General features: G+C 72.3%; 102 protein-coding genes, 2 tRNA genes, 3 pseudogenes and 1 riboswitch (1 of these 108 only partly in view). Of the genes and pseudogenes, 76 read left to right on the forward strand and 31 right to left on the reverse strand.

Features of this window, described 5'->3' with window-relative positions; all coding sequences use genetic code 11:
• The 3 genes from ACZ63F_RS31405 to ACZ63F_RS31415 all read right to left on the reverse strand — a co-directional run.
• Positions 1 to 371 carry the 5' portion of a DinB family protein gene (locus ACZ63F_RS31405; RefSeq protein WP_469716054.1) on the reverse strand. Its footprint begins 223 nt before the window's first position, so 371 of the gene's 594 nt are visible here — the first part of the coding sequence; its start codon is at positions 369 to 371; its stop codon lies off the left edge, out of view.
• Positions 372 to 561: 190 nt separating this feature from the next.
• Complete coding sequence (locus tag ACZ63F_RS31410; protein WP_469716056.1) at positions 562 to 2,943, reverse strand: Tex family protein; 2,382 nt, start codon at positions 2,941 to 2,943, stop codon at positions 562 to 564.
• A gap of 554 nt (positions 2,944 to 3,497) precedes the next feature.
• Positions 3,498 to 4,367 carry an SCO6745 family protein gene (locus ACZ63F_RS31415; RefSeq protein ID WP_469716059.1) on the reverse strand — a complete coding sequence of 290 codons (870 nt, stop codon included), beginning with the start codon at positions 4,365 to 4,367 and terminating at the stop codon, positions 3,498 to 3,500.
• A gap of 135 nt (positions 4,368 to 4,502) precedes the next feature.
• On the opposite strand from ACZ63F_RS31415, the gene ACZ63F_RS31420 reads away from it, so the two are divergent.
• Positions 4,503 to 5,471: a GlxA family transcriptional regulator gene (locus ACZ63F_RS31420; RefSeq protein WP_469716061.1), complete on the forward strand. Its 969-nt coding sequence runs from the start codon at positions 4,503 to 4,505 to the stop codon at positions 5,469 to 5,471.
• Positions 5,472 to 5,478: 7 nt separating this feature from the next.
• The gene (locus tag ACZ63F_RS31425; RefSeq protein WP_469716062.1) at positions 5,479 to 6,129 is read left to right on the forward strand and encodes a DJ-1/PfpI family protein; all 651 of its coding nucleotides are present in this window, start codon (positions 5,479 to 5,481) and stop codon (positions 6,127 to 6,129) included.
• On the opposite strand, the gene ACZ63F_RS31430 is transcribed toward ACZ63F_RS31425, so the two are convergent.
• The gene (locus ACZ63F_RS31430) at positions 6,101 to 6,856 is read right to left on the reverse strand and encodes an enoyl-CoA hydratase/isomerase family protein (RefSeq protein ID WP_352360260.1); all 756 of its coding nucleotides are present in this window, start codon (positions 6,854 to 6,856) and stop codon (positions 6,101 to 6,103) included. The two genes, ACZ63F_RS31425 and ACZ63F_RS31430, sit on opposite strands and share 29 nt — an antisense overlap.
• Positions 6,857 to 7,122: 266 nt before the next feature.
• Between ACZ63F_RS31430 and ACZ63F_RS31435 the strand changes: the two genes are divergently transcribed.
• Positions 7,123 to 7,617: an ATP-binding protein gene (locus ACZ63F_RS31435; RefSeq protein ID WP_469716265.1), complete on the forward strand. Its 495-nt coding sequence runs from the start codon at positions 7,123 to 7,125 to the stop codon at positions 7,615 to 7,617.
• Positions 7,618 to 7,626: 9 nt separating this feature from the next.
• Here ACZ63F_RS31435 and idi read toward each other — a convergent pair whose 3' ends face one another.
• Complete coding sequence (gene idi, locus ACZ63F_RS31440; RefSeq protein ID WP_469716064.1) at positions 7,627 to 8,220, reverse strand: isopentenyl-diphosphate Delta-isomerase; 594 nt, start codon at positions 8,218 to 8,220, stop codon at positions 7,627 to 7,629.
• A gap of 204 nt (positions 8,221 to 8,424) precedes the next feature.
• On the reverse strand, positions 8,425 to 9,366 hold the full coding sequence (locus ACZ63F_RS31445; protein ID WP_352360256.1) for a cation diffusion facilitator family transporter: 942 nt from the start codon (positions 9,364 to 9,366) through the stop codon (positions 8,425 to 8,427).
• Between the two features lie 425 nt (positions 9,367 to 9,791).
• Between ACZ63F_RS31445 and ACZ63F_RS31450 the strand changes: the two genes are divergently transcribed.
• The 20 genes and pseudogenes from ACZ63F_RS31450 (at position 9,792) to ACZ63F_RS31545 (ending at position 31,010) form a co-directional block, all read left to right on the forward strand.
• Positions 9,792 to 11,558, forward strand: a complete 1,767-nt coding sequence (locus tag ACZ63F_RS31450; RefSeq protein ID WP_469716066.1) for a DUF5941 domain-containing protein — start codon at positions 9,792 to 9,794, stop codon at positions 11,556 to 11,558.
• Positions 11,555 to 12,307, forward strand: a complete 753-nt coding sequence (locus ACZ63F_RS31455) for a phosphocholine cytidylyltransferase family protein (RefSeq protein ID WP_469716068.1) — start codon at positions 11,555 to 11,557, stop codon at positions 12,305 to 12,307. Before ACZ63F_RS31450 ends, ACZ63F_RS31455 begins: the two co-directional genes overlap by 4 nt.
• Positions 12,295 to 13,356: an iron-containing alcohol dehydrogenase family protein gene (locus tag ACZ63F_RS31460; protein WP_352360252.1), complete on the forward strand. Its 1,062-nt coding sequence runs from the start codon at positions 12,295 to 12,297 to the stop codon at positions 13,354 to 13,356. Before ACZ63F_RS31455 ends, ACZ63F_RS31460 begins: the two co-directional genes overlap by 13 nt.
• The gene (locus ACZ63F_RS31465) at positions 13,334 to 14,113 is read left to right on the forward strand and encodes a CDP-alcohol phosphatidyltransferase family protein (RefSeq protein ID WP_457696734.1); all 780 of its coding nucleotides are present in this window, start codon (positions 13,334 to 13,336) and stop codon (positions 14,111 to 14,113) included. Before ACZ63F_RS31460 ends, ACZ63F_RS31465 begins: the two co-directional genes overlap by 23 nt.
• Positions 14,110 to 14,994 carry a glycosyltransferase family 2 protein gene (locus tag ACZ63F_RS31470; protein ID WP_469716070.1) on the forward strand — a complete coding sequence of 295 codons (885 nt, stop codon included), beginning with the start codon at positions 14,110 to 14,112 and terminating at the stop codon, positions 14,992 to 14,994. Before ACZ63F_RS31465 ends, ACZ63F_RS31470 begins: the two co-directional genes overlap by 4 nt.
• A 221-nt stretch (positions 14,995 to 15,215) precedes the next feature.
• On the forward strand, positions 15,216 to 16,145 hold the full coding sequence (locus ACZ63F_RS31475) for an ABC transporter permease (protein WP_469716072.1): 930 nt from the start codon (positions 15,216 to 15,218) through the stop codon (positions 16,143 to 16,145).
• Positions 16,138 to 16,917, forward strand: a complete 780-nt coding sequence (locus ACZ63F_RS31480) for an ABC transporter ATP-binding protein (RefSeq protein ID WP_352360245.1) — start codon at positions 16,138 to 16,140, stop codon at positions 16,915 to 16,917. The genes ACZ63F_RS31475 and ACZ63F_RS31480 overlap by 8 nt, the downstream gene beginning before the upstream one ends.
• Before the next feature lie 358 nt (positions 16,918 to 17,275).
• Entirely contained in the window at positions 17,276 to 18,178 is a 903-nt protein-coding gene (gene hpnC / locus ACZ63F_RS31485) for a squalene synthase HpnC (RefSeq protein WP_469716074.1), read from the forward strand.
• Positions 18,175 to 19,128, forward strand: coding sequence for a presqualene diphosphate synthase HpnD (gene hpnD, locus ACZ63F_RS31490; protein ID WP_469716076.1), 954 nt, complete (start codon positions 18,175 to 18,177; stop codon positions 19,126 to 19,128). Before hpnC ends, hpnD begins: the two co-directional genes overlap by 4 nt.
• Positions 19,128 to 19,205, forward strand: a pseudogene (locus tag ACZ63F_RS31495) (DUF6380 family protein); the annotation flags it as partial. The gene hpnD and the pseudogene ACZ63F_RS31495, both read left to right, overlap by 1 nt.
• Positions 19,196 to 20,686, forward strand: a pseudogene (hpnE, locus tag ACZ63F_RS31500) (hydroxysqualene dehydroxylase HpnE); the annotation flags it as partial. The pseudogenes ACZ63F_RS31495 and hpnE, both read left to right, overlap by 10 nt.
• Positions 20,683 to 21,819 carry a polyprenyl synthetase family protein gene (locus ACZ63F_RS31505; RefSeq protein ID WP_351955938.1) on the forward strand — a complete coding sequence of 379 codons (1,137 nt, stop codon included), beginning with the start codon at positions 20,683 to 20,685 and terminating at the stop codon, positions 21,817 to 21,819. The pseudogene hpnE and the gene ACZ63F_RS31505, both read left to right, overlap by 4 nt.
• 117 nt (positions 21,820 to 21,936) lie before the next feature.
• Positions 21,937 to 23,928 carry a squalene--hopene cyclase gene (gene shc / locus ACZ63F_RS31510; protein ID WP_469716079.1) on the forward strand — a complete coding sequence of 664 codons (1,992 nt, stop codon included), beginning with the start codon at positions 21,937 to 21,939 and terminating at the stop codon, positions 23,926 to 23,928.
• Positions 23,928 to 24,569 (forward strand): phosphorylase family protein, encoded by a 642-nt coding sequence (locus ACZ63F_RS31515; protein ID WP_293992181.1) that lies wholly within the window; start codon positions 23,928 to 23,930, stop codon positions 24,567 to 24,569. Before shc ends, ACZ63F_RS31515 begins: the two co-directional genes overlap by 1 nt.
• A gap of 5 nt (positions 24,570 to 24,574) precedes the next feature.
• Positions 24,575 to 25,597 (forward strand): adenosyl-hopene transferase HpnH, encoded by a 1,023-nt coding sequence (hpnH, locus tag ACZ63F_RS31520; protein WP_181803030.1) that lies wholly within the window; start codon positions 24,575 to 24,577, stop codon positions 25,595 to 25,597.
• A gap of 4 nt (positions 25,598 to 25,601) precedes the next feature.
• The gene (gene ispG / locus ACZ63F_RS31525) at positions 25,602 to 26,759 is read left to right on the forward strand and encodes a flavodoxin-dependent (E)-4-hydroxy-3-methylbut-2-enyl-diphosphate synthase (protein WP_457696741.1); all 1,158 of its coding nucleotides are present in this window, start codon (positions 25,602 to 25,604) and stop codon (positions 26,757 to 26,759) included.
• 27 nt (positions 26,760 to 26,786) lie between these two features.
• A complete protein-coding gene (dxs, locus tag ACZ63F_RS31530; RefSeq protein ID WP_469716083.1) occupies positions 26,787 to 28,826 on the forward strand; it encodes a 1-deoxy-D-xylulose-5-phosphate synthase in 2,040 nt (679 codons plus the stop codon).
• Complete coding sequence (locus tag ACZ63F_RS31535) at positions 28,823 to 30,208, forward strand: aspartate aminotransferase family protein (RefSeq protein ID WP_469716086.1); 1,386 nt, start codon at positions 28,823 to 28,825, stop codon at positions 30,206 to 30,208. Before dxs ends, ACZ63F_RS31535 begins: the two co-directional genes overlap by 4 nt.
• Before the next feature lie 59 nt (positions 30,209 to 30,267).
• Entirely contained in the window at positions 30,268 to 30,891 is a 624-nt protein-coding gene (locus ACZ63F_RS31540; RefSeq protein WP_469716088.1) for a helix-turn-helix domain-containing protein, read from the forward strand.
• On the forward strand, positions 30,888 to 31,010 hold the full coding sequence (locus tag ACZ63F_RS31545) for a DUF6126 family protein (RefSeq protein ID WP_293992196.1): 123 nt from the start codon (positions 30,888 to 30,890) through the stop codon (positions 31,008 to 31,010). Before ACZ63F_RS31540 ends, ACZ63F_RS31545 begins: the two co-directional genes overlap by 4 nt.
• Positions 31,011 to 31,031: 21 nt before the next feature.
• Here ACZ63F_RS31545 and ACZ63F_RS31550 read toward each other — a convergent pair whose 3' ends face one another.
• Entirely contained in the window at positions 31,032 to 31,829 is a 798-nt protein-coding gene (locus ACZ63F_RS31550) for a tyrosine-protein phosphatase (RefSeq protein WP_469716093.1), read from the reverse strand.
• Between the two features lie 198 nt (positions 31,830 to 32,027).
• On the opposite strand from ACZ63F_RS31550, the gene ACZ63F_RS31555 reads away from it, so the two are divergent.
• The 3 genes from ACZ63F_RS31555 to ACZ63F_RS31565 all read left to right on the forward strand — a co-directional run bounded on the left by ACZ63F_RS31555 (position 32,028) and on the right by ACZ63F_RS31565 (position 36,529).
• Positions 32,028 to 34,100, forward strand: a complete 2,073-nt coding sequence (locus ACZ63F_RS31555) for an alpha-galactosidase (protein WP_469716095.1) — start codon at positions 32,028 to 32,030, stop codon at positions 34,098 to 34,100.
• A 308-nt stretch (positions 34,101 to 34,408) separates the two neighbouring features.
• Positions 34,409 to 34,569, forward strand: a riboswitch (cyclic di-AMP (ydaO/yuaA leader).
• Positions 34,570 to 34,573: 4 nt separating this feature from the next.
• The gene (locus ACZ63F_RS31560; RefSeq protein ID WP_469716097.1) at positions 34,574 to 35,518 is read left to right on the forward strand and encodes a M23 family metallopeptidase; all 945 of its coding nucleotides are present in this window, start codon (positions 34,574 to 34,576) and stop codon (positions 35,516 to 35,518) included.
• A 225-nt stretch (positions 35,519 to 35,743) separates the two neighbouring features.
• Entirely contained in the window at positions 35,744 to 36,529 is a 786-nt protein-coding gene (locus ACZ63F_RS31565; protein ID WP_352360220.1) for an SGNH/GDSL hydrolase family protein, read from the forward strand.
• A 44-nt stretch (positions 36,530 to 36,573) separates the two neighbouring features.
• Here the strand turns inward: ACZ63F_RS31565 and ACZ63F_RS31570 are convergent, their stop codons facing one another.
• Together ACZ63F_RS31570 and ACZ63F_RS31575 are read right to left on the reverse strand one after the other, a co-directional pair.
• The gene (locus ACZ63F_RS31570; protein WP_469716099.1) at positions 36,574 to 37,176 is read right to left on the reverse strand and encodes a TetR/AcrR family transcriptional regulator; all 603 of its coding nucleotides are present in this window, start codon (positions 37,174 to 37,176) and stop codon (positions 36,574 to 36,576) included.
• A 42-nt stretch (positions 37,177 to 37,218) separates the two neighbouring features.
• Positions 37,219 to 37,743: a GNAT family N-acetyltransferase gene (locus ACZ63F_RS31575; RefSeq protein WP_469716101.1), complete on the reverse strand. Its 525-nt coding sequence runs from the start codon at positions 37,741 to 37,743 to the stop codon at positions 37,219 to 37,221.
• On the opposite strand from ACZ63F_RS31575, the gene ACZ63F_RS31580 reads away from it, so the two are divergent.
• Positions 37,742 to 38,353, forward strand: a complete 612-nt coding sequence (locus ACZ63F_RS31580) for a helix-turn-helix domain-containing protein (protein WP_469716103.1) — start codon at positions 37,742 to 37,744, stop codon at positions 38,351 to 38,353. The genes ACZ63F_RS31575 and ACZ63F_RS31580 overlap by 2 nt on opposite strands.
• Entirely contained in the window at positions 38,350 to 39,498 is a 1,149-nt protein-coding gene (locus ACZ63F_RS31585; RefSeq protein WP_469716105.1) for an MFS transporter, read from the forward strand. The genes ACZ63F_RS31580 and ACZ63F_RS31585 overlap by 4 nt, the downstream gene beginning before the upstream one ends.
• 12 nt (positions 39,499 to 39,510) lie before the next feature.
• Here ACZ63F_RS31585 and ACZ63F_RS31590 read toward each other — a convergent pair whose 3' ends face one another.
• Positions 39,511 to 40,689 (reverse strand): glutamate dehydrogenase, encoded by a 1,179-nt coding sequence (locus ACZ63F_RS31590; RefSeq protein ID WP_469716109.1) that lies wholly within the window; start codon positions 40,687 to 40,689, stop codon positions 39,511 to 39,513.
• Positions 40,690 to 40,829: 140 nt separating this feature from the next.
• Between ACZ63F_RS31590 and ACZ63F_RS31595 the strand changes: the two genes are divergently transcribed.
• The 7 genes from ACZ63F_RS31595 (at position 40,830) to ACZ63F_RS31625 (ending at position 47,995) form a co-directional block, all read left to right on the forward strand.
• Entirely contained in the window at positions 40,830 to 42,017 is a 1,188-nt protein-coding gene (locus ACZ63F_RS31595) for an MBL fold metallo-hydrolase (RefSeq protein ID WP_469716112.1), read from the forward strand.
• A gap of 839 nt (positions 42,018 to 42,856) precedes the next feature.
• Positions 42,857 to 45,178, forward strand: a complete 2,322-nt coding sequence (locus ACZ63F_RS31600) for an ATP-binding protein (protein ID WP_469716114.1) — start codon at positions 42,857 to 42,859, stop codon at positions 45,176 to 45,178.
• A gap of 98 nt (positions 45,179 to 45,276) precedes the next feature.
• Complete coding sequence (locus tag ACZ63F_RS31605) at positions 45,277 to 45,711, forward strand: roadblock/LC7 domain-containing protein (RefSeq protein ID WP_089107225.1); 435 nt, start codon at positions 45,277 to 45,279, stop codon at positions 45,709 to 45,711.
• Between the two features lie 2 nt (positions 45,712 to 45,713).
• Complete coding sequence (locus ACZ63F_RS31610) at positions 45,714 to 46,085, forward strand: DUF742 domain-containing protein (protein ID WP_469716116.1); 372 nt, start codon at positions 45,714 to 45,716, stop codon at positions 46,083 to 46,085.
• Entirely contained in the window at positions 46,063 to 46,662 is a 600-nt protein-coding gene (locus ACZ63F_RS31615; protein WP_351495158.1) for a GTP-binding protein, read from the forward strand. Before ACZ63F_RS31610 ends, ACZ63F_RS31615 begins: the two co-directional genes overlap by 23 nt.
• A gap of 62 nt (positions 46,663 to 46,724) precedes the next feature.
• On the forward strand, positions 46,725 to 47,306 hold the full coding sequence (locus ACZ63F_RS31620) for a GAF domain-containing protein (RefSeq protein ID WP_469716119.1): 582 nt from the start codon (positions 46,725 to 46,727) through the stop codon (positions 47,304 to 47,306).
• A 68-nt stretch (positions 47,307 to 47,374) separates the two neighbouring features.
• On the forward strand, positions 47,375 to 47,995 hold the full coding sequence (locus ACZ63F_RS31625) for a TetR/AcrR family transcriptional regulator (RefSeq protein ID WP_469716122.1): 621 nt from the start codon (positions 47,375 to 47,377) through the stop codon (positions 47,993 to 47,995).
• Positions 47,996 to 48,189: 194 nt separating this feature from the next.
• On the opposite strand, the gene ACZ63F_RS31630 is transcribed toward ACZ63F_RS31625, so the two are convergent.
• Entirely contained in the window at positions 48,190 to 49,425 is a 1,236-nt protein-coding gene (locus ACZ63F_RS31630; protein ID WP_469716124.1) for a YbfB/YjiJ family MFS transporter, read from the reverse strand.
• Positions 49,422 to 49,724: a muconolactone Delta-isomerase family protein gene (locus tag ACZ63F_RS31635; RefSeq protein WP_352360204.1), complete on the reverse strand. Its 303-nt coding sequence runs from the start codon at positions 49,722 to 49,724 to the stop codon at positions 49,422 to 49,424. The genes ACZ63F_RS31630 and ACZ63F_RS31635 overlap by 4 nt, the downstream gene beginning before the upstream one ends.
• Before the next feature lie 107 nt (positions 49,725 to 49,831).
• On the opposite strand from ACZ63F_RS31635, the gene ACZ63F_RS31640 reads away from it, so the two are divergent.
• The 12 genes from ACZ63F_RS31640 (at position 49,832) to ACZ63F_RS31695 (ending at position 58,912) form a co-directional block, all read left to right on the forward strand.
• Positions 49,832 to 50,761: a LysR family transcriptional regulator gene (locus tag ACZ63F_RS31640; protein WP_469716127.1), complete on the forward strand. Its 930-nt coding sequence runs from the start codon at positions 49,832 to 49,834 to the stop codon at positions 50,759 to 50,761.
• 128 nt (positions 50,762 to 50,889) lie between these two features.
• Positions 50,890 to 51,603 (forward strand): SDR family NAD(P)-dependent oxidoreductase, encoded by a 714-nt coding sequence (locus tag ACZ63F_RS31645; protein WP_469716129.1) that lies wholly within the window; start codon positions 50,890 to 50,892, stop codon positions 51,601 to 51,603.
• A 64-nt stretch (positions 51,604 to 51,667) separates the two neighbouring features.
• Positions 51,668 to 52,039, forward strand: coding sequence for a YybH family protein (locus ACZ63F_RS31650; protein WP_469716132.1), 372 nt, complete (start codon positions 51,668 to 51,670; stop codon positions 52,037 to 52,039).
• Between the two features lie 177 nt (positions 52,040 to 52,216).
• Positions 52,217 to 53,245: an L-threonine 3-dehydrogenase gene (gene tdh, locus ACZ63F_RS31655; protein ID WP_469716135.1), complete on the forward strand. Its 1,029-nt coding sequence runs from the start codon at positions 52,217 to 52,219 to the stop codon at positions 53,243 to 53,245.
• A 43-nt stretch (positions 53,246 to 53,288) separates the two neighbouring features.
• On the forward strand, positions 53,289 to 54,482 hold the full coding sequence (locus ACZ63F_RS31660) for a glycine C-acetyltransferase (RefSeq protein ID WP_469716137.1): 1,194 nt from the start codon (positions 53,289 to 53,291) through the stop codon (positions 54,480 to 54,482).
• 67 nt (positions 54,483 to 54,549) lie between these two features.
• Positions 54,550 to 55,452, forward strand: coding sequence for a LysR family transcriptional regulator (locus ACZ63F_RS31665; protein WP_469716139.1), 903 nt, complete (start codon positions 54,550 to 54,552; stop codon positions 55,450 to 55,452).
• A 46-nt stretch (positions 55,453 to 55,498) separates the two neighbouring features.
• Positions 55,499 to 56,083: a helix-turn-helix domain-containing protein gene (locus ACZ63F_RS31670; protein WP_469716141.1), complete on the forward strand. Its 585-nt coding sequence runs from the start codon at positions 55,499 to 55,501 to the stop codon at positions 56,081 to 56,083.
• Positions 56,080 to 56,616 (forward strand): GNAT family N-acetyltransferase, encoded by a 537-nt coding sequence (locus tag ACZ63F_RS31675; RefSeq protein ID WP_469716143.1) that lies wholly within the window; start codon positions 56,080 to 56,082, stop codon positions 56,614 to 56,616. Before ACZ63F_RS31670 ends, ACZ63F_RS31675 begins: the two co-directional genes overlap by 4 nt.
• A 30-nt stretch (positions 56,617 to 56,646) precedes the next feature.
• Positions 56,647 to 57,009 carry an MmcQ/YjbR family DNA-binding protein gene (locus ACZ63F_RS31680; RefSeq protein WP_469716145.1) on the forward strand — a complete coding sequence of 121 codons (363 nt, stop codon included), beginning with the start codon at positions 56,647 to 56,649 and terminating at the stop codon, positions 57,007 to 57,009.
• A 152-nt stretch (positions 57,010 to 57,161) separates the two neighbouring features.
• A tRNA-Pro gene (locus ACZ63F_RS31685) sits at positions 57,162 to 57,235 on the forward strand.
• A gap of 149 nt (positions 57,236 to 57,384) precedes the next feature.
• On the forward strand, positions 57,385 to 58,293 hold the full coding sequence (locus tag ACZ63F_RS31690; protein ID WP_469716147.1) for a TIGR01777 family oxidoreductase: 909 nt from the start codon (positions 57,385 to 57,387) through the stop codon (positions 58,291 to 58,293).
• Positions 58,294 to 58,399: 106 nt separating this feature from the next.
• Entirely contained in the window at positions 58,400 to 58,912 is a 513-nt protein-coding gene (locus ACZ63F_RS31695) for a PadR family transcriptional regulator (protein WP_352360182.1), read from the forward strand.
• Positions 58,913 to 58,953: 41 nt separating this feature from the next.
• On the opposite strand, the gene ACZ63F_RS31700 is transcribed toward ACZ63F_RS31695, so the two are convergent.
• The 4 genes from ACZ63F_RS31700 to ACZ63F_RS31715 all read right to left on the reverse strand — a co-directional run bounded on the left by ACZ63F_RS31700 (position 58,954) and on the right by ACZ63F_RS31715 (position 63,285).
• Positions 58,954 to 59,481 (reverse strand): NUDIX hydrolase family protein, encoded by a 528-nt coding sequence (locus ACZ63F_RS31700; protein WP_181808617.1) that lies wholly within the window; start codon positions 59,479 to 59,481, stop codon positions 58,954 to 58,956.
• Between the two features lie 42 nt (positions 59,482 to 59,523).
• On the reverse strand, positions 59,524 to 60,666 hold the full coding sequence (locus tag ACZ63F_RS31705; RefSeq protein WP_469716149.1) for an amidohydrolase family protein: 1,143 nt from the start codon (positions 60,664 to 60,666) through the stop codon (positions 59,524 to 59,526).
• A complete protein-coding gene (locus tag ACZ63F_RS31710) occupies positions 60,666 to 62,069 on the reverse strand; it encodes a glutamine synthetase family protein (RefSeq protein WP_469716151.1) in 1,404 nt (467 codons plus the stop codon). The genes ACZ63F_RS31705 and ACZ63F_RS31710 overlap by 1 nt, the downstream gene beginning before the upstream one ends.
• Before the next feature lie 328 nt (positions 62,070 to 62,397).
• A complete protein-coding gene (locus ACZ63F_RS31715) occupies positions 62,398 to 63,285 on the reverse strand; it encodes an SDR family NAD(P)-dependent oxidoreductase (RefSeq protein ID WP_469716153.1) in 888 nt (295 codons plus the stop codon).
• A gap of 71 nt (positions 63,286 to 63,356) precedes the next feature.
• Between ACZ63F_RS31715 and ACZ63F_RS31720 the strand changes: the two genes are divergently transcribed.
• Positions 63,357 to 64,334: a LysR family transcriptional regulator gene (locus ACZ63F_RS31720; RefSeq protein WP_469716269.1), complete on the forward strand. Its 978-nt coding sequence runs from the start codon at positions 63,357 to 63,359 to the stop codon at positions 64,332 to 64,334.
• 13 nt (positions 64,335 to 64,347) lie between these two features.
• On the opposite strand, the gene ACZ63F_RS31725 is transcribed toward ACZ63F_RS31720, so the two are convergent.
• Positions 64,348 to 64,818 carry a Dps family protein gene (locus ACZ63F_RS31725; RefSeq protein ID WP_351955979.1) on the reverse strand — a complete coding sequence of 157 codons (471 nt, stop codon included), beginning with the start codon at positions 64,816 to 64,818 and terminating at the stop codon, positions 64,348 to 64,350.
• A gap of 131 nt (positions 64,819 to 64,949) precedes the next feature.
• Here ACZ63F_RS31725 and ACZ63F_RS31730 point away from each other — a divergent pair, with 131 nt between their 5' ends.
• From ACZ63F_RS31730 to ACZ63F_RS31750, 5 genes are all read left to right on the forward strand, one after another.
• On the forward strand, positions 64,950 to 65,723 hold the full coding sequence (locus ACZ63F_RS31730; RefSeq protein WP_469716155.1) for a sulfite exporter TauE/SafE family protein: 774 nt from the start codon (positions 64,950 to 64,952) through the stop codon (positions 65,721 to 65,723).
• A gap of 127 nt (positions 65,724 to 65,850) precedes the next feature.
• A complete protein-coding gene (gene rpmG, locus ACZ63F_RS31735) occupies positions 65,851 to 66,015 on the forward strand; it encodes a 50S ribosomal protein L33 (RefSeq protein ID WP_093497749.1) in 165 nt (54 codons plus the stop codon).
• A 41-nt stretch (positions 66,016 to 66,056) separates the two neighbouring features.
• Positions 66,057 to 66,317: a type B 50S ribosomal protein L31 gene (locus ACZ63F_RS31740; RefSeq protein WP_181808960.1), complete on the forward strand. Its 261-nt coding sequence runs from the start codon at positions 66,057 to 66,059 to the stop codon at positions 66,315 to 66,317.
• Positions 66,318 to 66,351: 34 nt separating this feature from the next.
• Positions 66,352 to 66,474 carry a type B 50S ribosomal protein L36 gene (ykgO, locus tag ACZ63F_RS31745; RefSeq protein ID WP_046728129.1) on the forward strand — a complete coding sequence of 41 codons (123 nt, stop codon included), beginning with the start codon at positions 66,352 to 66,354 and terminating at the stop codon, positions 66,472 to 66,474.
• A gap of 124 nt (positions 66,475 to 66,598) precedes the next feature.
• Positions 66,599 to 67,345 (forward strand): cobalt-precorrin-6A reductase, encoded by a 747-nt coding sequence (locus ACZ63F_RS31750; protein WP_469716160.1) that lies wholly within the window; start codon positions 66,599 to 66,601, stop codon positions 67,343 to 67,345.
• A gap of 78 nt (positions 67,346 to 67,423) precedes the next feature.
• Here ACZ63F_RS31750 and cobF read toward each other — a convergent pair whose 3' ends face one another.
• Both cobF and ACZ63F_RS31760 read right to left on the reverse strand, forming a co-directional pair.
• Positions 67,424 to 68,206 (reverse strand): precorrin-6A synthase (deacetylating), encoded by a 783-nt coding sequence (cobF, locus tag ACZ63F_RS31755; protein ID WP_469716162.1) that lies wholly within the window; start codon positions 68,204 to 68,206, stop codon positions 67,424 to 67,426.
• A gap of 45 nt (positions 68,207 to 68,251) precedes the next feature.
• Complete coding sequence (locus ACZ63F_RS31760) at positions 68,252 to 68,761, reverse strand: DUF309 domain-containing protein (RefSeq protein ID WP_469716163.1); 510 nt, start codon at positions 68,759 to 68,761, stop codon at positions 68,252 to 68,254.
• A 107-nt stretch (positions 68,762 to 68,868) separates the two neighbouring features.
• Here ACZ63F_RS31760 and ACZ63F_RS31765 point away from each other — a divergent pair.
• Positions 68,869 to 68,942 (forward strand) — tRNA-Pro (locus ACZ63F_RS31765).
• A gap of 17 nt (positions 68,943 to 68,959) precedes the next feature.
• On the opposite strand, the pseudogene ACZ63F_RS31770 reads toward ACZ63F_RS31765, so the two are convergent.
• The 4 genes and pseudogenes from ACZ63F_RS31770 to ACZ63F_RS31785 form a co-directional block, all read right to left on the reverse strand.
• A pseudogene (locus tag ACZ63F_RS31770) lies at positions 68,960 to 69,160 on the reverse strand (hypothetical protein); the annotation flags it as partial.
• A gap of 158 nt (positions 69,161 to 69,318) precedes the next feature.
• Complete coding sequence (locus tag ACZ63F_RS31775) at positions 69,319 to 71,274, reverse strand: SIR2 family protein (RefSeq protein WP_469716167.1); 1,956 nt, start codon at positions 71,272 to 71,274, stop codon at positions 69,319 to 69,321.
• Between the two features lie 27 nt (positions 71,275 to 71,301).
• Complete coding sequence (locus ACZ63F_RS31780) at positions 71,302 to 72,852, reverse strand: hypothetical protein (RefSeq protein WP_469716169.1); 1,551 nt, start codon at positions 72,850 to 72,852, stop codon at positions 71,302 to 71,304.
• Positions 72,853 to 72,960: 108 nt separating this feature from the next.
• Positions 72,961 to 74,022: a macro domain-containing protein gene (locus ACZ63F_RS31785; protein WP_469716171.1), complete on the reverse strand. Its 1,062-nt coding sequence runs from the start codon at positions 74,020 to 74,022 to the stop codon at positions 72,961 to 72,963.
• Between the two features lie 232 nt (positions 74,023 to 74,254).
• Between ACZ63F_RS31785 and ACZ63F_RS31790 the strand changes: the two genes are divergently transcribed.
• Positions 74,255 to 78,139, forward strand: a complete 3,885-nt coding sequence (locus tag ACZ63F_RS31790) for an nSTAND1 domain-containing NTPase (RefSeq protein WP_469716173.1) — start codon at positions 74,255 to 74,257, stop codon at positions 78,137 to 78,139.
• Positions 78,140 to 78,678: 539 nt separating this feature from the next.
• On the opposite strand, the gene ACZ63F_RS31795 is transcribed toward ACZ63F_RS31790, so the two are convergent.
• Entirely contained in the window at positions 78,679 to 79,359 is a 681-nt protein-coding gene (locus ACZ63F_RS31795; RefSeq protein WP_469716175.1) for a hypothetical protein, read from the reverse strand.
• Positions 79,360 to 79,423: 64 nt separating this feature from the next.
• Between ACZ63F_RS31795 and ACZ63F_RS31800 the strand changes: the two genes are divergently transcribed.
• From ACZ63F_RS31800 to ACZ63F_RS31875, 16 genes are all read left to right on the forward strand, one after another.
• Positions 79,424 to 79,915, forward strand: coding sequence for a CGNR zinc finger domain-containing protein (locus ACZ63F_RS31800; protein ID WP_469716177.1), 492 nt, complete (start codon positions 79,424 to 79,426; stop codon positions 79,913 to 79,915).
• Positions 79,916 to 80,201: 286 nt separating this feature from the next.
• A complete protein-coding gene (locus tag ACZ63F_RS31805) occupies positions 80,202 to 80,939 on the forward strand; it encodes a DUF1275 family protein (protein ID WP_469716179.1) in 738 nt (245 codons plus the stop codon).
• A gap of 186 nt (positions 80,940 to 81,125) precedes the next feature.
• The gene (locus tag ACZ63F_RS31810; RefSeq protein ID WP_469716182.1) at positions 81,126 to 83,246 is read left to right on the forward strand and encodes a DUF8189 domain-containing protein; all 2,121 of its coding nucleotides are present in this window, start codon (positions 81,126 to 81,128) and stop codon (positions 83,244 to 83,246) included.
• Between the two features lie 14 nt (positions 83,247 to 83,260).
• Positions 83,261 to 84,550, forward strand: coding sequence for an ABC transporter substrate-binding protein (locus tag ACZ63F_RS31815; RefSeq protein WP_469716185.1), 1,290 nt, complete (start codon positions 83,261 to 83,263; stop codon positions 84,548 to 84,550).
• Position 84,551: 1 nt separating this feature from the next.
• A complete protein-coding gene (locus tag ACZ63F_RS31820; protein WP_469716187.1) occupies positions 84,552 to 85,487 on the forward strand; it encodes a carbohydrate ABC transporter permease in 936 nt (311 codons plus the stop codon).
• Positions 85,487 to 86,335: a carbohydrate ABC transporter permease gene (locus ACZ63F_RS31825; protein ID WP_469716190.1), complete on the forward strand. Its 849-nt coding sequence runs from the start codon at positions 85,487 to 85,489 to the stop codon at positions 86,333 to 86,335. The genes ACZ63F_RS31820 and ACZ63F_RS31825 overlap by 1 nt, the downstream gene beginning before the upstream one ends.
• Positions 86,332 to 88,386: an alpha-galactosidase gene (locus ACZ63F_RS31830; protein ID WP_469716192.1), complete on the forward strand. Its 2,055-nt coding sequence runs from the start codon at positions 86,332 to 86,334 to the stop codon at positions 88,384 to 88,386. Before ACZ63F_RS31825 ends, ACZ63F_RS31830 begins: the two co-directional genes overlap by 4 nt.
• A 40-nt stretch (positions 88,387 to 88,426) precedes the next feature.
• Positions 88,427 to 89,200: an SDR family NAD(P)-dependent oxidoreductase gene (locus ACZ63F_RS31835; RefSeq protein WP_469716194.1), complete on the forward strand. Its 774-nt coding sequence runs from the start codon at positions 88,427 to 88,429 to the stop codon at positions 89,198 to 89,200.
• A 52-nt stretch (positions 89,201 to 89,252) separates the two neighbouring features.
• Positions 89,253 to 90,008: a FadR/GntR family transcriptional regulator gene (locus ACZ63F_RS31840; RefSeq protein WP_469716197.1), complete on the forward strand. Its 756-nt coding sequence runs from the start codon at positions 89,253 to 89,255 to the stop codon at positions 90,006 to 90,008.
• On the forward strand, positions 90,005 to 91,150 hold the full coding sequence (gene dgoD / locus ACZ63F_RS31845) for a galactonate dehydratase (protein ID WP_469716199.1): 1,146 nt from the start codon (positions 90,005 to 90,007) through the stop codon (positions 91,148 to 91,150). Before ACZ63F_RS31840 ends, dgoD begins: the two co-directional genes overlap by 4 nt.
• Positions 91,147 to 91,974 carry a hypothetical protein gene (locus ACZ63F_RS31850; RefSeq protein WP_469716201.1) on the forward strand — a complete coding sequence of 276 codons (828 nt, stop codon included), beginning with the start codon at positions 91,147 to 91,149 and terminating at the stop codon, positions 91,972 to 91,974. Before dgoD ends, ACZ63F_RS31850 begins: the two co-directional genes overlap by 4 nt.
• Positions 91,975 to 91,994: 20 nt before the next feature.
• Entirely contained in the window at positions 91,995 to 92,630 is a 636-nt protein-coding gene (locus ACZ63F_RS31855) for a bifunctional 4-hydroxy-2-oxoglutarate aldolase/2-dehydro-3-deoxy-phosphogluconate aldolase (RefSeq protein ID WP_469716204.1), read from the forward strand.
• Positions 92,627 to 93,619, forward strand: a complete 993-nt coding sequence (locus ACZ63F_RS31860; protein WP_469716206.1) for a sugar kinase — start codon at positions 92,627 to 92,629, stop codon at positions 93,617 to 93,619. Before ACZ63F_RS31855 ends, ACZ63F_RS31860 begins: the two co-directional genes overlap by 4 nt.
• 557 nt (positions 93,620 to 94,176) lie before the next feature.
• The gene (locus tag ACZ63F_RS31865) at positions 94,177 to 95,994 is read left to right on the forward strand and encodes an ABC transporter ATP-binding protein (RefSeq protein WP_469716209.1); all 1,818 of its coding nucleotides are present in this window, start codon (positions 94,177 to 94,179) and stop codon (positions 95,992 to 95,994) included.
• A 193-nt stretch (positions 95,995 to 96,187) separates the two neighbouring features.
• Complete coding sequence (locus tag ACZ63F_RS31870) at positions 96,188 to 96,856, forward strand: NUDIX domain-containing protein (RefSeq protein ID WP_469716211.1); 669 nt, start codon at positions 96,188 to 96,190, stop codon at positions 96,854 to 96,856.
• 74 nt (positions 96,857 to 96,930) lie between these two features.
• Positions 96,931 to 97,917, forward strand: coding sequence for an aldo/keto reductase (locus ACZ63F_RS31875; RefSeq protein WP_469716213.1), 987 nt, complete (start codon positions 96,931 to 96,933; stop codon positions 97,915 to 97,917).
• On the opposite strand, the gene ACZ63F_RS31880 is transcribed toward ACZ63F_RS31875, so the two are convergent.
• From ACZ63F_RS31880 to iolD, 7 genes are all read right to left on the reverse strand, one after another.
• Positions 97,911 to 99,920: a beta-galactosidase gene (locus ACZ63F_RS31880; protein ID WP_469716215.1), complete on the reverse strand. Its 2,010-nt coding sequence runs from the start codon at positions 99,918 to 99,920 to the stop codon at positions 97,911 to 97,913. The genes ACZ63F_RS31875 and ACZ63F_RS31880 overlap by 7 nt on opposite strands.
• On the reverse strand, positions 99,917 to 101,239 hold the full coding sequence (locus ACZ63F_RS31885; RefSeq protein WP_469716217.1) for a glycoside hydrolase family 36 protein: 1,323 nt from the start codon (positions 101,237 to 101,239) through the stop codon (positions 99,917 to 99,919). The genes ACZ63F_RS31880 and ACZ63F_RS31885 overlap by 4 nt, the downstream gene beginning before the upstream one ends.
• 26 nt (positions 101,240 to 101,265) lie before the next feature.
• Positions 101,266 to 102,156, reverse strand: coding sequence for a carbohydrate ABC transporter permease (locus ACZ63F_RS31890; RefSeq protein WP_469716219.1), 891 nt, complete (start codon positions 102,154 to 102,156; stop codon positions 101,266 to 101,268).
• Complete coding sequence (locus ACZ63F_RS31895) at positions 102,153 to 103,133, reverse strand: carbohydrate ABC transporter permease (RefSeq protein WP_352358611.1); 981 nt, start codon at positions 103,131 to 103,133, stop codon at positions 102,153 to 102,155. Before ACZ63F_RS31895 ends, ACZ63F_RS31890 begins: the two co-directional genes overlap by 4 nt.
• An 8-nt stretch (positions 103,134 to 103,141) precedes the next feature.
• On the reverse strand, positions 103,142 to 104,455 hold the full coding sequence (locus ACZ63F_RS31900) for an ABC transporter substrate-binding protein (protein ID WP_352358613.1): 1,314 nt from the start codon (positions 104,453 to 104,455) through the stop codon (positions 103,142 to 103,144).
• 320 nt (positions 104,456 to 104,775) lie between these two features.
• Positions 104,776 to 105,561 carry a GntR family transcriptional regulator gene (locus ACZ63F_RS31905; protein ID WP_469716224.1) on the reverse strand — a complete coding sequence of 262 codons (786 nt, stop codon included), beginning with the start codon at positions 105,559 to 105,561 and terminating at the stop codon, positions 104,776 to 104,778.
• Positions 105,562 to 105,589: 28 nt separating this feature from the next.
• Entirely contained in the window at positions 105,590 to 107,461 is a 1,872-nt protein-coding gene (gene iolD, locus ACZ63F_RS31910) for a 3D-(3,5/4)-trihydroxycyclohexane-1,2-dione acylhydrolase (decyclizing) (protein WP_469716226.1), read from the reverse strand.
• 319 nt (positions 107,462 to 107,780) lie between these two features.
• On the opposite strand from iolD, the gene ACZ63F_RS31915 reads away from it, so the two are divergent.
• The 5 genes from ACZ63F_RS31915 (at position 107,781) to ACZ63F_RS31935 (ending at position 112,000) form a co-directional block, all read left to right on the forward strand.
• Entirely contained in the window at positions 107,781 to 108,800 is a 1,020-nt protein-coding gene (locus ACZ63F_RS31915) for a substrate-binding domain-containing protein (RefSeq protein WP_469716228.1), read from the forward strand.
• A gap of 5 nt (positions 108,801 to 108,805) precedes the next feature.
• Entirely contained in the window at positions 108,806 to 109,876 is a 1,071-nt protein-coding gene (locus ACZ63F_RS31920) for an ABC transporter permease (RefSeq protein WP_469716230.1), read from the forward strand.
• Between the two features lie 4 nt (positions 109,877 to 109,880).
• Positions 109,881 to 110,792 carry an ATP-binding cassette domain-containing protein gene (locus ACZ63F_RS31925; RefSeq protein ID WP_352358619.1) on the forward strand — a complete coding sequence of 304 codons (912 nt, stop codon included), beginning with the start codon at positions 109,881 to 109,883 and terminating at the stop codon, positions 110,790 to 110,792.
• Positions 110,793 to 110,796: 4 nt separating this feature from the next.
• The gene (locus ACZ63F_RS31930) at positions 110,797 to 111,699 is read left to right on the forward strand and encodes a sugar phosphate isomerase/epimerase family protein (protein ID WP_469716233.1); all 903 of its coding nucleotides are present in this window, start codon (positions 110,797 to 110,799) and stop codon (positions 111,697 to 111,699) included.
• 130 nt (positions 111,700 to 111,829) lie between these two features.
• Positions 111,830 to 112,000 carry a hypothetical protein gene (locus ACZ63F_RS31935; RefSeq protein WP_177232845.1) on the forward strand — a complete coding sequence of 57 codons (171 nt, stop codon included), beginning with the start codon at positions 111,830 to 111,832 and terminating at the stop codon, positions 111,998 to 112,000.
• The last annotated feature ends 253 nt before the right edge of the window (positions 112,001 to 112,253 follow it).

Genomic DNA, 112,253 nt, shown 5'->3' on the forward strand with positions numbered 1-112,253 from the left:
ACGGGCAGGCGACCGACCGCGTCCAGGGGAAGGGCGGCGATCGTCTCGTCCGAGTGGGTCCGGATCCGCTGGTACACGCCGACCAGCTCTTCACGCGTCTCGTCGGCCCGCGCCCACAGATCTCCGTTGGGTTCCGTGTCTCCGGTGAACCACAGCCGCGGTGCTCCGTCGAAGGGACGCCCGAACGCCGCCCCGAAGTACCAGGCCTCGGCACCGGCGAGATGCTTGACCAGGCCCAGCAGATTCGTGCCGGTGGGAGTCAGCGGCCGCCGGATGTCGTACTCGGACAGCCCCTCCAGCTTCCACACCAGCACGTCACGGGCGTCCTGGAGGTACGTATGAAGATCGGCCTTGAAGTCAGCTCCAGTCATGGAGCCAGTCTTCGGATCAGGAGATCGTTGTCCACGGAAATAGCCGGCGCGCGACGGTGCCGGCGAGGGAAACGCACCCCGTCGGGGGCGCCGGGAACCCCCGCCTGAAGGGGCCGGGGGAGGAACTGCGCGACCAGCCACGACGGACCCGCAGCTCCCCAGCACCCCCGAAGGCGCCGTCAGGACCCCGTCAGCGCTTCCCGTTCTTCCCGCCCAGCAACCCGGCCCGGCGCAGAGCATCGGCCATCGCACTGTTCGCCGGAGCGGGCGCGGACGCCTGACGAGCACCGCCCCCCTGCCGCTGCTGCTGTTGCCGCTGCTGCGGCGGACGCCCACCGCCACCCCGCTGCTGTTGCTGGCGGCGCTCACCGCCGGAGGCCACCGCCTCGTCGTCCAGCCGCAGCGTCAGCGAGATCCGCTTGCGCGGGATGTCCACGTCGAGGACCTTCACCTTGACGATGTCACCCGGCTTCACCACGTCCCGCGGGTCCTTGACGAACGTCTTGGACATCGCGGAGACATGGACCAGGCCGTCCTGGTGCACACCGACGTCGACGAACGCGCCGAACGCCGCCACGTTCGTCACGACCCCTTCCAGGACCATCCCCGAGGACAGGTCGGAGATCTTCTCGACGCCCTCCTTGAAGGTGGCCGTCTTGAACGCCGGACGCGGGTCGCGCCCCGGCTTCTCCAGCTCCTTGAGGATGTCGGTGACGGTCGGCAGACCGAACGTCTCGTCCACGAAGTCCGACGGCCGCAGCGAGCGCAGCGCCGCCGTGTTGCCGATGAGCGCGGCCACCTCCTGGCCCGACGTCTTCACCATCCGCCGGACGACGGGGTACGCCTCGGGGTGGACGCTCGACGCGTCCAGCGGGTCGTCGCCGCCGCGGATGCGCAGGAAGCCCGCACACTGCTCGTACGCCTTCGGGCCGAGCCGGGCCACGTTCTTCAGCTGGCCGCGGGAGGTGAACGGGCCGTTGGCGTCGCGGTGGGCGACGATGTTCTCGGCGAGTCCGGAGGTGATGCCGGAGACCCGGGCGAGGAGCGGGGCCGACGCCGTGTTGACGTCCACGCCCACGCCGTTCACACAGTCCTCGACCACCGCGTCCAGCGAACGGGACAGCTTCACCTCGGACAGGTCGTGCTGGTACTGGCCGACGCCGATCGACTTGGGGTCGATCTTCACCAGCTCGGCCAGGGGGTCCTGGAGCCGGCGGGCGATGGAGACGGCACCGCGCAGCGACACGTCCATGTCGGGCAGTTCCTGGGAGGCGAAGGCGGAGGCCGAGTACACGGACGCGCCGGCCTCGGACACCATCACCTTGGTGAGCTTCAGGTCCGGGTGCCTGGTGATGAGCTCACCGGCGAGCTTGTCGGTCTCGCGGGACGCCGTGCCGTTGCCGATCGCGACCAGGTCGACCGCGTGCTCCCTTGCGAGCCGGGCCAGCTTGGCGATCGCCTCGTCCCACTTGTTGGCCGGGACGTGCGGGTAGATGACGTCGGTGGCGACCACCTTGCCGGTGGCGTCGACGACGGCGACCTTCACACCGGTCCGGAAACCGGGGTCCAGGCCCAGCGTCGCGCGCGTGCCGGCCGGGGCGGCGAGCAGCAGGTCGCGCAGGTTCGCCGCGAACACGTTGACCGCCTCGTCCTCGGCGGCCGTGCGCAGCCGCAGCCGCAGGTCGATGCCGAGATGGACGAGGATCCGGGTGCGCCAGGCCCAGCGGACCGTGTCCGACAGCCACTTGTCGGCCGGCCGGCCCCGGTCGGCGATCCCGAACCTGTGCGCGACGATGCCCTCGAACGACGACGGGCCCTCGGTCGGCTCCTCCGGCTCCAGGACGAGGTCGAGGACCTCCTCCTTCTCGCCGCGGAGCATCGCCAGGATGCGGTGCGAGGGCAGCTCGGTGAACGGCTCGGCGAAGTCGAAGTAGTCGGCGAACTTCGCGCCCGCCTCCTCCTTGCCGTCCCGCACCTTCGCGGCGAGCCGACCGCGCACCCACATGCGTTCGCGCAGCTCACCGATGAGGTCGGCGTCCTCCGAGAAACGCTCGGTGAGGATCGCGCGGGCACCGTCCAGGGCGGCCTGCGGATCGGCGACACCCTTGCCGGCGTCGACGAAGGCGGCGGCGGCCGCCAGCGGTTCCACGCCCGGGTCCCCGAGCAGCCCCTCGGCCAGCGGCTCGAGACCGGCCTCCCGCGCGATCTGCGCCTTGGTCCGCCGCTTCGGCTTGTACGGCAGGTAGATGTCCTCCAGCCGCGCCTTGGTCTCAGCGCCCCGGATCTGCGCGTCCAGCTCGGCGGTGAGCTTGCCCTGCTCCCGCACCGACTCCAGGATCGCGGTCCGCCGCTCCTCCAGCTCCCGCAGGTAGCGCAGCCGCTCCTCGATCGTGCGCAGCTGCGCGTCGTCGAGCATCTCGGTCGCTTCCTTGCGGTAGCGGGCGATGAAGGGCACCGTCGAACCGCCGTCGAGCAGCTCCACGGCAGCCTTGACCTGCCGCTCCCGTACGCCGAGCTCCTCGGCGATCCTGCCTTCGATGGACCCTGGAACCAGGGACCCGGGTGTCGTCACGATCCCGTACCGCCTTCTCCACTGAGGTTGCGCCGCAATTGTGGCAGGTGACACCGACAACCGGGCCCCAGGGCGCCGTTCCACGACACGGACACACCTCGAATCCCCCGCACACCCGACGATCCATTCGCACACCCGAACGAACCAGACAAACGAATCGCCCCAACCCGCCACCCCTTCCCGACAATCCGCCCCCTCCCCACAACCCGCCCGCTCCCGGCGATCCGCCTCTCCCGACAACCCGCCCGCTCCGGGCGATCCGCCTCTCCCGACAACCCGCCCGCTCCGGGCGACCTGTCCGCTTCCGGCGGTCCGCCCGCTCCCGGCGGCCTGCCTGTTCCCGACAACCCGCCCGCTCCCGGCGACCTGTCCGCAGCCGGCGATCCGCCTGTTCCCGGCGTCTGTCCGCTTCCGGCGGTCCGCCCGCTCCGCCGGCCTGTCTGCTTCCGGCGATCCGCGCTCCCCCCATCCGCCGCAACGGCGCTCAGCCACGACGGCGCGGTCCGGCGGTGCCGAACCCGCCGTGCCCCGGGCCGGTTCCCGTCCCCGCCGCGTCACCCCTTGCCGAGGAGGTCCGCAGGGAACGCCCCCGCGGCCACCGCCGTCCTTGCGAAGTCCGCCGCCAGTTCCGTCAGGCGGGCCACCCCCTCGGCTCCCAGGTGCTCGTAGGGCGCCCGGTCCAGGCGGTCCGTCTCCGTTTCGATCTCCGCCCGCAGGGCCGCCCCCGCCTCGGTCAGCTCGCCCGCCGCGTCGAGCAGGCCGCGGTCCCGCAGCCGTTCCACCGCCGCGTCCCAGTCGTCCTGGCTCCAGCCGCGCGTGGCGAACACCCACTTCGGGGCCATGCCCTTGCCCGTCGCCGTGTGCGTCACCACCGCCTCGAGACCGTCGAGCCCGGCCGCCAGCAGCACCGCGAGGTGCCCGTCGCCGCGGTGCTCGCGCAGCAGCGTGCCCGCGTACCAGTAGGCGAGGTGGGGCTGTTGAGGCACCGGCAGGTCGGCGTGGGCGGCGTACAGCGGGCGCCCGGAGCGCGAGCAGGCCTCGGTGGCGCGCAGCGCGAGCCGCGCGGCCTCGGCCATCCGGTCGGAGACCACCGCGTCCGCGCCGAGCAGCCGCCGCATCGACGCGTCGACGGCACGTGCGCGTGCGGCGAGCACGTCCTTCGGGGACGCGGTGTCCCAGACGCCCGGCACGTGCCGGGCCACCAGCTCGTGCTTGTAGTTGTAGAACGTCGCCGTCACCGTGCCGGCCCCGACCGGGCCCAACGCGGCCGCCCGCACCGCGAAGTTGACGGCCCGCGGGTGGGTGACCCCGAGCGCGGCCAGTTCCTCGGCCAGCTCGGGGCTGAAGAAGTGGGTCGCGTGCAGGGAGTTGAGCAGAGTGTGGCAGCGGCGGCCGGCGCGCGGCTCCAGGACGGCGGTTGTCATGGCGGCACGCTACTTACTGGTTGGTACGGACTTCCAGTGTCCGGACCGGGCCGGCGCCGTACGCCGTCCGGGATGGCAGGAAAGGTGGGCTGCTCGTCATTGCGGCCATCGGCGGACCGGCCAACAATCGGTGACATGGCGCAGCGAACCGTTCTCGTCGTCCTCTTCGACGGCGTCCAGAGCCTCGACGTCACCGGCCCGGTGGAGGTCTTCACGGGTGCCGACACCCACACCCCGGGCAGCTACCGGATCCGTACCGCCTCCCTGGACGGCGCTCCCGTGCGCACCTCCAGCGGGCTGACGGTCGTACCGGACCAGACCCTGGCCGGCGTGTCCGAGCCGCACACCCTGCTCGTGCCCGGGGGGCAGGGCACCCGGCGGCCCGACCCGGAGCTGGTGGCATGGCTGCGGGCGCACGGGCCGCGCGCCGCGCGGCTGGTCTCCGTCTGCACCGGCGCCGTCCTGCTCGCCGCCGCCGGGCTGCTGGACGGCCACCGGGCGACCACCCACTGGGCGTACTGCGACCAGCTGGCGCGGGATCATCCCGCCGTCGAGGTCGACCCCGACCCGATCTACGTCCGGGACGGCCGCGTCGCCACCTCGGCCGGCGTCACCTCCGGCATCGACCTCGCGCTCGCGCTGGTCGAGGAGGACCTCGGCCGGGACGTCGCGCTCACCGTCGCCCGCCACCTGGTGGTGTTCCTGCGCAGGCCCGGCAACCAGGCCCAGTTCAGCGCCCAGCTCGCCGCCCAGACCGCGCAGCGCGCACCGCTGCGGGAGGTCCAGCAGTGGATCACCGAGCATCCGGACGACGACCTGAGCGTCGAGGCCCTGGCCGCCCGCGCGACGCTCTCGCCCCGCCACTTCGCCCGCGCCTTCCAGGCCGAGACCGGGACGACACCCGGCCGCTACGTCGACCGGGTCCGGCTGGAACACGCCCGCCGGCTCCTGGAGGACACCGGCGAGGGCGTCGAGGAGGTCTCCCGCGCCAGCGGCTACGGCACGCCCGAGGCGATGCGCCGCGCCTTCCTCCGGGCCGTCGGCACGACCCCCGCCGAATACCGGCGCAGGTTCAGCCCGTCCCGCGCCGTTCCACCCCGTTAGGAGAGCCATGCAGATCGCGATCGCCCTCTACGACCGCTTCACCGCCCTCGACGCCGTGGGGCCCTACGAGACCCTGGGCCGGATCCCGGACTCCGAGACCGTCTTCGTTGCTGAGCAGGCCGGGCCCGTCCGCACCGACAACGGGCAGCTCGCTCTGACCGCGGCGAAGACCTTCGCCGACGTGCCGCACCCCGATGTCGTGGTTGTCCCGGGCGGCCCGGGCCAGACCGCCCAGATGACGAACGCGGCCCTCCTCGACTGGATCCGCGCCGCCGACGCCACCAGCACCTGGACGACCTCCGTGTGCACCGGCTCCCTGCTGCTCGCCGCCGCGGGCCTCCTCGGCGGACGGAGGGCCACCTCGCACTGGCTGGCCCTCGACGAGCTGCGCGGCTTCGGCGTCGAACCGACGGGGGATCGGGTGGTCCTCGACGGCAAGTACGCCACCGCGGCCGGTGTCTCCGCCGGCATCGACATGGGTCTGACCCTGATCGGCCGGATCTGCGGAGACGCGGTCGCCCAGGCGGTGCAGCTCGGGATCGAGTACGACCCGCAGCCGCCCTACGACGCGGGTTCCCCGCACAAGGCGCCCGCCGAGGTCGTCGGCCTGCTCCGCTCGAAGAGCCGGTTCATCCTCGGGGCGGAACTGCCCACGTGAACCGCGGCTGACGGCGCTCCAGGAAGGCGGCGACCCCCTCGGCGGTGTCCCCGCTGCCGCGCGCCTGCTCCGCCCAGTGCGCGTCCCGGTCGGTACGGCCGTTCGCGAACTCCTTCGCGGCGGCCTGAGTCAGCTGCGAGCGGCCGGCCAGGATCCGGGTGAACTCGGCCACCCGCTTGTCCAGCCCGCCCTCCGGCAGCACCTCGTCGACCAGACCGGTGCGCAGTGCCCGCTCCGCGTCGATCAGCTCGCCGGAGAAGAGCAGGTACTTGGTGGCGGCCGGGCCGACGAGGGACACCAGGCGGCGGGTGGAGGCGGCCGGGTAGACGATGCCGAGTTTGGCCGGTGTCACCCCGAACAGCGCGCCCTCCTCGGCGAACCGCAGGTCGCAGGCGGCGGCGAGCTGCGAGCCGCCGCCCACGCAGTGGCCGCGCACCGCGGCGAGCGTCGGCTTGGGGAACGCGGCGAGGGCCTCCTCGGCGGCGACGGCGAGGGACTGCGCCTCGGCGGGGGAGCCCCGGAGGGTGGAGATGTCGGCGCCGGCACAGAAGGTGCCGCCCTCGCCGGTGAGCACGAGGGCCCGCACGGCGGGGTCGCCCGCGAGGCCGTCCAGGAGCGGCGGGAGGGCACGCCACATCTCCGCGGTCATCGCGTTGCGTTTGGCCGGGTTGCCGATGACTACCGTGGCGACGGCTTCTTCGACCCGGTGGGTCAGGCGGGACTCCATGGCCGGGATGCTATAGGCGCGGGCGGACCGGGCCCCTGGCGGCTGCCGTCGTATCTGCCGGAAAGTTCTCATACCCGTACAACACGAATAGTTCGCGAAGTCGGCATCGAGGAGGGCAAGAGTCGTTCCACAACTGACCTTGTCATACGCCAACGGTCAGATCCGCTCGATATCTGCTGACTTGTGTTCAGTCCTCCGGAGCGGCACGGGTCGTTGCCAACACTCGACGTGTGGTGACAATCGAGCGCGAGGGTGGCGACCGGACGATGGAGAACCACGGGCGCGGGCACGACCCGCGTCCAGAGGGAGGCGGCCCACCGCCGCCGGATCCGCTGCCGTACGAAGGAGTCTGGCGGTTCACCGCCCCCGCCGTGGAGGCCTCGGTCCCGCAGGCGCGGCGCGCCGTACGGGACCTGCTCCAGCGCCAGGGCGTCCCGGTCTCGGAGGACCTGGTGTACGGGCTGCTGCTGATCGTCTCCGAACTGGTCACCAACGCGGTCAAGCACGCGGCGCTGCTGTCGCCGGTGCTCGCCGTGGAGGTCGCCGTCGGTGCCGAGTGGGTGCGGGTGTCGGTGGAGGACAACCACCCCTACCGCCCGACCGCCCTGGAGGCCGACCACGGCCAGACCGGCGGCCGGGGGCTGCTGCTGGTGCGGGAGGTGGCCCGGGAGGCGGGCGGGGTCGTGGACGTGGAGCACACGTCGAGTGGCGGCAAGGTGATCTGGGCCGCCCTGCCGCTCAAACCCGCGACGATCCCCTGAGCGGCCGGTTCACCAGCCCGCCGACGGGCCCGTCAGCTCCCTGATCGCGGGGCGGGCCGCGTCCAGCACGGTCATGAACCAGGACGAGAAGGGGTCCATCGCGTGCCGCTCGGCCAGCTCGGCGGCCGTCACGAAGACGGTCGCCTCGACCTCCTCCGGGTCCGGCGCGAGCGTCGCCTGCACCATGCCGACGAACAGGTGGTTGAACTCCTGCTCGACCAGACCGGAGGCCGGGTCCGGGTGGTTGTAGCGGACCGTGCCCGCCTCGGCGAGCAGCGACGGGGAGACCCCCAGCTCCTCGAAGGTCCGCCGGGCCGCCGCCGCGAAGGGCGACTCGCCGGGGTAGGGGTGGCCGCAGCAGGTGTTGGACCACACTCCGGGGGAGTGGTACTTGCCCAGGGCCCGCTGCTGGAGCAGCAGCCTGCCGTGTTCGTCGAAGAGGAAGACGGAGAAGGCCCGGTGCAGCTGCCCGGGCGGCTGGTGCGCGGCCAGCTTCTCCGCGGTGCCGATGGTCACACCCTTCTCGTCGACGAGTTCAAGGAAAATCGCGTCTGCGGTCCCTTCCGACGTGCTGTGCGTCGCGGTGGCAGGTGTGATCGGCATACCCATCCTTCGCCTCGGTCTTCGCACCAAGTCTGCCGTACGAATCCGACACTCCCGGCACTTCCCGGCACGGGCACGCCGGAAGAGGGACCCGGTACTTGATCGTGCCCTACGGGTGCGAGAGGGAACCGCCCGGGGGTCTCGAACACAAGGACGCCGGGGGAGTGCGGAGCGCTGCCTTCCGGGGCCCCGGGCCCGTCGGGGTCAGTGGCAGAGCCGGGCCTCGTGCTCCGCGTGGCCGCCCGGCTCCAGCTGGAAGGTGCAGTGCTCCACGTCGAAGTGGTGGCCCAGGCACCCCTGCAGCTCGTGCAGCATCTTCTCGTGGCCGATGGCGCTCAGCACGTCCGAGCGGACCACCACGTGCGCCGACAGCACCGGCATCCCCGAGGTGATCGTCCAGGCGTGCAGGTCGTGGACGTCCTCCACGCCGTCGAGCGCCAGGATGTGCGACCGTACGTCCGCCATGTCGACGTCCCGCGGCGCCGCCTCCAGCAGGACGTCCAGGGTCTCGCGCAGCAGCTTCAGCGTCCTCGGCACGATCATCAGGCCGATCACCAGCGAGGCGATCGGGTCGGCCGCCTGCCAGCCGGTGGTGAGGATCACCACGGCCGAGATCAGCACCGCCAGCGAGCCCAGCGCGTCCGCCGCCACCTCCAGGAAGGCGCCGCGCACGTTCAGGCTCTCCTGCTGGCCGCGCACCAGGAGCGTGAGCGAGATCATGTTGGCGACCAGGCCGATCAGGCCGAACACGATCATCTGGCCGCCGTGGGTGTCCGCGGGCGTGAGGAACCGCTGCACCGCCTCGTACAGCACGTAGCCGCCGACCACGAGCAGCAGCAGGCAGTTCGCCAGGGCGGCGAGGATCTCGGCCCGGGCGAGGCCGAAGGTGCGGTTGGTGCTCGGGGGGCGGTTGGCGAAGTGGATCGCCAGCAGGGCCATGCCCAGGCCGAGCGCGTCGGTCGCCATGTGGGCCGCGTCCGCGATCAGTGCGAGCGAGTCGGCCACCAGGCCGCCGACGATCTCGACCACCATCACCCCGAGGGTGATGGCGAGCGCCACCCGGAGCCGGCCGCGGTACGCCGCCGCGGCCGTACCGGTGGGCGGCGCGTGGGTGTGGCCGTGGCCGTGGTCGTGCCCTGCCCCCATGGGATACGCCTCCTGTGTTCGCCCGGGATCACAGTGAACTACGGGTGGGGGGTATCCGGCAACGCGGCACTGAACACCGTTGTCATGTGCCCTGACCTGCGGAAACGAACCCCAGGTCAGGGCAGCCTCAGTTGCCGCCCGGTGCAGGGCCGGGCACCGCGGGCGACCGGCCCGGCACCCGCGGCCAGGTGTCCCCAATGCCCGTTCTGCGACCGTCATTTGTGGGCCGGGCCCCGGATCGCGGATGATGATCTCGGCAAAGGCAGGGGCAGAGCGGGCCGACCGTGCCGTGAACGGCCGGTGAACAAGCAGTCCTCACCATCCGCTAACCTCTGCCGAATGCCGTCCGGGGGCCACCAGGCACACCCCGCCCCACCACGCAGCAGACCGGCGCCCGGACGCCGGCACCCAGGGAGTGAGTTCGGTTGTCGACCGCCATCGTCACCGGTCCGCCGGTGCCCGGATCGTCACTGGAGGGCGATCTGCGGGCCCTCGGCTTCGAGGTGCGGGCGGCGTCGGACACCGCCGAGGCCGAGGCACTGCTCACGGCCGTACCCGCCGACCGGCGCGTCGCCGTCGTCGACGCCCGCTTCGTCGGCCACGTGCACGCCCTGCGCCTCGGCCTCACCGACCCCCGCTTCCCGCTCGCCGCGATCCCCGGCGCCGTGACCGCCCAGCCGGCCGCCCGTCCGGCCCTGGCCCGGGCGCTGGCCCGGGAGGCCGCCGCCGGCGGCGCCACCGCCCTCGCCGTGGACGGCCTGGTCACCGCCCTGGACGCCGACATCCACCGCCCCGAGCTGGGCAGCCTGGTCGCCGCAGTCCCCACCGACCCGCAGGCCCGCAACGAGGCCCGGCAGGCCGTCGCCGCCGTGGACGACGAGGCGATACGCCTCAAGTCGGCCGTGAAGTCCCGGGACGGCTTCTTCACCACCTTCTTCGTCAGCCCGTACTCGCGGTACATCGCCCGCTGGTGCGCCCGGCGCGGACTGACCCCCAACCAGGTCACCACCGCCTCGCTGGTCACCGCCCTGATCGCGGCCGCCTGCGCGGCCACCGGCACCCGGATCGGCTTCGTCGCCGCCGGCGTCCTGCTGATCTGCTCGTTCGTCCTGGACTGCACCGACGGCCAGCTCGCCCGCTACTCCCTGCAGTACTCCACCCTCGGCGCCTGGCTGGACGCCACCTTCGACCGCGCCAAGGAGTACGCCTACTACGCGGGCCTCGCCCTGGGCGCCGCCCGCGGCGGCGACGACGTGTGGGCCCTCGCCCTCGGCGCGATGATCCTGCAGACCTGCCGGCACGTGGTCGACTTCTCCTTCAACGAGGCCAACCACGACGCCACCGCCAACACCAGCCCCACCGCCGCCCTCTCCGGCAGGCTCGACAGCGTCGGCTGGACGGTCTGGGTGCGCCGGATGATAGTCCTGCCCATCGGCGAACGATGGGCACTGATAGCCGTCCTGACGGCGCTCACGACCCCACGGATCACCTTCTACGTGCTGCTGGCCGGCTGCGCCTTCGCCGCCACCTACACCACGGCCGGACGGGTGCTGCGGTCGCTGACCCGGAAGGCCAGGCGGACGGACCGGGCGGCGCGGGCCCTCTCCGACCTGGCGGACAACGGTCCGCTCGCCGGGTTCGTGTCCCGCACCCTGCGCACCCCGCTCGGCTCCCCCTTCCTGGTGGCCCTCGGCGGCGTGGCGGTTCTCACCGTCTCCCTCTTCTCCGGCGTGACGTGGGCCCCGGTCGCGGGCGCCGTCGTCTACGCCCTGGCCGCCGGCCAGGCCCTGTCCCGGCCCCTCAAGGGCGCCCTCGACTGGCTGGTCCCGCCCCTCTTCAGGGCCGCCGAGTACGGCACCGTACTCGTCCTCGCAGGCAAATCCGGGGTGAACGGAACCCTTCCCGCGGCTTTCGGTCTGGTGGCCGCCGTCGCCTACCATCACTACGACACGGTGTACCGCATCCGCGGCGACGCCGGGGCGCCGCCGGCCTGGCTGGTACGTGCCGTCGGGGGGCAGGAGGGGCGGACGCTGCTCGTCACCGTCCTGGCCGCGGTGCTCACCGCCGCGCAGTTCAAGGCCGCGCTCACGGTCCTCGCCGTGCTCGTGGCCGGGCTGGTGCTCGTCGAGAGCATCCGCTTCTGGGTGTCCGCAGGGGCGCCCGCCGTACACGACGAAGGAGAACCCGCATGATCGGCCTCGTGCTGGCGGCCGGCGCCGGACGGCGTCTGCGCCCCTACACCGACAGCCTGCCCAAGGCGCTGGTGCCGGTGGGGCCCGCCGGGATAGAGGACTCGATCACGGTGCTCGACCTGACCCTCGGCAACTTCGCCGAGATCGGCCTGACCGAGGCCGCGATCATCGTCGGCTACCGCAAGGAGGCCGTCTACGAGCGCAAGGCGGCCCTGGAGGCCAAGTACGGGCTCAAGCTCACCCTCATCGACAACGACAAGGCCGAGGAGTGGAACAACGCCTACTCCCTGTGGTGCGGTCGTGACGCCCTCAAGGACGGCGTGATCCTCGCCAACGGCGACACCGTGCACCCGGTCTCCGTCGAGAAGACGCTGCTCGCCGCCCGCGGCGACGGCCGGCGGATCATCCTCGCCCTGGACACCGTGAAGTCCCTCGCGGACGAGGAGATGAAGGTCGTCGTCGACGCCGACAAGGGCATGACGAAGATCACCAAGCTGATGGACCCGGCCGAGGCCACCGGCGAGTACATCGGCGTCACCCTCATCGAGGGCGACGCCGCGCCCGAGCTGGCCGAGGCGCTGAAGGCGGTCTGGGAGACCGACCCGCAGCAGTTCTACGAGCACGGCTACCAGGAGCTGGTCAACCGCGGCTTCCGCATCGACGTCGCGCCGATCGGCGACGTCCGGTGGGTCGAGATCGACAACCACGACGACCTCGCCCGGGGACGGGAGATCGCGTGCCAGTACTGACCCGGCTGATCCCCTCGCCGGTCGTCGTCGACATCCGCCCGGGGGCCCTCGACGACCTCGCCGGCGTGCTCGCCGACGAACGCATCTCGCACTCCGGCCGGCTCGCCGTCGCCGTCAGCGGCGGCTCCGGTGCTCAGCTGCGCGAGCGCGTCTCGCCGAGCCTGCCCGGCGCCACCTGGTACGAGGTCGGCGGCGGCACCCTCGACGACGCGATCCGGCTGGCCGGCGAGATCAAGGCCGGCCACTACGACGCGGTCGTCGGCCTCGGCGGCGGCAAGATCATCGACTGCGCCAAGTTCGCCGCGGCCCGGGTCGGCCTGCCACTGGTCGCCGTCCCGACGAACCTCGCGCACGACGGCCTGTGCTCGCCCGTCGCCACCCTCGACAACGACGCGGGCCGCGGCTCGTACGGCGTGCCGAACCCGATCGCGGTCGTCATCGACCTCGACGTCGTCCGGGAGGCCCCGGCGCGCTTCGTGCGCTCCGGGATCGGGGACGCCGTCTCCAACATCTCGGCGATCGCGGACTGGGAGCTGTCCCACCGCGTCACCGGCGAGAAGATCGACGGTCTGGCGGCCGCCATGGCCCGGCAGGCCGGCGAGGCGGTGCTGCGCCACCCCGGCGGCATCGGCGAGAACGACTTCCTGCAGGTCCTCGCCGAGGCGCTGGTGCTCAGCGGGATCGCCATGTCGGTGTCGGGCGACTCCCGCCCGTCCTCCGGTGCCTGTCACGAGATCAACCACGCCTTCGACCTGCTCTTCCCGAGGCGTGCCGCCAGCCATGGCGAGCAGTGCGGGCTCGGCGCGGCCTTCGCGATGTACCTGCGCGGAGCCCACGAGGAGTCCGCGTTCATGGCCGATGTGCTGCGCCGGCACGGACTGCCGGTGCTGCCCGAGGAGATCGGCTTCACCGTGGACGAGTTCGTCCGGGTCGTCGAGTTCGCCCCGGAGACCCGGCCCGGCCGCTACACCATCCTCGAACACCTCGACCTCAAGACCCACCAGATCAAGGACTTCTACGTCGACTATGTCAAGGCCATCGGTAGCTGAACTCCGTCCGGTCGTACACCCCGTGGGGGTCAAGGACCGGCGCAGCGGTGAGCACTGGATGGGGCGCCTCTACATGCGTGAGGTGTCCCTGCGGGTCGACCGCTACCTGGTGAACACCAGGGTCACGCCCAACCAGCTCACGTACCTGATGACCGTCTTCGGCGTCCTCGCCTGCCCGGCCCTGCTGGTGCCGGGCGTCTGGGGCGCGGTGCTCGGCGTGGTCTGCGTCCAGATGTACCTGCTGCTCGACTGCGTCGACGGCGAGGTGGCCCGCTGGAAGCAGCAGTACTCGCTGGGCGGCGTCTACCTGGACCGGGTCGGTGCCTACCTCACCGACGCCGCCGTCCTGGTGGGCCTCGGGCTGCGTGCCGCGGACCTGTTCGGCAGCGGCCGTATCGACTGGCTGTGGGCCTTCCTGGGCACCCTGGCCGCGCTCGGCGCCATCCTGATCAAGGCCGAGACCGACCTGGTCGGCGTGGCCCGGCACCAGGCCGGCCTGCCGGTGGTCAAGGAGGCCGCCGCCGAGATGCGCTCCTCCGGGATGGCGCTGGCCCGCCGGGCCGCCGCCCTGTTCCGGTTCCACCGGCTGATCCTCGGTATCGAGGCCTCGCTGCTGATCCTGCTGCTCGCCGTCGCCGACCACTTCCACGGCGACCTCTTCTGGACCCGGCTCGGCACCGCCGTGCTGGCCGGCATCGCGCTGCTGCAGACCCTGCTGCACCTGGTCTCGGTCCTCGCGTCGAGCAGGCTGCGATGAGCGCCGGGCTGAAGGTCGGCGCGGTCGTCATCACCATGGGCAACCGCCCCGACGAACTGCGCGCCCTCCTCGACTCGGTCGCCAAGCAGGAGGGCGACCGGGTCGAGGTCGTCGTCGTCGGCAACGGCTCGCCCGTCCCGGACGTCCCGGACGGCGTCCGCACCCTGGAGCTGCCCGAGAACCTCGGAATCCCCGGCGGCCGCAACGTCGGCATAGAGGCCTTCGGCCCCAGCGGCCGCGATGTCGACATACTGCTCTTCCTCGACGACGACGGCCTGCTCGCCGAGCACGACACCGCCGAACTGTGCCGCCAGGCGTTCGCCGCCGACCAGCGGCTCGGCATCATCAGCTTCCGCATCGCCGACCCGGACACCGGCCGGACCCAGCGCCGGCACGTGCCGCGGCTCCGGGCCTCCGACCCGATGCGCTCCTCCCGGGTCACCACCTTCCTCGGCGGCGCCAACGCCGTCCGCACCCAGGTCCTCGCCGAGGTCGGCGGCCTGCCGGACGAGTTCTTCTACGCCCACGAGGAGACCGACCTGGCCTGGCGGGCCCTGGACGCCGGCTGGATGATCGACTACCGCGCGGACATGGTCCTCAACCACCCCACCACGGCACCCTCCCGGCACGCGGTCTACCACCGGATGGTCGCCCGCAACCGGGTCTGGCTGGCCCGCCGCAACCTGCCCGCCCCCCTGGTGCCGGTCTACCTCGGGGTGTGGATGCTGCTGACCCTGGTGCGCCGCCCCTCCCGCCCCGCCCTGCACGCCTGGTTCGCCGGCTTCCGCGAGGGCTGGACCACTCCGTGCGGACCCCGCCGCCCGATGCGCTGGCGGACCGTGTGGAAGCTCACGCGACTGGGCCGTCCCCCGGTGATCTGACAAGCTCGGAGGTGCGTGTCCGCGCGTACGGCGTGCGGACACACCTCGGGAAGGGCCGTGCACGGCGCGCGGACGCCCCCGGGAATGTGTCCGACGGTGGGGACGTGTCGTCCCCAGTAGCACAATTCCGTAAGGCGAACGTAAGAAGCGTCCGAGGGCGGGTTCGAAGGCGAATCCGACGATGGACGCGAAGACGGATCCGAAGACGAAGGCTTCCACCCTTGAGTGAGACAACGCATGACGGCGGGATCGCGGTGACCGCGGTGCCGTCCCCCGACGAGGGCCTCACGGCGGCGCAGCTGGCCGCCAGGTACGGGCTCGCGGTGAGCGGCGCACGCCCCCCGCTGGCCGAGTACGTACGCCGGCTCTGGGGACGGCGCCACTTCATCCTGGCCTTCTCGCAGGCGAAGCTCACGGCCCAGTACAGCCAGGCCAAGCTCGGCCAGCTCTGGCAGGTGGCCACGCCGCTGCTGAACGCGGCGGTGTACTACTTCATCTTCGGCGTGATCCTGCACGCGAGCCGGGGCATGTCGCAGGACGTCTACATTCCGTTCCTGGTCACCGGCGTGTTCACCTTCACGTTCACCCAGAGCTCGATCATGACGGGCGTGCGGGCGATCTCGGGCAACCTCGGTCTGGTGCGGGCACTGCACTTCCCGCGGGCCTCGCTGCCGATCTCCTTCGCGCTCCAGCAGCTCCAGCAGCTGCTGTTCTCGATGATCGTCATGGTCGCGGTGGTGGTCGGGTTCGGCGGCCGGCCGGGCCTGTCCTGGGCGCTGGTCGTGCCGATCCTGTTCCTGCTGTTCCTCTTCAACACCGGGCTGGCCCTCGTGGTGGCCCGGCTGGGCGCCAAGACGCCGGACCTCGCCCAGCTGCTGCCGTTCATCCTGCGCACCTGGATGTACATGTCCGGTGTGATGTTCTCGATCACCAAGATGATGGAGGGCCGGCCGGAGTGGGCGCGCACGCTGCTCCAGGTCAATCCCGCCACCGTCTTCATGGACCTGATGCGCTTCGCCCTCATCGACGGCTATGGCGCCTCGAACCTGCCGCCGCACGTCTGGGCCGTCGCGCTGGCCTGGGCCCTTGTCGTGTTCGCCGGTGGTTTCGTGTACTTCTGGAAGGCTGAGGAGCGGTACGGCCGTGGCTGAGCAGAGCACAGGGGAGCGGATCCCCACCGTCATCGCGGAGGACGTGCACATCGTCTACCGCGTCAACGGCGCCAAGACCGGCAAGGGCAGTGCGACGGCCGCCCTCAGCCGCATCTTCAGGCGCGGCGACGAGCGGGGCGTCCGCAAGGTGCACGCGGTCCGCGGCGTCTCCTTCGTCGCCTACCGGGGCGAGGCCATCGGCCTGATCGGCTCCAACGGCTCGGGCAAGTCCACCCTGCTGCGTGCCATCGCCGGTCTGCTGCCCGCCGAGAAGGGCAGGGTCTACACCAACGGCCAGCCCTCGCTGCTCGGCGTCAACGCGGCCCTGATGAACGACCTCACAGGTGAGCGCAACGTCATCCTGGGCGGCCTCGCCATGGGGATGTCCCGGGAGGACATCAAGGCCCGTTACCAGGAGATCGTCGAGTTCTCCGGGATCAACGACAAGGGTGACTTCATCACCCTGCCGATGCGCACCTACTCCTCCGGCATGGCGGCCCGCCTCCGCTTCTCCATCGCGGCCGCCAAGGACCACGACGTCCTTATGATCGACGAGGCGCTGGCCACCGGTGACGCGGCTTTCCGCAAGCGCTCCGAGGACCGGATCCGGGAACTGCGCGAGCACGCCGGCACGGTGTTTCTGGTCAGTCACAACAACAAGTCGATCCGCGACACCTGCGACCGCGTGCTCTGGCTGGAGCGCGGTGAGCTGCGCATGGACGGCCCGACCGAAGAGGTGCTCAAGGAGTACGAGAAGTTCACAGGCAAGTAGCCCCGTGCGGACCAGGCCCCGCCGGAACCTTTCCGGCGGGGCCCGCGTCTGCAAAGGAAACGTCAACTCGGGCTCGCCTTAGGAATCTTGACGCCAATCGGTGTGTTGTTGTGATCTGCGGGACACCCCGACGAACCTCGATGCGTTGTACAACGTAAGCTGTACCGGTCCCGGAAAGCGGCAAGAGGGGCGATAATGCGCGACACCCTCCGCCGGGCCGCCCCGTGGCCCGCTGGGCGGCGTGTCCGAAATAGTGTGTATTGGGTCGGCAGTGTAGAACGGGAGATGTGACGGCAATGGCTACGGAAACTCCCCAGCTCAACGCAGGCCGCGCCGTCCCCGCCCCGGGCAGCGAACGGTGACGGCAGCCGGCCCGGTGCGCACCGGAGACCCGGAGCGCGGCACCCTGGACAAGGCCGCGGACGAGAATTTCCCCGTGGCCCCTTTCTTCCTGCCGAAAGCCTGGCGCGACGACCTGATGGCGGTGTACGGCTTCGCCCGCCTCGTCGACGACATCGGCGACGGTGACCTCGCCCCCGGCGGCGCCGACGCCCGCCTCCTCGGGGTCTCCCCGGAGCAGGCCGAGGACCGCCTGGTCCTGCTCGACGCCTTCGAGGCCGACCTGCGCCGCGTCTTCGACTCCGTCCCGCACCACCCCCTGCTGCGCCGCCTGCAGCCCACGGTGCGCCGCCGCGGACTGACCCCCGAGCCCTTCCTCGGACTGATCGCGGCCAACCGCCAGGACCAGCTCGTCAAGCGCTACGAGACCTACGACGACCTTCTCGCCTACTGCGAGCTGTCCGCCAACCCCGTCGGCCGTCTGGTTCTCGCCGTCACCGGTACCTCGAACTCCGAGCGCATCCGGCTCTCCGACTCGATCTGCACCGCACTCCAGATCGTCGAACACCTCCAGGACGTGGCCGAGGACCTCGGCCGTGACCGGATCTATCTGCCCGCCGAGGACATGAAGCGCTTTCACGTCCAGGAGGCGGATCTCGCCAGGAAAACCACAGGCGCATCGGTGCGTGCACTGGTTGCATACGAAGCACAACGCGCCCGCGATCTCCTGAATGAAGGCGCCCCCCTTGTGGGTAGCGTCCACGGCAGGTTGAAGCTGCTGCTTGCGGGGTTCGTGGCGGGGGGAAGGGCGGCGGTCCATGCGATCGCCGCCGCCGAATACGACGTACTTCCCGGCCCGCCCAAGCCCGGCAAGGGCCGGTTGCTGCGTGAGGTGGGCGTGACTCTGCGAGGAGAGGGGTGATCCGGACCGTGGACTCTCCCACACACGTGTCCGCACCGGTACTCGCCGCCTACAGCTACTGCGAGACGGTCACCGGACAGCAGGCACGGAACTTCGCCTACGGCATCCGGCTGCTCCCGGCGCCCAAGCGGCGCGCCATGTCGGCGCTCTACGCCTTCTCCCGGCGTGTCGACGACATCGGCGACGGCGAGCTGGCGGTCGACGTGAAGGCGGCCCGCCTGGAGGACACCCGGGCGCTGCTGGCCCGGGTCCAGGACGGCGCGGTCGCCGAGGACGACACCGACCCGGTCGCGGTCGCCCTCGCCCATGCCGCACAGGCCTTCCCGATCCCGCTGGGCGGCCTGGACGAGCTGATCGACGGCGTCCTGATGGACGTCCGCGGCGAGACCTACGAGACCTGGGACGACCTCAAGGTCTACTGCCGGTGTGTGGCCGGCGCCATCGGCCGGCTCTCGCTCGGCGTGTTCGGTACGGAACCGGGGGCGCGCGGCACCGAGCGCGCGCCGGAGTATGCCGACACGCTCGGGCTCGCGCTCCAGCTCACCAACATCCTCAGGGACGTCCGCGAGGACGCCGGCAACGGCCGTACCTATCTGCCGTCCGACGACCTCGCCAAGTTCGGCTGCTCGGCCGGGTTCCACGGGCCGACCCCGCCGGAGGGCTCCGACTTCGCCGGTCTCGTGCACTTCGAAGTGCGGCGCGCCCGTGCCCTTTTCACCGAGGGCTACCGGCTGCTGCCCATGCTCGACCGGCGCAGCGGCGCCTGTGTCGCCGCCATGGCCGGTATCTACCGCCGGCTGCTCGACCGCATCGAGCGCGAACCCGAGGCGGTGCTGCGCGGCCGGGTCTCGCTGCCCGGACGCGAGAAGGCGTACGTCGCCGTGCGTGGCCTGTCCGGGCTCGACACCCGGCGCCACACCTCCCGCCTGACCGTCAGGAGGCGCGCCTGATGGACAAAGTGGGTCAAGGCGACTCCACCGGAGAAAAACGGCAGGCAACCCTCCGGCACGGCGTGGCGTCCCTGACTGCGACGGCCCGACCTGCCCCGTTCGACCGGCACGGCGGGCGGGCAGGGGAGGAAGCACGATGACCGACGGCACGCGATCCGAGCGGACGCACGACGACATCCCGTCCGGGCGCACCGCGGTCGTGATCGGCGGCGGCCTCGCGGGCATCACGGCGGCACTCGCGCTCGCCGACGCGGGGGTGCGCGTCACCCTGCTCGAAGGCAGGCCGAGGCTCGGCGGGCTCGCCTTCTCCTTCCAGCGCGGCGACCTGACCGTGGACAACGGCCAGCACGTGTACCTGCGTTGCTGCACCGCCTACCGCTGGTTCCTCGACCGCATCGAGGGCACGGCACTGGCACCGCTGCAGGACCGCCTCGACGTACCCGTCCTCGACCTCGCCAAGCGGGAGGGGCGGCGCCTGGGCAGGCTCCGGCGCGACCCGCTGCCCGTCCCCCTGCACCTGGGACGCAGCCTGGCCGCCTATCCGCACCTCTCGCTCGCCGAACGGGCCAGGGTCGGACGTGCCGCGCTCGCGCTCAAGGGGCTCGACCTCACCGATCCGAGCCTGGACACACAGGACTTCGGCAGCTGGCTGGCCGCCCACGGCCAGTCGGCGCGTGCCGTCGAGGCCCTGTGGGACCTGGTCGGGGTCGCCACCCTCAACGCGGTCGCGGGCGACGCCTCGCTGGGGCTCGCCGCGATGGTGTTCAAGACCGGTCTGCTGTCCGACCCGGGCGCGGCCGACATCGGCTGGGCCCATGTGCCGCTGGGCGAACTGCACGACCGGCTGGCCCGCAAGGCGCTCGACTCCGCGGGCGTGCGTACCGAGGTCCGTACACGCGTCACCTCCGTCTCCACCAACGAGAACGGAACCTGGAGCGTTCAGGTTCCCGGCGAGACGCTCACCGCCGACGCCGTCGTGCTCGCCGTCGCCCAGCGCGAGGCGTACGACCTGCTCCCGGCCGGTGCCCTCGACGCCCCGGAGAACCTGCTGGAGATCGGCACCGCGCCGATCCTCAACGTGCACGTGGTCTACGACCGCACGGTGCTCACCAAGCCGTTCTTCGCGGCCCTCGGCACCCCGGTCCAGTGGGTGTTCGACCGCACCCACGCCTCCGGGCTGCGCACGGGACAGTACCTGGCGCTGTCCCAGTCGGCCGCCCAGGACGAGATCGACACCCCCGTGGCCGACCTGCGCGAGCGCTATCTGCCCGAACTGGAACGGCTCTTGCCCGCGGCGCGCGGCGCCGGGGTGCAGGACTTCTTCGTGACCCGGGAGCGCACCGCGACGTTCGCCCCCACCCCCGGCGTCGGGCGGCTGCGGCCCGGCGCCCGCACCAAGTCACCCGGCCTCTACCTGGCCGGAGCGTGGACCGCCACCGGGTGGCCCGCGACCATGGAGAGTGCGGTCCGCAGCGGTGTCAGCGCGGCCGATGCCGCGTTGCACACCCTGGGCCGGCCCCGCCCCCGTCACCTCTTCGAGTTCGAGGAGGCGGCGTGACGCTCGATCAGCAGGCGGCAGGCCCCCGCACCCCCGGTACCGCAACAAGAGGAGAGACTGTGCCCACTGTGCCCCCGGCCTCGAAGGGCGCTCGAGAGACCGCAGTGGACGTGACCGCGCTCCTGGAGCGCGGCCGGACCCTTGCCACACCGGTACTGCGGGCGGCCGTCGACCGCCTGGCACCTCCCATGGACACCGTGGCCGCCTACCACTTCGGCTGGATCGACGCCGAGGGCAACCCCGCCGACGGCGACGGCGGCAAGGCCGTACGCCCCGCGCTCGCCGTGCTCTCCGCCGAGGTCACCGGCGCCGCCCCCGAGGTCGGCATCCCCGGCGCGGTCGCCGTCGAGCTCGTGCACAACTTCTCCCTGCTGCACGACGACCTGATGGACGGCGACGAGCAGCGCCGGCACCGCGACACCGTCTGGAAGGTGCACGGCCCCGCCCAGGCCATCCTGGTCGGCGACGCCCTGTTCGCCCTCGCCAACGAGGTCCTGCTGGAACTCGGCACCGTCGAGGCCGGCCGTGCCACCCGCCGGATCACCACCGCCACCCGCGCCCTGATCGACGGCCAGGCCCAGGACATCTCCTACGAGCACCGCGACCGGGTCAGCGTCGAGGAGTGCCTGGAGATGGAGGGCAACAAGACCGGCGCCCTGCTCGCCGCCTCCAGCTCCATCGGCGCGGTGCTCGGCGGCGCCGACGACCGCACCGCCGACACCCTCGAGAAGTACGGCTACCACCTCGGCCTCGCCTTCCAGGCCGTCGACGACCTGCTCGGCATCTGGGGCGACCCGGAGGCCACCGGCAAGCAGACCTGGAGCGACCTGCGCCAGCGCAAGAAGTCCCTGCCGGTCGTCGCCGCGCTCGCCGCGGGCGGGCCCGCCTCCGAGCGGCTCGGCGAGATCCTCGCCGCCGACGCCAAGAGCAGCGACTTCGAGAACTTCTCGGAGGAGGAGTTCGCCGCCCGTGCCGCCCTCATCGAGGAGGCCGGCGGCCGCGAGTGGACCGCCGAGGAAGCGCGTCGTCAGCACACCATCGCCATCGAAGCCCTCCACGCCGTCGACATGCCCGACCGGGTTCGGGCGCAGTTCACGGCGCTGGCCGACTTCGTCGTCGTACGAAAGAGATGATCATTATCGGTCGAATAGTCCTCGCGTAGTCGCCGGCCGGTGCGAACGCGCAGCCAGCACCGGCCGACGGCGGACCCACAGCAGAACGATTTCGCACGACTGCACGAAGGGGAAGCCATGACAGCGACGACCGACGGAAGCACCGGGGCCACCCTGCCGCCCCGGGCCGACTCGGCCAGCACCGAACTCACCACCCCCGTGACGGCCGGGGTACAAGAAGCCGCCGAACGCGCCGTACGGCGTGCCACCGAGCATCTGCTCGCCCAGCAGGACGCGCAGGGCTGGTGGAAGGGTGACCTGGAGACCAACGTCACCATGGACGCCGAGGACCTGCTGCTCCGCCAGTTCCTCGGCATCCGCGACGAGGCCACGACCGCGGCCGCCGCGCTCTTCATCCGCGGCGAGCAGCGCGAGGACGGCACCTGGGCCACCTTCTACGGCGGCCCCGGCGAACTCTCCACCACCATTGAGGCGTACGTCGCCCTGCGGCTGGCCGGCGACGCGCCGGACGCCCCCCACATGGCGAAGGCGTCGGCCTGGGTCCGCGAGCGTGGCGGGATCGCCGCCGCCCGGGTCTTCACCCGGATCTGGCTGGCCCTGTTCGGCTGGTGGAAATGGGAGGACCTGCCGGAACTCCCGCCGGAACTCCTGTACTTCCCCAAGTGGTTCCCGCTCAGCATCTACAACTTCGGCCAGTGGGCCCGCCAGACCATCGTGCCGCTCACCGTGGTCTCGGCCAAGCGCCCGGTGCGCCCGGCCCCCTTCCCGCTGGACGAGCTCCACACCGACCCGGCCGACCCGAACCCGCACCGGCCCCTTGCCCCGGTGGCGAGCTGGGAGGGCGTCTTCCAGCGGCTCGACAAGGTTGTCCGCGGCTACCGCAAGGTCGCGCTGGGCCGGCTGCGCGGCTCCGCCCTGAAGTCCGCCGCCCGCTGGATCGTCGAGCGCCAGGAGAACGACGGCGCCTGGGGCGGCATCCAGCCCCCGGCCGTCTACTCGGTGATCGCCCTGCACCTGCTCGGCTACGACCTCGAACACCCCGTGATGCGGGCCGGGTTGGAGTCGCTGGATCGTTACGCCGTGTGGCGCGAGGACGGCGCCCGGATGATCGAGGCCTGCCAGTCCCCGGTGTGGGACACCTGCCTGGCGACCATCGCCCTGGCCGACGCCGGACTCCCCGCCGACCACCCGCAGCTCGTCAAGGCCGCCGACTGGATGCTCGGCGAGCAGATCGTCCGCCCCGGCGACTGGGCGGTCAAGCGGCCCCAGCTCCCGCCGGGCGGCTGGGCGTTCGAGTTCCACAACGACAACTACCCCGACATCGACGACACCGCCGAGGTCGTCCTCGCGCTGCGCCGGGTCAGGCACCACGACCCCGAGCGGGTGGAGAAGGCCATCGGGCGCGGGGTGCGCTGGAACCTCGGCATGCAGTCGAAGAACGGCGCCTGGGGCGCGTTCGACGTCGACAACACCAGCCCGTTCCCCAACCGGCTGCCGTTCTGCGACTTCGGCGAGGTCATCGACCCGCCGTCGGCCGACGTCACCGCGCACGTCGTGGAGATGCTCGCCTTCGAGGGCATGTCCCACGACCCGCGCACCCGGCGCGGCATCGAGTGGCTGCTCGCCGAACAGGAGCCGAACGGCGCCTGGTTCGGGCGCTGGGGCGTCAACTACGTCTACGGCACCGGGTCGGTGGTACCCGCGCTCACCGCCGCCGGGCTGCCCGTCTCGCACCCGGCCATCCGGCGCGCGGTGACCTGGCTCGAGCAGGTCCAGAACGAGGACGGAGGATGGGGCGAGGACCTGCGCTCCTACAAGTACGCCGACGACTGGAGCGGCCGCGGCGCCTCCACCGCCTCCCAGACGGCGTGGGCGCTGATGGCGCTGCTCGCGGCGGGGGAGAAGGAGTCCAAGGCCGTCGAGCGGGGTGTCCGGTGGCTCGCCGACACCCAGCACGAGGACGGCTCCTGGGACGAGCCGTACTTCACCGGCACCGGCTTCCCCTGGGACTTCTCCATCAACTACCACCTGTACCGGCAGGTCTTCCCGCTCACCGCGCTCGGCCGCTACCTGTACGGCGAGCCCACCCCCGAGGCAGAGGGGGCCTGATGAGCGCCACGCCCGCGCCGGCCCCGCTGCTGATCGCCTGCGCACTCGGCATCGAGCACCTCGCCCTGCGCGCCGGCGAGAGGGGCGGTTCGGGCGGACCCGTCACCGTGCTGCGCACCGGCATGGGCCCCAGGGCGGCGGAACGGTCCGTCACCCGGGTCCTGGCCGACCCCGCGCTTGCCGGTGCCGCGGTCCTGGCCACGGGCTTCTGCGCGGGACTCGCCCCCGGCATGCACCCCGGCGACCTGGTCGTCGCCGAGGAGACCCGGGACCCCCGCGGCAGCGTCCCGTGCGTGGGCACCGAACTCCTCGTGAAGGAACTCGTACGGACCCTGCCCGGCCGCACCGTCCACACCGGACCGGTCACCGGCTCCGATCATGTCGTCCGCGGTCACGAGCGGTCGGATCTGCTCGCGACCGGCGCAATCGCGGTCGACATGGAATCGGCGGCCACGCTCCTGAGCGCCGTGCACGCGGGCGAGCGCCCCGTTGCGGCGGTCAGGGTGGTCGTGGACGCTCCTGAACATGAACTCGTCCGGATCGGCACGGTGCGCGGTGGAATATCCGCTTTCCGCGTTCTTCGATCCGTTCTTCCAGCTTTCTTCGAATGGCACCGTTCTTTGCTGCTCCCCCGGAGGTGAGCCAGATGGCCATGCCGCTGCGTCAGTCGATCAAGGTCGCTACTTACTTGGCCGAACAGAAGCTCCGCAAGCGGGACAAGTTCCCGTTGATCGTGGAGCTGGAACCCCTCTTCGCGTGCAACCTGAAATGTGAGGGCTGCGGCAAGATCCAGCACCCGGCGGGGGTGTTGAAGCAGCGCATGCCGGTCGCGCAGGCGGTCGGGGCGGTGCTCGAGTCCGGCGCGCCGATGGTCTCCATCGCGGGCGGCGAACCCCTGATGCATCCTCAGATCGACGAGATCGTGCGGCAGCTGGTGGCGAAGCGGAAGTACGTCTTCCTGTGCACCAACGCGATGCTGCTGCGCAAGAAGATGGACAAGTTCACGCCCTCGCCGTACTTCGCCTTCGCGGTGCACATCGACGGGCTGCGCGAGCGGCACGACGAGTCCGTCGCGAAGGAAGGCGTGTTCGACGAGGCGGTGGAGGCCATCAAGGAGGCCAAGCGGCGCGGCTTCCGGGTGACCACCAACTCGACGTTCTTCAACACGGACACCCCGCAGACCATCATCGAGGTGCTCAACTTCCTCAACGACGACCTCAAGGTCGACGAGATGATGATCTCGCCCGCCTACGCCTACGAGAAGGCCCCCGACCAGGAGCACTTCCTCGGCGTCGAGCAGACCCGCGAGCTCTTCAAGAAGGCCTTCGCGGGCGGCAACCGCAAGAAGTGGCGGCTCAACCACTCCCCGCTCTTCCTGGACTTCCTGGAGGGCAAGGTCGACTTCCCGTGCACGGCCTGGGCGATCCCGAACTACTCGCTCTTCGGCTGGCAGCGCCCCTGCTACCTGATGAGCGACGGGTACGTCCCGACCTACCGCGAACTCATCGAGAAGACCGACTGGGACAAGTACGGCCGCGGCAAGGACCCGCGCTGCGCCAACTGCATGGCGCACTGCGGCTACGAGCCCACCGCCGTCCTCGCCACCATGGGGTCGCTCAAGGAGTCGCTGCGCGCGATGCGCGAGACGGTCTCCGGGAACCGGGAGTAACGGCATGACCGCGGTTTCCCTGGGCCTCCCGGAGGTCCCGGCCCGGCCGGTCGCCGAGCGGCGCCGGTCGCGGCAGATCCACGTCGGCCCGGTGCCGGTCGGGGGCGGTGCCCCGGTGTCGGTGCAGTCGATGACCACGACCCGCACCTCCGACATCGGCGCCACCCTCCAGCAGATCGCCGAACTCACCGCGTCCGGCTGCCAGATCGTCCGCGTCGCCTGCCCCACGCAGGACGACGCGGACGCCCTGGCGACGATCGCGAAGAAGTCGCAGATCCCGGTGATCGCGGACATCCACTTCCAGCCGAAGTACGTGTTCGCGGCCATCGAGGCCGGCTGCGCGGCGGTCCGCGTGAACCCCGGCAACATCAAGAAGTTCGACGACCAGGTGCGGGAGATCGCGCGGGCCGCCAAGGACCACGGCACCCCGATCCGCATCGGGGTCAATGCGGGCTCGCTCGACCGGCGACTGCTGGAGAAGCACGGCAAGGCAACCCCCGAGGCGCTGGTCGAGAGCGCTCTGTGGGAGGCCTCGCTCTTCGAGGAGCACGACTTCCGGGACATCAAGATCTCGGTCAAGCACAACGACCCGGTCGTGATGATCGAGGCGTACCGGCAGCTCGCCGCCCAGTGCGACTACCCGCTCCACCTCGGGGTCACGGAGGCCGGCCCGGCCTTCCAGGGCACGATCAAGTCGGCCGTCGCCTTCGGGGCGTTGCTCTCGCAGGGCATCGGTGACACGATCCGCGTCTCGCTGTCCGCCCCGCCCGCCGAGGAGGTCAAGGTCGGCATCCAGATCCTGGAGTCGCTGAACCTCAGGCAACGGCGCCTGGAGATCGTCTCCTGCCCCTCCTGCGGGCGCGCCCAGGTCGACGTCTACAAGCTGGCGGACGAGGTGACGGCGGGCCTGGAGGGCATGGAGGTGCCGCTGCGCGTCGCCGTCATGGGCTGCGTGGTCAACGGCCCCGGCGAGGCACGTGAGGCCGACCTGGGGGTCGCCTCCGGCAACGGCAAGGGGCAGATCTTCGTCAAGGGCGAGGTCGTCAAGACCGTGCCCGAGTCGAAGATCGTGGAGACCCTCATCGAGGAAGCGATGAAGATCGCCGAGCAGATGGAGCAGGACGGCGCCGGGTCCGGAGCACCCGCCGTCACGGTGAGCTGAACAGCACGGACCGAGAGGGGGCCGAGCGTGACGATTCTGGAGACCATCCGGGCACCACGCGACCTGAAGGCGCTGTCCGAGGCGGAACTCGGCGAACTGTCCGAAGAAATACGCGAGTTCCTGGTGCACGCGGTCGCCAGGACCGGCGGCCACCTCGGGCCCAACCTGGGCGTCGTGGAGCTGACCGTCGCACTGCACCGGGTCTTCGAGTCCCCGGCCGACCGCATCCTGTGGGACACCGGTCACCAGAGTTACGTCCACAAGATGCTGACCGGCCGTCAGGACTTCTCCAAGCTGCGCGGCAAGGGCGGCCTGTCCGGGTACCCCTCGCGCGAGGAGTCCGAGCACGACGTCATCGAGAACAGCCACGCCTCCACCGCGCTCGGCTGGGCCGACGGCCTCGCCAAGGCCCGCCAGGTGCAGGGGGAGAAGGGCCATGTCGTCGCGGTCATCGGCGACGGCGCGCTGACCGGGGGGATGGCCTGGGAGGCGCTCAACAACATCGCGGCCGCCAAGGACCGGCCGCTGATCATCGTCGTCAACGACAACGAGCGGTCGTACGCTCCCACCATCGGCGGCCTCGCCAACCACCTCGCCACCCTGCGGACGACGGACAGCTACGAGAGGGTGCTGGCCTGGGGCAAGGACGTGCTCCTGCGCACCCCCGTCGTGGGCAACACCATCTACGAGTCGCTGCACGGCGCGAAGAAGGGCTTCAAGGACGCCTTCGCCCCGCAGGGCATGTTCGAGGACCTGGGGCTCAAGTACGTCGGCCCGATCGACGGCCACGACATCAAGGCCGTCGAGTCGGCGCTGCGGCGCGCGAAACGTTTCCACGGGCCGGTGCTCGTGCACTGCCTCACGGAGAAAGGGCGCGGCTACGAGCCCGCCCTCGCCCACGAGGAGGACCACTTCCACACCGTCGGCGTGATGGACCCGCTCACCTGCGAGCCGCTCGCGCCGTCCAACGGCCCTTCCTGGACCTCGGTGTTCGGCGACGAGATCGTCCGCATCGGCGAGGAACGGGACGACGTCGTGGCCATCACCGCGGCCATGCTGCACCCGGTCGGCCTCGGCAAGTTCGCCGAGCGCTTCCCCGGCCGGGTCTGGGACGTCGGCATCGCCGAGCAGCACGCGGCGGTGTCCGCGGCGGGGCTGGCGACCGGGGGGCTGCACCCCGTCGTCGCCGTGTACGCCACGTTCCTCAACCGTGCTTTCGACCAGCTGCTGATGGACGTGGCCCTGCATCGCTGCGGGGTGACGTTCGTGCTGGACCGGGCGGGTGTCACGGGGGTCGACGGCGCCTCCCACAACGGCATGTGGGACATGTCGATCCTCCAGGTCGTCCCCGGCCTGAGGATCGCCGCCCCGCGCGACGCCGAACAGCTGCGGCTCCAGCTGCGCGAGGCGGTCGCCGTGGACGACGCGCCGACCCTGGTGAGGTTCCCGAAGGAGTCGGTGGGCCCGGAGATCCCGGCGGTCGACCGGGTCGGCGGAATCGACGTCCTGCACCGCGCGGAGGACGCGCGAGTTCTGCTGGTGGCGGTCGGCGTGATGGCACCCGTGTGCCTCCAGGCCGCGGAGCTGCTGGCCGCGCGGGGGATCGCCTGCACGGTCGTCGACCCTCGTTGGGTCAAGCCGGTGGATCCCGCGCTGCCGGGTCTGGCGGCCGAGCACGAGCTGGTCGCCGTCGTCGAGGACAACAGCAGGGCGGCCGGGGTGGGCGCGGCGGTGGCGCTGGCGCTGGGCGACGCCGAAGTGGACGTGCCGGTGCGGAGGTTCGGGATTCCCGAGCAGTTCCTGGCGCACGCGAAGCGGGGGGAGGTGCTGGCCGACATCGGGCTGACGCCGGTGGAGATCGCCGGTGCCATCGGGGCGAGTTTCGAGAGGTGGGGGGTTCAGGGCGCCCACCGGGGTGCCGCGGGGGGTCGTTCGGCGGGTGCCGGTCCGTCCGGGCCGGTCGCGCAGTTCCTCCCCCAGCCTTCGGCCGGGGGTACCCCCAGCGCCCTTCAGGGCGCCGAAGCCGAAGGCGCTTTGATGGGCAGCGCTGTCAAGGAGAAAGAATGAGTACGGAGTTCGACCTCGGGGCGCTGCTCGCCGAGCGTGGTGGTGAGCGGTACGAGTTGCACGGCAAGTACCTGAATCATCAGCTGCCGCGCATGCTGCACACCATCGGCTTCGACAAGGTCTACGAACGGGCCGAGGGCGCGCACTTCTGGGACGCGGACGGCAACGACTACCTGGACATGCTCGCCGGGTTCGGGGTGATGGGGCTGGGCCGCCACCACCCCGTCGTCCGCAAGGCCCTGCACGACGTCCTGGACGCCCAGCTGGCCGACCTCACCCGCTTCGACTGCCAGCCGCTGCCCGGGCTGCTCGCCGAGCGGCTCCTCGCGCACAGCCCGCACCTGGACCGGGTCTTCTTCGGCAACAGCGGCACCGAGTCGGTGGAGACGGCCCTGAAGTTCGCCCGTTTCGCCACCGGCAGACCCCGCGTCCTCTACTGCGACCACGCCTTCCACGGCCTGACCACCGGCTCGCTGTCGGTCAACGGCGAGGACGGCTTCCGGGACGGCTTCGCCCCGCTGCTGCCCGACACCGCCGTCCCCCTCGGCGACCTCGACGCGCTCGCCCGCGAGCTGAAGAAGGGCGACGTGGCCGCCCTGATCGTCGAGCCGATCCAGGGCAAGGGCGTGCACGAGGCGCCGCCCGGCTACCTGCGGGCCGCACAGGAGCTGCTGCACAAGCACAAGGCCCTGCTCATCGCCGACGAGGTGCAGACCGGCCTCGGCCGCACCGGCGACTTCTACGCCCACCAGCACGAGGAGGGCGTCGAGCCGGACCTGGTGTGCGTGGCCAAGGCGCTGTCCGGCGGGTACGTCCCCGTCGGCGCCACCCTCGGCAAGGACTGGATCTTCAAGAAGGTCTACTCCTCCATGGACCGCGTCCTGGTCCACTCGGCCAGCTTCGGCGCCAACGCCCAGGCCATGGCCGCCGGCCTCGCCGTCCTGTCGGTCATGGAGAACGAGCAGATCGTCGCCAATTCGAGGGCGATGGGGGAGCAGCTCAGGTCCCGGCTCGCCGCCCTGACCGACAAGTACGAGCTGCTCGCCGAGGTACGCGGCCGGGGCCTGATGATCGGCATCGAGTTCGGCCGGCCAAGCTCGCTGAAGCTGCGCAGCCGCTGGACCATGCTGCAGGCCGCCCGCAAGGGCCTGTTCGCCCAGATGGTCGTCGTACCGCTGCTGCAACGGCACCGGATCCTCACCCAGGTGTCCGGCGACCACCTGGAGGTGATCAAGCTCATCCCGCCGCTGGTCGTCGACCAGTCGGACGTGGACCGCTTCGTGGACGCCTTCACGGACGTCATGGACGACGCCCACAGCGGCGGCGGCCTGATGTGGGACTTCGGCAGGACACTGATCAAGCAGGCGGTGGCCAACCGCTAGCCCTTTGCCTCTGAGGCAAGAAAATTGCCTCGTAGGCAAAGCTGGGGCTGAATGGAGGCATGAACTCCTCCGAGAACGAGCGGGCGGGCGGGCCGGCCGACGACCTGCCCGCCGTCGCCCCGCAGCTGCGCTCACTGCGCCGCCGCGCCGGCCTCACCCTGGAGGCCGCCGCCCGCGACGCCGGTCTGTCGCCCGCGCACCTGTCCCGGCTGGAGACCGGACAGCGGCAGCCCTCGCTGCCGATGCTGCTCGCGCTCGCGCGTGTCTACGGTACGACGGTATCGGATCTGCTGGGGGAGACCGTCGCCGACCGGGACGCGATCGTGCGCGCCGGCGACATGGAACCGACCCGCGCCGGCGGCTGGACGTACTGGCAGGCCGGGGCGTCCGGCCGGGGGATGCAGGCGCTGCGCGTCCGGGTGCCGTACGGCTCCCAGGGCGACATCGTGCGGGTACATCCCGGCGAGGAGTGGCTGCACGTCCTGCGCGGCCGGCTCCGGCTGCGCCTCGGTGACACCACCCATGTGCTCGCGCCCGGCGACAGCGCGCACTTCGACTCGCTGACCCCGCACCGGCTCGCCGCCGAGGACCCGGACGGGGTCGAGCTCCTCTTCGTCCACACCCTGCTGCAGAGTCCCACGGCCGCGCTGTGCCTGGGACCGATCACTGGAGAGCTGCCGTGAGCAATATCGAGGAGAAGTTTCCCCGGTCCCTGTGGATCCGGCTGGTCATCTACCTGGCCGTCGGGCACGCCCTGGCCGGCTTCCTCTACCTGCTGTTCGCCCTCGGCGGCAAGGGCTGAGCCGCCGACCTCCGTCCGGCCTCAGTCGAGCAGGCGCCCGCGCAGCCGCTCCCGCGTCTCCGGAGCCAGCTTCAGGCCCTGCTCCAGGTACGCGTCGACGTCGCCCCACGTCTCGTCGATGCTCTCGAAGGCCGCCGCGAGGTACTCCGCGCGGGCGTCGAAGAGCGGGCTGAGCAGCTCCATCACCTCGGGGCTGTACACGCTCTCCCCGCTGCCGCTGCGCCTCACCTTGTAGCGGCGGTGCTTGGCGTTGGACTCCAGGTAGTCGGCGAGGATCGCGTCCCGCTCCACACCCACCGCGAGCAGCGTCACCGCTATCGAGATGCCCGCCCGGTCCTTGCCGGCCGCGCAGTGCATCAGCGCCGGGACGCTGTCCTCGGCGAGCGCGTGCAGCACGCGCGAGTGCTCGTCGGTGCGGTCCTTGACGATCGTGCGGTACGAGGTGACCATCCGGGCCGCGGCCTTGCCGTCGCCCAGGAGCCCGCGCAGCTGCTCGATGTCACCCTCGCGGACCATCGTCCAGAACTCGGCGCCGTGCGCCGGGTCGGTCAGCGGCAGGTTCACGTTCCGCGTGCCGGGCAGCTCGACGTCCGGGCCCTCCAGCTTCTGGTCGGCCGCGTTGCGGAAGTCGAAGATCGTGTGCAGGCCGAGCGAGGCGAGGAACTCCGTGTCCTCCTCCGTCGCGTGCGCCAGATGGCCGCTGCGGAACAGCACGCCCGGTCGCACCCGTCGCCCGTCCACGGTCGGCAGGCCGCCCACGTCACGGAAGTTGCGCACACCGGCCAGCTCGGGCTCGGTCGACGGGACCTGCTGCGTCACGGGGGGCTCCTCCCGGCCGGCCCCGTCGGCGCTGCTCGTCGACGGGCACTGGACCGACCATACGACATCGGTTTCCACGGGCAATGAGTTGTCCACAGGCATCGCCTCCGCGGCCCGTGCCCCTTGCCTCCGGGGCCCGTAGCCGTTGATGATGTTGGTGCTTGAGCGGATCTGTTGGCCCCTGTGTGAGGTTTCTCGATGGTGGACATCGCCGAAAACGGTCGTACCTGGCTGCTGTCGGGCCCCGGCAGCAGCTACGCGCTGCATCTGACGGAGACCGACGAACTGCTCCACCTGCACTGGGGGCCCAGGATCCGGCTCGCCGACGCCGAAGAGCTCAGCACCCGGGTGCTGCCCGGCTACTGGCCCTTCGAGTCCCCGCTGGACGGCCGCGAGGAGTACCCCGTCGAGGGCGGCCCCCGCTTCGTGCGGCCCGCGCTGTCCGTGCGGACCGAGGAGCGCCGGGGCACCGAGTGGACCTTCGACACGTACGAGGTCGAGGACGACGAGCTCCGGCTGCGCTTCACGGACGACGGCATCGTCATCACCCTGCACTACCGGATGCGCGGCGACGTCGTCGAGCGCTGGGTGAGCGTGGACAACGAGGCACGCGCGCGCGTGGAGCTGCTGCGCGCCGACCCCGCCACCTGGACGCTCCCCGACCGAGAGGGCTGGCGGCTGTCCCAGCTGCACGGACGCTGGGCCGCCGAGTCCCGCCTCACCAGGGCCCCGCTCACCTACGGCGAGAAGGTCATCGGCAGCCGCCGCGGCCACACCGGCCACCAGCACCTGCCCTGGGTCGCCCTCGACACCGACGCCACCGAGGAGCGCGGCGAGGTCTGGGGCTGCGCCCTCGGCTGGTCCGGCTCCTGGCGGATCGCGGTCGCCCAACTTCCCGACGCGCGCGTGCAGATCACCGGCGGCGCCGGCTACGACGACTCGGGCCTGCTGATGCTGGCCGAGGGCGAGTCGTACACCAGCCCGGTCTTCGCCGGCCTGTGGACCGACGGCGGCTTCGGCGGGGCGAGCCGCGCCTGGCACGCCTACCAGCGGGCGCACGTCATCCCGGACGCCGACCAGGACCGGCCGGTGCTGTTCAACTCCTGGGAGGCCACCACCTTCGACATCTCCGAGGAGCAGCAGGCCACCCTCGCCCGCCGGGCCGCCGCGATCGGCGTCGAGCTGTTCGTGGTCGACGACGGCTGGTTCGGCGCCCGCACCAGCGACCGCGCCGGCCTCGGCGACTGGACGCCCAACCCCGACCGCTTCCCCAAGGGCCTCAAGCCCCTCGCCGACTACGTGCACGCCCTCGGCATGCAGTTCGGCATCTGGGTCGAGCCCGAGATGGTCAACCCGGACAGCGACCTGTACCGCGCCCACCCCGACTGGGTCCAGTACCAGCAGGGACGAAAGCGGACGGAACTCCGCAACCAGCTCGTCCTCAACCTCGCCCGCGAGGACGTCCAGGAATACCTCTGGGAGCAGCTCGACGCCCTGCTGTCCAGTGCCCCGATCGACTACGTCAAGTGGGACTTCAACCGCTGCTTCACGGACGCGGGCTGGCCCGGCGAGCCCTACCCGCAGCGTCTGTGGGTCGACCATGTGCGCGGCCTGTACGCCCTGCTCGACCGGATCCGCGCGGCCCACCCGAACGTCGCCATCGAGTCCTGCTCTGGCGGTGGCGGGCGGATCGACCTCGGGATCATGAGCCGTACCGACGAGGTGTGGACCTCCGACAACACCGACCCGCTGGACCGGCTCGCCATCCAGCACGGCTTCAGCCAGATCCACCCCGCCCGGGTCATGTCGGCCTGGGTCACCGACAGCCCGAACCACCAGCTCAACGGCCGGATCAGCAGCCTGCGCTTCCGGTTCGTCAGCTCCATGGCCGGCGCGCTCGGGGTCGGCGGCGACCTCTCGCGGTGGACCGAGGAGGAGCTGGCCGAGGCCGGGCGCTGGGTGGAACTCTACAAGGAGATCCGGCCCCAGGTGCAGCGCGGCGACCAGTTCCGGCTGCGGCCACCGGCCGGCGGGCTCAGCGCGGTGCAGTACACCCTCGGCGACGAGACCGTCGTCCTGGCCTGGCTGCAGGCGCAGAGCTACGGCGAGCCGGCGCCGGCGCTGCGGCTGCAGGGGCTCGACCCGACCGCGTCGTACGAATGCCGCGAAACGGGCGAAGTGCATCGAGGTGCCGTGCTGTTGCACCACGGGCTGCGTACCGGGCTGAAGGGTGACCTGGATGCGGCGGTCTTCCGGCTCCGCCGGGTCTGACGCATCTGCCCGAATTGGCGCCTTCGTCATAACTTGCCATGGAATAAGCGGACGTGGTGTGACGTGCGTGAGGAGCGTCATATTCGTGACCGTCCGTCGCGCGTCATGCTCACGTAATCCTGATGTTCCGCAAGCGAATTGGAAATCCGACGGGGGCCGGAATTCACGGAGGGTGACCGGAACGTCCCTTTATGGATCACGTCGGGACCGGACGGCCGGAACCGGGTGCTTGTCCATGTCCGTCCCCCTCGCTTACGTTCGCCGCACATCCGGTCGGAACGCCGAATCCTGCCGCCGCCCGGAGTCCCCACACACACTCACCCGTGCCCGGCAGGAGCGGGGGACCCACCAGGTATGACCGCCTGTTCCGGTTCCCGGGACGGCTCGGGGTGCAGCCACCTCCTCCGGTGTGGCCGGGCAGCTCCAGCCCGAACCCGACAGCTCACCTCGCAGGCGCAGGAGAGGAATGCGCCATGCCCGCGAAGGGTAAGCACCGCCGTCCCAAGTCCCAGCGTCTCACCCGTTCGATGGCCGTCGCCGGAACCGGTGGCGCCGCGCTGGCCCTGCCGCTCATGGGGGCCACCGGCGCCCACGCGACCACCACGCAGTCCCTTTCCGGAAAGGCCGCCCAGTCGCTTCCCGTGGCCGAGAGGGCCGCGGTGAAGGAGGCGCCCGCACGGAATTCCGGCGCCGCGCATTCCGCGCGGCGGATCTACACGGTGGTGCCCGGCGACTACCTCTCGAAGATCGCCCGTGACCAGAACGTCCGCGGTGGCTGGCACCGGCTCTACGCCGACAACCGGCAGGCAGTGGGCGGCAATCCCTCGCTGATCCACCCCGGCCTCAAGCTCACCCTCGGCGGCCGGCACGCCGCGCCGACGGACTCCGGCTCCCGTCCCGAGGCGCAGTGGAGTCCGCGGTCGTCCGCCTCGTCCTCGGCGTCGTCCTCGGCGTCGTCCTCGTCCTCGGACGCCTCGGACATCGCGGGCGGTGCGGCCACGACCGTCGCCGGCTTCACCCTCCCGGTCGCCGGTGGCACCATCGGCACCGGCTACCACGTGGCCGGCAGCATGTGGTCCAGCGGTTACCACACGGGCGTCGACTTCGTCGTCCCGACCGGCACCCCGGTCAAGGCCGTCGGCGCCGGTACCGTCGTCACGGCCGGCTGGGGCGGCGCCTACGGCAACCAGGTCGTCATCCGGCTCGCCGACGGCTACTACGCGCAGTTCGGCCACCTCTCCGCCCTGTCCGTCTCGGTCGGCCAGACGGTGACCGCGGGTCAGCAGATCGGCCTCTCCGGCGCGACCGGCAACGTGACCGGCCCGCACCTCCACTTCGAGATCCGCACCACCCCCGACTACGGCTCGGACGTGGACCCGGTCGCCTACCTCCGCTCCAAGAGCGTCACCGTCGGCTGACCCTGCAGGCGCCGACCTCCGGCATTCCGGGGCCGCCCCACACGCGGTCCCGGAATCAGGATCGACGTCAACACCGCTGGTCAGGGACTTATTCCAAGATTGGCAAAGTATTTAGCAGTGTCTTATCTCACCGAGCGTCAACCCCTTATTACGGTCGCGTAGGTCACAGCCGAAGGTGAATCATGGCCCGACGTGGGAGACGATTCGAAGAGTGACAATGCATCAGTGATCGGGTCGTACGCAGCGGTGGGGGACAGCTTCACCGAGGGCGTGGGAGACCCCGGCCCCGACGGGGCGTTCGTCGGCTGGGCCGACCGGTTCGCGGTACTGCTGTCCGACCGGCGGCCCGAGGGCGACTTCAGCTACACCAACCTCGCCGTACGCGGGAAACTGCTCGACCAGATCGTGGCGGACCAGGTGCCGCAGGCCCTGGAACTCGCCCCGGACCTGGTCTCCTTCTGCGCGGGCGGCAACGACATCATCCGCCCCGGCACCGACCCCGACGAGGTGGCCGAGCGGTTCGAGCGGGCCGTGGCCCGGCTGACCGAGGCCGTCGGCACGGTGCTCGTGACCACCGGCTTCGACACCCGGGGCGTGCCCGTCCTGAAGCACCTGCGCGGCAAGATCGCCACATACAACGGACATGTCCGGGCCATCGCCGACCGGTACGGCTGCCCGGTCCTCGACCTGTGGTCCCTCAAGAGCGTGCAGGACCGGCGGGCCTGGGACGGCGACCGCCTGCACCTGTCTCCCGAGGGGCACACGCGCGTGGCGCTGCGCGCCGGTCAGGTGCTCGGCATCGAGGTGCCGGCCGACCCCGACCAGGCATGGCCCCCGCTGCCGCCCCGCGGCACCCTGGAGGTCCGCCGCGACGACGTGCACTGGGCCCGCGAGTACCTGGTCCCCTGGATCGGGCGCCGGCTGCGCGGCGAGTCGTCCGGCGACCACGTGACGGCCAAGGGTGCGCTCTCCCCGGACGACATCAAGATGCGGATCGCTTCCGTGGCCTGAGGCGGAGCGGGCGGGTAGGGGGTGGCCGCACTGCGGGCCGCCCCTTACTGCCGCTCGGGCAGCCCCAGTTCGCGCGCCAGCGCCTCGTCGGCCCAGGCCTGGGCCCTGGCCCGGGGTACGGCGCCGGGGTACGAGGTCAGCTGGACGGCGAGCCCGTCGAGCAGCGCGGTCAGCCGCAGCGCCGCCGCCGCGGGGTCGGGGCACCGGAACTCACCCGCCGCCACCCCCTCGGCGATGACCTCGGCGATGGCCGCCTTCCACTGCTGGTCCAGTCCCTTGGTGACGTCCCGCAGCGCGGGCTCCCGCAACGCCACCGCCCAGCCCTCGATCCACAGCCGCCAGCCCTTGGCCTGGCCGGTCGGCGCGTACCAGCGCACCGCGGCCCGCAGCCGGCGCAGCGCCGACGTGCGGCGGCCCAGCAGTTTGCGCAGATGCGCCAGGTCGTCCTCGGCGGCATAGGTGAAGGCGGCCGCGACCAGCTTCTCCTTCGTCGAGAAGTGGTACAGCACCAGCGCGTTGCTCACCCCGAGGGCCGAGGCCACATCGGCGATCCGCACCGCCGCCACGCCCCGCGCCTCGATCTGCCCGATGGCGGCCCGCAGCAGCTCCTCCCGCCGCTCGGCCACGCTCAACCGCACTCTCGCCACGCGGTCACCCTAATCGGTCGGCCCGCCACCCGCGTTGCCGTCTCAGGCCAGCGGCAGCCGCATGATCGTCAGGTCCAGCCAGCGGCCGAACTTGGTGCCCACCTCCCGGACCGTGCCGACGTGCTCGAAGCCGAACCGGTCGTGCAGCCGGACCGACGCGGCGTTCCCGGACTCGATGCCGGCGATCATCACATGGTGGCCGGCCTCGCGCGCCGAGGCGATGAGCGGGCCGAGCAGCGCGGAGCCGATGCCGAGCCCGTGGCTGCCCTCACGGACGTACACGGAGTTCTCCACCGTGTGCCGGTAGCCGTCCAGGGCGCGCCACGGTCCGTAGACCGCGAACCCGGCCACCTCGCCCGGTGCGTCGGCGGGCTCGGCCACGAGCGCCGAGCCGCGTTCCAGATGGGCCGCGAACCAGGCCGCGCCCTGTGCGGGGGACTGCGGGGTCTCGGTCCACAGCGCCGTCGAGTGCTCGATCGCGTGGTTGCGGATCGCGCGGACGGCCTCCCCGTCGGCGGGCCGGGCCGGGCGCACCACCACCTGGCCTCTCTCGTATATTGGATTCATGTCCAACATAGTAGAACCCTCCGCCGATCCCTTGGTGCGGCAGATCGCCGCACGGGTCCGCACCGAGCGGGAGCGCCGCCGCTGGACACTGGCGCAGCTCGCGGACGCCTCCGGCGTCTCCCCGGCGATGATCAGCCGGATCGAGCGCGGCGAGAGCAGCCCCACCGCGGTCGTCCTCGGCAAGCTGTCCGCCGCCTTCCAGATCGGCGTCGCCTCGCTGCTGGCCCCCGCCGAAGGCGCGCACGGCGCGCAGGAGTCCGTGGCCGACACCCCGGGGGTACGGCGCGCGGCCGACGCCGCCGAGTGGCGCGACCCCGGCACCGGCTACCGGCGCCGCCAGATCACCGGCCCGCGTTTCCCGGCGGAGATCGCCGAGATCCGGCTGCCCGCCGGAGCCCGGGTGCCCTACCCGGCCGCGGCCTTCGCCTTCGTACGGCAGCTGGTCTGGGTCCTCGACGGCCGGCTCACCTTCCACGACGGCGACACGGTCCACGAACTCGGGGCCGGCGACACCGTCGAACTCGGCGCACCGGCCGAGCGCGTCTTCGCCAACACCACTGACGCCGAATGCCGATACGCCGTCGTCCTCACCCGCGACGCCCAGCCGTGAGCCCACCGCTGCCCCGCGGCGGCACGTTTCTGCTGGCGGTCACGGCCGGCACGGCGATCGCGAACAACTACGCCGTGCAGCCCGCGCTCACCGCGGTCGCCACCGACCTGGACGTACCGCTCTCCACGATCGGCCTGGTACCCACCGCCGCGCTCGCCGGCTGCATGACCGGGTTCGCCCTGCTGCTCCCGCTCACCGACCACCTCGCCCCGAACCGCCTGGTCGCCGCACAGCTCACCGCCCTGGCCGCCGCCCTGGCGCTCGCCGCCACCGCGCACCACGCGTCCGTGCTGCTGGCCGCCTATCTGCTCGTCGGAGCCGCCGCGAGCGTGGCCGCCCAGGCCGGCAACATCGCCGGCCGCCATGCCCGGCCGGGCCGCGGCGGAACCGGCGTCGCCCTCGTCGCCGCCGGCATGTCGGCCGGCATCCTGCTCAGCCGGCTCGCGGGCGGCGCCCTCACCGACGCCTTCGGCTGGCGCCGGATGCTCCTCGTCTTCGCCGCCCTCGCCCTGCTCGGCGCGCTCGCCGCCGCGACGCTCCTGCCCCGGCAGCGGCCGCCCGCCTCGCGCGGCTACCGTGCCACCCTGGCCGCCCTCCCGCCGCTGCTCCTGCACCGGCCGGGACTGCGCCGCGCGGTGGCCACCGGAGCGCTCTGGTACTTCGCCTTCAACCTCTGCTGGATCGCCCTCACCCTGGCCCTGGCCCAGCCGCCGCACTCGCTCGGCCCGACCGCCATCGGCCTCTACAGCCTGGCCGGACTGCTCGGCTTCGCCGCGCTCCCGTTCACCGGCCGCCTCACCGACCGGTACGGCCCGCGCGCGGTGATCGGCATCTCGATGGCCACCGCCGCGACCGGTACCGCCCTGCTGGCCCCGGGCCTGGACGCCCCCTGGCGCACGTCCCTCGGCCTCGCCCTCTTCGACGCCGGCTGCTTCGCCGCGCAGGCCGCCAACCAGAGCCGCGTGATCGCCCTCGACCCCGCCCGCTCGGGCAGCCTCAGCAGCGTCCACCTGGTGGTGTACTTCTCGGTCGGCGCCCTGGGCTCGGCCGTCGCCGCACCCCTGCTCGACGCGCTCGGCTGGCAGGCCACCAGCCTCACGGCCACCGGCGCGCTGCTGCTCGCCGCTGCGCTCGGGCGCCGCTGAGGACGTGCCGCGTCACCGATACCAGCCGAACCGCTCCGCGATCACCGGCAGCCGGTCGGACACCAGGGCGTGGGCCGCGGCCCGCGGTGTCGTGCCGTCGGCCGCCGCGCGGTCCAGCATCAGCTCCACCAGGGCCCGCATCGAGCGGCGGATGTGGGCGAACGCCTCGTCGGCGTCGGGACCGATGTCGCCGAACAGGGTCCACCACCACCAGGCGTTGGTGCCCGAGTTGACCACCACGTCCGGCAGCACCGTCACCCCGCGCGCGGTGAGCCGCTCCTCCGCCTCGGGGAGCACGGGCATGTTGGCCGCCTCCACGATCCAGCGCGCGGCGATCACGTGCTCGTTGTCCGCGTCGACCACGTACGAGACCGCCGCCGGCACCAGCACCTCCGCGTCCGCCGACAGCCACGCGTCACCCGGCAGTTCCAGGTCACCGGGGCGCAGCACCGCGCGGTCGACGGTGCCGTACGCGTCCCGCGCGCGCAGCAGCGCCTCGACGTCGAGCCCCGCCGGGTTGGCGATCGTCCCCTTGACGTCGGCGACCGCCACGACCGTGAGCCCCGCGCGGGCGAGGAACCGCGCCGTGGCCCCGCCCATCGTGCCGAGCCCCTGCACGGCGACCCGCGTGCCCGCGTACGCCACCCCGGCCCGGTCCAGCGCCGCCAGCGCCGACTCGGCGACCCCGCAGCCGCCGGCCAGCTCGTCGAGGCCGATCCCGTCCACCTCGACGGCGAAGGCGTCCGCCAGCCGCCGCCGGGCCGCCGCCTCGTCGTCCAGCAGCGGGTACACGGCCTGGACCGAGGAGACCAGCCCCGCCTCGGCCGCCGCCCGGTCCACCAGGTCCTGGGTGAGCCCCAGGTCCTCGCCGGTGGTCCAGAAACTCTCCACGTACGGCCGCATGGCGCGCAGGTAGCGGACCAGCAGGGCGTACGCCCCCGGGTCCTGCGGATCGCAGTCGATGCCGCCCTTGGCGCCGCCCAGCGGGATGTAGCGGCCCTCGGGGTTGTAGTGCAGGGCCTCCTTCATCGTCATGCCGCGCGCGAGCCCGGTCACCTCCTCCAGGGAGCAGCCGGGCCGCATCCGCAGACCGCCGCTGGCCACCCCCCGCACCAGCCGGTCGACGACCAGGAAGCCCCGGCGGCCGGTGACGTGGTCGGTCCAGACGAGGGACATCAGGGGAGCGGTCACGAGAGCTCCTCGGGAGCGGTGTGAAGGAACGGTGTTACTGAACAGTGGGTCAGTATCGGGAGGCGGGTGGCGCGGTGTCAACGCCGACTGTCACAAGGGCCGACCATAATGGGGACCTCGGCGACACCTCTGGAGGTACCGTGACCGGTTTGCGTTCCCTGAGCTCCGGGCTCCGCGTGCTGCGGCCCGCGGCCTTCGGCGCGGACCCCGGCGGCGAGCGCATGGCCCGCATCCAGCGCTCCCCGCACTTCAAGGACGGCGTCTTCCAGAACCCCGGCGGCACCACCCGGATGCGGCCCTCGGGCTCGATGGTGGAGTTCGCGAAGACGTACTTCGAGAAGGAGCAGCGCGCTCGCAGAGCTCCCCGTGGCACCGTCCCGGTGCACCCCACCACCGTCGCCGACCTCGCCGCACCCGCCGCCACCGGCCTGCGGGTGACCTGGATGGGCCACTCCAGCGTCCTCGCGGAGATGGACGGACACCGCGTCCTGTTCGACCCCGTCTGGGGCGAGCGCTGCTCCCCGTTCCCGTTCGCCGGGCCCAGACGGCTGCACCCGGTGCCGCTGCCGCTCGCCGCACTCGGCCCGGTCGACGTCGTGGTCATCTCCCACGACCACTACGACCACCTCGACCTGCCCACCATCAAGGCGCTGGCCGGCACCGACACCGTGTTCGCCGTACCGCTCGGCGTCGGCGCCCACCTCGAACAGTGGGGTGTACCTGCGGGCCGGCTGCGCGAGCTGGACTGGCACGAGGAGACCAAGGTCGGCGGGCTCACCCTGACCGCCACCCCGGCCCGGCACTTCTGCGGCCGAGGGCTGCGTAACACCCAGCACACCCTGTGGGCGTCCTGGACCGTCGCCGGCGAGGAGCACCGGATCTACCACAGCGGCGACACCGGGTACTTCGACGGTTTCAAGGACATCGGCGCCGACCACGGGCCGTTCGACGTGACGATGATCCAGATCGGTGCGTACAGCGAGTTCTGGCCCGACATACACATGACGCCCGAGGAGGGCGTGCGCGCCCACCTCGACCTCCAGGGCGGGCAGCCGCACGGCGTGCTGCTGCCGATCCACTGGGGCACCTTCAACCTCGCCCCGCACGCCTGGGCCGAGCCGGGGGAGTGGACCAAGGACGCCGGTGACGAGGCGGGCCAGGCGGTCGCGCTGCCGCGTCCCGGCGAGCCCTTCGAGCCGTCCGGGAAGCTGCCCGCGGACCCCTGGTGGCGTACGGTCTCGGCGCCGATCGCCCGGCCGTGGCAGCGCGAGAAGCGGACCGAGGGCGCCCCCGGGCAGGAGGACCTCGGCCTCGCCGGCGAACGGTGACGACGGTCCACCGGCGCGGAAGGTGACGAACCGCCGGTGACTCCCGCACCGCTGTGACGGTGCCGTGAAGGTGACGTGCATGCCCCTGCACAACGTGGGCAGCGGCACGGTCATGAGCCAGGCACATACGCCAAGTCCTGCTCTCTTGCCGGGACTTGCACTCTCCCGGCGCTTCTGCACCGAGGCCGTCCGCCTCCTCCAGGAGGAGGCGGACGGCCTCGGTGTCCCCACTCCGCCGCCCGCATCGGCGCGGGTTCGGACGTGCTCGGTGGGAACCGCCGTGCCGGACGCATCGGACGAGGTCCCGAGCCGCCCGGACCTGGCGCGGGCCGCGGCCGACGCCGTGACGGGCGTCGACGCCGTGACGGCCCGCCCCGCGCCCCGACGGAGGGCCGTCGAAGCCGGAACGGTCACCGTGGGTGACGCTCTGGGGGGTGCTGGGAGGGGTGTGGCCGACCCCACGGCCGACCTGGCGGGCCGACCGCGGGCCTGCGGGCGGAGGGGCGGAGAGCGGAACGGGGCCCCGGAGATTTAGGGCCGCTTCTTCGGCGTGTGACCGTTTCTGAGCAGGTCGGATCGGCGGGTGACTGTTCCAGGGCGAAGAGCCGAGGGGGTTATCGGTCTTTCGTACGACGGCTCATACCAGAGCGGGACCAACTCCGGGGGACTTTGTCAACTGCCCACCGCACATGATGCGTCGGCGACTACTGTGAGTGTCCGTCGGACGACACGGGGCCGAATTCTTTTGCGGTCCACTCGCCCGGCACCGCGATGGCGCATGCCCGACTCGCGCGCCCCGCGCGAGAAACCAGGCCCGACGGACCAGTACGAGGACGCAGATGTCTCACCTCCGTGCACCGGCCGCCCGCGCCGACCGCCGTGAGGGCGGCCGGCACGGACGACCGGTCGCCAGACCCGTTCCCGCGCTGCCCGAGACCCATATACGGCCTCAGCTCATGCGGCTGGCGGTACTGCCACCGGTCGCGGTGGCCCTCAGCGGCTGCGCTGCCGTCCTGTTCACGGTCCGCTCCACCGGCGCCCGGCCCAGCCTCACCCTGCTGGCCGTGCTCACCGGAGCCGTCTCGGTGACGGCCGCGGGCATCGTGATCGCCGCCGTGGCCGCGGGCCGCGCCGCCCGCTCGGTCAGCGACCGCGTCGGCGTCCTGCGCCGCAACGCGGCCCGCGGCGAGGCCGACCTGCTCGCCCTCGTCGACGCGCTGCGCCGCGGCGAGACCCCGCCCCAGCGCAAGCCGCGCGGCGGTCCGCCCGAGGGCGCGGACGACTTCGAGCTGCTCGCCGCCGACCTGTCCCGCGCGCACGACGGCGCCGTCACCGCCGTCGTCCAGGCGGCCCAGCTCTCCAGTCAGGCCGGCAGCGAACAGAAGCTGGAGGTGTTCGTCAACCTGGCGAGGCGGCTTCAGTCCCTCGTGCACCGGGAGATCTCGATCCTCGACGAACTGGAGAACGAGATCGAGGACCCGGACCTCCTCAAGGGCCTCTTCCACGTCGACCACCTCGCCACCCGGATCCGGCGGCACGCCGAGAACCTCGCCGTCCTCGGCGGCGCCGTGTCCCGGCGGCAGTGGAGCAACCCCGTCTCCATGACGGAGGTGCTGCGTTCCGCCATCGCCGAGGTCGAGCAGTACTCGCGGGTCAAGCTCGTCCCGCCGATCGACGGTGAGCTGCGCGGGCACGCCGTCGCCGACGTCATCCACCTCCTCGCCGAACTCGTCGAGAACGCCACGGTGTTCTCCGCCCCGCACACCCAGGTGCTGCTCCGCGCCAACCTCGTCACCTCCGGCCTCGCGGTCGAGGTCGAGGACCGCGGACTCGGCATGCCGGTCGGCGAACAGTCCAAGATGAACGCCCTGCTCGCCGACCCCGACCAGGTCAACGTCGCCAGCCTGCTGGCCGACGGCCGCATCGGTCTCTTCGTCGTCTCCCAGCTCGCCCGCCGGCACGGCATCAACGTCCGCCTCCAGACCAACATCTACGGCGGCGTCCAGGCCGTCCTGGTCGTACCGCAGGGCCTGCTGGGCACGGCACCGGGCGTACCCGGCGCACCTGGTTCGGTTCCGCAGCCGCTCGGCACGGCGAACGGGGGCGGCGCGCCGGGGGCGCAGACCGGGGCACCGGGCACCGGAGGATCCCGGCCGTCCGACGGCACCGGGGTGCCGGCGGGCGTCCGCGGCACCGCCGGACCGGACACGGGCGCCCGAAGCAGGGCCGCCGTGGTCGGTCCGCCGGCCGGCCGAGGCCCCGGACAACATTCGAGTCCTGGACAACAGCCGAGTCCCGGACAGCAGCAGAGTCCCGCCACCGCCGCCACCGGCGGGCGGCGCCGGCACGCGCAGCACGAGAGCGCGCCCGCGCCGCTGCCGGTGCGCGGCGCCCAGGAGACCCGCTCGAACCCCGCCGAGGCGCTGCCCGGCATCCGCCCCGCGGACCGGCCGGCGGTCGCCGAGCACGCGGGTGCCCCGCCGGTACCGCGGGTCGGCGCCGTGCGCGGCACGATGGGCAAACCCCAGCTGCCGCGTCGCCGCGCCCAGGAGCACATCGTTCCCCAGCTGCGCGGCGGCCCGGCACCCCGCCCGGAGAACGAGAACCCGGCCGGACACGACCCCGGCCTGATGGCCGCCTTCCAGCGCGGCATCGGCCTCGCCGAGGCCCAGCAGCACCTGGAGGCCACCGAGACGGAGCCGAACACCGCCGAGCCGGTGGGCGGGACACATGGCGGGTCGCCCCATGACGGCTTCACCACCGTGGGCTTCGCCGACATGACCGCCCACGACGCGTCCGGCGATCGACCGACCAACACCTCGCATGCCACGCACATGGACGCGGCACATGGAGAGACGGCACACATGGCGCCAGACCCCATGCCGTCGGACTCCCTGGCCCCAGGCCACATGGCCTCGAACCACACGGCCCCAGGCCACATGGCTTCGGACCACATGGCCTCGGACCACGTGGCCTCGGACCACATCGCCACAAGCCACCCGGCCACGGACCACATGGCCCCCGCACACATCAGCCGGCCCCACCGGGACTCCGTCGAGAGCCCGCAGGCATCCCGGCCCCAGTCGTACTCCCAGGCCCTGCGCCCGGTGCACACCTCCGAATTCACCTCCCGGCCCGACGGGAGCGCACCTGCCGGATGACCAGCACCCTTTCCACCCCCACACCCACCCCCACCCCCACCCCCACCCCCACCCCCAGCGCTCCCGCTGATCTTCGTACCCCAAGGAGTCGATCCACCATGGCGAGCGATGCGCCGACCGCCCAGGTATCCGACCTCGACTGGCTGATGAGCGGCCTGGTGCAGCGGGTGCCGCACACCACCAGCGCGGTGCTCCTGTCCTGCGACGGGCTGGTGAAGTCCGTCCACGGCCTGGACCCGGACAGCGCCGACCACATGGCGGCGCTCGCCTCCGGCCTGTACTCGCTCGGCCGCAGCGCGGGCGTCCGGTTCGGCGACGGCGGGGACGTCCGCCAGGTCGTCGTCGAACTCGACTCGACGCTCCTGTTCGTCACCACCGCCGGCTCCGGCACCTGCCTCGCCGTGCTGGCGGGCCGGGAGGCCGACGCCGCGGTCCTCGGCTACGAGATGGCGATGCTGGTCAAGAGCGTCCGCCCGTACCTCGTCACCGCGCCCCGGCAGCACGCCGTCGAATCCACGGCGATGAGGCCTTGAGGGTGGCGGCAGCCGGCGACGGGCCCTGGCTCGACGACGCGGCCGGACGCCTCGTGCGCCCGTTCACGGTCAGCAACGGCCGGACCGAGCCCAGCATCGCCCTCGACCTCATCTCGCAGGTGATGGCGACCGGGTCCACGCCCCTCGGCTACCTCGGCCCCGAACACGCACAGGCCCTCGACCTGTGCCGCGCCCCCGTCTCGGTCGCCGAGGTCGCCGCGCACCTCGAACTGCCCGCCGTGGTCACCAAGGTGCTGCTCTCCGACCTCGTCGACTGCGGGGCGCTGACCGCCAAGCCCCCGGTGTTCCACCACAACCCCACTGACCGGTCCCTCCTGGAGGCAGTGCTCGATGGACTACGACGACAGCTCTGATCCCTTCCCCACCGCACTGAAAATCCTGGTGGCGGGTGGGTTCGGGGTCGGCAAGACCACCTTCGTGGGTGCGGTCAGCGAGATCGCGCCGCTGTCCACGGAGGAACTCCTCACCACGGTCAGCGCCGCGACCGACAGTCTCGACGGGATCGAGAACAAGGTCGAGACGACCGTGGCCATGGACTTCGGCCGCATCACCCTGGACCCGGAGCACGTGCTCTACCTGTTCGGCACGCCGGGACAGGAGCGGTTCTGGTTCATGTGGGACGAACTGTCCGAAGGCGCGCTCGGCGCGGTCATCCTCGCCGACACCCGGCGCCTGGAGGACTGTTTCGCGGCCGTCGACTTCTTCGAGGAGCGCGGCCTGGGCTTCATCGTCGCCATCAACGAGTTCGACGGCTCCTACCGCTACGACCCCGAGGAGGTGCGCGCCGCCATCGACCTCGACCCGGAGGTCCCGGTGGTGCGCTGCGACGCCCGGATCTCCAGCTCCGGGGTGCAGACCCTGCTCACCCTCGTCCGCCATCTCATCGCCCATGCTCCGGTCTCCGCGCCGAGCCACGGCGCCCACATGTGAAACCCCATACACCCCTCACGGAGCCCGTATATGACCCACGTCCACTGCGACGGAGCCCGCGCATGAGGTACGACCCGCCTCGCCCGGCCGGCCGGCTGCTGCTCACGCCGGAGGACAAGGAGGCCCCCGAACGCACCCGGCGCCTCGGCCAACTGCGCCTGGGCGAAGACGCGGACCCCGCCCTCGACGTCTACGCGGACCGGCTCGCCGGGGTCACCGGAGCGCCGTACGCCATGGTCACCTTCATCGACGTGAACCGTCAGTTCTTCGCGGGCCTGCACCTGCCGGACGTGGCACCGCCCGTGGTACGGCCGGACGGCAGCACCCCGGTACTGGGTCGTGAGCTGCCCCGCGACCACGGTTTCTGCCCCCATGTGGTGGTCCGGCGCAAGGCGCTGGTCCTGGAGGACGTCTGCGACTACCCGCGGTTCGCTGGCAACCCGGTCGTCGACGAGTTCGGCATCCGTTCCTATCTGGGCGCGCCGCTGATCGACAGCACGGGAACGGTGCTCGGCACGGTGTGCGTGGCCGACGTGCAGCCGCGGCCCTGGGGCCGGCCCGGTCTGGAGACCATCAAGGCGTCGGCGGCGGAGCTGGTGGCCCGCATCGAGCGGCGCGAGGCGGACGGTCTGCCGCTGTTGTGACGGCGGGAACAGCACGGGAACAGCCCCCTCACTAGCCGACCGGTCTAGTACCCCCGTACCCTGGTGGTATGGGACGTACCAGTGACGCCAGGCGGAAGATCCTCGACGCCGCTCGCTCGCTGATCGAAGGGCGCGGCTACGCGGCGCTCGGCGTGGCCGAGATCTGCAAGGCCGCCGGGGTGCCGAAGGGCAGCTTCTACTACTTCTTCGAGTCCAAGGAGGCCCTCGCGCTCGCCGTCGTCGACGAGCACTGGGCGGCCCAGCAGCGCGACTGGACCCGGGCCCTGACCGGCGAGGCGGAGCCGCTGCGGCGGCTGCGGCGGTTGTTCGAGGAGACCGAGGCGGGTCAGCTCGCCGGCCAGCGGGGCTGCGGGACCGTGGCGGGCTGCCTGTTCGGGAACCTCGCGCTGGAGCTGAGCAACCAGACCGAGGCGGTCCGCGGACGGCTGCAGGAGATCTTCGACGCCCAGGTCGGCATGGTGGAGTCGGTCGTCACCGAGGCCCGGGAGCGTGGCGAGGTGAACGTGACCGACACCCGGGAGGCGGCGCGCGCGGTGGTGGCCCAGCTCGAGGGCCAGGTGATGTTCGCCAAGCTGTACAACAGCACCGGCCGGCTGAGCCCGCTCTGGGACAACTGCCGGGCCCTGCTCGGCGTCACGGCGGCGCAGGGCGCGGGGGCCGGAGTCTAGGAACGGGCCCGGGAGGGGCCTAGGGCCTGTCTGACAATTCCCGCCTGCCTCACGACGCCATGCACGCACTCTCGCCGCACCGGGCCCTGACCCAAGTACGTCCAGTACGTGGGCCAGGGCCCGGCACACCGAGAGCACGCACCTGACGCCGCGAGGCCGCCCTCCGGGCGACGACGGGAATTGTCAGACAGGCCCTAGGAGCGGGCGGCCTCGGCCGGTTGCGGGTGCCGTACCGGCGCTGTGTGGTCCGCACCCATGTGGTGGGGGAAGCCGATGCGCAGCACGGCGGCGGCGACGGCAGCCGTGAGGACGACCAGGGCGGCCAGGAGCAGGGCCTGGTGGTAGCCGTGGCGCAGCAGCGGGGCGACGACCAGGGGGCCGAGGATCTGGCCGACGGAGTACCCGGCGGTCAGCAGGGCGACGGAGCGCGGGAAGCGCAGGTGCGCGCCCGTGGCCAGGGCGAGGGTGCTCACGCCGAGGAACGTCGCGCCGAACAGCACGGCCGAGCCGAGGGCGGCGGCCGTCCTCCCGGTCAGCGCGGGCAGTGCGATGCCGGCCGCCTGGATCGTGAGCGCGGTCACCAGCAGGCCGGGGCGGGACCAGCGGTGCCCGAGCCGGGCCCACAGCGCCGAGGACGGCACGGCGGCCAGCCCCACCAGCACCCAGGCGCCGCTGCCCACCCAGCCGGGGGAGCCCTGGCCGATCGCCGCGACCAGGAAGGTACCGGCGACGATGTAGCCGACGCCCTCCAGGAAGTAGCTGACGAAGAGCGCGCCGAACCAGCGGTGGGCGCGGATCCCGGCCCGGGTGCCGTCGGTTCCCCCGGCGACCGGCGCGTCCTCGGGGCGCAGCCGCCACGAGGACGCGGCCAGCACCGCGGTGAGCGCGGCGGCCGCCCACCAGGCCGCCCGCCAGTCGCAGACGGACCGCAGGGCCAGGACCAGCAGCCCGGACAGCGCGATGCCGGCGCCCACCCCGCCGAAGGCCCAGCCGGGCAGGTGCGCCGCGTGGCCCCGCAGATGGTGCAGCACAGAGGCGACGGCGATCACGAACACCAGGGCGCTCGCGGCTCCGGCCAGCAGCCGCAGCGCGCCCCACACCGCCGGGCTGTGGGTGAGGGGCATCGCGGCGAGCGTGGCGGTCAGCAGGAGCAGGGCGCCGCGCAGCACGGCCCGCGACCGGACCAGCGCCGGGGCCAGGGTGCCGGCCAGCGCGCCGACGAGGTAGCCGGCGTAGTTGGCGGTGGCCAGGTTCGCCCCGGCTCCGGCGGACAGGCCGGCCTGGTCGTGCATCAGGGGCAGGATCGGGGTGTACACGAAACGGCCGACGCCCATCCCCGCGGCGAGCGCCGCGGCGGCCCTGGCGACATGCGCCCAGGGGGAGCCGGAGCCGGAGCCGGAGACGGAGGCAGGCGTGGAGGCAACGGTCATCGGGTGCCCTCGGCCCGGCCCGGGTCGTTGGGGTGGGACTCCAGGGGGGTGACGGTGACCGTCATCCACGGGCGCAGCGGCAGGGTGCCCAGCACCTTCTCGTGGAGCCCCTCCTCGTCGTCGGCGCGCCAGATGCCGATGCTGCGCAACTCGCCCACCGGGCGCCACAGGCGGGCCAGGTGACCGGTCGCGGCCAGTTCCCGCGCCCGCACGGCCTCGGCGGCCCGCCGCCGGTCGACCTCGTCCTGGCCCGTGCCCTCGGGAATGTCGGTGGTGATCTCGACCAGGAACTCGCGCACGATGTGCTCCCTCGGTTGTCGTTGGTTCCATCGTGCGGCGCCACCGGCCGCGCTGCCACGACCGGCCGGCTCACTGGTGGGAGGCGCGGCCTCCCAGCGCGCGTAGCATGACGCGCGTGGAACTGCGTCAGCTGCGGTACTTCGTCGCCGTCGCCGAGGAGCTGAACTTCGGCCGGGCCGCGGAGCGGCTGCTCATCGCCGGCCCGTCCCTCTCCCAGCAGATCAAGGCGCTCGAACGGGACCTGGGCGTCCGGCTGTTCGACCGGGACCGCCGCTCGGTCTCCCTCACCCCCGCCGGTGCCGCGCTGCTCCCGCACACCCGGGACCTGCTGGCGCGGGCCGACGACCTCAGGCACCGGGCGGGCCGCCTCTCGGGCTCCGAGCCGGTACGGCTCGGTTACGTCAACTGGCTGCCGCCGGACCTGGGTTCGCGGACGGCCGCGGTGGCGCGAGTCCATCTGGACGCATGGGTCGCGCCCTCCCACACCCAGGCCGCCCGGGTCGCCGACGGCAGCCTGGACCTGGCCGTCTGCTGGGTGCGTACCGAGGACCTCGAACGGCACGGGCTGCGGGCCCGGCTGATCGGCGCGGACCGGCTGTACGCCGTCGCCAAGGGCACCGACACGAGCGACCTGCCGGCCGGGGACACAGACGTCCTGATCGACGACGACGTCACCTCCTGGGCCTCGTGGAACACGTACGCCGAGGAGCTCACGCGGGCCGTCGGCGCCCGCCCGGTGCGCATCTCCGACGGCGCCGTCACCGGCCCCGCCTACTTCGACCACGTCCGGCGCTGCACCCGGCCCGTCCTCAACTCGCCCAAGGGCCAGACCGCTCCGCTCCCGCCCGACCTGGTCCGCCGCGAGGTCGTCACCCCGAAGGTGTACTGGACCTGGTCCCTGGTCTGGCGCGCGAGCGAGGACCGGGCCGCTGTCCTGGCCGTCGTCGACGCCCTGTGCGACGGCGTCGGCGACCTCGGGATCCACGCCCCGGACGCCTGGTTGCCCGCAGACGACCCCTACGCCCTCCGCGGCTGAGCCGCGCTGGGAGGCCACGCCTCCCAGCCGGGAGGAAACCGATCCTGGCGCACCCGGCGGGCCCGGCCTACCTTCAAATAGTCGACCGGTCGGCTAGTGACCGGTCAGCCACTACGGAGAAGGTCAGCATGAGCACGCAGCAGCAGAAGGTCGCGATCGTCACCGGTGCCTCGCAGGGCATCGGCGCCGCCCTCGTCGAGGGCTACCGCAAGCTCGGCCACGCGGTCGTCGCCACCTCGCGCACCATCGCCCCCGCCGACGACGCGGGCGTCCTGACCGTCCAGGGCGACATCGCGGACCCGGCGACCGCCGAGCGGGTCGTGGCCGCCGCCGTCGAGCGGTTCGGCCGGATCGACACCGTGGTCAACAACGCCGGCGTCTTCGTCGCGAAGCCCTTCACCGAGTACACCGCCGCCGACTACGCGGCCGTGACCGGCATCAACGTCGCCGGCTTCTTCCACCTCACCCAGCAGGCGGTCCCGCACCTGCTCGCCCAGGGCGGCGGACACGTCGTCAGCGTCACCACCAGCCTCGTGGACAGCGCGGACGCCCGGGTCCCCTCCGTCCTGGCATCGCTGACCAAGGGCGGCCTGCAGTCCGCGACCAAGTCCCTCGCGATCGAGTACGCCACCCGTGGCATCCGCGTCAACGCGGTGTCGCCCGGCACCATCAAGACCCCCATGCATCCGGCGGCGACCCACGAGTTCCTCGCCGCCCTGCACCCGGTCGGCCGGATGGGTGAAGTGGGCGACATCGTCGACGCGGTGCTCTACCTGGAGACCGCGCCGTTCGTCACCGGCGAGATCCTGCACGTCGACGGTGGTATGAGCGCCGGACACTGACGGCACGGCCCGACCCCCCACCGAGGATCCACCGAGGACCTACCGAGGAGAAGAAGGAGCGGACATGACCAGCACGACGGAGGACACGGCGATCCTGGGCGCGGTGCTCGACCGGTGGAAGGCGGCCGTCGACGCACACCAACCCGAGCGCGTCGCCGCCCAGTTCACCGAGGACGCCGTCTTCCAGGGACTGCACCCCTACAGCGTCGGACGGCAGGGCGTCGCCGCGTACTACGACTCCCAGCCCCTCGGGATGAAGGCGGCGTACCGCGTCCTGGAGACCCGGCGGCCCGCCGACGGCGTCGTCCTCGGCTACCTGGCCGTCGAGTTCTCCTTCACGGACCGGCCCCCGCTGGACGTGAAGCTCTCGGTCCTCGTCACCCGGACGGGCGAGGACTGGCACATCGCCCACTACCAGGTCTCCCGCCTCGACTAGCCGTCCCCTGCGGGTTGTTCCGGGGGCGTGAAGCCGAGCTGTGGCGGCGCTTAAGAAATCCTCGATGGACCGATGCGCCCGGGTGCGGCAGATTGCTGTGAGATTTCACCCCCCTCCCCGGCCGCGGGCCGCTTCGGCGTCCCCGCGGCCGGGACCTCACGCACAGGAGCCGTAGCGTTGAAGGCGCTGGTCAAGGAGAAGGCGGAGCCCGGGCTGTGGCTCACGGACGTGCCGGAGCCCGCGGTCGGACCGGGTGACGTACTGATCAAGGTGCAGCGGACCGGCATCTGCGGCACCGATCTGCACATCCGGGCCTGGGACGGCTGGGCCCGGCAGGCGATCACCACCCCGCTCGTGGTCGGCCACGAGTTCGTCGGCGAGGTCGTGGCGACCGGCCGGGACGTCACCGACATCAAGGCGGGCGACCGGGTCAGCGGCGAGGGCCACCTCGTGTGCGGCAAGTGCCGCAACTGCCAGGCCGGGCGGCGCCACCTGTGCCGGGCCACGGTCGGCCTCGGCGTCGGCCGCGACGGCGCGTTCGCCGAGTACGTCGCGCTGCCCGCGGGCAACGTCTGGGTGCACCGCGTCCCCGTCGACCTCGACGTGGCCGCGATCTTCGACCCGTTCGGCAACGCCGTGCACACCGCCCTCTCCTTCCCGCTGGTCGGCGAGGACGTCCTCATCACCGGCGCGGGGCCGATCGGCCTCATGGCCGCCGCGGTGGCCCGGCACGCAGGCGCCCGCCACGTCGTGATCACCGACGTCAGCGAGGAGCGCCTCGACCTCGCCCGCAAGATCGGCGTGAGCCTCGCCCTGAACGTGTCACGGGCCGGGATCGCCGACGGGCAGCGGGAGCTGGGGCTGCGCGAGGGCTTCGACATCGGCCTGGAGATGTCCGGCAGGCCGGAGGCCATGCGCGACATGATCGCCAACATGACGCACGGCGGCCGTATCGCCGTGCTCGGCCTGCCCGCCGAGGAGTTCCCCGTCGACTGGGCCCGGATCGTCACCTCGATGATCACCATCAAGGGCATCTACGGCCGTGAGATGTTCGAGACCTGGTACGCGATGTCGGTCCTCCTGGAAGGCGGACTCGACCTCGCCCCCGTGATCACCGGCCGGTACGACTACCGCGACTTCGAGGCGGCCTTCGCCGACGCGGCGAGCGGCCGCGGCGGCAAGGTCATCCTCGACTGGACCGCGTAGTCCGCCGCACCCATCCGCGCGTCAACACCTGGGAGCTTCTGGAATGTTCGACTCCGTGCGCGACGACCTGCGCGCCACCCTCGACGAGATCCGCGCCGCCGGCCTGCACAAGCCCGAGCGCGTCATCGGATCCCCGCAGTCCGCGACCGTGTCCGTCACCGCGGGCGGCCGCCCCGGCGAGGTCCTCAACTTCTGCGCCAACAACTACCTCGGCCTCGCCGACCACCCCGACGTGATCGCCGCCGCCCACCAGGCCCTGGACCGCTGGGGCTACGGCATGGCCTCGGTCCGCTTCATCTGCGGCACCCAGGAGGTCCACAAGGAGCTGGAGGCCCGCCTGTCGGCCTTCCTCGGCCAGGAGGACACGATCCTCTACTCCTCCTGCTTCGACGCCAACGGCGGTGTCTTCGAGACCCTCCTCGGCGAGGAGGACGCGGTGATCTCCGACGCCCTCAACCACGCCTCCATCATCGACGGCATCCGCCTCTCCAAGGCCCGCCGCCTCCGCTACGCCAACCGCGACCTGGCCGACCTGGAACAGCAGCTGAAGGAGGCGCAGGGTGCCCGGCGCCGGCTCGTCGTCACCGACGGCGTGTTCTCCATGGACGGCTACGTGGCCCCGCTGCGCGAGATCTGCGACCTCGCCGACCGCTACGACGCGATGGTCATGGTCGACGACTCGCACGCCGTCGGCTTCGTCGGCCCCACCGGGCGCGGCACCCCCGAGCTGCACGGTGTGATGGACCGCGTCGACATCATCACCGGCACCCTCGGCAAGGCCCTCGGCGGCGCCTCCGGCGGGTACGTCGCGGCCCGCGCCGAGATCGTCGCCCTGCTCCGCCAGCGCTCCCGCCCCTACCTCTTCTCCAACACGCTCGCCCCGGTGATCGCGGCGGCCTCCCTGAAGGTCCTCGACCTGCTGGAGGCGGCCGACGACCTGCGGGTCCGGCTCGCCGAGAACACCGCCCTGTTCCGCCGCCGGATGACCGAGGAGGGCTTCGACGTCCTCCCCGGCGACCACGCCATCGCCCCCGTGATGATCGGTGACGCGGCCACGGCGGGCCGGATGGCCGAGCTGCTCCTCGAACGGGGCGTGTACGTGATCGGCTTCTCCTACCCGGTGGTCCCGCAGGGCCAGGCCCGGATCCGGGTCCAGCTGTCCGCGGCCCACTCGACGGACGACGTCGACCGCGCGGTGGACGCCTTCGTGGCGGCCCGCGCCGAGCTGGCGGGCTGAGCGGTACCGATGGTCTGACCGGCACCGGCGGCCCGAGCAGCTCGGACGTGTTGCGATAATCAGTCGCATGATCGAGGCGCGGCGGCTCCACATCCTCCGTGCGGTGGCCGACCACCGCACGGTGACGGCGGCTGCCGCCGCGCTCTATCTGACGCCCTCGGCCGTTTCCCAACAGCTGACGGCCCTCGAACAGGAGACCGGCCACCGCCTGGTCGAGCGCGGCGCCAAGGGGGTTCGGCTGACCGCGGCCGGCGAGATCCTGCTCGCCCACACCAACGCGGTCCTCGCCCAGCTGGAGCGGGCCGAGGCCGAGCTGGCCGCGTACGGCTCCGGCGAGGCCGGCACGGTCACCGTCGCCGCCTTCGCCACCGGCATCGCCCAGGTGGTCGCCCCGGCCGTGGCCCGCCTCGCCGGCACCGCCCCCGGCATCCGCATCCGCGTCCAGGACGCCGAGGGCGACGCCAGCCTCCCGATGGTCCTGGACCGGCAGGTCGACGTCGCGGTGGCCGTCGAGTACCGCGGGGCCCCGCCCGCCGACGACCCCCGGCTCACCCACGTGCCGCTGTACGCCGAGCCGTTCGACGCCGTCGTCCCGCTCCACCACCGGCTGGCCGGGACCTCCGAGATCCCCCTCGCCGAACTCGCCAAGGACACCTGGATCGGGCCGTATCCCGGCAACCCCTGCCACGACGTGGCCGTCCTGGCCTGCGAGAGCGCCGGATTTCAGCCCCGCTTCGCACACTCCTCCGACGACTTCCGGGCCGTGGTGGCCCTGGCCGCGGCCGACGCGGGCGTGGCCCTCGTCCCACGCTCCGCGCTGCGCGGCATGGACCTGACCGGCGTGGTCGTACACCCCGTCGACGGCGTCGCCCCGACCCGCCGCGTCTTCGCGGCCGTGCGGCGTGGAGCCGAGGCCCATCCGCTGATCCGCCCGGTGCTCGGCGCCCTGGACGAGGCGGCACGGCTGTGAGCCTTCCTTAACACCGGCGTCTCACATCGGGGATATCGTCCCGGATGTGAAACAGACTGAGACGGTCGACCCCCTCGACCCCGTGGACGCCCGCCTCGGCGGCCGCCTCGCCCAACTGCGGGCCGAACACGGCTGGTCCCTGGGCGAGCTGGCGGAGCGCAGCGGAATCAGCAAGTCCACCCTGTCCCGGGCCGAACGGGCCGAGACCAGCCCCACGGCAGCCCTCCTCAACCGCCTCTGCAACGTCTACGGCCGGACCATGTCCCAGCTGCTCAGCGAGGTCGAGGCGGCACCCGCGCCGGTGCTGCGCGCCGCCGAGCAGCAGGTGTGGGAGGACCGCGCCTCCGGCTTCGTACGCCGGTCGGTGTCGCCGCCGCACGGCGGGCTGCGCGGCGAACTCGTCGAGGGCCGGCTCGCGCCGGGCGCGGACATCGCCTACGACCGCCCGCCGGTGCCCGGCCTGGAGCAGCACATCTGGGTGCTCGAGGGGGACCTGGCCGTGACGGCCGAGGGAACCGAGCACCTCCTGGACGCCGGGGACTGCCTGCGGCTGCGGGTGTGGGGGCCGACCCGGTTCCGGTGCGCGGGACCGGCGCGGACGCGCTACGTGCTGGCGGTGGTGCGGCCGTGAGGACACTGCGCCTGGACGCGGATCAACTGCCGCAGCGGGTGGGGGAGCTGGCCGAGCTGCTGGCCGACACCGTGAACGGCGGGGCGTCCGTCGGCTTCCTCGCCCCCCTTGGACCGGAGCGGGCCGTCGCCTGGTGGCGGGAGCGGGAGGCCGCCGTGGCCGCCGGGCAACTCGCCGTCTGGGCCGCGCTGGACGACACCGGCCGGACCGTCGGCACGGTCGGCCTCGCCTTCGCCCACCCCGGCAAACCCAACAGCCCGCACCGCGCCGAGCTGGTGAAACTGATGGTCCACCGCGACGCCCGGGGCCAGGGCATCGGACGCGGCCTGCTGGCCGTCGCCGAGGAGGCCGCGGCCGCTGCCGGGATCACCCTGCTTCACCTGGACACCGAGACGGACAGCCCCGCGGAGCACCTCTACCGCACGGCCGGCTGGACCCGCGCGGGCGTCATCCCCGACTACGCCCTCGACCCCGCCGGCGTCCTGCGCCCGACCACCCTCTACTACAAGCGCGTGGGCACTCCGGGCGGGTGACTGTCAGTGGCAGCGGCTACGGTTCGGGGCATGCCGGACGCCGAAGACGTACGCCGAGTCGCCCTGTCCCTGCCGGACACCGGCGAGAAGATCGCCTGGAGCATGCCCACGTTCCGGGTCGCAGGGAAGATGTTCGCCACGCTCCCCGAGGACGAGACCTCCATCGCCGTGCGCTGCCCCAAGGAGGAGCGCGAGGAACTGGTGCTCGCCGAGCCCGGCAAGTTCTGGATCGCCGACCACGAGGCGCAGTTCGCCTGGGTCCGGGTGCGGCTCGCCGCGCTGGAGGACGAGGGCGAGCTGCGCGACATCCTCGCCGACTCCTGGCGGCAGGCGGCCCCGCCCCGGCTCCTGGACTCCTACCCGGAGTTGGGGCTGCCCGGAGCGGACGGCTGATCCCCCGCGGACCGGTGCCCCGGGCGCAGGCGGTGCCGGACCCGGGACCGAGCCGGTCCGGCCCCGGACGAAACGCGTGCGCGACCACCGACCCGAGTGCGGTATTGTTTCCCTGCGCGTTTCGACCAGGGAAACCCCAGGTCAGCGGGCACCGGGACGTGGCGCAGCTTGGTAGCGCACTTGACTGGGGGTCAAGGGGTCGCAGGTTCAAATCCTGTCGTCCCGACGGTGCGAAGGGTCTTCGCAGGCGAGAGCCTGTGAGGGCCCTTTTTCGCGTGTCCGCGCGGTAGTCGCTTACGCCGTACGGACATCCGGCCGGAGTACTCTGACGGGCACTGGTTTGAACTCTCAAACATTGGTTCATCGGAGAACGTCATGCGCGTCGCGATCACCGGCTCCACCGGACTCATCGGTTCCGCCCTCACCCGTTCCCTCCTCGCCGACGGTCACCGTGTGCTGCGTCTGACCCGGGCCCGGGCCGCGCCCCTCCCGGCGGACGGCAGCGAGGCCGCGGCCTGGGAACCCGGCGCCCGGCTGGACCCGGCCGTCCTGGACGGTGTCGACGCCGTGGTCCACCTCGCCGGAGCCGGGGTCGGTGACCGGCGCTGGAGCACGGCGTACAAGCAGGAGATCAGGCTCAGCCGCCTCCAGGGGACCCGGACCGTCGCCGAGGCCTGTGCCGAGGCTGCCGTCCCGCCCCGGGTGCTGGTCTCGGCCTCGGCCACGGGGTACTACGGAGACACGGGCGACCGCGTCGTCACGGAGTCCGACCCGGCCGGAAGCGACTTCCTGGCCTCCGTCTGCGTCGGCTGGGAGGCCGCCGCCGCGCCGGCCGAGCGGGCCGGCGTCCGGGTCGTGCACCCGCGTACCGGCCTCGTGGTCTCCGCCGACGGCGGCGCCTGGGGCAGGCTCTTCCCGATCTTCCGGTACGGTCTCGGCGGCCGGCTCGGCTCCGGCGACCAGTACTGGCCGTTCATCTCGCTGCCCGACCACATCGCCGCCCTGCGCCACGTGATCGACCACGAGGACGTCGCCGGTCCCCTCAACTTCACGGCCCCCGAGCCGCTCACGAACCGCGCGATCACCCGTGCGACGGGCCGGATCCTGCACCGGCCCACCCTCGCCGCCGTCCCCGCCGCCGCGCTGCGGATCGTCCTCGGTGAGTTCGCGGAAGGCATCACGGGCAGCTGCCGGGCGGTCCCGGACGGTCTGCTGAAGGCGGGGTTCACCTTCCGGCAGCCCGGCATCGACGAGGCGCTGCGCACCGCGCTGGACCAGGGCTAGCGGGCGCCCGAACGGCTCCCGGCCCGCCTCGCCGATACTCCACCACTGACAGGTCGCAGCCATGATGTCTTACTGAATCTGTCAATGTTGGACTTACGATGGAATCATGAGCCTTCGCCACGCACTCATCGGACTCCTCGTCGACCGGCCCGCCAGCGGCTACGACCTGCTGAAGCTGTTCGACACCTCGCTGGCCCACGTCTGGCCGGCCACCCAGAGCCAGGTCTACGGGGAACTGAACCGCCTCGCGGAGGCCGGACTGGTCGACGTGTCCGCCGAGGGGCCGCGCCGGCGCAAGGAGTACCAGGTCACGGAGGAGGGGCTCAAGGAGCTGCGGGAGTGGCTGGCCGCCCCGACCCCGGAGCAGCCGCGCCGCAGCGAACTGCTGCTCAAGGTCTTCTTCTTCGGCCTCGCGTCGGACGACCAGGCCCGCGCGGTCCTCGCCGAGCGGGAACAGCTGGCCGGGACCTACCACGAGCAGCTCGCGGAGCTCAGAGCCGAACTGGAGCAGGACGAGGGACCGTTGACCACCAACGGCCGCATCGCCCTGGAATACGGCCTGCGCTGGGCCGAGATGGAGCGGGACTGGGCCCGCTGGGCCGCCGAACAGCTCGGCTGAACGCCGTCGGCGGCACCCCGGCCGCAGGCCCGGACGGCTCCCTAGCTCACGAACCCCACATGGGCCAGGGCCTGCTTCAGCAACACCCCGTGACCGCCCGGCATCTCGCTCTGCACGGCCTCCAGCATGGCCTCCTGCGGGCTGAACCACACCAGGTCCAGGGCGTCCTGCCGGGGCCGGCAGTCACCGGTGACCGGCACGATGTAGGCCAGCGACACCGCGTGCTGACGGGGGTCGTGGTACGGGGTGACGCCCAGCGTCGGGAAGTACTCGGCCACCGTGAACGGCTGCAGGGAGGCCGGCACCCGGGGGAGCGCCACCGGGCCGAGGTCCTTCTCCAGATGGCGCAGCAGGGCGTCGCGGACCCGCTCGTGGTGCAGGACACGGCCGGAGACGAGGGTCCGGCTGACCGTTCCGTCCGGGCCGATGCGGAGCAGCAAACCGATGCTGGTGACTTCGCCGCTGTCGTCGACGCGCACGGGCACGGCCTCCACGTACAGGATCGGCATGCGGGCGCGTGCCATCTCCAGCTCGTCGGAGGACAGCCAACCGGGCGTGGTTTCGGTCATGTCAGACATTGCTTGATCATACTTTCCGGACAGGGCGCGCGGTCAGTCGCGGCCGGGGTCGGATGCGGGAAGTCCGTACAGGCGACGGGCGTTGTCGCGTCCCGTCCAGGCGGCGATCCGCACCGCGTCGGTCGGGCTCAGTTCGTCGGCGTCCACCCGGGCCTGCAGCATTCCGGCCAGCCCCTGCCGGAAGGACAGCGCACCGAGGTGGTGGAACTCGGCCACACCATAGGCGTCCGAGCTGTACAGCAGTTTGCGGAACGGGGTGATCTCCATCGCCTCCGCCAGCACCGCCCCGGCCCGTGCCGGACCCACGTGGTGCAGGGCGAGCCCGACGTCGAGGTGCACGTGCTCGAAGACCGCGGCCAGGTAGGCGGCCTGGCGCTGGTAGGGCCAGCAGTGCAGCAGGAGCACCGGGACGGTGCCGGTGGTCAGCCGCAGCCAGTCGGTCAGCAGGGCCGGGTCGGCGTGGTGCAGCCGCAGGTCCGAATCCCCGAAACCGGCGTGGAGCTGGAGCGGCAGCCCGAGCCCGACGGCGGTCCACAGCAGATGACGCATCAGCACCGGGTCCGTCAGCCTGCCGCCCGCGGCGAACCACAGCGCGGCCGCCCGGGTCACCTCCGCGTACGTCGGCCGTGCCGGGTCCAGGCCGAAGCCGGTGCGGTAGGCAGCCACCGACTTGACCGCGACCACACCTGGACGCCGTACCGCCTCCTCGGCCGCGGCCCGGAAGGCGCCCGCGTATCCGGCAGCGTCGATGCCCTGTGCGGCCACCGCCTCGGCGACGCTCTCCAGCCGCACGACCTCGTAGGCACGCGCGCCGGCCGCCGTCGCGAGGTCGGCGGGGGAGGTGAGCGGGTGCGGGGCGTAGCCGGTGTCCACGCAGAACGCCTCCGTGTGCGCGGCCGTCAGGAACCGGCGGTTGACCTCCTGCCAGCCCAGTTCGGCCCGGCGCGCCAGGTAGTCGGCCACCAGCGCGTGCCGGTCCAGGCCGAGCAGCGGCGCGCAGTGCCGTCGTACGGCGATGCCGGCCGGGGTGTCGAACGGCGAGACGCCCGGCCAGGCCTCGCCCTCGGTCAGCAGCGACTCGAACTCGGGCTCGGTGAGGTCGGCGGTGACCACGCCGTGGCAGTGGTGGTCGACGAGCGGGAGCGCGTCGAGGGTTTCCCGGACCGGCCTGAGCATCAGTACTTCCAGCGGTAGGCCGCCGCCACCCCGGCCTCGTCGAGCCCGGCGACGGCCGCCGTCTCGCCCTCGCGTACGGCGACCACCGCGTCCGCCAGGACCGGGCCGAGCGCGGTGCGCAGCACCTCGTCCTCGCGGAACTCGTCGACGGCCTGCGCGAGCGAGGTCGGCAGCCGGCGCACGCCCCGCGCCACCGCCTCGTCCGGGACCAGCAGGCCCGGGTCGTCGGTGACCTCCTCGGGCAGCGGCGCGGCCGAGGCGAGCCCGTCCAGTCCGGCGGCGATCACGCAGCCGAGGGCCAGGTACGGGTTGGCGGCCAGGTCGACCGGCTTGACCTCCAGGTTGGCCTCGTGGCTCTGGTGGCCCGTCGTACCGGTGACGACCCGGATCCCCGTCTCGCGGGTCTCCCGGCCCCAGGCCGTGTACACCCCCGCCCACTGGGCGGGTCTGAGCCGCAGATAGCTGGCCGGGCTGGGCGCGGTCACCGCCGTCAGCGCGGGCAGGTGGGCCAGCAGCCCGGCGATGAACGACTCCGCCGCGGCCGTCATGCCGTACCGGGCGTCGCCCCCGGCGTGCAGGTTGACCCCGCGCCGCCACAGGGAGAGATGCAGGTGGCCGCCGTTGCCGACGCCCCGCTCGGCGACGGCCGGGGCGAAGGAGGCGCGCAGGCCGTACTTCTGCGACACGGCACGGATGGTCTGCCGGACCAGCACGCTCTGGTCGGCCGCCGCCACCGGGTCCAGGGCCTCGGTGGAGAGCTCGAACTGGCCGGGCGCGTACTCGGGATGGAGCTGGGCGACCGCCACCTCCTGCTTCTCGAAGGCCGCGAGCAGGTCGGCGGTGTAGTCGCTCAGCTCGGTCTGCCGGGCGGCGCTGTACGCGGGACCCGACGTGGCCGGTGCGAACTCGTCGGCCGGCGCGGCGGCCCGGCCGAGTGTCCACTCGATCTCGACCCCGGCCTTGAAGGTGATGCCGTGCCGGTCCTCGGCGTCGGCGACGACCCGGCGCAGGAAGGTGCGGCTGCATCCCGGATGCCGTTCACCTTCCTGGGTGACCCGGTCGACCGGCGCCCAGGCCCAGCCGGGCTGCCCCGCCAGCACCACAAGCCGGTCCAGGTCCGGAACCAGGCGCAGATCGCCGTCGGGCGAACCGAGCACGTCGGTGCGCACGATCGAGTCGTTCGCCAGGAAGGTGTCGAACACCGGGGACATGCCGACACCCCAGGCCACCGCCGGCTGCAGCCCCTGCCAGGGGACGGTCTTCACCCTGCAGATCCCGGCGGTGTCCACGAAGGCCAGCACGATCCCGCGCACGCCCTGCGCGGACAGCTCGTGGGCGAGGGCATGGGCCCGGGCCAGATCGCCGGGATTCCCGCCGGGTACGGGGTCGACCAGGGGTGGCATACGACGTCCTCCTCGACGGGCTCGGATGCACGCGTCCCGGCCAGGGTTTCACGCCGACGCCGCCGAACTGCGCCACCGCCGCCGGGGAGTCGGCCCCGGCGGCGCGTCCGGCTCCCGGAGGCCCGGGGCTCAGGGCTCAGGCGGCGAGGAGTTCCTCCGACAGGTCCCGGAGCCGCCGCGCGTTGTCCGGGTCGACGGCGTAGCGCGCCATCCCTTGGAGCCTGCCGGGGTGCGGGGCGCTGTGGGGGGCTGTGCGGTGCGGGCGCTGCGAAGCTGTGCGGGTGCGCCGACCGGCCGGTGCGCTGCCGGTCGGCGTCGGGTCCGGCGCTCACGGCCTCACGAGACGGTCCTGCTCCACCGGAGGGGTGCCGTCATGCCAGGGGAGCGGCTTGCCGAAGCGGATCAGTTCGCCGTAGAGGCCGGGGTCGACGTCCTCGGCGAAGACCAGGTCGAGCACCGCACGGGCGGCCTCGGCGGGGGACTGGGCCCCGCTGTAGTCACTGAACCAGGGGCGGGACGTGGCGGTGTCGACCATGCCGGGGCAGACCGAGGCGACCAGCGTGCCGGTCGCCAGGTCCTGCTCGCGGCGCTCGTCGGCGACCGCGCGGACGGCGGCGACCTGGGCCACCTTCGAGGGCACGTTCAGCCAGACCGGCCAGCCCGCCTCTGCCGCGGTGCGGTTGTGGATGGCGCTGCGCCAGGACTCGACGGCGTACTCGACCTGGTCGAGGCTCGCCCCGTCGAACAGGTGGTGCAGCCGCGGGTCGAGGTGGCCGAGGGTGCCGAGCGAGCTGGCCACCACGAGCAGCCGGCCGCGCGGGCGCAGGACCGCGCCGAAGGAGCGCAGGATCGCGTGGGTGGCGGTGTTCGAGACGTCGATGAACTCGTCGGCCCGCTCGGCCTGCGAGTCCTCGGGCAGGACCCGGGCGACCGCGTTGGAGAGGACGATGTCCACCCCGCCGTACCGGGCCCTGAGGTCGTCGGCGAGCCGGGCGATCGCGTCGGTGTCGGTGACGTCCAGGACGTGGCCCTCGACGCGGGCGCGTGTGCGGGGCAGCCGGGCGACCTCGACGGCGGCGTCCGTCACCCGTTCCGGGTCGCGTCCGGTGAGCAGGACGAGGTCGTCCGGGCCCAGCCGGGCGGCGAGGCCTTCGGCGAGGGCGCGGCCGAGTCCCTGGTTGGCGCCGGTGACGAGAGCGATGCGGGAAGTGTTCATGCAGCCCACGCTAGAAACCACGCGTCCATGAGTCCAACGAGAGTTACGCACGGCTAGTATGCGTGAACGTCATGGACTTCAACGACGTGTCACTGACCGCGCTGCGGGTCTTCCGCGCCGTCGCCGAACAGGGCACCTTCACCGCCGCCGCGGCCTCGCTGGGCTACACCCAGTCGGCGGTGTCCCGGCAGATCGCCGCGATCGAGCGCGCGGCGGGCGCGGAACTCCTCGAGCGGCGGCGCGACGGGGTACGGCTCACCGCGGCCGGCCGGGTCGTCATGCGCCGCGCGACGACCGTGCTCGACGAGATCGAGGCGACGGCGAGGGAACTGTCCGGGCTGCCCGGAGAGGGCGGGACGGTCCGCCTCGGCTGGTTCCCCACCGCGGGTGCCGTGCTGGTCCCGCTCGCGCTGACCGCGCTCCGCCGGACGGACCCCGGCCTCCAGGTCATCGGCCGTGAGGGCACCACCCCCGCGCTGGTGCGTGCCCTGCGCGCCGGCAGCATCGACCTGGCCCTGCTCGCGTCGGCGCCGCCGTTCCGGGCGCCGGACGCCGAATCGCCCCCGCTCGTGCTCCAGACCCTGACCGAGCGCGCCCTGTGCCTCGCGCTGCCGGCCGGCCATCCGCTGGCCCGCGGCGACTTCGTCGACGTGGCCGACCTGCGCGGGCAGCGCTGGATCGCCGGTTCCGCCTCGGGCGAGGACCGGTTGATGGGGGTGTGGCCCGGCCTTGACGAGCGGCCGGAGATCGCTCACGTCGCCCGGGACTGGCTGGCCAAGCTCCATCTCGTCGCCGCCGGCTGCGGGCTGACCACCGTACCGGCGGCCCTGGCCCCCGCGGCGCCGGCCGGTGTCCGGATCCTGCCGGTCCGCGGCGGGCCGCAGGAGCAGCGCCGCCAGCTGCTGGCCCGGCTGCCGCACCCGCCGGCCGAGGCCGTCACCCGGGTGGCGGCCGCCCTGCGGGCGGCGGCGCTCGACACGGACGTACCTGACAGGGCGGGCCGACCCGAGCGAGTTGCTCGTCCGGAGCGGCCCGAGCGGCCCGAGTGAGTCCTCGGCGCGCTCAGTTGTTCTCGGCGGCGAACATCCAGCGCTGCTTCTCCAGGTCGGCGGTGATCGAGATCAGCAGGTCCTGGGTGACCGGGTCGGGCTCGTCGGTCGCGGCGATCCGCTCGCGCAGCCGCCCGATCGCCGCCTCCAGGGTCCGCACCATCAGGTCGACGACCTCGTCGTCGCGCAGCCAGCCGTCCTTGGCACCGGGCAGCGAGAAGGCCGCGGCGACGGTCTCCGGGCGGCCGTCCGGCGGCACGCCCAGGGCGGCGGCGCGCTCCGCGACGGTGTCCGAGTAGGCGCGCGCGGTGGCGACCACCTCGTCGAGCTGGAGATGGATCGAGCGGAAGCGCGGCCCCACGATGTTCCAGTGGGCCTGCTTCCCCATCAGCGACAGTCCGAGCAGATCCACCAGGGTCTCCTGGAGGGCACCCCCGGTGACCCGGAGCGCCTGGTCGGGCAGCGTGCTCTTCACCACGGACATGGTGCGCGTCTCCCTTCTGAGCTGTGCCGTCGTCGCGGCGCGGGTGCCCTGGCGCACCGGCCGCAAACACGGCCGACCAGCGAGACGGTACTTACACCATCCGGTTGTCCGGACATAACATCGGTTCCCGCATGAACACGATGACGCTCTGGCACATATCCGGCTGGGAGTTCGCCGCCCTGGCATTCGCCGCTCTGCTCGTCGGCTTCTCCAAGACCGCCGTCAGCGGGGCCAACACCGTCAGCCTCGCCGTCTTCGCCGCCGTCCTCCCGGCCCGCGCCTCCACCGGCGTCCTGCTCCCGCTGCTCATCGCGGGGGACGTGCTGGCCGTGGCGACCTACCGGAGGCACGCCCACTGGCCCACGCTGTGGCGGCTGTTCCCGGCGGTCGCGGCCGGCGTGGTGATCGGCACGCTGTTCCTGGTCCGGGCCGACGACGGCGTCGTACGGACCTCGATCGGCGCCATCCTGCTGCTGATGGCCGGGGTCACGCTGTGGCGGCGCCGCACGGCCGACCGTCCCGACGACCCGGACGAGGTCACCACCCGCGCGGGCCGGGCGAAGGCCGGTTCCTACGGCGTGCTCGGCGGTTTCACCACGATGGTCGCCAACGCGGGAGGCCCGGTGATGTCGATGTACCTGCTGTCGGCCGGCTTCCGCAAACTCGGCTTCCTCGGCACCTCGGCGTTCTTCTTCCTGATCGTGAACCTCTCCAAGGTCCCCTTCAGCGCCGGCCTCGGTCTGATCGACGGCAACTCGCTGCTCCTGGACGCCGCGCTCGTCGTGTTCGTCGTGCCGGGTGCGCTCATCGGCAGGTGGGCGGTGCACCGGATCAACCAGCGGCTGTTCGAGCAGCTGGTCATCGCCGCGACGATCCTGGGCGGCCTGCAGCTTCTGCTGCGCTGAGCGGTCCGCCGGCCGGTCCTCGGCAGGTCCGGCGACCCGGGAATGCGACGGGGGGAGGTGTTGTTGCACAGGTCGTGAATGACATGCCCGGATCAAGAACTTCGGGTGTGGGCGAAGGGAGAACCTCATGGCACGCAGCACCGCGCGTCCCGTCGTCAGGCTGAAGTCGACGGCCGGGACCGGAGTCACCTACGTGACCCGCAAGAACCGCCGGAACAACCCCGACCGGCTGGTCCTGCGCAAGTACGACCCGGTGGCCGGCGCCCACGTCGACTTCCGCGAAGAGCGCTGAAGCCGACCGCAAGCACACCGGCAGCCAAGAGAGGAAACCCCATGAAGGCCCGCATTCATCCCGCGTCCCGACTCGTGGTCTTCCGGGACCGCGCCGCGGACACCGCGTTCCTGACCCGCTCCACCGCCGACTCGTCCCGGACGATCGAGTGGGAGGACGGCAACACCTACCCGCTGATCGACGTGGAGATCTCGTCCGCGTCGCACCCCTTCTACACCGGCAGGGCGCGGGTCCTGGACAGCGCCGGCCGAGTGGAGCGCTTCGAGCGCCGTTACGGCCGCACCGCCGCCGCCCGCGGCTGACCGGCCCGGCGACCGACCCGAGGAGAACAGAACCATGAAGGTACGCAAGTCCCTGCGCTCACTGAAGGCCAAGCCCGGCGCCCAGGTGGTCCGCCGACGCGGCGTGGTCTACGTGATCAACAAGAAGGACCCCCGGTTCAAGGCCCGTCAGGGCTGACCGGGGTGCGGTTCCACGACGGCCGCCCGGCGCATCCCGCCGGGCGGCCGTCGTGCGTCACGGCGTCGGCCGGCCGACCGGCCCCACGGCGTCGCCCCCTGCGCAGGCCCCGTACGCTCGCCCCATGTCCCCGCACGTCCTGATCCTCGGCGGCACCGCCGAGGCCCGCCGGCTCGCCACCGAGTTGTCGGGGCGCCCCGGAGTCCGTGTCACCACCTCGCTCGCGGGCCGGGTCACCCGGCCGGGCACGCTCGCCGGCGAGGTGCGGATCGGCGGGTTCGGCGGCGCGGCCGGCCTCGGCGACTGGCTGCGCGAACACCACGTGGACGTGCTGGTGGACGCCACCCACCCGTTCGCCGGGACGATCACCGCGAACGCGGCCCGCGCCGCCCGTGCCACCGGGGTCCCCTCCGTCGTCCTGCGCCGCCCGGGCTGGCAGCCGCGCCCCGGCGACGACTGGCACCCGGTCCCTTCCCTGCCCGCGGCGGCGGCCGCGCTGCCCCGCTTCGGCCCCCGCGTCCTGCTCACCACCGGCCGGCTCGGCCTGTCCGCCTTCGCCCACCTGACGGACCGGCACTTCGTCGTACGGTCCGTGGAACCCCCCGAGCCGCCCCTGCCCCGCCACACCGAAGTGCTGCTGGCGCGCGGCCCGTTCACCGTCGCCGACGAGACCGCGCTGCTCACCGGGAACCTGATCGACGTCCTGGTCACGAAGGACAGCGGGGGAGCGGCCACGGCCGCCAAGCTCACGGCCGCACGGGAACTAGGGCTGCCCGTGGTCGTCGTACAGCGGCCCCCGCTGCCGGACGGCGTGACGGCGGTGCCCGACGTCGCCGGCGTACTGGAACGGCTCGGGCTCGCCCCGGCGTGACCACCCCGGACGTCAGGCCGTCCTTGCGGCGGGCGCCGGCTCCGCCGGCTGTCATAGCGGCAGGGGCCCGGGTACCGCTCAGCCCTCCTTCGGAACCTCCGGGCGGCGGCGCAGCAGATACGTGTCCATGATCCAGCCCTTGCGCTCCCGTGCCTCGGCCCGCAGCCGCTCGATGCGCGGACCGGCCTCGGCGATCGGACCGGAGGCCAGGATCTCGTCCGGGGTGCCGAGGTACGCGCCCCAGTAGATGTCGATGTCCTCGTCCGCGTACCGGCGGAAGGCCTGGTGCGCGTCGAGCATCACCACCACGTCGTCCACCCCGTCCGGCAGCCCCTCGGCGAGCCGCCGCCCGGTGGTGATCTGCACCGGCCGGGCCACCCGGTTCAGCCCCGTGCGGTGCCGGGCCGCCAGCGCCGACACACTGCTGATCCCGGGCACCACGTCGTACCCGAACCGCACCGTGCCCCGGGCCAGCACCTCCTCCAGGATCGCCAACGTGCTGTCGTACAACGACGGATCGCCCCACACCAGGAACGCGCCCGTCTGCTCCTCGCCCAGCTCGTCGCGGATCAGCCGCTCGTAGATGTCCGCGCGGGCAGTGCGCCAGTCGCCGACGGCCGGCGAGTACGCCCCGCCGCCCGCGGCCCGGTCCCGCTCCGGGTCCCGCGCCTCGACCACCCGGTAGCCGCCGTCCGGTATGTGCGTGCCGAGCATGTCCAGGCGCAGCTGTGTCAGGTCGCTCTTGACCTCCCCCTTGTCGAGGAGGAAGAACACGTCCGTGCTCTTCAGCGCCCGGACCGCCTGGAGGGTGAGCTGGTCGGGGTCGCCCGCGCCGATACCGATGACATGAATCTCTCGCACGTCCCCGAGTCTGCCGCATGCCACTGACAGCGGGTCACCCCGGTGCTACCCGGGGCCGCACAGCCGGGGCGCCTCGCCCTTCGCGTCGACGCTCCCGGCGCCACTCTCCACCCGCCCGGCCAGCTCCCGCGCCCACCGCGCGAGCCCGTCGACGTCGATCCCGTACGGCCGCGCCCCGCCGCCCCCGCCCGCCCACTCCTCCACCGCACCCGCACCGCGCCGCAGCAGCCGCGCCCCGCCGGTCACGTTCCCGCGGGCCGCGTGCGTGAGCCCCACGGCCAGCTGGGCGAGCCCCCGCCACAGCGTCCGCTCCGCCTCGGGTCCCGACTTCCAGGCGTCCTCGAACACCTCGTGCGCGTGGAACGGCTTCCCCGCGTCGAGCAGCGACTGCGCCTCGGCGACCGTCGCCCGGGGAGTCCGTACGACCCCCTCGGGCTGCCGCTCGACGCCCGGCGCGCCGTACGGCAGCGGCCGCCCCAGCCCGTCCCGCGGCCGGGCACTGCGCGCCCGCCCCTCGGCGTCCCGGTCCCGTCCGCCACTTCCCACGTCTCCCATACGACCGATTGTCTCCCCAACCGTCCCCCGCCCTCTTTCTGCCCTCCCGGGTACGTGGGGTAAGGTGCTGTTCACGCGATCACGCGGGTCACCGCGAGCGAACGCATCGGGACGTGGCGCAGCTTGGTAGCGCACTTGACTGGGGGTCAAGGGGTCGCAGGTTCAAATCCTGTCGTCCCGACTGGAGACAGTCGCAGGTCAGGGCCGATTTCGGAGGTGTCCGAAATCGGCCCTTGATCGTTCTTGAGACCAGGTGGGGCTCGGCAGTGAGCGAGGTGCGCACAGCACGCCGAGGTGTGCGGAGAGCGCCGCCCCTGCGGCCCTGCTCTTGTGTACGTCAGGGTGCAGGTATCGCTGAGTGGTGGTCAGAGAGCCGTGGCCGGCGGTCGGCAAGCGCCTCGCGATGGTTCCGTACGGCGGACCGGGACTCAACCGGAATGGGCTGGTAGGGCACCTCGACCGGCACGCGGCCGACACAGAAGAGATCACGACCGTCTCAAAGGGCTTCAGGACCCACTCCAGATGGCCTGGCTTGTCCATGGCGGAAGCCACTGGGCTCAGCAGAAGAAGAACTCGGGTGCCCGGGACGGGCCCGGCGCCGTCAGCAGGGCTTGTGCGTGGTGCGCGTGCCGGCGGGCGCCTATCCGCGTCGCGGCGGCCAGCGCCACGCGAGCGTGGTCGGGCGGGTGGTGGCGTTCGGCCTCCAGCATCGCGAGGCCGAGATGGGCCTGCGAGGCGTGCAGCGGGTAGGGAGACCCGGCCACCTTCCGGTACAGGCGCATGGCCACGTCGGTTTCCCGCGTGTGCACGCGGGCGAACTCGGCGCGTTCGAGGAGTACCGCGTGGCGCATGAAACGGTGGTTCCGTGCATAGCGCAGGCGCTGCCTGCTCTTGGCCCGCCGGAAGCGTTCGGCTTCCGCCAGCGCCTCCTCGAAGCCGCCGTCCGGACCCCGCAGCCGCAGCACCGCCAGCCGTGCCACGAGGACGCTGGCCACGCCGTCGTCGAGCGCTTCGGCCTGGAAGCGGTCCTCGCTGCGCTGGAAGTGGGCGGTCGCGGCCTCGGCATCCCCGTCACGGACGGCCAGCCCGCCCCGTATGAAGTCCGCCCAGGCGACCCACCTGTTGGCCGCGAGAGCGGCGTACGGATCCAGATCCTGCTCCAGGCAGGTGCGGGCTTCGTCCAGACGATCCGCCCACATCAACGCGAGGGTCCGCTGGAAGGCGGCGTGGGCGATCCGGACGGGGTGCTGCTCCGCGCGCGCACTGTCCCAGGCGGTGGCAGCCGCATCCGCCGCGGCATCGAGCGACGCGGAGCTGCGCAGCGCGGCGGAGCGCAGGATCCACAGGGTGGACAGGCTGTCGGCGGTCAGGTTTTCGGTGCCGCGCAGCACCGCCCGGTAGCTGCCGGTCTTGGACAGCACGGTGAGCCGCTTGACCCCGGCCAGTCGGCGTACCGTGGCCAGCCGTCCCACCGGAGGCAGCAGCCGGGCCCCGCTCAGCGCCCACGCGATCGAACGGCCACCGTGGTTGAGCCGGAGTTCGATCAGCCCGCGGACGGCGTGCCGGACATGGGCGGGACGTACGAGGAGTGCCCGGTAGCTTCTGCGGGCCGCCCCGATCTCGCCCAACAACCCCTGCAGCACGGGTTTCGCCCGTTCGTAGGGCCTTCCCGGCAGCCGGGGAAACACCGGCTCGGGCTGCTCGAAGAGCCGCAGCACCAAGGCCTGGTCGACATCGGCGAGCCCCTCGGCCCGGCACCAGTGGACGAAGTCCCAGGACGGGTTGGGCCCGCCGGGCGGTGCCTCGGGCGGTCTGGGCACCGGCGGTCGCAGGTGCAGACGGCCGGCCGCCTCCTTGCCGGCCAGCAGGAGCTTCTTGTGCCGGTCTGCGGCCGGGTCCGGCAGGTCGAACCAGAGCACGTCCTCCGCCGTGGCGAGCACGTCGTCCCAGATCGGCTGGAAGTCCAGGTCGAAGCCCCGATAGCCGAGGAAGACCACCGTGCGGCCCGCCACGTCGGCCCGCAGGCGTTCCTCCCACGCGGGGGGCAGGCCACGGAGTACCGCCTCGGCGTCGACGATGAGTTCGCCGCCGAGGGTGCCGTGGGGCTTCAAGAGCTTCGCGCCGTGGGCGGGGGCCGCGGGCCAGGCACACGGAACGAGTCCGGGGCCGGCCGCCCGTTCGATCAGATGGTCGAAGTTGACAGTCCACACCGTTGCGCCGGCAGCCGCGAGCCGGGCGACCGCGAGGTGGGCCGCGTTGGGCTCACCCGCCCCGAGCACGTCGTTCAGCCAGGGCACGACCGTCACCCCGCCGCGTGCCAGAGCGAGCATGAAGACCTCGGGGGCGAGCTTCGCGTAGGCGCTCGCCCGCGGGTCGTCCGGACGGTCACCGACCAGCCCCAGTTCCAGGAGGACCCGCAGGCGGAGTCCGTCGAACATCGGCAGCCCGGCGGGCACGGACCGGGAGGCGCCGGCCCCGATGAACAGGAACAGGTCCCGGGCTCTGACGGTCATGTCGTCCCTCCGGCGCGGTACGCCATGTCACTCGTCCGATGCGGGCTTGCGGTCCGGCCTGGCACGCACCAGGAAGACCAGGACCAGGGCGGTGAGGGTGAGCGTCAGCCAGCCCACGTGGATGCGTCCGTGGCCGAAGGTGCCGGGCAGCCCCAGCACCCATCCGCCGACGGTGGTCAGCAGCACCACGTGAGGGAGGGCGAGTCCGGCGGTACGCAGCGCCGAGTCCCGCGTGCGGACGAACGGTTCGCCCGTGAACGCTGCCCACGCCACCGTGCACAGCAGCACACACGCCAGGGCACCGAGGATCGCCACGCCGAGTCGTCCGGGGCCGCCGTGGGTCAGGTACGCCGTGGTCTCCCGGGCCACCACCGGCACGAGGACTGCCGCCAGGACCAGTACGGCGGTCGGCAGCAGGACGATGCGGACGCTGCGCGGGACCGTCGTGACCAGCGCCCGTACCGCCCTGCCCAGGACATGTGCCGCGCAGATCAGTGACATACGGGCCCGGCGCAGCAGGATCACGGCCTGCCGGAACAGGAAGTTCGCCAGCCGGGCGACGGCCCTGGCCGCGTGGTGACCGGTCAGCCGCAGGACGTTGGCGGCGAAGGCGACGCAGCGCAGGGCCGCCGTGACCAACTGGTGACGCAGTTCGAGCACCAGGACCTGGACGCGGCCGGCGAAGGATCGCGGTGGTGCCCCTTTCCAGCGCCTGTCGGCCGGTGTCCACCGCAGCATGGCGGGTCTGCCGGGAAGCGTGGCCTGGCGGGTACGGAGGTCGACCAGTCCCCAGCCGTCCAGCGCGCCCACCAGCAGTGCGGCCAACAGCGCGCCGGCGAGGCTGCCGACCGCGGCCATCAGCAGCCAGCCGCGCACCGCGGGCAGCCGCAGCAGCCAGCCCGCAGGCCCCTGGTCGAGCAGCAGGCTCAGCAGAAGCGCCAACGGTGCGGCGGCCATGCCCGAGGCGATCATTCCCACCGCCCGGCCGCCGGAGAGGTCGTCCGGGTTGGGCCGTCGGGCACGACGAGATCGGGTCCTGCCGCTGTCCGTCCGGTCGGTGAGCCTGGCGCTGGTCCAGCCCAGCCAGGCCAGTGCGACCAGCGCCGCCGACACCGTGCCGATGATCCGGTGCCCGTGCGTCCCCGTCACCGCGGTCAGCGCGGTCACCGCGCAGGCCAGTGCCCACAGGAGGAGGGCGGCGGTCCGGCCGACCGGGTAGTGCCGCAGGGGCAGTGCGAGTACCACCGCCCCCGCCAGCACGGCCAGCACAGTCACTGGCATCGTGCTCGCGGTCTGCGCGGCCACGGTGAACACCCCGCACACCACCGCGCGCAGCAGGTTGACCACCAGCCACCGGGTCCGGGTCGGTGCGGACGTCGAGAACGGCAGGAGGCGCTCGTGGGAGCGGCAGTACACGTCGTGGGCCTCGATCGCCCCAGGGGCGCAGTCGCTCTCGGGGCAGCCGGACGCCACGACCGGCCGTTCGGCACCGAGCCGGAGGTACCAGGGACGGCGGTCGGGGGCACGGACGTGCACCCGGTCGGGGGCCAAGGGTTCGGCCGAGTAGACGGATTGCACGGGTGTTTCCCTTCTGGCGGGTGTTGTGGCCGGTGCTTCCGGCGGGCAGAGCGGACGGACCGCCTGGCCCCTGCTGCGCAGGGGGCGGGCAGTGACTGGTTCGGCGGCTCAGCGCTCGGTGCGGCTGCCGTCGGCCAACAGCGCCAGCGCGCCGTGGCATGCGGCGAGTTCGGCGTCGGTGTAGGCGAGGACGTAGACGGCACGGAGCGGCATGGGACGGTCGGAGGAGAGGTACTCGTACGCCGCCGTCAGCAGCGTTCTGGCGGTCTCGACCGGATCGGCGCCGGCCTCTCCCGCCCCCAGCAGGGGGAACACGACCGAGGCGGGCGGTTCGCACAGCGATCCGGCGTCGGGCAGCCCCGGGCGCTCCGCCTCCCGCAGCGCGTTGGTCACGCACCGGGCCAGGGCGCGTGTCTGCTGGTAGCCGTGGGCGGGCTCGCCGATCACCGAGGCGATGTGCACAATCCGGCGCACCTTGTTACGGGTGGCCAGTTTCCCGGGCCCGGTACTGATCGCCGTACCCGGCATGACGGGAGTGCGGCCTGTCACCTGGCGGGCCAGCTCGTCGGCGACGCAGTCCTCCACGACGCGGCCGGAGGCGTCGCGCCGGGCGCCCTCGTAGCGGATGAGGCCGGACACCGAACGCTCGTGGAAGCGGGACATCTGCATGTCGGTGTTCTCCGAGTTGACCCAGACGTCGACGAAGTCGACGTTCTTCAGATCGCCGGTGATGATGCCGAGTTCGCGCCCGGGCTGCCCGGCCACCGGGTGGCGGTGCACCCGGGTCGCCGTGAGCCGCCGGGGTTGCCGCATGACGGTGGCCGCGGCGAGCTGGGCGCGCAGCCGTACCGTCTCGGCCCTGCTCTGCCGCAGCAGTTCGCCCGGGCGGTCCAGCGCCAGGGCCTGCTTGTGCACCCGGAAGCAGCCCTGCCACACGACGAGGAAGAGTGCGGCCGCGCCGCCCACCCGGAAGCCGAGGGCCTTGCCGCTGACGGTCTCCCCCGGGAAGAAGCCGAACAGGACCAGGTCGACACCGAGGGCCACGCACAGCCAGGCCACGACCAGCACCACGGGTCGCTGCTCGGCGGTGGTCCCCACGCGACGCAGCACCATGCCGATGCCGAGCAGGAGCAGAAGGGCCGCCGTGCAGAGGGCGGGGACGTTGGTCATGGTGTCGTCTCCGGGAGCCGGGGCGGGAGCGCCTGCATGAAACGGGACATGCAGTCAGCGAACCGGCAACGTGAATGTTGGTGAAGTGGTTGCCGCAAGCCCGTACAAGGCCGGACAGTCTCCGTACGAAGCCGTACGGCGGGACCGTCCAAGTCCGTACAGATCCGTACAGGAGATTCGTGCCGGCAAAGGGGCGCCCTGCGGGCCGGGGCAGCGGGGAACGGGGGGATCAGTGTCGGAGGATCCAGCACGGCCGGGCGGCGCACGCCGACCCATCGCCGACCGGGCCGACTTCGGCAGGGAACTGACGTCGTTCAGGGAACGCGCCGGACTGACCGTCAGGGAGGTTGCGAAGGCCCTCGACCGGAGGTCCGCCACGATCGGCGGGTACTTCTCGGGCCGTCACCTGCCGCCCACGCGGCTGCTCCCCGCACTGCTGGACGCCTGTGGGGTCAGCGACGCGGCGACCGTCGAGGCGCTGACAGGCGACCTGATCCGCCTACGGCAGCGCAGGAGCGCCGTCGCGCCCTACCCCGGTCTGGCCGGCTTCGAGCCCGAGCACGCGGATATGTTCTTCGGCCGCGAGGAGGCGACCGAGCGCTTGCGTCGCCGGCTGGCCGAGCGGCACGCGGCCGGTCGGCCGCTCGTCTTCGTGGTGGGCCCGTCGGGCTCCGGCAAGTCCTCCTTGTTACGGGCGGGACTGGTACCCGTCCTGAGGGACGAGGAAGGCGCCCGGGTGGCTCTCTTCACCCCGCGGGCCCATCCGCTCACCGAACTCGCCACACGCCTCGCCCCGGGCGCGGGCCTGTCGGTCCCGGAGATCGTCGAGGTGCTGCGTTCGGATCCGGCCGACTGCGCGCGCCTCGTTCCCGAGCCGCTGGTCCTGGTGGTCGATCAGTTCGAGGAGACGTTCACGACCTGCCGGGACGAGGCGGAGCGGCAGGCGTTCATCGAGGCGCTGGGTGCCCTCACCGGTACCGGCCCGGGCACAGCGGCCGAGGGCACCCTCGGAACCTCACCCGGCCCCGTCGTCTCGGCGGTGCTGGGACTGCGGGCCGACTTCTACCCGGCGGCCCTGCGCAGGCCGCTGCTGGCGACCGCGCTGGAGGAGGCCCAGGAGATCGTCCGCCCGATGACCTCGGCGCAGCTGCGCCGGGCGATCGTCGAGCCCGCCCGCAGCGCGGGCGTCAGGCTGGACGACGGGCTGGTCGAGCTGCTGCTGCGGGACCTCGCGCCCGCGGTCAGGGGCGGCACGGACCAGGGGCACGAGGACGGAGCGCTTCCGCTGCTGTCCCACGCGTTGTTCGCCACCGCCGAGCGCGGCCAGAACCGGCAGCTCACCGTGGCCGACTACCAGGCCACCGGGGGAATCGCCGGCGCTGTGGCGCACACTGCCGACGACGTCTACAACGGGCTCACCCCGGAGCAGCAGGTCCTGGCCCGCACGCTCTTCCTGCGCCTGGTCCGGCTGTCGAGCACGACGGCCGATGTCCGGCGCCGCATCTGGCACAGCGAACTCCTGCGGGCCGGGAGCGGTTCGCAAGCCGATGAACTGAGCCTGGTGGCAGATCTGTTCATCGAACAGCGGCTGATCACCGCCGACGCGGAGACGCTGACGATCACCCACGAGGCGCTGCTGTCCGCCTGGCCGCTCCTCCAGGAGTGGATCGAGTCCGACCGCGAGGGGATCCGCACCCATCACCGGCTCACCGAGGCGGCAGAGGCATGGCACGACAGCGGACGCGATCCGCAGATGCTGTTGCGGGGGACCGGCCTCGCGCTCGCTCGCGGCTGGGCCGAGGACGCCGCACACCGCCTCGATCCCACGCCGCTCGAGCGGGAGTTCCTGGACGCCGGTATCGAGAACGAGCGGCTGGAACGGCTGTCCGCACGCCGCCGCACCCGCAGGCTGTACCAGCTGAGCACTGCACTGGGCGTGGTCTTCGTCCTGGTCGTCGCTGGTGCCTGGTACGGCATCCAGCGGAACAGAACGGCTGAGAAACAGCAGACCGCCGCCGCCTCCCGTCTGACCGCCGTCGCGGCGGACCGGGTTCGTACCGACGAAGTGGGCTTGGGCGCCCAGCTGTCGCTGACCGCCTACCGGATCGCCGCCACCCCCGAGGCCGTCTCCAGCCTGCTGAACTCCTCCGCCTCACCCGCGGTCACCCGCCTGCTCTCCCCGGACGGCGCGGTGCAGGCCCTCGCCCTCGGTAGCCGCGGCCGTCTGCTGGCTCAGGGCGGTGCCGACGGGACGGTACGACTCTGGAACACCACCGACTCCCGCCACCCCGTGGCGTTCGGGCACCCACTGGCCGCGTTCCCCGACGCGGTGTACACCGTTGCTCTCAGCCCGGACGAGAGGGTGCTCGCGGTGGCCGGCGCGCATCGGACCGTACGGCTGTGGGACGTCAGCGTGCCCAGTCGGCCCCGCCCGCTCGGCGGACCGCTCACCGGTCCGTCCAACACGGTCTACAGCGTCGCCTTCAGCCCCGACGGGCATACGCTCGCGGCGGGCAGCGCCGACAACTCCGTCCATCTCTGGGACGTCACGGTTCCCGGGAACGCGAAGGCGTCGGGGCCCGCACTCACCGGACCCGCGGGATACGTGCACACGGTGGCCTTCAGCCCCGACGGCCGGATCCTGGCCGCGGGCAGCGGCGACGGGAAGGTCCGCCTCTGGCGGATCGGTACCTCCGGCAGGCCCACGGCGGCAGGGGCGGGATTCGCCGCCTCGCGCAAGGACGTCTACACACTGGCGTTCAGTCCGGACGGCCGGAGCCTCGCCGTCGGTGGCCGGGATCAACGGGTGGAGCTGTGGAACGTCGCCGATCCGGCCGCTCCCCGACAGGAACGAGAGCCCCTGACGGGCGCGACCAGCTGGATCAACGCGCTGGCCTACAGCCCCGACGGCAGGACGCTGGCGGTCGGGGGCAGCGACGACCTGGTCCGACTGTGGGACCTGCGCACCCACCAGGTCACGGCCGGATTCCGGCACACCGGTCCGGTCACCGCGCTGCTCTGGCGAGACCGGTCGACGCTGGTCAGCGGTGACGCCGATCGGGTGACCCGGCTGTGGCACCTGCCCAGCCCGGTGCTGACCACCGACGGCGTGGTCAATGGCATGGCCTTCAGCCCGGACGGCCGGCTCCTCGCGATCGGTACCGACCGGCTCCGGCTGTGGACAGTCGCCACCGGCGAACCGATGGGCCGGCCGCTCACTGTTCCCGGGGGCGCCGTCACGGCGGTGGCCTTCAGCCCCGATGGCCGGATCCTCGCGATCGCCGGCACCACCGGCACAGTACGGCTGTGGAACATCGTCGACCCGGCCCACCCCCTCCCGCTCGGGCCCGCGCTCACCGGGCCGTCGACCGGGTACGCCGAGACGGTCGCCTTCAGCCCCGACGGACACATCCTGGTCACCGGCAACGACGACCAGACCCTCCGACTGTGGGACGTCACGCGCCCGGCCCACCCCGCTCGGCTGCCGAGGTTGTCCGGCTTCACGAGCTACGTCTTCTCGGTCGCGTTCAGCCCCGACGGGCACACGCTGGCCGCCGGCAGTGCGGATCACACGGTGCGGCTGTGGGACATGACCCGGCCCGAGGCGCCCCGCCCGCTCGGCCACCCGCTGACGGCGAGTGGTGACACCGTCTACTCCGTCGCGTTCAGCCCTGACGGGCACACGCTGGCCGCGGGCAGTGCGGATCACACGGTGCGGCTGTGGGACATGACCCGGCCGGTGACCCCGCGACTCCTCGGCCGACCGCTGACCGGTCCGACCAACTACGTCTACTCGGTGGCCTTCAGCGCGGACGGGCACACGCTGGCCGCCGGCAGCACCGACCACACGGTCTGGCTGTGGGACGTCTCGCGACCGGCGTCACCCGCCGTCGTGGCGACGCTGACGGGCCCCGCCGACCACGTCTACGCGGTCGCCTTCAGCCCCAGGGGCCACACCCTCGCTGCCGGCAGCGCTGATCACACCGTACGGCTGTGGGACACCGACCCCAGGGCCGTCGCCGCCCGCATCTGCGCCGTCGCGGGCGCGGCCATCACCCGGACCGAGTGGCGGCAGTACCTGCCGGACCGCTCCTACGACCCGCCCTGCGCGGCCTGAACCCAAGGCTGTTGCAGGAGCCCACGGGCGCGCAGCGCGACACCTGCGCACGGGCCGGTGTGGTGGTCGACGGCCACCGCTTGGCCGGCGGCGTATTCAGCGCGTGCGGTGGACGTCGGTCCAGTGCAGGCCCAACCCCGCGGGAACGGGGAGCACAGTTCCGCAGCGGGCTGTGGTCGCCCACCAGACCGTCCTACGATCACGCGGGCTGGCCGGCGATCAGCAAGGTGGTGCCTGTTGGGCGGAAGCCGAGGCGCGCATAGAGCCGGGCGACGGCTTCCTCTGCGTAGGCGAGGAAGCCGGTGCTCACCCCGTGGCTGCGAGCGTGGTCGGCGAGCCGGCAACGTTACGGCTGTTCGTGCGACGTGAACCAGGTGCCCCGTCGGCAACAGTGCACCGGCGGGCTCCCCGTCCGCCGGTGGTTCGTCGGGCGGCGTCGGTGCAGTCCTCCGTTGCGTGTCGTGGGGCCGGTCCCGGCCGGGTACGCCGGTGACTTGGTCGTCCCGGGCGTACCGGGTGAACTGTTCCTTGCTGTCAGGTCAGTTGGCGGACACGAGCCATCCGATGCCCAGTTCCTCCGCGCCCGGGCGGAACGTCCGTATGAGTTCGGCGCGTTCGGGGTCGTCCTCGGGCAGGTTGTCGGCGAGGAGCGCCTGCGCGGCGATGGTCTGCGGCCGGGCGCCGAGCGCGGCGCGCAGGTGGAGTGAGCGGCGCAGCATCGCGATCCGCTCGGCGGGCTCCTTGTGCGGTGCCAGGTGCCGGATGATGTAGGACTCGAAGTAGCCGTCGCCGGTCCTCGTGGCGATGTCGAGAGCGGTCTCGTACCGCGGGAGGGCACCGGCCGGGTCCTCGTCGATGTTGTCCAGCAGGACGGCCCAGTGGTACTCGGCCCAGCCGCGCAGCTTCTCGTCGTCACTCGCGGCCGCCGCGCGGTAGCCGGCCTCGGCCACGGCGCGGTCGTCGGGGCGGGGGGCGTGCCGGAACAGCAGGCGGCTGTAGGCCAGTCGCGCTGTGAGCAGGTGCGCGGTCGGTGCGGCGGGGTCGAGCGCCGCGACCGCCTTCTCGGCCTCCTCGTGACCGTCGGTCCGGAAGAACCAGCGGTCGACGGCGATCTCGGCGCGCAACTCGGGCTCGGTGTCCGGGTCCAGGGCGGCGAGCGCCGCGTCCCACTCGCCGAGCAGCAGCAGGCGACGGGCTATGTAGGTGTCATAAGCTAACATGGCACCTACATTAGGAAGCGGCGATGTAGGTGGTCAAGTGCAGTACGGTGACTACATTGGGAACGTGACGCGGCTGGCCGTCGAGCTGGCCAACACGGGGACCCTCGACCGGCACGGCGAACTCGCCGCCGCGTTCTTCGCCGAGCACGAGGTCGCTCCGCCCGCCGACGGCGACTACGGCGAACTGCCGGACCTCGTGCGGGCTGCCCTGGCGCAGGCGGTCGACGGCGCCGCCCCTGACGCGGTGCACCGGCTGCTGCGCGACTACCCGCCGGAGATGCACCTCTCCGACCACGACGGCCCCGGCCGCTGGCACATCCACTTCAGCCGCAACGGCACCCCGGCCCGGCGGTGGGTCGGCCAGGTGGTCGCCGCCCAGCTCGCCCTGGTCGTGGCAGGGGATCCGGCGGTGACGCTCGGGCGGTGCGCCGCGAGCGGGTGCCAGAACTACTTCGTGGACCAGTCGCGGAACCGGACGCGGCGGTTCTGCTCCAACGCGTGCGCGAGCCGGACGACGGTGGCGGCGCATCGGGCCCGGATGGCGAAGAACGGCTGAGCGCGTCGCCTGAAGTGCCGCCGTGTGTCGGTGTCGGCTGTCGTCCGCGGCGCCGTCGTACTGGTCGCGCTGTTCCCCGCGCCCTTGACGGGGTGCTGTGGCGAGCGTCCGCGACGGGGCGCTGTGGGACCGTGAGGGGTGGAGCCCCCGAGCGCCCGAACCCCCTGCTCGACGGTCACCAGGCCTGGCTGGGCGGCCTGGTCCGCGCCGCCGCCGAGTAGTGCGGTTCACCCGGCGGCGCACGGCAACGGGGAGCGGCGCGCACCTCGCGTTACGCTCGGGCACTGTGAGTGACGCACCGCGTGAGCAAGCGACAGAGGCCGCCGGGGAACCGCCGGCGGAACCTGGGACCCGCCTGCGCGTCGCCGTCGTGCTGCTGGTCGCGGCCTCCGGGGCGGTGGAGACCATCTCCTTCACCGCGCTGGACCATGTCTTCGCCGGGGTCATGACCAGCAACCTGGCCCTCCTCGGGATGGCGGCCGGCCGCGCCCAGGCCACGGGTGTGACCGCGGCGGTGCTGGCGCTGGCCGGATTCGGGCTGGGCGCGGCCGGTACCGCCCGGTGCACCCGCCGGTACGGGGGCACCGCCACGCACTGGTCGCGGCCGGTGCTGCTCTGTCTCGCCGGCGAGGCGCTCCTGCTGGCCGTGGGCGCGGTGGTCTGGGCCGCCCTCGACGGAGCGCCGGGGCGGACGGCCCGGGACGTCCTGCAGTTCGGTGCCGCGCTGACGATGGGCATCCAGTCGGGAGCCATGGTGGCGGCCGGCCGGGCCGCGGCGCCGACCACGTACCTGACCGGCACCCTGGCCACCTACATCGTCAAGGGCGTGGGAGCGGGCCGCCCGAACCGCTGGGTGCCGGTCCGGCTGGCGGCCCTCATCGCGGGCGCTGCGGCCTGCATGGCGGTCCTGCGGACGGCGCCGGGCTGGGCCGGTCTGCTCCCGCCGGTGCTCGTCGCGTCGGCCCTCCTCAGTGCGGGCGCGCCCGCGAACCGTTCCCGCCGCGCCGCTCCCGGCGGGGAGTGAGACGGGAGCGTTCTCCGGGCCGGGCCGCACTGCCCGGCCCACCTTCCCTCGCTTCTACTAAATTAGTAATTAATCTTGACACGGTTTCGGCCACAGGCCACAGTCGTCGCCGTGACCTCGCGGGTCCCGCTCCGGAAGGGCGGCCCGCGTCTCGTTCTCCTGCTTCCCAACCTCCGGGAGAGGCACGTGACTTCGCACCCGCCCGCAGCCGGAACCCGGCACCACCGGATCACCCGGCCCGCCCTGGTGGCCGCCGTCGCGGTGGTCCTGGCCGCCACCGCGACCCCCGACGCCGTCGCAGGGACGACCGTCGACCAAGGCGCCCCCGCCGGCTACGACAGCGGCCTCGCCTCGACGCCCTACATGGGCTGGAACACCTACTACGGGCTCGGCGCGCCCACCGAGAAGGAGGTGCGCGCCGTCGCCGACAAGCTGGTCGCCAGCGGTCTGCGGGACGCCGGCTACGACATCGTCTGGCTGGACGGCGGCTGGCAGGCCGACAACCCCCGGGACGCCCAGGGCCGGTTGACGGCGAACCCGGACCGCTTCCCGTCCGGTATCCCCGCCCTCGTCTCCTACCTGCACAAGCGCGGCCTGCGGGCCGGCATCTACACCGACGCCGGCACCTACGACGGCGGCAAGAGCTGCGGTCTCGGCAGCCGTGGGTACTACGACCAGGACGCGCGGCAGTTCGCGAGCTGGAAGATCGACGCGATCAAGGTCGACTTCCTCTGCGGGATCGGCGCGAAGCTCGATCCGGGCCCCGCCTACAAGGAGTTCAGCGACGCCGTCGCCAAGTCCGGCCGCACGATGCTGCTGAACCTCTGCAACCCGCTCACCGACGACTGGGGCCTGCCGCACACCCCCGAGCAGGACGCCCACAACACCTACGTCTACGCCCCCGCGATCGCCGACTCCTGGCGCACCGGCACCGACATCGCCTGGGGCACCCCGAGCCCCGGCGAGTGGCCGAACATCCTGCGCAACATGGACGCCAACGCCTGGCACCCCGAGGCGCAGGGCCCCGGCCACTACAACGACCCCGACTACCTCATCCCCATGCGGAAGATGACCGACGGGACGTACGAGCTCACCCAGGAGGAGTCCACCACCCAGTTCGTGATGTGGGCCGAGATGGGCTCACCGCTGATGCTGGGCTCCGACCCGCGCACCCTGTCCGACTCGATGCTCGCCACGCTCCGCAACCCGGAGATCATCGCCGTCGACCAGGACCCCCTCGCCGTCCAGGGCGTACGCGTGGCGACCGACTCGGTCGGCGACGTGTACAGCAAGGTCCTGCAGGGACACGGGCAGCGCGCGGTCGTCCTGCTCAACCGCTCGGACCAACCGGCCGAGCGCACCGTGCAGTTCGCCGACACCGGCCTCGGCGGCCCGGTGCGCGTCCGCGACCTGCGGGCACGCGCCGACCGTGGCACGCACACCGGGTCGTACACCGTGGAGGTCCCCGCGCACGGCACCGCCTTCCTCAGGCTGACCGGCGCCGACGCCCTGCCCGGGACCGACCTGGGCGTCACGGCGACGGCCAGCCCGGCCGTGACGAGCGACGGTTCCACCTTCTTCCGGGGTCCGCACGGCTCGCTCGTCGAGAAGACCGGCGCACGCACCAAGGACCTCGGCGGTCCCGCGCAGGGCGGGATCCTCGGCCAGCCCGCCGTGTACGCCTCCGCCGGTGGCCGGACCGACGTCTTCGTGCGCGGCGCCGACTCCCGGGCCTACCGCCGGGTCCACGCCGACGGCCGCTGGGGGCGGTGGCAGTCCCTGGGCGGCACGCTGACCGACGCGCCGTCCGTGGCCTTCACCGATCCCGCGCACTGGACGCTCTTCGCCCGCGGCGCCGACGGCACGGTGGTGCAGCGCGGCCCGGCGTCCGGCTGGTCCTCGCTCGGCGCGCCCGCCGGGCTGCAGGTCTCCGGCCGGCCGTCGGCCGCCGTCGACGCGCAGGGACGCGTCCACGTCGCCGTCCGCAGCACCGCCGACGACGTGTGGACGCGGACGCGGGACACCTCGGGGGAGTGGTCCGACTGGACCTCGCTCGGCGGCACCGTCAGCGGCAGCCCGACGCTGGTCGCCGCCGGGGACGCGGTGCTGCTGTACGCGCGGGCCGCCGACTACACGCTCTGGCAGCAGCGGTACGCCGACGGCGCCTGGCAGGGCTGGAGCAAACGGCAGGAGTTCCCGAGCGCCGCGTTCGACGGCGCGCTCGGCGCGGTCGCCGCCCCGGACGGAGCCGTGGACGCGGTCTTCCGCGGAGTCGACGGCCACGTGTACCGGACCCGATTCAACTGAACGAGGACATCACCATGGCCAACCCCCAGACCAGCAGACGGCGTTTCCTCGCCGGACTCGGTGCCGCCGGGACCGCGGCACTGCTCAGCGGCTGCGTCACCTCCACCTCCTCCGGCAAGACCTCCTCCAAGGGCCCGGCGACCCTCCAGTCCAACCTCTCCGCCCCGCAGGCCAAGGCCGCGATGGAGGACCTGGTCGCGGCCTACGGGAAGAAGGGGTCCGGCAAGGCCAGCCTGAACACGGTCGCCGCCGAGACCTTCCGCACCCAGCTGCCGACCTACCTCACCTCCGCCAACCCGCCGGACGTGTACACCTGGTACCCCGGCTCGGTCGCGGACGCCTACGCCAAGAAGAACCTGCTGCTCGACCTCGACGAGGTGTGGAGCTCCTCGCCCGACCTCAAGCGGTACACCAAGGCACTGAACTCGCTGTGCACCGCGAGCTCCGGCAAGAAGGTGTTCGTGCCCAACACCTACTACTGGTGGGGCATGTTCTACCGGAAGTCCAACTTCGCCAAGTGGGGCGTGAGCGAGCCCAAGAGCTGGGACGAGTTCCTTTCCCTGTGCGACAAGCTCAAGTCCAAGGGCGTCGCGCCGATCGGGCTCGGAGCGGGCGGCAACACCCCCTGGGTGGCGTCGGCCTGGTTCGACTACCTCGACATCCGGATCAACGGCGCCCCGTACCACCGCGAACTTCTCGCCGGGAAGCACCGGTTCGACGACCCCGAGGTACGCAAGGTCTTCGACCGCTGGCAGGAGGTGCTGCCGTACTTCGACCCGAACGGCACCGCGCTCGCCTTCCAGGACGCCACGACCGCCCTGCTGGGCGGCAAGACCGGCATGATGCTCATCGGCACCTTCTTCGCCGACTCGGCACCCAAGAGCGCCCTGGACGACATCGACTTCTTCCGCTTCCCCGTCATCGACGCCAAGGTTCCGCTCGCCGAGGAGGCGCCGGTCGACGGCTACTTCGCCAGCGCCCGCACCGGCCGCCGCGACCAGGTCTTCGACCTGCTGAAGTACCTCGCCACCGCCGAGGCCCAGGAGATATACATCAAGGGCTCCTCCGGGACCGTCCTGCCCTGCAACCCGGACGCCAAGGACGCCGGCACCGCGCTGGTGAAGAAGGGCCGCGCGCACGTCGCGGAGGCCGCCGAGATCACCCAGTTCTTCAACCGGGACTCCAGCGACGCCCTCCAGCCCACCGCCGACACCGCCCTGACCAAGTTCCTGGCCAAGCCGAAGCAGATCGGCAGCATCCTGACCGACTGGCAGCGCGACGCCCAGAAGATCTGGAACGCCTGACGTGGCCGTGCTCACCGCCCCCGACCGGAAGACCCCGGCCCGCATGCCCGTCGGCGGCAGGCGGGCCCGGGGCCCCCGGCGCACCCCGCCGATGGTCCTCGCCTTCGTCCTGGTCCCGCTGCTCGCCGAGGCCGTGTGGGTGTTCTGGCCCGCTCTGCAGGGCTTCTACCTCGCCCTCACCAAGTGGGACGGCGTCTCCCCGCCGCAGTTCGTCGGCCTGGACAACTTCCGGGAGATGGCCCACGACGACGTCTTCCGCAGCGCCCTCGGCCACACCGTCCTGTGGCTGGTCCTCTTCGGCGGCCTGTCCGCCGTCCTGGGGCTCGCCGCCGCGCTGCTGCTCCAGCAGGAACGGCGCGGCGTCGGCTTCTACCGGGCCGCCCTGTTCCTGCCGGTGGTCTTCTCGCTGGTGGCCACCGCCCTCGTCTGGCAGGCGATCTACCAGCCCGACGGCGTCCTCAACCGGGTACTGGAAGGGGTGGGCCTCGGCAGCCTCCAGCATGCCTGGCTCGCCGACCAGGACACCGCCCTGTACGCGGTGATCGTGCCCGCCCTGTGGCGCCAGATCGGCTACGTCATGGTGCTGTACCTGGCCGGCCTCAAGGGCATCGACCCGGCGCTCCACGAGGCCGCCAAGGTCGACGGCGCGAGCGCCTGGCAGCGGTTCCGGCACGTCACCCTGCCCCAGTTGCGCAGCGTCAACGCCGTCGTGCTGTCGGTGATCATCATCGACTCGCTGCGCTCCTTCGACGTCGTCTGGTCCCTCACCCGCGGCGGCCCCTACCACTCCTCCGAACTGCTCAGCACCTACATGTACTCCACCGCCTTCCAGTCCCTGCGCCTCGGCTACGGCTCCGCCCTGGCCGTCGTCATCTTCGTCCTCGCCTTCGGCGTCATCGCCTCGTACCTCGTCCGCGCCTTCCGGGAGGCCGACTGATGTCCGCCAACGCCACGGCGCTGCGCCGCAGAAGGGCGGCCACCGCCGGATTCCACCTCGGCGCCGGCGCCCTGGCCGTCCTGTGGCTGCTGCCCATCGCCCTGGTCGTCGTGACCAGCCTGCGCTCCTTCGACGACATCGCGGCCCACGGCCTGGGCAGTTGGCCGCGCTCCTTCACCCTGGGCAACTTCGGCCAGGCCTGGACCGACGGAGGCCAGCAGCAGGCCCTGGTCAACAGCCTGCTCGTCACGATCCCCTGCGTCCTGGTGACCCTGGCCCTCGCCGCGATGGCCGCGTTCGCCCTCAGCCGTTACGAACTCCCCTTCCGGCGCGCTCTGTTGCTGCTCATGCTCGGCGGCAACCTGCTGCCCCCGCAGATCCTGCTCATCCCCGTCTCCAAGCTCAGCGAGGTGATGGGCGTCTACGACACCCTGCCCGCGCTGATCGGCGTCCAGATCGGCTTCGGCGTCGGCTTCTACGTCTTCGTGCTGCACGGGTTCATGCGGTCGATCCCGGCGGAGATCCAGCAGGCGGCGGTCGTGGACGGCGCCGGGCCCTGGCAGATCTTCTGGCGGATCATCCTCCCGCTGACCCGCCCCGCCCTGGCGGCCCTCAGCGCGCTGTCCTTCACCTGGATCTTCAACGACCTGCTCTGGGCGATCACCGTCCTGCGCAGCGACACCAAGATGCCGATCACCGCCGCCCTCATCGGACTCCAGGGCCAGTACGTGTCGGAGTGGAACGTGGTCGCGGCCGGGTCGGTCATCGCCGCCGCGCCCACGGTCGCCGTCTTCCTGCGCTTCCAGCGGCACTTCGTCGCCGGCCTCAACCTCGGAGCGGTCAAGTGACCCACCAGCGCTGGACCTTGGGGACGGAGCACACCAGCTACACGGTCCGCCTTTCCCCGGACGGACCCTGGGCCGAGCTCGACGCCTGGGGCCCGCTCGGCGTCGAGGACGGGCCCTCCGCCCTGGACTGGTCCCACCGCACCCACTTCATCACGCCCGCCGACGCGGCCCCGGCCGAGTACCTGCCGTACGGACTGCGGCCGTTCACCGGGTCCGAACTGGTGGTGGGAGGCCAGGGCGCGGACCGCGGCGTGTGGTGGGAGTTCGACGGCGCGCAGGAGGCGCCCGGATCCCTTCGGCTCGCCTTCGTGGACGGGCAGACCGGCCTGCGCACGGTCCTCTGCTACGAGACCGTCCCCGGCACCGACGTGATCCTCCGCTGGGCCGAGTTCACCGCCACCACCGAACTCCGCCTGGAACGGCTCGACTCGGCCGCCGTCAACGTCCCCGTCAGGGGCCCGGCCCGGCTGACGTACCTCTCCGGTCAGTGGTCGCAGGAGTTCCAGCACACCCGGCTCGACCTCACCAGAGGCACGTTCACCATCGGCAGCACGCAGGGTGCGCCCGGCCACGCGTACGCGCCCTGGCTCGCCGTGCAGGACGAGGAGGCCGCGTACGGCGTCGCCCTCGCATGGCCGGGCAACTGGCACATCACGGCGGAGGCCGAGCCCGGCGGTGCCGTACGGGTGCGCGCCGGGCGGGTCCCGCACGAGGGCGCGGTGCGCCTGGCCGCCGGACAGACCCTCGCGACTCCCCGCCTCGCCTGCGCGTTCAGCCCGGACGGCCTCGACGGACTGTCGCGGGTCTGGCACCGCTACGAACGCCGCCTCTCCGGCGACCGGCTGCACCGCACCCGCAAGGTCCTCTACAACTCGTGGGAGGCCACCGGCTTCGACGTCGACGAGGCCGGGCAGCTGGAGCTGGCGAAGGCCGCCGCCGACATCGGGGCCGAGCTGTTCGTCGTGGACGACGGCTGGTTCACCGGCCGCGCCGACGACACCGGGGGCCTCGGCGACTGGTACCCGGACCCGGAGGCGTTCCCGCGGGGCTTCGGCCCGTTCGTCGAGGAGATCCGCGCGCTCGGCATGGACTTCGGCCTGTGGGTGGAGCCGGAGGCGGTCAGCCCCGGCAGCCGGCTGCACGCCGAACACCCCGAGTGGGTCTACCGCGTCGACGGCCGCCCGGCCCGGCTCGTCCGCAACCAGCTGCTCCTCGACCTGGGCCGGACCGACGTCCAGGACTTCGTCATCGGCACCCTCGACCGGCTGCTCGGCACCTACGGCATCGGCTACCTGAAGTGGGACATGAACCGCCCGCCCACCGAACGCGGCCGCCCCGGCGCCGGTCCCGCCGACCTGGACGCCGAGCACGTCGCCGGATACCTGCGGGTCCTCGACCACCTGCGCGCCGCCCACCCCGGCGTCACCGTCGAGGGCTGCGCCGGCGGCGGCGGACGGATCGAGCACGCCACCATCGCCCGCACCGACGTCGTCTGGCCCAGCGACAACACCGCGCCCATGGACCGGCTGCGCATCCAGCACGGCTTCCTGCACGCCCACGCGCCGCACGTCATGAGTTCCTGGGTCACCGACGCGCCCGGCATCTTCGACCCGCGCCCGCGCAGCCTCGCCTTCCGCTTCGTCAACGCCATGTGCGGAGTCCTCGGCATCGGCGCCGACCTGCGCGCCTGGACCCCGGAGCAGCGCGCCGAGGCCGCCCTGTGGACCGCCCGGTACAAGGAGGTGCGGGACGTGGTCCACCACGGCGAGGCCCGGCTGCTCGGCGCGCCGGACGACCCAAGCTGCGGCGTGCAGTTCGACGCCGGCGACCGTACCGTCGTCGCCGCGTTCTCCACCGGCCGCCTCGACGGGGCGCCGCTGCTGCCCGGCCGCCCCGACCGGCTCCGGCTGCGCGGGTTGGACCCGGCGGCGCGCTACCGGGACACGGCCACCGGAACGTCCTACGGCGGAGCCCATCTGCTCCACCACGGCCTGCCGTTCGCATGGAGTGCCGAACACGACGCCGACCTGGTGGTGCTGAGCCGCCTGTAGGCCGCATATGTTTCCAGCAGCTCACCCTCTAAGGAGCCCGATGGACCAGTCCGTACGACGGTACGGTGCCCGTTTCACCGGCCGCACCGCCGTGGTGACCGGCGCCGCCTCCGGCATCGGTGCCGCCACCGCCGCACGCCTCGCCGGGGAGGGCGCGGCCGTCGTGCTCGCCGACATCGCCGACGAACGCGGCCAGGCCGTGGTGGACGGGATCGAGAAGGACGGCGGCCGGGCCCGCTACGTGCACGCGGACGTCGCCGCCGAGGACGACTGGGCGCGGATCGTCACCGCCGCCCGTGCCTTCGGCCCGGTCGACGTGCTCGTCAGCAACGCCTACACCGTCGAGGTCCGGCCGGCCGGCGAGATGACCCTGGCGTCCTGGCAGCGGCAGCTCGCCGTCAACCTCACCGGCGGCTTCCTCGGCGTCAAGGCGGTCCTGCCCGACCTGCGCGCCCGCCGCGGCGCCGTCGTCCTCACCTCGTCCGTGCACGCCCACGCCGGCATCCCCGGCCACCCCGCCTACGCCGCGGCCAAGGGCGGCCTGCTGTCCCTGTGCGGGCAGCTCGCCGTCGAGTACGGGCCCGAGGTCCGCGTCAACGCGGTACTCCCCGGGCCGATCCTGACCGGGGCCTGGGACCGGGTGGGGCCCGCGGAACGGGAACGCAGCATCGCCCAGACGGCCGCCCGCCGCTTCGGCACCCCCGAGGAGGTGGCCGCCGCGATCGCGTTCCTCTGCGCCGACGAGGCCTCCTACATCACCGGGTCGAGTCTCGTCGTGGACGGCGGCTGGAGCGTCGTGAAGGCCTCCGCATGACGCCCTTGGACCAGAACGAGGACCCGAACGTGGAAGAGAAAGGCTGTACGACATGACGCCCTACGCCCGCCGCGGTGTGCACGGCCAGACCGTGGAGGCCCTGGCGCGCCGCATCCTGGGTGGCGAGATCCCGGAAGGGGCCACGCTGGACCTGGTGGCGCTGCAGAGCGAACTCGACGTCAGCCTCACCGCCCTGCGCGAGTCCCTCAAGGTGCTCGCCGCCAAGGGCATGGTCGACGCCCGCCAGAAACGCGGCACCTTCGTACGGGCCCGAGCGGACTGGAACCTGCTCGACGCCGACGTGCTGCGCTGGCAGTTCGAGGGCGGCGGGACGACCGGCGCGGAATGGTCGCTGCTGCGCAACCTCGCCGAGGTCCGCGCCATCATCGAGCCTGCCGCCGTCCGGCTCGCCGCCGAACGCCGCACCGAGGCCGACCTGTTGCTGCTGGAGACGGCGGTGGAGGCGATGGGGCGAAAGGAGACCGACCCGGGCCACGCCGTCGACGCCGACCTCGCCTTCCACCGCGCCCTGCTCGCCGCCACCCACAACGAACTGCTCGAACGCATGGAGATGGTGATCGAGTCGGGACTCGCCCACCGCGACCGGATCGTGCACAGCTCCCCGCACAGCGAGGACCCCGTCCCCGCCCACCGCGCCGTCCTGGACGCGGTGCGCGACCGCGACCCGCAGGCCGCCGAGACGGCCATGCGGGCCCTGCTCGACCAGGCGGGCCGCGACCTGGCACGGCTGGACAGCCCCGAAGAGGGGACCGGAAGCAACGACACGGAAGGCAGCGGCGGCCGGTGAAGATCGAGCGGATAGAGACCTTCCTCGTCCCGCCGCGCTGGCTGTTCTGCCGCGTCGAGACCGACGACGGAGTGGTCGGCTGGGGCGAGCCCGTCGTCGAGGGACGCGCCGAGGTCGTCCGCGCGGCCGTGGACGTCCTCGCCGAGTACCTGGTGGGGCAGGACCCACTGCGCATCCAGGACCACTGGCAGGTGCTCACCAAGGGCGGCTTCTACCGGGGCGGTCCGGTGCTGTCGAGCGCCGTCGCGGGCCTCGACCAGGCCCTGTGGGACATCGCGGGCAAGACCTACGGCGCGCCCGTGCACGCCCTGCTGGGCGGTCCGGTGCGCGACCGGGTGCGGGTGTACGCCTGGGTCGGCGGCGACGAACCCGCCCAGCTGACCGAGCAGATAGCCGCCCAGGTCGAAGCAGGCTTCACCGCGGTGAAGATGAACGCCGCCGGGGCCACCTCGCCGCTGGCGACGGCCGCGGAGACGGCGGCCGTGGTGGCCCGGGTGAGCGCCGCCCGGGACGCCCTCGGCCCGGACCGGGACGTCGCCGTCGACTTCCACGGCCGCTTCACGGCCGCGAGCGCCCGCCGCGTCCTCACCGAACTCGCGCCGCTGCACCCGCTGTTCGTGGAGGAACCCGTCGTCCCCGAACAAGGCCACCTGCTGCCCGGCCTGGTCACCGCGAGCCCGGTGCCGCTGGCCACCGGCGAACGCCTGTACTCGCGCGCCGAGTTCCTGCCCGTCCTCGCCGCCGGCGTCGCGGTCGCCCAGCCGGACCTCTCGCACGCCGGCGGCATCTCCGAGGTGCACCGCATCGCCTCGCTCGCCGAGACCTACGGGGCCCAGCTCGCCCCGCACTGCCCGCTCGGGCCCATCGCCCTCGCGGCCAGCCTCCAGGTCGCCTTCGCCACCCCGAACTTCCTCATCCAGGAGCAGAGCCGGGGCATCCACTACAACAAGGACGCCGACCTCCTCTCCTACCTCGTCGACCCCGAACCCTTCCGGTTCGTCGACGGGCACGCGCACCGCGGTGACGCCCCCGGCCTCGGCATCACCCTGGACGAGGCGGCCGTCCGCGCGGCGGACCGCGCCGGGCACCAGTGGCGCAACCCGGTGTGGCGGCACGCCGACGGCTCCTTCGCGGAGTGGTGACCGTGCCGCTCGACGTCGTGACCGACCTCGCGCACGGCGGCCGCTGGACCTCGCTGCGGCACGGCGGCCGGGAATGGCTGTGGCGGCGCGCGAGCCCCGAACGCGCCGGTGTCGCACCGGGTGACGCGTTCGTGGACGCGGGAGGGCTGGAGGAGTGCGTCCCGACCGTGCGCGGCACCCCCGACCACGGGGAGGCGTGGTCGCGGCCCTGGACACGGGACGGGGAGGGGGACGGAGAGACGGTGCGCTGCGACCGCTTCGCCCTGACGCGCACGCTGCGCGGCACGGACGACGGTGTCGAGGCCGCCTACGTGCTCACGGCCGAGCCCGGTTTCCGCTTCCTGTGGGCCGCCCACGCGCTCCTCGACCTCTCCGAGGAGGCCGTCGTACGGGCCCGTGAGGGGGCGCCCACCCGGCTCTTCCCGGAGGCCGCGCCCCTGCTGGGCCGTCCCTGGCCCGCCGGTGCCCCCTGGGTGGAGGGCGATTGGCCGGCCCCCCAGGGGCTGCGGCTCGACCGGTTCGGGCCGAACGACGGTACGGCGGTCGGGGCCGTGGTGGCCGCCGGCCGGTGCTGTGTGCACGACGCCGCGGACCGGCTCGGCTTCGCCGTCGAGGCGGCGGGCCAGCCGGTGTCGGTCGCCCTGTGGCGCAACCTCGGCGGCTTCCCCGCCGGCCGGCCCTATCGCAGTACGGGCGTGGAGCCGATGCTCGGCCGCGTCTTCGACCTGGCCGACGCGGGCCCCGACGACGCCGCCCGCGTCCCCGCCTCGGGCGAGGTCCGCTGGCGGCTCACCGTCGGCGCGTCCTGCCCGTGCCCCCGCTGACCATGGAAGGAGCCCCGCTCGTGGATCTGCGAGCCGCCCTCGCCGCCCACCGCCTGCTCGCCATCGTGCGCGGCGGCGACCCGGACGCCGCCCTGCGCACCGTGCTGACCCTGGCCGAGGAGGGCATCGAACTGATCGAGGTGTCGCTCAGCGGCTCCGACGCCCTCACCGTCATCGCGCGGGCCCACGAGGAACTCGGCCCCGGCCGCCCGTTGGGCGCCGGCACGGTGCTGACCGCCGCCGACGCGCACGCCGCCCACCGCGCCGGCGCCGCCTTCGCCGTCACCCCCGGTCTCGGCGCCGGTGCCGACACCGCACGGGAACTCGGCATGCCGCTCCTGGCGGGCGTGCTGACACCCACCGACGTGATCGCGGCGCAGGCCCGTGACGCGGCCGCCCTGAAGCTCTTCCCGGCCGCCGAGGCCGGGGGAGCGGCCTATCTGAAGGCGCTGCGCGGGCCGTTCCCGGACGCGGCGTTCGTCCCGGTCGGCGGCGTCGACGTGGCGGCCGCGCGGGCCTACCTGGCCGCCGGGGCCACCGCGGTCGGCGTCGGCTCCCCCCTCGTCGGGGACGCGGCGGACGGCGGCAGCATCAGCGCGCTGCGCGACCGGGCCCGCGCGTTCCGCGCCGTCGTGGGGGAGGAGGGGCCCGCGTGACGGCTGCCTGGCGTCCGGCTCCGGGACCGGTCGTCTGCCTCGGCGAGACCATGGCCGCGCTCGCCCCCGACCCGCCCCGGCCGCTGGCTGAGGCCGGGCAGCTGCGGCTGTCCGTCGCGGGAGCCGAGTCGAACGTGGCCATGTACCTCGCGGACCACGGTGTCCCGGCCCACTGGCTCTCGGCCGTCGGCGACGATCCGCTGGGCCGCCGGGTGTGCGCCGCGGTCGCCGCCGCCGGGGTCGACGTGACCCGGGTGCGCACCGACCCGCACCGCCCCACCGGCCTCCTCCTCAAGAACCCGGGACCTGCCGGAACCGGCGTCCACTACTACCGCGCCGGCTCGGCGGCCTCGGCCCTCGGCCCCGATCTGCTCGACGGCGAACCGGTGCGCTCGGCCGCCCTCCTGCACCTCACCGGCATCACCGCCGCCCTCTCCGCCTCCTGCCGCGCCCTGGTGACGCGGGCCCTGGACACCCCCGCCGCCGAACGGCCCTACGCCGTCAGCTTCGACGTCAACCACCGGGCCGCGCTGTGGCCGGACGGCACCGCGCCGACGGTGCTGCGCGCCCTCGCCGACCGTGCCGACATCGTCTTCGTGGGCCTGGACGAGGCCCAGCGGCTGTGGGGCGCCGACCTGACCGTCACGGGCCTGCGGGACGTGCTGCCCGGCCCGCGGATCCTCGTCGTCAAGGACGGCGCCCGGGCCGCGACCGCCCTGACCGGGGAGGGCGCCTGCACGGTGCCCGCGCTGCGGACGGCCGTGGTGGAACCGGTCGGGGCGGGCGACGCCTTCGCGGCGGGCTTCCTGGCCGGGCTGCTGCGCGCGGAGCCGCTGCCCCGCGCCCTCCGGCTCGGTCACCTCACCGCCGTGTCCGCCCTCGGGGTGACGGGGGATCACGGGCCGCTGCCCGAGGCCACGGACATCGCCCGGCTCCTCGAACTCCCGGAACCGGACTGGCAGCGGTACCGGGTTCCGAGCGGAAGGTGATCCATCAAGGCGATGGGATGACCGGGGGCCGTCGCCGGACTCTCCGACGCGATCGGCGGGTCCAGCCACGGCCTCTCCGGTCCGGCCGGGACAGCGTCTCCAGAACGTGGGGCGCCCGGCCCGGTGAGGTCGGCTTCCCTGCGAGGTCGGCGGGGCCGGTGCCCGCGCGAGGTCGGCGGGGACAGGTGACCGCGGTCGACTTTGGCGTGAGCCTGCCATTGGGCGTTCCTGCAAGCCCTTCTCCTGGGCGGCGATTCTTCGAAGCCGACCCACCCGACGGCGGTCGTCTCCACCACCCTCGGCGAGAACGTCGCCGCCGTGGGCGCCGCCTCCCTCGTTCTCGACCAGGCGCTCTCCGCCCTGCCGAGGTCGCTGCTGCTGGGCTGAGCCCAGAGCGGTCGACCGTGTGTTCGCTCCGTAGTCGCCGACGAAAAAACACGTGGACCGAGCGACCCCCGCCGCGGGACACTTTCCTTTCCTGACCTGCCGATTCAAGGCCGTCGCGGACCATGCGGCGGCCGACTCGGCATGCCGTACGACGACTACACAGGGTTGAGATGACATCCTCAGTCGATTTACCTGCGACCGGACCCCGGCAGGGCGCGGTCCTGCTCGCGCTGCGCCATTACGGACGGGAACTGGCCCGGCTCAAGTGGCTCACCCTGCCCGGGATGCTGCTGCCGGCGCTCGGCAACATCGGAATCAACTACCTGGCACCGCTGGTGGTGGCGAGGCTCGTCGGCCGGATCGCCGACGGCCACGGCCTGGACCTCGGTGCCACCCTGCCGTACGTCCTCGCCTTCGGCGGTGTCCTGCTGCTGGCGGAGGCGCTGTGGCGGATCGGTCTGCACTGTCTGAACCGCCTGGACGCCCTCGGCATCGAGCAGTTGTACGTCTTCGGCATGGACGAACTGTTCGCCAAGGACGCCGCGTTCTTCCACGACAACTTCGCCGGGTCACTCACCAAGCGGGTGCTGAGCTTCGCCACCCGCTTCGAGGAGTTCGCGGACACGCTGACCTTCAACATCGTCGGCAGCTTCGTGCCGCTGGCGTTCGGGTCGGTGGTGCTGTGGCGCTATGAACCGCTCCTGGTCGTCGGGCTGCTGACGATGATCGCGGTCACCGGTGTGTGCGTGGTGCCGCTGATCCGCCACCGGCAGCGGCTGGTCGCCCAGCGTGAGGAGGCCATCGCCCGGGTGTCGGGGCATGTCGCCGACAGCCTGATGAACATGGACACGGTCCGGGCGTTCGCCGCGGAGGAGCGGGAGGCCGCCGAACACCGGTCGCGGGTCGCCGAGTCACGGCGGCGCCAGCTGCGCTCGTGGGACTACGGCAACCTGCGCATCGACACCTTCGTCGCGCCGATGTCCGTGGCGACCAACGCGCTGGGGCTGCTGCTCGCGGTCGTGCTCGCCGGTGGCGGGCACAGCGTGGAGGCGGTCGTGGTCGCCTTCACGTACTACTCCAACGCGACCCGGATCATGTTCGAGTTCAACCAGATCTACCGCCGCATGGAGAGCTCCATGACGGAGGCGGCCCAGTTCACCGAACTGCTCCTCGAATCGCCGACCGTGGTGGACCCGGTGGATCCGGAACCGCTCGCGCCGCGGGCCGCAGGCGTCCGCTTCGAGAAGGTCTCCTTCGCCCACGCGGGTGCCAAACCGCTGTTCGAAGGGCTCGAGCTGGACGTGCCCAGCGGGTCGAAGTTCGGGTTCGTCGGACGGTCCGGCGGCGGCAAGACCACGCTGACCCGGCTGCTGCTGCGGATGACCGACATCGACGCCGGCCGGATCACGATCGGTGGCCAGGACATCAGCCGGCTGCGCCAGGCCGACCTGCGCAGCCAGATCGCCTACGTCCCGCAGGACCCGGCGATGTTCCACCGCACCCTGCGGGAGAACATCGCCTTCGCCCGGCCGGACGCCACCGACGCCGAGATCCGGCTGGCCGCCGAGGCCGCGCACGTCACGGAGTTCGCCGACGCCCTGCCCGACGGCTTCGACACGATGGTGGGGGAGCGCGGCGTCAAGCTCTCCGGCGGTCAGCGCCAGCGGGTCGCCCTGGCCCGGGCGATCCTCCGGGACGCCCCGATCCTGCTCCTGGACGAGGCGACCAGCGCGCTGGACTCCGAGAGCGAGATCCTCGTCCAGGAGGCGCTGTGGCGGCTCATGGAGGGCCGCACGGCACTGGTGGTGGCGCACCGGCTGAGTACGGTCGCCTCCATGGACCGGCTGGTGGTCCTGGATCGCGGCCGGATCGTCGAGCAGGGCACGCACCACGAACTGCTCGACGCGCAGGGCGCCTACGCCAAGCTGTGGCAGCACCAGTCGGGCGGGTTCCTCGACGAGGGGCCCAGGCCTGCCGAAGTGCACTAGGCGCTGCGCTCGAGGGGCCGGGGGTGCGGGTCTTCGGTGGACTGCGGCGCCGCCGTGACTGGTCGCGCGGTTCCTCCCCCAGCCTTCGGCCGGGGGGCACCCCCGGCGCCCCATACGGGGCGCTTCTGCGGGCGGGTGGTAGACAGGTGACCATGAGCCACCTGAACGCCCTCGCCCGCACGGCGGGACCGCGATGACCGCCGGCATCGACACCCCCGACCGCCGGGGCCGCACCGGTCTCGACCGCACCGGCCTGGGCCTGACCGGCAATCCGCGCGTGAAGGTCCGGGAGGTGAAACTCCTGTCCAGTCACTGGTACGTCGAGCGGGCCACCACCTTCGACCTCCAGCACGCCGACGGCACCTGGCACACCGAGGAGCGCGAGACCCACGACCGGGGCAACGGCGCCACGCTCCTCCTCTACGACGCCGAGCGCGCAACCGTACTGCTCACCCGACAGTTCCGGTTCCCGGTCTACGTCAACGGCCACCCCGACGGCATGCTGATCGAGACCCCGGCGGGGCTCCTGGACGACGAGGCCGAGCACCCGGAGCACGCGGTGCGCCGCGAGGTCGTCGAGGAGACGGGCCACACCGTCGGCGAGGTCGAGCACGTCTTCGACGTCTACATGAGCCCGGGCTCGGTCACCGAGCGGATCTCCTTCTACGCGGCCGCCTACGGCCCCTCGACCCGCACCCACGAGGGCGGTGGCCTCGACGAGGAGGGCGAGGACATCGAGATCCTCGAACTCCCCTTCCAGCGCGCCCTGGAGATGATCCGAACGGGCGAGATCGCCGACGCCAAGACCATCATGCTGCTGCAGTGGGCGGCTTTGGACGGACCGTTCGCCCGACGCCCTTGACTTGAAGAGCACTTCAAGCCGAAGACTCACCACCGCGCACCCGAACCCCCGGGTGCGCGGACGGAGGAGACGGCATGAAGTACCGCACCATCGGCACCGGCCCCAGGACCCGCCGCGAGGTGAGCGTCCTCGCGCTCGGCGCCATGCTGTTCGGGTCCCGAACCGACGAGGAAACCTCCTTCGCCGTCCTCGACCGCTATGTCGAGGCCGGTGGCAACTTCGTCGACACGTCCGACAACTACGCCTTCTGGGAGGACGGTGGCCAGGGCGGCCAGAGCGAGGAGCTGCTCGGCCGCTGGCGGCGCAGCCGCGGGATCGGCGACGAGGTCGTCATCGCCACCAAACTCGGCGCCCGCCCCCTAGCCCCCGGCACCAGCTACACCGACAACCCCGAGGGGCTGTCCGCCAAGGTGATCCGGGAGTCGGCCGAGCGCAGCCGCGAACGCCTCGGCGTCGAGAGGCTGGACCTGCTGTACGCCCACATAGAGGACCCCGCCGTCCCGCTCCGCGAGACGGTCGAGGGGTTCGCCGCACTCGTCGCGGAGGGCACCGTCGGCCTGCTCGGCGCCAGCAACCACGCGGTCTGGCGGCTGGAACGCGCCCGCGCCCTCGCCGCCGCGGCCGGCCTGCCCGGATACGAGGTGCTCCAGTACCAGCACAGCTACCTGCGCCCGCGCACCGACATCCCCGGCGACCTGTTCCCGGACGGCAGCCTCGGCTCGGCGGACGCCCAGCTGCGCAGCTATCTGCGGGCGGAGCCCGACGTCACCCTGGTGGCCTACTCACCGCTGCTCAAGGGCGCCTACACGCAGCCGGGCAAGCCGCTGCCCGCCGACTACGACCACCCCGGCACCCCGCCCCGCCTCGCCGCGTTGAACGAGGTGGCCCGGGAGACCGGGGCGACACTCAACCAGGTCGTCCTCGCCTGGCTGCTGGGCGGACGGCTGCCGGTCGTCCCGCTGGCCGGGGTGTCGTCCGTGGCCCAGCTGGAGGAGAACCTCGCCGCCGTGGACCTGGAGCTCACGCCCGGCCAGCGGGCCCGGCTGGACGCGGCTCACTGACCGCGCGGCTCCCGCACGACGGCGACCTCGCCCGGTGCCACGGTGACCGTGCCGTCGGCGGGCTTGCCGGACAGCAGCTCCACCGACCCTGCCGCGACCGGGACTTCGGCTCCCTCGCCGGTGTGGTCGATCACGAACACGTAGTCCGCGTCCGCCCCGCGCCGCACGGCGACCTCCACACCGGCCGGGGCGGTGCGGCCCGCGGCCACGCCCGCCTCGGCGCGGATCCGGCCCAGCAGCCCCGCCAGGGTGTCGGGGTCCGGGAGCGTCGCCACGTACCACGCGGTGCCCGCGCCGTACCCGTGCCGGGTCACCGCAGGGACCCCGGCCAGCGGGCCGTGGGCGAACGACGTCACCGCCTCCGCGCCCGCGAGCCGCACCCGCTCCGACCAGAGCGAGCCCGTGCCACCCTCGCTGAGCGTCACCCGCTCCTCGGGCAGCAGCGGGAACAGCTCGTCCGTGGACACGCCCAGCAGTTCCCGGAAGGCCCCCGGGTAACCGCCCAGCCGGACGTGGCAGTTCTCGTCCACCGCGCCGCTGTGGAAGCCGACGGCGAGGGTGCCCCCGGCCTCCGCGAAGGCGGTCAGGTTCGCCGTGCCCGCGTCGTCCACCAGGTACAGGCTCGGGGCCAGCACCACCTTGTACGCCGACAGGTCCCCGTCCGGGCGGACGAAGTCCACCGCCACGCCTGCCCGCCACAGCGGCTCGTACCAGGCGCGGACGACGTCCAGGTAGCGAAGCCGCTCGCTCGGCTGCGAGGGCAGCTCCACGGCCCACCGGGCGTCCCAGTCCCAGACGACGGCCACCTCGGCGGCGCCGGTGCTGCCGCGCACCTCGGCGAGCGCCCGCAGGTCGGCGCCGAGGCGGACCACGTCCCGCCAGATCTGGCTGTCGGTCCCGGCGTGCGGCAGCATCGCCGAGTGCCACTGTTCGGCACCCGCCTTCGCCGCCCGCCACTGGAAGTAGCAGATGCCGTCGGCGCCGTGGGCCACGTGCGCGAGCGCGTTGCGGCGCAACTCGCCGGCGGTCTTGGCCCGGTTGACGGGCTGCCAGTTCACCGCGCCCGTCGAGTGCTCCATCAGCAGCCACGGACCGCCCGCGAGCGACCGCATCAGATCGCCGCTGAGGGCGATGTCGATCTGCGACTCCGGGTCGGTGGACCGCAGGTAGTGGTCGTTGGCCACCACGTCCAGCTCCGGTGCCCAGCGCCAGTAGTCGAGGGCGTCGAAGTTGAACATCACCATGAAGTTGGTGGTGGCGGGGATCGCGGGGGCCGCCTCCCGCAGCACGTCGCGTTCCGCCGTGTACAGGGAGAGGAGCTCGTCCGAGCAGAACCGCCGCCAGTCCAGCTGGTGCGTCGGGTTGGGCACGGCACCGGTCGCGCGGGGCGGCAGGATCTCCTCCCAGTCGTAGTACCACTGGCTCCAGAAGGTGGTGCCCCAGGCGTCGTTGAGGGCCGCCAGGTCGTCGCCGTACCGGGCCCGCAGCCAGCGGCGGAAGGAGGCCGCGCTGGTGTCGCAGTAGCAGGCCGCGTTGTGGCAGCCGTACTCGTTGTGGACGTGCCACATCCGTACGGCGGGGTGGCTCGCGTACCGGTCGGCGATCGCGCCCGCGATCCTGAGCGCGGCCTCGCGGTAGGCGGGGCTGCTCGGGCAGAACGTCTGGCGGCTGCCGTACGACAGGGTACGGCCGTCGTGGTCCACCGGGAGCGCCTCGGGGTGGGCGCGGAAGAACCAGGCCGGCGGGGCGGCCGTCGGGGTGGCGAGGTCGGCGGCGATGCCGTTCTCGTGGAGGAGGTCGAGGATCTTGTCCATGCGGGAGAAGTCGTAGACGCCCTCGGAGGGCTCCATCAGGGCCCACGAGAAGATGCCGACGCTGACCATGTTCACGCCCGCCTCGCGCATCAGGCGGACGTCCTCGGCCCACACCTCCTCGGGCCACTGCTCGGGGTTGTAGTCGCCGCCGTAGGCGATGCCGGGGACGGAGAGGGTGCGGTCGTTCATCGATGGGCTCCGGTCGCTGCGGTGAGAAGGCGGCGGGTCGTCTCCACGCCCCACTGGTCGAGGGAGAGCAGCCGGTCGCTGGAGGCGACCAGGCCGCCGACGGCCTCCACGTGCGCCGCCCAGCGCGCACGGGTCTCCACGGCGGGGCGGGCCATCAGGCAGTCGGGGTCGTTGACCCAGAGGCGGCCGTGCTGCCACTGGCGGCCGACGCCGGTGAACTCGGCCGGGTCCTGGCCCGGTTGGCTGAAGTCGCCGGCCTCGGGGCGGCGGTGCGGAGCCGTGTCCGGGCTGACCCGCATCGCGTCGAACAGGCCGATGGAGGGCAGCATCGGCGCGCCGCAGCCCAGCAGGTAGGCGTCCGCGCCGATGGCCTCCCTGATCAGGCCGATACCCAGCCGGTACGCGGTCAGCGCGTCCGCGCCCGAGTGCCGTACGCCGTCCATCGCGCCCGCGTAGAGGAAGTCGGCCTTGAAGTAGTCGTAGCCCTCCGCGCGCAGCGTCGCGAAGACGTCGGTGAGGTAGGCCGCGGCGCCCGGGTGGGTGGTGTCCAGGACGTACAACGCGTGGCCCCGGTTGCGGCCCGCGCGCAGCGCTCTGCCGTCCGGGTCGCGGACCAGCCAGTCCGGGTACGTCTCGGCGAGGTCGCTCCCCGGGTCGACCAGGAAGGGCGCCGTCCAGATGCCGGCCCGGCGGCCGCGGGCGCGGATGGCGTCGGCGATGCCCCGCCGGGAGCGGAAGCGGCCGGAGAGGGTCAGCCAGTCGCCCAGGGCGCTCTGGTGGCCGTCGTCGATCTGCACCACGTCGATCGGCAGGTCGAGGGTGTCCATCGCCCGCAGGTTCTCGTGGATGTCGTCCTCGGTGACGGCCGTGAAGTACTCGTACCAGGAGCACCAGACGGTGGGCGCCGGGCGGGGTGCCGGCACGGCCAGGGCGGCGGCCCACTCGCCCAGCAGGGACTGGATGTCCGCGCCGGACCACTCCTTGACCGGGCCGTCGGCCTCGACCTCGGCGACCCCGCCCGTCACGGTCAGCCGGACCGACGGCACCTCGTGCAAGGGGTCCGCCGCCGCCCACAGCCGCACCGGTGAGCCGTCACCCGGGTCGAGCGCCAGCAGGCCCTCGCCCTGGAAGGCCCCGGCGGGGACGGCGCGGCCCGGGCGGTAGCACACGGTCGCCCAGTTGACGTTCGCGGGGCGGTACGGGGCCGCGCCGAGGGCGTAGGCGCCGCTGGGCGACCAGGACTGCCAGCCCTCCTCGTGGACACGGGCGGTGCGCGTGTCCACGGCCACGGAGGCGACCGGGGTGAACGGGTTGTGCACGGGGTTCTCTTTCGGACGGGGCCGGATCAGCCCTTGGCGGAGCCCAGGGTCAGACCGCTGACGAACTGCTTCTGGAGCGCGAAGTACACGATCAGCGTCGGGATCGCGGTCAGCAGGGAACCGGCGGCGACCAGGTTCGGGTCGGTGAAGTACTGGCCGGAGAGGTTGTTCAGCGCCGATGTGATCGGCATGTTCTCACCGGTCGAGATCAGCACCAGCGCCCAGAAGAAGTCGTTGTAGATCCAGATCGACAACAGGGTCGCCAGGGCCGCCATCGCCGGCTTGCACAGCGGCAGCGTGATCTGCCAGTACAGCCGCCACACCGAGGCGCCGTCCACCAGCGCGGCCTCGGTCAGCTCGTGCGGCAGCGAACGCATGTAGTTCGACAGCACGAACGCGCAGAAGCCGGACTGGAACGCGACATGGATCAGCACCAGGCCGAGCGCCGAGTCGTACAGTTTGCCGCTCTGCGTGATCCCCGGCAGGTTCGTCAGCAGGTACATCCGGTACAGCGGGGTGATGATGACCTGCTGCGGCAGCAGGTTGCCGGCCGTGAACACCAGCAGCAGGAACAGGTTGACCCGGAAGTCGAAGCGGGCGACGTAGAACGCGACCATCGACGACAGGAACAGCGTGAGCAGCACGGCCGGGACCGCGATGACCAGCGTGTTCATGAAGTAGTGCGTCATGTCCGACTGCGTGAACGCGTTCTTGAAGTTGTCGAGGTTCAGCGTGTGCGGCCAGGACACGTAACCGCGGTTGCTGGTCTCGCTGTACGGGCGCAGCGCCGAGAAGATCGCCCACAGCAGCGGCGCCAGCCACGCCAGGGCCGTGAGGGCCAGGAACGCGTGCAGCAGCACGCGGGCCGGGCGGATCGGGTTGCGCTGCTTGGGCAGCACGCTGCTCACGGTGCTCATGCGCGGCGCTCCTTCCGGAAGGTCGCGATCAGGTAGGGGATGATCACGATCAGCGAGATGAACAGCAGCACCACCGCGATCGCCGAGCCGTAACCGATGCGGCTGGACTCGCCGATGATGTTGTTGGTCACCAGGATGGAGAGCAACTCGGTGCCCTGGGCGCCCTTGTTGAAGACGAAGACCAGGTCGAAGGCGCGCAGTGCCTCGATGATGGTCACGACCAGGACGATGGTGTTGGTCGGCCGCAGCGTCGGGAAGATGACGTTCTTGAACGTCTGCCACTCGTTGGCGCCGTCGAGGGCCGAGGCCTCCCGCAGCGACGGGTCGACGCTCTTCAGGCCGGCCAGGTACAGGATCATCATGTAGCCGGTGTGCCGCCAGGACGCGGCGACCAGGACCGCCCACAGGTTGAGGTTCGGGTCACCGATCCAGTCGATGTAGTGGCCCGGCTTGTTGGCGCCGATGATGCTGTTGATCAGACCCGTGTCCGGGTTGTAGATCAGCTGCCACACGAACCCGATGCACGCCAGGGAGATGACGACCGGGAGGAAGAACGCCGTCTGGTAGACCCGGCTGAACCGGATCTTCTTGTCCAGCTGCACGGCCAGGAACAGGCCGAACGGCGTCGGGATCAGGATGAGCACCACGAACCAGATGACGTTGTGCTCGACGGCCGGCCAGAACTGCGGGTTGTCGGTGAAGAGCTGATGGAAGTTGTCGAGCCCGACCCACTTGATGGAGTCGAACCCGATGCCGTCCCAGGAGGTGAAGGCAAGCAGGATCGAGGCCAGGGCGGTCACCCAGACCAGGAGGACATGGAGGATCGTCGGCACGCCCGCCATGAAGGCGAGGGTGATCCGGTCACGGCGGGTCAGCAGGCGCTTGTGGCCCCGCTGGATCCGCTTCTTCTCGGACGCGCGCCCAGGAGGCGGCACGGCGGCCGCCTCCTGGGACTTCGTGGGGGTGTCGGTCGACATTCGGGAACTCACTCGGACGCGAAGATCGTCTTCTTCTGGCGCTCGATGGACGAGAGCAGACTGTCGATCCCCTTCGGGTTCTGCAGGAACTTCTGCAGACCGGGCTGCATCACCGTGGAGGTGAAGTCCGGGCGCGAGTCGCGGTCCATGAACTGGGTGAGGTTCTTGGCGCCGCTGATCATCGTGTACGCCTTCTTCTGCAGCGCGGTGTAGGACGAGGTGTCGGCCTTGCTGGAGGCGGCCACCACGCTGGAGTCGGCCTTGAGGTAGATCTGCTCGGCCTCGGGGGTGCCCAGGTACTCCATGAGCTTGACGACACCGTCGTGGTTCTTGGGGGACTTGCTGACCATGAAGCCGTCGGTGGGCGCTTCGACGGTGTCCTGGCCGTACGCGGAGTTGATCTCCGGGAAGGCGAAGAAGTCGAGGTCGTCCAGGTCCGCCTTGTTGGTGAACTGCTGGGCCACGAAGGAGCCGAGGACGTACATGCCGGCCTTCTTGGACACCAGGGTCTGTGCGGCGTCCTGCCAGGTGCGGCCCATGAAGCCGTCCTGGTGGTAGGGGAGGATCTCGGCCCAGTGGTCGAAGACGGCCTTGACCTTGGGGTCGGTCCACGCCTCCTTGCCCGCCATCAGCGACTTGTGGAAGTCGTAGCCGTTGAGGCGGAAGTTGATCTGGTCGAAGGTACCCATCGCCGGCCAGGCGTCCTTGTCGCCGAACGCGATCGGGACCAGGCCGTCGCCCTTCATCTTCTTGCACAGGGCGACGAACGCGTCCCAGGTGGTGGGGACTTCGTAGCCCTTGGCCTGGAAGACGCTCTTGCGGTAGAAGATCGCCCAGGGGTACGTGTACAGCGGGACGAAGTAGTACTTGCCGTCCTCGCCCTTGCTGAGCTGCTTCATCGCGTCGGGGAAGTTGTCCCCGATCTTGGCCCACACGTCGTCGATCGGCGAGGCCAGGTTCTTGGCCGCGAAGAACTGCATGCGGTAGCCGGCGAACCAGGTGAACACGTCGTCCGGCGTGCCCTGCAGGTAGGAGTTGATCTGCTCCTGGAAGGTGTTGTGGTCCTTCGTGTTGACGTCGACCTTGATGCCGGACTGCTTGGTGAAGGCGGCGTAGATCTCCGCGAAGGCCTTCTTCGGCACGGCGTCGGAGGAGTTGGAGCCGAGGCTGACCGTCTTCGGGTCGGAGGACGACCCGCTGCCGCCGCAGGCGGAGAGCAGGGGTATGCCGGCGCCCGCGAGGAGGGCGGCCGAACCGGCACCGCGCAGGACGTTACGGCGGCTCGGACCCGGCACGTGAAGACCGGACGGGGAGATGCGCATGGCGGCTCCTGAGTAACAGGGTTCGGCAAGGGGAAGAGTTGATCTTCGAAAGGTCCCGAAACCGATCAGAAACCAACTCGGCCGAACATCGTGGGCGCAATAACAGCCGCTTGTCCGCTCATGCGTCAATAGCCTGCGGCTCTCTCGCCCGTCTCTTGCCCGAAACGTAATCGACATGGTCGCCTGCCGGTTTGTTGAACAAAGCGGGACGACGGAGCCCCCACGGGACAAACTCGGTGGGGGCTCGTGTGCGGGCGTGTTGGTTTCGGCTGGCGGGACCAGCGGTTAAACCCGCAGCAACCGCCCCCGCACGGCATGCCCTACGGCCGTACCAGCAGTTGGAAGTCGAAGGCGTACCGGGACGCCCGGTAGACGTGGCTGCCGTACTCCACCGGCCGCCCGGTGTCGTCGTACGCGGTCCGCCGCATGGTCAGCAGGGCGGCGCCCTCCTTCTCGTCGAGCCGCACGGCCTCCTCGGCGGTGGCGCTGCGGGCGCCCACCGTCTGCCGGGCGCTGTGCAGGGTGATGCCGGCCGCGCGCATCATCCGGTACAGACCGGTCGACTCCAGCCGCTCCGTGTCGAGTTCGAGCAGGGCGGCGGGCAGGTAGTTGCACAGGAACGCCACCGGCTGGCCGTGCGTGCAGCGCAGCCGTTCCAGGACGACCACCTCCGCGCCCTCCGCGATGCCGAGCGCGGCGGCCACCTCGGCGCCCGCCGGGATCCGCTCGTTGCGCAGCACCCGGGTGGTCGGGCCCTGCCCGGCCGACTCCAGGTCGTCGTAGAGGCTGCTGAGCTCCAGCGGCCGCTTGACCTGACTGTGCACCACCTGGGTGCCCACGCCCCGGCGGCGGACAAGGAGGCCCTTGTCGACCAGCGACTGGATGGCCTGGCGGACCGTGGGCCGGGACAGCCCGAGCCGCACCGAGAGGTCGATCTCGTTGCCCAGGAGGTTGCCCGGGGCGAGCACCCCGTGCTCTATGGCCTCCTCCAACTGCTGGGCGAGCTGGTAGTACAGCGGAACCGGACTGCCGCGGTCCAGGGCGAAGTCCAGGGTGTCGAGCGCCGAGACGGTCGCGCTCCGGGCGGAATCACCGGTACGGGCCACCGGGACACCTCCTTCCGGGGTTCGGGGGTCACAGGTGCCGGCGGCGGTCGGCGACCTGCCGGTCGTACTCCTCGCGGGCGTGCACGGCGGCCTCGCGGGCGGCGGTCTCGGCGACCGGTACGTCCCACCAGGCCGCGGCCCCGGGCGCGGTCGGCGCCGGGTCCGTCTCCACGTACACGCACGTCGGCCGGTCGCTCGCGCGGGCCGCCGCAAGGGCCTCGCGCAGCTCCCGCACGGTCTTGGCGCGCAGCACCTCCATGCCGAGGCTGGCCGCGTTGGCGGCGAGGTCCACCGGCAGCGGGGCGCCGCCGAAGGTGCCGTCGGCGGAGCGGAAGCGGTAGGCGGTGCCGAACCGCTCGCCGCCGACCGTCTCGGAGAGGCCGCCGATGGAGGCGTACCCGTGGTTCTGGATGAGGACCAGGTTGACCGGCAGGGCCTCCTGGACGGCGGTGACGATCTCGGTCGGCATCATCAGATAGGTGCCGTCGCCGACCAGCGACCAGACCACCGTGTCCGGGGCCGCCTGCTGGACGCCGATGCCGGCCGGGATCTCGTAGCCCATGCAGGAGTAGCCGTACTCCAGGTGGTACTGGCGCGGCGAGCGGGCCCGCCACAGCTTGTGCAGGTCGCCCGGGAGCGAGCCGGCCGCGTTGATGACAACGTCGTCATCGCCCACGACGGCGTCGAGGGCCCCGAGCACCTGGGTCTGGGTGGGCACGGCGTCCTCGTCGTCGGCGCGGTAGGCGGCCTCGACGACCGCGTCCCAGCGCTCCTTGCCGGCCCGGTACTCGGCCTCGTAGGCGCCGTCCACGCGGTACCCGGACAGTGCCCGCCTGAGCGCCTCCAGGGCCGTCCGTGCATCCGCCACGACCGTCCGCGCGGCCAGCTTGTGGGCGTCGAAGCCGGTGATGTTCAGGTTCAGGAAGCGGACGTCCGGGTTCTGGAAGAGGGTGCCGGAGGCCGTGGTGAAGTCCGTGTACCGGGTGCCGACGCCGATGACCAGGTCGGCGGTGCGGGCCAGGTCGTCCGCGACGGCGGTCCCGGTGTGCCCGATCCCGCCCAGGTCTGCCGGGTGGTCGTGGCGCAGCGAGCCCTTGCCCGCCTGGGTCGAGGCGACGGGGATGCCAGTGGCCTCCACAAGGGCCCTCAGGGCGTCTTCCGCGCGGCTGTGATGGACTCCGCCGCCCGCGACGATCAACGGCCGCTGAGCGGCCCGTACGGCGCTCACCGCGTCCGCCAGCTCCACGGGGTCGGGGGCCGGCCGCCGGACCCGCCACACGCGCTCGGCGAAGAACTCCTGGGGCCAGTCGTACGCCTCCGCCTGGACGTCCTGGGGGAGGGCGAGGGTGACCGCGCCGGTCTCGGCCGGGTCGGCGAGGACCCGCATGGCGTTCAGCGCGGAGGGGATCAGCGCCTCGGGGCGGGTGATCCGGTCGAAGTAGCGGGAGACCGGGCGCAGGGTGTCGTTGACGGAGACGTCGAACTCGCCCGGGTGCTCCAGCTGCTGCAGCAGCGGGTCCGGCGCGTGGCTCGCGAAGTAGTCGCCGGGGAGCAGCAGCACCGGCAGCCGGTTGATGGTGGCGAGGGCGGCGCCGGTCACCAGGTTGGTGGCGCCCGGGCCGATGGACGTGGTCACCGCCTGCGCCGAGAGCCGGTCCAGCTGGCGGGCGTGCCCGACCGCCGCGTGCACCATCGCCTGCTCGTTGCGGCCCTGGTGGTACGGCATGACGTCGCTGTACTCCAGGAGTGCCTGGCCGATCCCCGCCACGTTGCCGTGGCCGAAGATGCCCCAGGTGCCGGCGATCAGCCGGTGCCGGACACCGTCGCGCTCCGTGTACTGGGCGGACAGGAACCGCACCAGCGCCTGGGCGACGGTCAGGCGGGTGGTCGGCTGGCTCATGGGGGACCTCATTCGGACGGGGTGTGTCGTACGGCGGGCGGGCGTCGGCGGACCGGGTCAGGGGTACGTCCGGTGGGAGCGGGTAAGGACGTGGGCGGATGCCCCTCAGGTGTAGATCGGGGCGGGTCGCGCTGTCAATGGTTTGTACTTACATTCGGACCTGTATGTGAAATGATGTCTTAACAAAGTATTGACAGCGGGCCTCGCAGGGACTTGTATCCCGTCCCAGCGCACAGCAGTGACCCGGACCGCCTCCGTCGGCCCGGGCCCGGGGATCCGCCGGATCCCTTCCTTCTCGGCTCGCACAGTGAGGTGCAGGATGGACCGCTCTTCCCAGTCCCGTTCGCGCAGGCTGGCCCCGATCGTGGCCGTCGCCGCGGCGGCAGCCCTGACCCTCGCAGGCTGCTCCAGCAGCTCCGGCGGAAAGAAGTCCGAAGAGGGAGGAGCGGCGGCCTCCGCGGGCAAGGCGTCCACCCCCCGCATGACGGTCGCGCTGGTCACCCACCAGGCGCCGGGAGACACCTTCTGGGACATCGTCCGCAAGGGTGCCCAGGCCGCCGCCGACAAGGACAACATCAAGCTCGTCTACTCCGCCGACCCGAACGCGGGCAACCAGGCCAACCTGGTGCAGAACGCGATCGACCAGAAGGTCGACGGGATCGCGGTCACCCTGGCCAAGCCGGACGCCATGAAGGCCGTCGTCGCCAAGGCGACCGCCGCGAAGATACCGGTCGTCGGCCTCAACTCCGGCCTGAGCGACTGGAAGAAGCTCGGGCTGCTGGAGTTCTTCGGCCAGGACGAGACGGTCGCGGGCGAGGCGCTCGGCAACCGGCTGAACTCCGAGGGCGCGAAGAAGGTCGTCTGTGTCATCCAGGAGCAGGGCAACGTCGGCCTCACCCAGCGCTGCGACGGGGTGAAGAAGACGTTCTCGGGCACGACCGAGACCCTGTACGTCGACGGCACCTCGCCGACCGCGGTCAAGTCGACGATCACCGCCAAGCTCACGCAGGACAAGGCCATCGACCACGTGGTCACCCTCGGCGCCCCGATCGCGCTGATCGCCACGCAGTCGGTGTCCGACGCGGGCAGCAAGGCGAAGGTCGCGACCTTCGACCTCAACAAGGACCTGACCACGGCCATCAGCAAGGGCACCATCGAGTTCGCCGTCGACCAGCAGCCCTACCTCCAGGGCTACCTGGCGATCGACTCGCTGTGGCTCTACAAGAACAACGGCAACTACATGGGCGGTGGCGAGCAGCCGGTGCTGACCGGCCCGGCCTTCGTCGACAAGTCCAACGTCGACAAGGTCGCCGCGTTCGCCGCGAAGGGCACCCGGTGATCGGAATGAGTCAGCAGGCACAGTCGGCGGTGGCGACACCGCCGGCCCCCGGCCCGCGGGAGAAGGACGGGCGGACCGCGCAGCGCCCCCTGGCGCTGCGGATCCTGGCCCGGCCGGACGTCGGCGTCTTCCTCGGCGCGGTCGCGGTCTACGTCTTCTTCCTGGTCGCGGCACCGCCGGTGCGCGAGGCCAGTTCGATGGCGAACATCCTCTACCAGTCCTCGACCATCGGCATCATGGCGCTCCCGGTCGCCCTCCTGATGATCGGCGGCGAGTTCGACCTCTCCGCCGGCGTCGCGGTGATCACCTCGGCCCTCACCGCCGCCATGCTCAGCTACCAGCTCACCCTCAACGTCTGGGCGGGCGTGATCGTCGCGCTCGTCGTGTCGCTGGGCATCGGCTTCCTCAACGGCTGGCTGGTCGTCAGGACCGGACTGCCGAGCTTCCTCATCACCCTGGGCAGCTTCCTGATCCTCCAGGGCGTGAACCTCGCGGTGACCAAGCTGGTCACCGGCAACGTCGCCACCGACGACATCAGCAACATGGACGGCTTCGACCAGGTCAAGGCGATCTTCGCGTCCTCCTTCGACATCGGCGGTGTCCAGGTGAAGATCACCATCTTCTGGTGGCTGTTCTTCGCCGCCATCGCCACCTGGGTGCTGCTGCGCACCAAGTACGGCAACTGGATCTTCGCGGTCGGTGGCAACAAGGAGAGCGCCCGCGCGGTCGGCGTCCCGGTGAACTTCACCAAGATCTCGCTGTTCATGCTGGTCGGCTTCGGCGCCTGGTTCGTCGGCATGCACCAGTTGTTCTCCTTCAACACCGTGCAGTCCGGCGAGGGCGTGGGCCAGGAGCTGATCTACATCTCCGCCGCGGTCATCGGCGGCTGCCTCCTGACCGGCGGCGCCGGTTCGGCGATCGGCCCGGTCTTCGGCGCCTTCATGTTCGGCATGGTCCAGCAGGGCATCGTCTACGCGGGCTGGAACCCCGACTGGTTCAAGGCCTTCCTCGGCGTGATGCTCCTCGGCGCCGTGATGATCAACCTGTGGGTCCAGCGGACCGCGACGAGGAGGTGACCCGATGACCGACAACACCACCGGAACCCATGGCGCCGTCCTCCAGGACGACGCGCCCACCGACGGCGGCCCGATCGTCGAACTGCGCGGCGCCGGCAAGTCCTACGGCAACATCCGCGCCCTGCACGGCGTCGACCTCAAGGTCTTCCCCCACCAGGTGACCTGCGTGCTCGGCGACAACGGCGCCGGCAAGTCCACCCTCATCAAGATCGTCTCGGGGCTGCACCAGCACACCGAGGGCGACTTCCTCGTCGACGGCGCCCCGGTCCGCTTCTCCACCCCGCGCGACGCCCTCGACAAGGGCATCGCCACCGTCTACCAGGACCTCGCCACCGTCCCCCTGATGCCGGTGTGGCGGAACTTCTTCCTCGGCTCCGAGATGACCAAGGGCCCCTGGCCCGTGCGCCGCCTGGACATCGCGAAGATGAAGGAGACCGCCGACCGCGAGCTGCGCAACATGGGCATCGTCCTCGACGACCTGGACCAGCCCATCGGCACCCTGTCCGGCGGCCAGCGCCAGTGCGTGGCCATCGCCCGCGCCGTCTACTTCGGCGCCCGCGTCCTCATCCTGGACGAGCCGACGGCGGCCCTCGGCGTCAAGCAGTCCGGCGTGGTCCTGAAGTACATCGCCGCCGCCCGCGAACGCGGCCTCGGCGTCATCTTCATCACCCACAACCCGCACCACGCCTACATGGTCGGCGACCACTTCAGCGTCCTGCGCCTCGGCACCCTCGAACTCTCCGCCGAACGCAGCGCCATCACCCTGGAGGAGCTCACCAACCACATGGCGGGCGGCGCCGAGCTCGCGGCCCTCAAGCACGAGCTGTCCCAGGTCCGCGGGGTCGACACCGAGGAGCTTCCCGAGGAGGAAGACCTCACCGCTCCCGCCGCGGCCGGTCCGGAAGGGAAGCCGTGACCCCATGACCGACCCTCTCGACCGCATCCGGGTCGGCTCGGCACCCGACTCCTGGGGCGTGTGGTTCGCGGACGACCCCCGGCAGGTCCCCTGGGAACGCTTCCTCGACGAGGTTGCCGAGGCCGGCTACTCCTGGATCGAACTCGGCCCCTACGGCTACCTCCCCACCGACCCGGCCCGTCTCACCGACGAGATCGCCGAGCGGGACCTGAAGGTGTCGGCGGGCACGGTCTTCACCGGCCTGCACCGCGGCCCGGCCGTCTGGGAGTCGACCTGGGAGCACGTCAGCCAGGTCGCCGCGCTCACCCAGGCCATGGGAGCCGAGCACCTGGTGGTCATCCCGTCCTTCTGGCGGGACGACAGGACCGCCGAGATCCTGGAGCCGCCGGAGCTGACCGGCGAGCAGTGGGCCCACCTGACCAAGGGCATGGAGCGGCTCGGCCACGAGGTGAAGGAGACGTACGGCCTGGACATCGTCGTCCACCCGCACGCCGACACCCACATCGACACCGAGGACCACGTCGAGCGCTTCCTCGACTCGACCGACACCGACCTGGTCAACCTCTGCCTGGACACCGGGCACTACGCCTACTGCGGTGGCGACAGCGTCAAGCTGATCGAGACCTACGGCGAGCGGATCGGCTACCTCCATCTCAAGCAGGTGGACCCGGCGGTCCTCGCCGACGTCCGGGCCAAGGGCACCCCGTTCGGGCCCGCCGTGGCGCAGGGCGTGATGTGCGAACCGCCGGGCGGCGTCCCGGAGCTGGGCCCGGTGCTGGCGGCGGCGCAGCGGCTGGGGGTCGACCTGTTCGCGATCGTCGAGCAGGACATGTACCCGTGCGAGCCGGACAGGCCGCTGCCCGTCGCGGTGCGCACCAGGAGGTTCCTGCGGTCCTGCGGCGCCTGACCGCCGCTTCCCGGGGCCCGTGGATCTCTTCTCCGCGGGCCCCGCGCGCCCCGGCGGGTCGGGAACACCCGCCGGGGCGCGCGCGTTGGTCGGGTGACGGGTGACGCCCGCTACGACGGGGAGGACGAAGATGAGCCACGAGGAGACCGCGGCCGAGGCCGTGACGCGCAAGGAGCGGTTCGGCGCGCTGCCCGAGCGGATCCGCCCGGAGGACATGGTGGAGACCAGGCCGGCCGTTCAGCACGACCCCGACCGGGACGCCTACGACCCGGACGAGTTCGCGGTGCGCTACGGCCTCTGAGCCGCCGGCACGCGGCGACGCCGAGGCGCGGGCGGCGCCGACGTGCGGGCGGCGCCGACGTGCGGGCGGTGCGGACCCTGACGCTGGTCGTGGGCGGGCCGCGGGCCGACGGGCAGGACGGCGGGGGGGGGGGGGGGGCCCCCCCCCCCCCCCCCCCCCCCCCCCCACCCCCCCCCCCCCCCCCCAATGCCGTGTGTGGGGGGGGGAGGAGGGTGCCCACCCATCCGCCCGGATGCCCCCCCATACAAACCCA

It is taken from the genome of Streptomyces sp. NPDC104761, assembly GCF_055583445.1.

Coding starts and splice junctions, on each gene's coding strand:
- ACZ63F_RS31415 (WP_469716059.1), bottom strand. CDS start 4,367: ATGACAACCGCCGTCCTGGAGCCGCGCGCCGGCCGCCGCTGCCACACT.
- ACZ63F_RS31605 (WP_089107225.1), top strand. CDS start 45,277: ATGGCGAGCGATGCGCCGACCGCCCAGGTATCCGACCTCGACTGGCTG.
- ACZ63F_RS31725 (WP_351955979.1), bottom strand. CDS start 64,818: ATGTCCGTGGTGAAGAGCACGCTGCCCGACCAGGCGCTCCGGGTCACC.
- ACZ63F_RS31875 (WP_469716213.1), top strand. CDS start 96,931: ATGAAGTACCGCACCATCGGCACCGGCCCCAGGACCCGCCGCGAGGTG.
- ACZ63F_RS31935 (WP_177232845.1), top strand. CDS start 111,830: ATGAGCCACGAGGAGACCGCGGCCGAGGCCGTGACGCGCAAGGAGCGG.
- idi (WP_469716064.1), bottom strand. CDS start 8,220: ATGCCGATCACACCTGCCACCGCGACGCACAGCACGTCGGAAGGGACC.
- ACZ63F_RS31615 (WP_351495158.1), top strand. CDS start 46,063: ATGGACTACGACGACAGCTCTGATCCCTTCCCCACCGCACTGAAAATC.
- ACZ63F_RS31710 (WP_469716151.1), bottom strand. CDS start 62,069: ATGCCACCCCTGGTCGACCCCGTACCCGGCGGGAATCCCGGCGATCTG.
- ACZ63F_RS31930 (WP_469716233.1), top strand. CDS start 110,797: ATGACCGACCCTCTCGACCGCATCCGGGTCGGCTCGGCACCCGACTCC.
- ACZ63F_RS31630 (WP_469716124.1), bottom strand. CDS start 49,425: ATGACCGTTGCCTCCACGCCTGCCTCCGTCTCCGGCTCCGGCTCCGGC.
- ACZ63F_RS31575 (WP_469716101.1), bottom strand. CDS start 37,743: ATGAATCCAATATACGAGAGAGGCCAGGTGGTGGTGCGCCCGGCCCGG.
- ACZ63F_RS31515 (WP_293992181.1), top strand. CDS start 23,928: ATGAGCGCCACGCCCGCGCCGGCCCCGCTGCTGATCGCCTGCGCACTC.
- rpmG (WP_093497749.1), top strand. CDS start 65,851: ATGGCACGCAGCACCGCGCGTCCCGTCGTCAGGCTGAAGTCGACGGCC.
- ACZ63F_RS31775 (WP_469716167.1), bottom strand. CDS start 71,274: ATGACCGTCAGAGCCCGGGACCTGTTCCTGTTCATCGGGGCCGGCGCC.
- shc (WP_469716079.1), top strand. CDS start 21,937: ATGACAGCGACGACCGACGGAAGCACCGGGGCCACCCTGCCGCCCCGG.
- ACZ63F_RS31600 (WP_469716114.1), top strand. CDS start 42,857: ATGTCTCACCTCCGTGCACCGGCCGCCCGCGCCGACCGCCGTGAGGGC.
- ACZ63F_RS31580 (WP_469716103.1), top strand. CDS start 37,742: ATGTCCAACATAGTAGAACCCTCCGCCGATCCCTTGGTGCGGCAGATC.
- ACZ63F_RS31665 (WP_469716139.1), top strand. CDS start 54,550: ATGATCGAGGCGCGGCGGCTCCACATCCTCCGTGCGGTGGCCGACCAC.
- ACZ63F_RS31700 (WP_181808617.1), bottom strand. CDS start 59,481: ATGACCGAAACCACGCCCGGTTGGCTGTCCTCCGACGAGCTGGAGATG.
- ACZ63F_RS31715 (WP_469716153.1), bottom strand. CDS start 63,285: ATGAACACTTCCCGCATCGCTCTCGTCACCGGCGCCAACCAGGGACTC.
- ACZ63F_RS31870 (WP_469716211.1), top strand. CDS start 96,188: ATGACCGCCGGCATCGACACCCCCGACCGCCGGGGCCGCACCGGTCTC.
- ACZ63F_RS31890 (WP_469716219.1), bottom strand. CDS start 102,156: ATGAGCACCGTGAGCAGCGTGCTGCCCAAGCAGCGCAACCCGATCCGC.
- ACZ63F_RS31690 (WP_469716147.1), top strand. CDS start 57,385: ATGCGCGTCGCGATCACCGGCTCCACCGGACTCATCGGTTCCGCCCTC.
- ACZ63F_RS31900 (WP_352358613.1), bottom strand. CDS start 104,455: ATGCGCATCTCCCCGTCCGGTCTTCACGTGCCGGGTCCGAGCCGCCGT.
- ACZ63F_RS31465 (WP_457696734.1), top strand. CDS start 13,334: ATGTCAAGGCCATCGGTAGCTGAACTCCGTCCGGTCGTACACCCCGTG.
- ACZ63F_RS31795 (WP_469716175.1), bottom strand. CDS start 79,359: ATGTTAGCTTATGACACCTACATAGCCCGTCGCCTGCTGCTGCTCGGC.
- ACZ63F_RS31740 (WP_181808960.1), top strand. CDS start 66,057: ATGAAGGCCCGCATTCATCCCGCGTCCCGACTCGTGGTCTTCCGGGAC.
- ACZ63F_RS31825 (WP_469716190.1), top strand. CDS start 85,487: ATGTCCGCCAACGCCACGGCGCTGCGCCGCAGAAGGGCGGCCACCGCC.
- ACZ63F_RS31880 (WP_469716215.1), bottom strand. CDS start 99,920: ATGAACGACCGCACCCTCTCCGTCCCCGGCATCGCCTACGGCGGCGAC.
- ACZ63F_RS31625 (WP_469716122.1), top strand. CDS start 47,375: ATGGGACGTACCAGTGACGCCAGGCGGAAGATCCTCGACGCCGCTCGC.
- ACZ63F_RS31915 (WP_469716228.1), top strand. CDS start 107,781: ATGGACCGCTCTTCCCAGTCCCGTTCGCGCAGGCTGGCCCCGATCGTG.
- ACZ63F_RS31720 (WP_469716269.1), top strand. CDS start 63,357: ATGGACTTCAACGACGTGTCACTGACCGCGCTGCGGGTCTTCCGCGCC.
- ACZ63F_RS31785 (WP_469716171.1), bottom strand. CDS start 74,022: ATGACCAACGTCCCCGCCCTCTGCACGGCGGCCCTTCTGCTCCTGCTC.
- hpnH (WP_181803030.1), top strand. CDS start 24,575: ATGGCCATGCCGCTGCGTCAGTCGATCAAGGTCGCTACTTACTTGGCC.
- ACZ63F_RS31560 (WP_469716097.1), top strand. CDS start 34,574: ATGCCCGCGAAGGGTAAGCACCGCCGTCCCAAGTCCCAGCGTCTCACC.
- ACZ63F_RS31920 (WP_469716230.1), top strand. CDS start 108,806: ATGAGTCAGCAGGCACAGTCGGCGGTGGCGACACCGCCGGCCCCCGGC.
- ACZ63F_RS31660 (WP_469716137.1), top strand. CDS start 53,289: ATGTTCGACTCCGTGCGCGACGACCTGCGCGCCACCCTCGACGAGATC.
- ACZ63F_RS31540 (WP_469716088.1), top strand. CDS start 30,268: ATGAACTCCTCCGAGAACGAGCGGGCGGGCGGGCCGGCCGACGACCTG.
- ACZ63F_RS31455 (WP_469716068.1), top strand. CDS start 11,555: ATGATCGGCCTCGTGCTGGCGGCCGGCGCCGGACGGCGTCTGCGCCCC.
- ACZ63F_RS31840 (WP_469716197.1), top strand. CDS start 89,253: ATGACGCCCTACGCCCGCCGCGGTGTGCACGGCCAGACCGTGGAGGCC.
- ACZ63F_RS31815 (WP_469716185.1), top strand. CDS start 83,261: ATGGCCAACCCCCAGACCAGCAGACGGCGTTTCCTCGCCGGACTCGGT.
- ACZ63F_RS31535 (WP_469716086.1), top strand. CDS start 28,823: ATGAGTACGGAGTTCGACCTCGGGGCGCTGCTCGCCGAGCGTGGTGGT.
- ACZ63F_RS31680 (WP_469716145.1), top strand. CDS start 56,647: ATGCCGGACGCCGAAGACGTACGCCGAGTCGCCCTGTCCCTGCCGGAC.
- ACZ63F_RS31620 (WP_469716119.1), top strand. CDS start 46,725: ATGAGGTACGACCCGCCTCGCCCGGCCGGCCGGCTGCTGCTCACGCCG.
- ACZ63F_RS31925 (WP_352358619.1), top strand. CDS start 109,881: ATGACCGACAACACCACCGGAACCCATGGCGCCGTCCTCCAGGACGAC.
- ispG (WP_457696741.1), top strand. CDS start 25,602: ATGACCGCGGTTTCCCTGGGCCTCCCGGAGGTCCCGGCCCGGCCGGTC.
- ACZ63F_RS31730 (WP_469716155.1), top strand. CDS start 64,950: ATGAACACGATGACGCTCTGGCACATATCCGGCTGGGAGTTCGCCGCC.
- ACZ63F_RS31760 (WP_469716163.1), bottom strand. CDS start 68,761: ATGGGAGACGTGGGAAGTGGCGGACGGGACCGGGACGCCGAGGGGCGG.
- ACZ63F_RS31555 (WP_469716095.1), top strand. CDS start 32,028: ATGGTGGACATCGCCGAAAACGGTCGTACCTGGCTGCTGTCGGGCCCC.
- ACZ63F_RS31835 (WP_469716194.1), top strand. CDS start 88,427: ATGGACCAGTCCGTACGACGGTACGGTGCCCGTTTCACCGGCCGCACC.
- ACZ63F_RS31750 (WP_469716160.1), top strand. CDS start 66,599: ATGTCCCCGCACGTCCTGATCCTCGGCGGCACCGCCGAGGCCCGCCGG.
- ACZ63F_RS31695 (WP_352360182.1), top strand. CDS start 58,400: ATGAGCCTTCGCCACGCACTCATCGGACTCCTCGTCGACCGGCCCGCC.
- ACZ63F_RS31470 (WP_469716070.1), top strand. CDS start 14,110: ATGAGCGCCGGGCTGAAGGTCGGCGCGGTCGTCATCACCATGGGCAAC.
- iolD (WP_469716226.1), bottom strand. CDS start 107,461: ATGAGCCAGCCGACCACCCGCCTGACCGTCGCCCAGGCGCTGGTGCGG.
- ACZ63F_RS31640 (WP_469716127.1), top strand. CDS start 49,832: ATGACGCGCGTGGAACTGCGTCAGCTGCGGTACTTCGTCGCCGTCGCC.
- ACZ63F_RS31425 (WP_469716062.1), top strand. CDS start 5,479: ATGCAGATCGCGATCGCCCTCTACGACCGCTTCACCGCCCTCGACGCC.
- ACZ63F_RS31435 (WP_469716265.1), top strand. CDS start 7,123: ATGGAGAACCACGGGCGCGGGCACGACCCGCGTCCAGAGGGAGGCGGC.
- ACZ63F_RS31420 (WP_469716061.1), top strand. CDS start 4,503: ATGGCGCAGCGAACCGTTCTCGTCGTCCTCTTCGACGGCGTCCAGAGC.
- ACZ63F_RS31645 (WP_469716129.1), top strand. CDS start 50,890: ATGAGCACGCAGCAGCAGAAGGTCGCGATCGTCACCGGTGCCTCGCAG.
- ACZ63F_RS31705 (WP_469716149.1), bottom strand. CDS start 60,666: ATGCTCAGGCCGGTCCGGGAAACCCTCGACGCGCTCCCGCTCGTCGAC.
- ACZ63F_RS31650 (WP_469716132.1), top strand. CDS start 51,668: ATGACCAGCACGACGGAGGACACGGCGATCCTGGGCGCGGTGCTCGAC.
- ACZ63F_RS31445 (WP_352360256.1), bottom strand. CDS start 9,366: ATGGGGGCAGGGCACGACCACGGCCACGGCCACACCCACGCGCCGCCC.
- ACZ63F_RS31430 (WP_352360260.1), bottom strand. CDS start 6,856: ATGGAGTCCCGCCTGACCCACCGGGTCGAAGAAGCCGTCGCCACGGTA.
- ACZ63F_RS31865 (WP_469716209.1), top strand. CDS start 94,177: ATGACATCCTCAGTCGATTTACCTGCGACCGGACCCCGGCAGGGCGCG.
- ACZ63F_RS31895 (WP_352358611.1), bottom strand. CDS start 103,133: ATGTCGACCGACACCCCCACGAAGTCCCAGGAGGCGGCCGCCGTGCCG.
- ykgO (WP_046728129.1), top strand. CDS start 66,352: ATGAAGGTACGCAAGTCCCTGCGCTCACTGAAGGCCAAGCCCGGCGCC.